Raw genomic sequence first — 115,343 nt, 5'->3', positions numbered from 1 at the left:
TGGCCAATGAAATTGGAATCAGCGACGCGGTTCGCCGCGAGGTGCAGCGGGTGGCGCGGACGCTGGGGTATAAGTCCAAGCATAGCATGGCGGCGGTGCTGGGGGATAAGCGGGCGGTGGCGCTGGTGCCGCTGGGCAGTGCGACGAGTGGGCTTTCCGGCTTTTATTTTGGCATCGTAGAAGGCATGCGGGAGCAGGCGGCGGCGTCGGGCATGGCGCTGGATGTGCGGCTGATCAATGAGTCCGCGGTGACGCTGGAACTGGTCAAGAAGCAGGTGGCGCAGGCTGATGCGGGTGGGCTGCTGCTGGCCGGAATCGATGCCTGGGATGAGCTGACGGACTGGTCGGCGGAGGCCGATGTGCCGCTGGTGCTGGTCAATGGCAGCGATCCGGAGATGCGGGTGAGTTCGGTGGCGCCGGCCAATTATTATGGTGCTTACTCGGCCACGCAGCGCCTTCTAAGTGCCGGGCATCGCAGGATTTTGCATTATACCCATCGCTACCGGCCGACCATCCGGCAGCGGCAGCGAGGCTTTGAACAGGCCATCGCCAAGACGCCTGGCGCGGCCGGGATCGTGGTCAATTCCGACGAGCGGCGGACCGGCGAATTGCTGGCCGATATCCTGGCCGGCAAGCATGAGGTGACGGCCGCTTTCATCTGGAACGACATTGCCGCGGTGGAGATGCTGGAGGCGCTCTATGGCCCCGAAAGTCCTCTGCCGCCGGGCTTTTCCATCATTGGTTTCGACGATCTGCCGCTGGCCGACATGGCCACGCCGCGGCTCAGCACCATGCGGGTCGATCGCGAGGCGATCGGGCGCGGCGCGGTGCGTCTGCTGGCCGAACATATGGATGGCGAGCGGGCGGTGCAACAGCTCGAAATCGGCGTTTCCATGGTCGAGGGCGAGACGGTTTTTACCGTCTGAAACGGGATTCTGAACGAAAAATAACGGATTCTGAACGGCGATTGCGTTAGCAGACTGTTAGCATTGACGATGTTGTTCGGTGTTTTCCGAGAGCTAGACGATTGGTCTTTCGACGCAAAATGACCAAATTTGCGTAACTTGCGTGATTTGCGCAAAATACTTGATCTTGCGTAAAACTCCTCCTACCTTGGATGGGCGTCTTAAGGCGCCGGGTCGTGAACGGGCGGCCACCCAGGAGGATGGCAATGGATTTGCGACGGTGGAACGTCAAGCATATGCGACTGGCGCTGCAAAGCGCTCCCGCCTTTGCGCCGTTCCCGAGCGACGCCGCCGCCATCCGTCAGCGTATCGGCACCGAGGCGGTCGAGCAGCTTCGGTCAGCCGCCACCCAAGATGCTGTCGTTGCGATCCCGGCCTTGCCCGCAGAACTCTATCTCGAATTCCAGCGCAGCGGTATGCGCGAGGGCTATGAAGATGCCCAGCGTCAGCGCCGCAACATGCTGTATCGCCTGACGCTGGCCGAATGGCTGGAGGGGCAGGGCGGTTTTGCCGCCGCGGCCGAAAACCTGCTGTGGGCGCGGCTGGAAGAAACCAATTGGGCCTGGCCGGCGCATGCCCGCACGCTGGATTTTCCCGATCGTCCGACGCTGGACCTCGCCGCTGCGATGACGGCGCTGGATCTGGCCGAAGCCGATTACCTGCTGGGTGACAGGCTGTCGCCGAGCCTGCGGGCCCGTATCCGCAGCGAGGTCAATCGCAGGGCGGTGGCACCATTTCTTGAGCGCAATGATCACTGGTGGCTGCATACGACGCCGGAAAAGCAGGTCAACAACTGGACGGCGGTCTGCGTGGCGGGTGTGGTCGGGGCGGCTTGCTTTCTCGAGACTGATCTCGACCGGCTGGCCGAGATCATCACGCGCGGGCTGCATAGCCTTGCCGATTATCTTGAAACCTTCGATGGCCAGGGCGGTTCGACCGAGGGGCCGGATTACTGGTCCTATGGCTTTGGCAATTATGTCGTGCTGGCGCAACTGCTGCATGCCCGCACCGGCGGCGCCATCGACCTGCTCGATGATCTCCAGGTGCGCGATATTGCGCAGTTTCCGGTGCGCACGGTTCTCACGCAGGGCGTCTGGACCAGCTTTTCGGATTCCGACAGCAATCCGACGTTCCATCCCGGCCTGTTGAGCCATCTGGCACAGCGGCTTGAGTTGCCGGCGCTGACCGAGCTCGGCATGCGTAATGACTATGCGGTGGAGGTATTCAACCAGTTCGCCTGGCCGCTGCGCCAATATGCCTGGCCGCTGCCCGACAGTGACACGGCGTTCGGTGGCAGTGCGCACGACTGGTACGCGGACATGGGCTGGATGATCAGCCGCCTCGAACCGGCCGATCCCAACTCCCTCCGCCTTGCGGCCAAGGGCGGCAATAATGACGAAATGCACAATCAGAACGACGTCGGCTCGTTCATGGTCGTGGTTGGCGGCAAAGTGGTGCTGACCGATCCGGGCAGGGGGCGTTATTCGAAAGCCTATTTCGGACCGGAGCGCTACGACAACATCATGGCCTCCTCGCGCGGCCATTCGGTGCCGCTGGTCAATGGCGTGGAGCAGGCGGCGGGCCGATCCCATGCCGCGACGGTGCTGCGACACACCCATGGCGCTGACGAGGACCGCCTCGAGCTCGATATGGCCGCCGCCTATCCGTCCGAGGCAGGGCTGAGCGCTTTGCAGCGCAGCCTGCGTTTTGACCGGCTGACGCCGGGCGGTCGCGTGCTGCTCGAAGACAGCTTTGCCTTTGCCAACGGGCCCGGAGATTTCCAGTCGGTGCTGGTGACGCCGCTCGGCGTGACCACCGGCAATGGTGCCGTGGTGATCGGCGACGAGAGCGCCGGCCTGCGGGTCGATTATGACGCCGGCGCGGTGGACGTTTCCCTCGACCGGCATGATGGCGTCGAAAAGCAATACCAGCCCGCCGTCGATCTTATTCGCGTGGTGTTCACCCCCCGGCAGCAAGACCGGGACGGGCGCCTCGCGCTGACCATCTCGCCGCTCTGAAGGGCGGGAGTGCTGCTCGCTGCAAGGCGAGCCAGGAGACTGAAGCGGCTCTCCGGGTGGAGGAACAACCGGACGCCGAACGCAACGCCGGGTCAATGCCCGGAACAGGGAGGATGAGGATGAGGATGAGGAAAGACAATGTCTTCGGTTTGACCGGGGCGGTGGCTCTCGCGGCAATGATGCTCGCGGCGGCGCCAGCTCTGGCGCAGCAACAGTCGCCAGCACTGGATGAGCTGGTATCGGCCGGCACGCTGCCGCCGGTCGCCGAACGCCTGCCGGTCAATCCGCTGGTGGTGGATGGCCCGAGCGTCGGAACCTATGGCGGCACCTGGCGCATGGGCATGAATGGCGGCGGCGACAATGGCATGATCGTCAAGACCGTCGCCTATGAAGGCCTGCTGCGCTACGACCATGAGTGGAAAGGCGTGCTGCCCAACCTGGCTGAAAGATGGGAATCCAATGCCGACGCCACCGAATATACCTTCAAGCTGCGCGACGGCGTGAAGTGGAGCGACGGAACGCCCTTCACCACTGAAGACATCGCCTTCACGGTGGAAATCTACAATGACCCCGATTATCCGGCCAATAGCTGGATCGACAACAAGAACAATCCGGCGACGCTGACCGTCATCGACGACACCAGCTTCAAGTTCACCTTCGCCAAGCCCAACGGCATGTTCCTTGAAACCCTGGCCTCGACCGATGGGTTGCACATCACCTCGCTGCAGAAGAAATACTGCAGCCAGTTCCACCCCACCTATAACGAGAATGCCGAAGCCGAAGCCAAGGCCGCCGGCTTCGATAGCTGGGCGCTGTATCTGCAGGATCGCTGCGCCTGGGGCTGGGAAACCATTCGCTTCTCCAATCCCGACCTGCCCGTGCTGTATCCATGGGTGATCGACCAGCCGCTGTCGGCCAATGCCGCCCGCGTCACCTGGAAGCGCAATCCCTATTATTTCAAGACCGACAGCGCCGGTAACCAGCTGCCCTATATCGACAATCTCGACATGCGGGTGAGCCAGGGCGGCGTCGAGGAACTGACACTGGCCGCGCTCAACGGCGAGATCGATTTCCAGGAACGCCACATCGCCACCAACGTCAACAAGCCGCTGTTCTTCGACGGCCAGGAAGCCGGTGGCTATCATCTGGGCGAAGTCATCCCCTCGGCGTCCAATACGCTGGTGCTGCAGCTCAATCTCAACCATCTCGATCCGGTCAAGAACGCGCTCTACAATAGCAAGGACTTCCGCGTCGGCCTGTCGCACGCTATCGACCGCCAGGAAATCATCGACGTGGTCTTTACCGGCCAGGGCGAACCCTTCCAGGTCGCGCCGCGCCCGGAAAGCCAGTTCTATGATGAGGAACTGGCCAAGCAATATACCCAGTTCGATCCCGATCTCGCCGCCCAGCATTTCGAGGCCGCCGGCCTTGTCGAACGCAATGGCGACGGCATCTATCTGATGAGCGACGGCAATCCTGCCAAGATCACCGTCGACGTGATTTCGGCCCTGCGGCCGGAATGGATCGACATGCTCGAAATCATGCAGCTCCAGCTTGGCGCTGCCGGCATCGAGCTCGAGCTCAACAATATCGACCGCACGCTGTTCTATGAAAAGCGCCCGGCCGGTGAGTTCGACGCCCAGATCTGGGCCGGTGACGGCGGCATCGAGGCGCTTCAGGAGCCACGCTACTACTTCCCCTTCAGCGATGAATCGGTCTGGGCCTATCGCTGGGCACAGTGGTTCAATGGCACGCGGCCCGAAATCGCCGTCGAGCCGGCTGATTGGGCCAAGGAGCAGATGGACCTCTACAACCAGGTCCGCGCCGAAGCCGATCCGGAAAAGCGCGCCGATCTGTTCCGCCAAGTCCTCGCCATCACCAAGGAACAGTTCCCGGTGGTCGGCGTGAGCCTGATGCCGAACTCCTACTCGATCGTGCGCAACAACCTCAAGAACGTGCCCGACTCCATGTTCAACGCCTGGCTGTTCCCGACGCCAGCGCCGATGGACCCGGTCACCTGGTATTTCGAATAGCGGGCAGACCTCCCCCCGCTTCCACCCCTCGCGGCGCTCCCATGCCGCGGGGGGACATAGAAACCACTGGAAGGGCCTGTCATGCTCGGTTTTATCATCCGGCGACTGATCGCCATGCTGCTCACGCTTGTTGCCGTCTCGATCGTGGCCTTCGCCATCATCCAGCTTCCGCCAGGCGACTATCTGACCAGCTATATCGCGCAGCTGTCGTCGACCGGTGACCAGGTCGATCCGCGGGTGATCGAGAACCTGCGCGTCCAGTACGGGCTCGGCGAGCCCTTCTATATCCAGTATTGGAAATGGATCACCGGCATCGTGCAGGGCAATTTCGGCCAGAGCTTTGAATGGAAGCGGCCGGTCTGGGAATTGATCTGGGGGCGCCTCGGCAACTCGATCATGGTCGAGGGCCTTGCCGTCATTGTCATGTGGGTCATCGCCGTGCCGATCGGCATCTACGTGGCGGTGCGTAAATATTCGTTGGGCGATTATCTGGCGACCGTCGCCGGTTTTATTGGCCTCGCCGTACCCAATTTCTTCTTCGCGCTGATCCTGATGTACCTCGCCTATATCTGGTTCGGCACCACCATGGGCGGCCTGTTCTCGCCGCAGTTCGAGACGGCGCGCTGGAGCCTGCCGCGCATCTGGGACTTCCTGGCCCATGCCTGGGCGCCGGTGCTGGTGCTGGCGACAGCCGGCACGGCCGAGCTGATCCGCATCCTGCGCGCCAACCTGCTCGACGAGCTGCAGAAACCCTATGTGACAACGGCCCGCGCCAAGGGCCTGCCCGAGTGGAAGGTCATCCTCAAATACCCGGTGCGGCTGGCGCTCAATCCGCTGATTTCCACCATTGGCTGGCTGCTGCCGGCGCTGGTTTCGGGCTCGGTCATCGTCTCGGTGGTGATGAACCTGCCAACGGCCGGCCCCATGCTGCTGCGCTCGCTGACCACGCAGGACATGTATCTGGCCGGCGCGATCATCCTGCTGCTCTCGGTTCTGACGGTCATCGGCACGGTGATCTCGGACATATTGCTCGCCCTGATCGATCCCCGCATCCGTTACGGGAGCAAATAGATGGCCACCGAAACCATGCATCTCGACGTAACCCACCCTGTGGCCATCAAGCGTCCCGCGCGCGAAAGCCAGTTCGGGCTGATGTGGCGCCGCTTCAAGCGCCACAAGCTGGCGGTGGTGAGCCTGTGGATCGCGGCGCTCTTTTATGCCGTGGCGCTGTTTGCGGAATTCCTCGCCCCTGTCGACCCCTCGGCCTATAGCGCCCGCTATACCTATGCGCCGCCGCAGGGCCTGCATTTCGTGGCGGTGAACGAGGATGGCGGCTGGGAATTCGGGCCTTACGTCTATGGCTACAAAACCGAGATCGACCCGGTGGCGCTGCGCCGCACCTTTGTGATCGACGAGGAGGTCCGCCTGCCGGTGCGCTTCTTTGCCGAGAGCAAGCCGTACAATCTATTCGGCTTCATCCCGCTGACCACAAAATTCATCGGCGTCGAAAACCCGCGCGACCCCTTCTATATCCTGGGCGCTGATCGTCTCGGCCGCGACATGCTGAGCCGGCTGATCCATGGCACGCGCATCTCGCTGTCCATCGGCCTGGCGGGCGTGACGCTGAGCCTGTTCTTCGGCATCGTGATCGGCGGCTTTGCCGGCTATTACGGTGGCTGGTTCGACAGCGCCACCATGCGCGTCGTCGAGTTCATCCGTTCCATGCCCACCATTCCGCTCTGGCTCGGCCTTGCCGCAGCCATGCCCAAGGACTGGAGCGCGCTACAGACCTATTTTGCCATCACGCTGATCCTGAGCCTGATCGGCTGGACCGAGCTGGCGCGCGTGGTGCGGGGAAGGTTCCTCTCGCTACGGACAGAAGATTTCGTCACCGCGGCGCAGCTCGACGGTGCCAGCGACTGGCGCATCATCACAAGGCACATGGTGCCCAGCTTCATGAGCCACATCATCGCCGCGGCGACGCTGGCCATTCCCGGTATGATCCTCGCCGAAACGGCGCTGAGCTTCCTGGGCCTCGGCCTTCAGGCGCCCATCGTCAGCTGGGGCACGCTGCTGCAGGACGCACAGAATATCCGCACGCTGGCCAGTGCGCCCTGGCTTCTGGCTCCGGGCGTCTGCGTCGTCGTCATCATCCTTGCCATGAACTTTTTCGGAGACGGCCTTCGCGATGCCGCTGATCCCCATGGACGCTAAACCCATTCTGACCATCAAGGACATGTCGATCGTCTTCTCCTCGCCCGACGAGGCGGACATCGAGGCCGTGCGCCAGGTTGACCTGACGCTCTCGCCCGGTAAGACGCTGGCGCTGGTCGGCGAAAGCGGCTGCGGCAAGTCGGTGACGGCGCGGTCGGTGCTGCGGCTGCTCGACAGGAATGCCCGCATCCAGCGCGGCTCGATGCTGTTTGCGCCGGGCGACGAACCGCCGACCGATATCGCAAAACTCAAGGCCGACAGCCTGCCGCTGCGCGCCATTCGCGGCAGGGAGATCTCGATGATCTTCCAGGAGCCGATGACCTCGCTGTCGCCGGTGCATACGATCGGCGACCAGATCGATGAAATGCTGATCCTGCACGAGCGGCTGAAACCCAAGCAGGCGCGCGAACGCACCGTGGCTTTGTTCGACCAGGTCGGCATTCCCGGCGCGCGGGAGCGGGCGGACAGCTATCCGTTCCAGCTCTCCGGCGGGTTGCGGCAGCGCGCCATGATCGCCATGGCCTTGGCCTGTGCGCCGAAGGTGCTGATCGCCGACGAGCCGACCACGGCGCTCGATGTCACCACCCAGGCACAGATCCTTGATCTATTGCGGCAGCTACAGGCCGATTTCGGCATGGCCATGCTGTTCATCACCCATGATCTGGGCGTGGTGGCCGAAATCGCCGATGAAGTGGCGGTAATGTATCTGGGCGACGTGGTGGAGCAGGGCAGCGTCTTCGACGTCTTTGCCGCCCCCAGCCACCCCTATACTCAGGCCCTGATGAGCTCCATTCCCAAGATGGCGCGCAAGGCCGACCGGGTGCGGCTGTCGCCGATCAAGGGCACGGTGCCGGCGCCACGCGACCGGCCCGAGGGCTGTGCCTTCACCAGCCGCTGCCCCCATGCCTTCGAGCCCTGCGCCACGGTCAGGCCTGAGCGGACCGCGCTGGGCAATGGCCACCACGCGCGCTGTCATCTGCTGACGCGCCAACCTGCGGAGGTCGTGGCATGAGCACGCTGCTGACCGTCGACCATCTCTCCAAGCATTTCCTGCTGAGCGGCGGCCTGTTCGGCAAGGAACGCCGGCTCGATGCGCTGACCGATATCAACCTGACGGTCGAGGCGGGCGAAACCCTGGCCATTGTCGGCGAAAGCGGCTGCGGCAAGACGACCCTCGGCCGCTGTATCATCCAGGCGCAAAGCTCCAGCGAGGGCAGGGTGGTCTATCATCCAAAGTCCGGCGGCGATGTGGAGCTGACCGCGCTCTCCAAGCGCGAGATCAAGCCGTGGCGTCAGGATATCCGCATGATCTTCCAGGACCCGATGAGCTCGCTCAACCCCTATATGCGGGTCTTCGACATCGTCGCCGAGCCCTTGCGCATCCACCGCATCTGCAAGGGCCGTGAGCTCGAAGAGCGGGTGATTTCCACCCTGGAAAAGGTCGGCATTCCGGCCGAGGCGGTTGGCCGCTATCCCCACGCCTTTTCCGGTGGCCAGCGGCAACGCATCGGCATTGCCCGGGCGCTGGTGCTCGACCCCAAACTGGTGATCGCCGACGAGGCGGTTTCGGCGCTCGACGTCTCCATCCAGGCCCAGGTGCTGAACCTGCTGGAGGATCTCAAGACCGAGTTTGGCCTGACCTATATTTTCATCAGCCATGATCTGGGCGTGGTCAACTATATCGCTGACCGCGTGGTGGTGATGTATCTCGGCCATGTGGTGGAAAATGCGCCCACCGAAATGCTCTTCGAACGGCCGCGCCACCCCTATACCGAGCTGCTGCTCGACACGCTGCCGATCGCCGATCCGCTGCGGCGCAAGGTGCGGAAGACCGAAGTGCGCGGGGAAATCCCCTATCTCGGCAATCGCCCGACGGGCTGCCCGTTCAACACCCGCTGCAAATATGCCGAGGACCGCTGCCGGACTGAAAAGCCAGTGCTGCGACCCATCGCGGGCATGGCGCAGGAAGCGGCCTGCCACTTTGCCGAACAGCTCAACTTGAAGGGCGCCTATGACGACGCGCCTGTTAAGGAAATCGCCTGATGACTTATGATCCCGTGAGCGCCAATCCGCTGCATGGCAATCCGCTCAAGAGCCGCGCCGATGTGGAAAAGGCGTTGCGTGACCTGTTCAATCCGCTGCTGCCTTTCTTTTCCGAAGGCGGGGCGCGCGTGCGGCTCGACGGCGCTGGCGCGCATTTCGACCGCGCTGCCGCTGACCTCGAAGGCTTCGCCCGCCCGCTCTGGGGCCTGACCCCGCTGGCGGCTGGCGGCGGTGAATTCGATCACTGGGCACTCTATCGCAACGGCCTCGCTAATGGCACCGATCCCGACCATCCCGAATACTGGGGCCAGGTCAATGCCACCGACCAGCGCATGGTGGAACTCGCCGCCATCGGCTTCACTCTGCGGCTGCTGCCGCATCTGGTCTGGGAGCCGCTGCCGCAGAAGGCCAAAGACAACCTCGCCGCCTATCTCAAGCACGCGCGGCAGTTCGACTATGCCGACAACAACTGGAAATTCTTCCGCATCCTCGTGGACCTGGGGCTGGAGGAATGCGGCGTCGATTTCGACCGCTCGCTGACCGAGAAATATCTCGAAGAGCTGGATGGTTTCTATCTCGGCGATGGCTGGTATCGTGACGGCAATGTGCGCCGCATCGACCACTACATTCCCTTCGCCATGCATTTCTACGGCCTGATCTACGCCAAGCTGGCCAAGGGCGACGACAAGCGCGTGGCGGCCTATAGAGAACGCGCAGCGCTGTTTGCCAAGGACATTCGCCATTGGTTCGACGACGAGGGCGGCACCTTAGCCTTCGGCCGCAGCCTCACCTATCGCTTCGCCTGCGGTGGCATCTGGGGCGCGCTGGCCTTTGCCGATCTCGAGGCCTTGCCCTGGGGCGAGATCAAGGGCCAATATATGCGCCACCTGCGCTGGTGGGCCGACAAGCCGATTGCCAATCGCGATGGGATTCTGAGTATCGGCTATGGCTATCCCAACCTCTTCATGTCGGAGAGCTATAATTCGGCCGGCTCGCCCTATTGGGCGCTGAAGGCCTTCCTGCCGCTCGCCCTGCCGGAGGATCATCCGTTCTGGACCGACGAGGAAAGCGCAGCGGTAACCGATGAGGCACCTGTCCCGCTGAAGCACCCCGGCATGGTGATGATGCACACGCCCGGCAATGTGGTGGCGCTGTCGAGCGGCCAGCAGAACTGGCAGATGCGCAATGGCACCGAGAAATATGCCAAGTTTGTCTATGCCAGCCGTTACGGTTTTTCGGTGGAAGTGGACGAGCGCGCCTACAATATGGGCGCCTTCGACGGGGCCCTGGCCTTTTCCGACGACGGCCGCCACTACCGCGTGCGCGAAACCAACGAACTTGCCCAGATCGCCGGCGATAGGCTGTTCGCCAGATGGAAACCCTGGAGCGACGTGACGGTCGAAACCTGGCTGGTCCCGGCCAATCCCTGGCACATCCGGGTGCATCGGATCACCACGCCACGCGCGCTGCATGCTACCGAAGGCGGGTTTGCTATCGGGCGGGCCGATCTCAATGCCGACACTTACATCGACGAAGCGGGCCGCGCCGTGGCCAAAAGCGTCACCGACCTCAGCGCCGTTGTCGATCTCAGTGGCCAGCGCGAAGGCCGGGCGCACCGCGCTTATCCCAACACCAATCTGATCGTCTCCAAGACGATCGTGCCGCAATTGCGCGGCGATATCCCCGCCGGAACGACGGTGCTGGTGACGGCGGCCCTAGCGCTGCCGGCGGGCGAGGGAGCCGAGGCAGTTTTGCGGCAGCCCCCCTCGGCTCCCGATCTGGCTGCGCTGGAGGCGCTATTTGCCCGCGAGGGTGTCGATGTCAGCGCCATTCTGGTGCCGGAGCGGTTCTGATGAGACCCAAACTCGCCTTCGCCATGGCGGCGGACAAGACCAGGCATGTGTTCGACAGCGAGGCGCTGGCGCGACTGGCGCGGACTTGCGACGTGGTGCGCGCTGCGCCGCTGGAAGAGTTTTCCAGTGCCGAAGCGCGCCAAGTGCTGGGCGAAATCGACATCCTCGTCACCGGCTGGGGCTGTCCCATGGTGACGGGGGAGGTGGTGCGCGCTGCCCCCAATCTCAAGCTGATCGCCCACGCGGCGGGCACAGTGAAGTTCACCCTCGATCCGTCCGTCTATGCCGCCGGCATCAAAGTGACCCATGCCGCCGATGCCAATGCGGTGCCGGTGGCCGAATTCACCCTGGCGGCGATCCTTTTTGCCAACAAGCGGGTGTTCGAACTGCGCGACCGGTACCGGGCCGATCCGGGCCGGCGCAGCAGCTACGCCCTGATGGACGAGCCGATCGGCAATTACCATCGCACCATTGGCCTGGTCGGCGCCTCGCGCATCGGCCGGAGGGTGGCGAAGATGCTGGCGGGGTTCGACTTCACCGTATTGATCAGCGACCCCTTCGTCAGCAAGGGCGATCCGGTGCTGGCGGGGGCTGAGCTGGTCGATCTCGACACGCTGATGGCGCGCTCGGACGTGGTCTCGGTGCATGCGCCGTCGCTGCCGGCGACGCGGGCGATGATCGGCTCCCGCCAGTTCAAGCTGATGCAGGACGGCGCAGCCTTCATCAACACCGCGCGCGGCGCGCTGGTCGACGAGGCGGCGCTGATTGCCGAATTGCAGAGCGGGCGCATTCACGCGGTGATCGACGTCACCGATCCGGAAATTCCCGAAAGCAATTCCCCGCTCTATAGTCTGCCTAATGTTTTCCTCACGCCGCATGTTGCGGGGGCTGTGGGAACCGAGCGGCTGCGGCTGGGCGAACTGGCGGTCGAGGAAGTGGAGCGCTTTGTGGCGGGTCAGAGGCTGGAATTCGAGGTTGAACCGGCATTGCTAGAGCGGTTGGCATGAGCAGCGTTCGCATGACCGATGACCACGGCATCGACGCCGACCACGAGGCAAGGCTGCAGTTCCTGACCTGGGATCGCACGCCCGCCGATATCGAGAGTCCGGAGCATCGGGCGCGGCAGGCGCATTGGGCACGCGTGGCGGGGGCGAGTTTTCATCCCTCTGCTTATGTGGCGGCGGAGGCGGCGATCTTTACCGAGCATCTGGTGCTGGGCGAGAAGAGCTGGATCGCCGGCCATGCGTTGGTGCGGGGCGACGTGGAATTTGGCGCCCATACCACGATCAATCCCTATGCGATGATTTCGGGCAAGGTGCGCTGCGGCGACGGCGTGCGCATCGCCAGCCATGTCTCCATCGTCGGCTTCAACCATGGCTTCGATGATCCGACAGTTCCCATCCACACCCAGAAGCACGAGAGCCTGGGCATTGTGATCGAGGACGATGTGTGGATTGGCGCCAATGCCGTGGTGCTCGATGGGGTGACCATAGGGCGGGGCGCGGTGATTGCGGCGGGCGCCGTGGTCAGCAAGGACGTGCCGGGCATGGCCATTGTCGGCGGTGTGCCGGCGAAGGTGGTCCGTTATCGCGGGCAGTCGGCGAAGGGTGACGCGGTCGCGACGCTGGGCCGGCTGGGGACCTTGGCAAAGGCACAGCTGCCGGAGGTCCTGGCAGCCTATCGCGAGGGCGGTGATTATGTGTCGCGCGAGGCGGATGGGCAGGTGCGGCGCTCGGCCCGGCATCGCAATGATGCCATAGAACTAGCGGCCGGTTTTGATAGTTTGCCCGAAGGGCTGGATGTTGCGGCGACGCTGGCCGAGCTGCAGGCGCTGCAGGATCCGGTAAGCGGGCTGTTTCCCGATCCGCACCGACCGGTAGCACCGGGGCAGGCCACGCGGGATGACGGGCTGGCGCTCTATAATGTGCTGTCGGTTGGTTATGCCATCGAGGTTTTGGGCGGCAAGCCGCTGCACCGGATCGCGGCGGTGGAACTGGACGCGAATGAACTCTGCGATTGGCTGGACAGCCTCACCTGGCGCGAGCGGGCCTGGGGCGCCGGGGCGGCGGTGGATGCCATCGGCACGGCGCTCTATTACAACGCGCGCTATTTTTCGACCGGCCGCGCGCGAGAGGTGCTGTTCGGCTGGCTGGCGATGCGGCAGGATCGCGCCACCGGGCTCTGGGGTTCGCCCACACCCGACGAGGGCCTGCTGCAGCCGGTCAATGGCTTCTACCGGCTCACTCGCGGCACCTATGCCCAGTTCGGCCTGCCGGTGCCCAATGCCGAGCGGGCCACGGATTCCGTGCTGCTCAACTATCGCAATTATGGCGGCTTTTCCGGCCCGACCTATACGGCCTGTAACCTGCTCGACACCATTCATCCGCTGTTGCTGTGCCTCAAACAGGGCGACTATCGCCGTGCCGAGGCGGAGTCCATTGCCAGGGCGGTGATCGCGCGGGCCGAAGAGCGCTGGGTGGACGGGCAGGGCTTCGCCTTTGCCGATGGTCAGGCGCCGAGCCTGCAGGGCGCTGAAATGTGGCTCTCGGTCATCCACCTGGCAGCAGATCTGCTGGGCATAGCGGACAGTTTTGCCTTTGTGCCCAAGGGCGTGCATCGCACAAGGGCGGTGGGGATTGGGCTATGAAAAAGGCACTGGTGGTCTGGGGCGGCATGGAGCTGCATACGCCCGAGCGGGGCGCGCAGGTTGTGCGCGAGCTGCTGGAAGCCGAGGGTTTCACCGTCACGGTGACGGGGGATTATGATGCGTTGGGTGCCGAGGACGTCGGCAGCAACGACCTCGTCGTGCCGGTGATCACCGATGGTACGCTGGCGCCGGAGAAGATGGCCAACCTCGTAGACGCTGTGCAGGCGGGGACCGGGCTGGCGGGCTACCACATGGGGCTAGCAACGAGTTTTCGCAGCTCCGTGCCGTTTCGCTACATGGCCAGCGTCTACTGGGTGCAGCATCCGGGCAATATCATCACCTATCGGGTGGACGTCGGCGACAATGCGCTGCTGGCTGGGATCAAGAGCTTCGAACACACGTCCGAGCAGTATTATCTCAACTACGACCCGGCGGTGGAGGTGCTGGCGACGACGACCTTCTCGGGCGAATTTCATCCCTGGCGGAAGGGCGTGGTGATGCCCGTGGTGTTCACCACCATGCATGACCGGGGCCGGGTGTTTTATTCCTCGTTAGGGCATACGGTCGATGAACTGGCCGATGGTCCGGTAAGGGAAATCCTGCGCCGCGGGCTGCTCTGGGCGGTGCGCTGACTATTGCTGCTGGGCCGCCTCGGACTGCCGCCGCAGCACTTCGGATTCCGGCAGGGCATTGGCATAGGCCAGTTCGCGATTGGCGCGGTTCCAGAAGGCCGGATGCACGCGGTCGAGCAGGGTGGGGGCGGTCGGCGTGAGGTTCAGCGCGATGGCGGTGGTGGCGTCGAGATAGAGTATGGCGTTCTGGCGGTACCAGGCGGGGATAGCCTCGTCGGTCCAGATCGCCGGGCGGATCACGTCATAGGCGCGATAGTTGTGCACGGCGAAGAGGCCGGCCCACCAGCTTTGCCATTGCTCATTCAGATGACCGACGCCGCCCTGGCCGGGAATGGCGGCGCTGAACAGCACAGCGGACGCCAGGGCCACGAGGTCTACGACGAAGCTTTCGGCGCGTTCGGGCGAGAGGTGTTCGGCCACTTCCAGCGACAGGGCGAGATCGACACGCGGGCCGGTGAAGCGCTGTTCGAGATCCTGCGGGGCAAAGACGATGCGCGCATCGTCGAGCATGGCCGGCGTCACCCAGTCTCCCTCAATGCCGAAGGCGCTTTGGGAGCCTTGCGCCAGCGCGGCCGTCAGCCAGGTGCCGGTGCCGCAGCCGATATCGGCGACGCTCGACCGCCTGAGACCCTGGGGCAGGGCCGCCAGCACGCCGTGGGCGGCATGGGCGGTGTGGGCGCGGCGATTGTCGTAAAAGCCGGCGGGGTAAAGCGAAGCACTCATGCGAAACGATCCTCGAGTGGACCCAGCCTAAGCCGCCTTGCAAGTTCGAGCTAGTCCGGAACCTGCCGGCGCTTTGAACTGGCGCGAACCACCACGCGGGGCATGACCACGAATTGTTCGCTCTCGGAGCGGCCTTCGATGCGCTCGATCAACAGGCGCGTGGCCTGCAGGCCGAGCAATTCACCGGACTGGTCGACGCTGGTGAGACGGTTCTGCGCGAAGTCACAGAACATGGTGTTGTCATAGCCGACAATGGCGACATCGTCGGGGATGCTGAGGCCCATTTCGGTGGCCACGCTGATCGCCTCGAAAGCCATCAGGTCGGTCCAGCAGAAGATCGCCTCGGGCCGATCGGGGCTTTCCAGCAGGCGACGCACGGAAATCTGCACATCGCGCGTGACCTGCGAGGCGCGGACGATGTTGATGGCTTCACCACAGCCCTGTTCGACCATTTCCATGCGATAGCCAATTTCGCGCTGCTGGATTACCGTCGACGGCTGGTTGTTGAGGCTGAGCATGGCGACATTGCGGAAGCCATTGCCGATCAAGTGGCGGACCACGAGACGCGCGCCGAGCTGGTCGTCATTGTTGACGATGTCGAAAGGCGTGCTGCCGGGATCGTCGTGATGGCCGATGGCGACGATGGGGATGCGGCTGGCGATATCGAGCAGGGTGGCGCGCGGTTCATTGGGGCCGACGAGAATGATGCCATCCATCTGCCGGTCGATCATGGCTTCGGTCAGCGCCTCCACCGAGACGCTGATGCCCTGCATCGCCTGGTATTGCGTGCGCTCCAGAGCCGAGTTCACTCCGGCAAACACGTCGCCGAAAAAGGGATTGCGCAGGTCAGGAAAGATCAGACCGATCGTATAGGTGCGGCCACGCATGCCGCGGGCTGAGGCCAGCGGGCGGTAATTCAGCTTGTCCATCGAGCTGCGCACCTTGGCGCGCAGCGTGTCGCTGACGCCATAGGCGTCGCGCAGCACTTTTGAGACCGCCGCGACGGAGACGCCAGCGTCCAGCGCCACCTCGCGAATGGTGGCCCGTGTCGCCGGCTTCGGTGTCTTGCTCGTAGTCATGCGTTCCCGCCCTCCCCAGGCGACTGCACCTTCTCGCATGAATTCCACAAACTGCCTATTGCCAAGCGTGCGAAAATGTAGAACGCTACACGTAGAACAGTTTACACCGGACAAACCGGTTCATAGGGAGGATGTCCGCGTGTCTGATGCCGCAGTTTTCGACGCCACTACCAAATCCGCGCGCACCGGCTGGACCGCCAAGATGGTTCGCCCGCTGAGCGATCAGGGTGTCGGCACTCCGGCTTCTTTCCTGCGCAAGAGCTTCTCGCTGAATGCAGTTTCCGGCCACGAACAGCTGCGTATCAGCGCGCTGGGGCTCTATATCTGCTTCATCAACGGCCAGCGCGTCGGCAAGGACATTCTGACGCCCGGCTGGACCAGCTACGATACCCGCCTGAGCTACCAAACCTATGATGTCACCGACCTGCTGGTGGCGGGCGAGAACTCTATAGACATCTGGCTGGCCGATGGCTGGCTACGCTCGAAGATGATGTGGGGCAAGGCACCGATCTTCAACACCTGGGGCGATGAGATCGCCGCCATCGCCGAACTGCACAGCGGCGCCGACGTGCTGCTGGCCACCGATGCCGGCTGGGAAAGTGGCGAGCTGCCGATCCAGAAATCCGGCATCTATTTCGGCGAACGCTACGATGCGCGCATCGCGCCGAAGGTCTCTGCCGGCAGCGCAGTCATCAGCTTCGACCAGACACGCCTGGTGGCGCATGAAACCACGCCGGTACGCGAACTCGACGTGCTGCCCGTGGTCAAGCAGTGGAATGATGCCGAAGGACGCCCGGTATTCGACTTCGGCCAGAATGTCGGCGGCTATGTTGCCTTCACCGTGCGTGGCGAGGCTGGCGCCAAGGTCCTGGTGGAACATGCCGAAGTGCTCGACAAGGACGGCAATTTCTACAACGTCAATTACCGCACCGCTGAGGCGATCGTCGACTATACGCTGGCCGGGACGGGTGACGAGGCATTCCGCCCGCACTTCACCTTCCACGGCTTCCGCTATGCCCGCGTCACCATCACCGGCAAGGCCGAGCTGATCAGCGTGGTCTCGGTGCCAATCAGTTCGGTCAATGAAATCAAGTCGAGCTTCACCTCGGCCAATCCGCTAGTCGATCGGCTGTTCCTCAATACCGTCTGGTCGCAGCGCGGCAATTTCATCGAAGTGCCGACCGATTGCCCGCAGCGCGACGAGCGCCTGGGCTGGACCGGCGACGCACAGGTGTTTGCCAGCACAGCCATGTATCTGGCCGAGACGCGCGGCTTCTTCCGCAAGTGGATCCGCGACGTGATGGCTGACCAGCGCGACGATGGCGCGGTGCCCCATGTCGTGCCCGATCCCACCAAAATGAAGCCTGCTGACTATCCGGGTTTTTATGGCTCAACCGGCTGGGGCGATGCCATCGCCGTGGTGCCGTGGCAGCTGTACCTGCACTATGGTGACACCGAAATCCTGGCCGAAACCCTGCCGGCCATGGTCAAGTGGGTGGATTTCGTCTGGTCGATCAGCGAGGGCCCGATCGTCAAGCCGCCGCGCGCCTGGGGCGCCCGTGGCTTCTCCTTCGGCGACTGGCTGCAGCCAAGCGGGCCGAGCGCCAAGCCGCTGCCCACCATCAGCGACGATGCGGCGGCAACGCTTTACCTGCACATCACCTCGGCACTGGTCAGCAAAATTGCCACCATTGTCGGCGACACGGCAACTGCCGAGCGAATGAGCGCGATGGCCGCCAAGGTCAAGGACGCCTTCGCCCGCGAATTTATCACCCCGGCCGGTCGCGTCGCGGGCGACGACCAGACGTCCTATGCGCTGGCGTTCCTGCATGACCTGATCCCGGCCGACAAGCATGAGGCGGCCAAGGCCTATTTCAAAAATGCCATCCATCGCACCGACGGCCGTATCGGCACTGGCTTCATCGGCACGCCGGCGCTGCTGCCGGCGCTGGTAAAACTGGACGAGCAGGGCATGGCCGGCGAAGTCTTTCTGCAGGAAGAAGTCCCGGGCTGGCTCTATCAGGTCAAGATGGGCGCAACGACCATCTGGGAACGCTGGGACGCTATCCAGGCTGACGGCTCAATCTACAATCCGCAGATGAATTCCTACAATCACTATGCCTATGGCGCTGTCTGCCAGTGGCTGCTCGAAGGTGTCGCCGGCTTCCGGCCGGACGAGAAGGCGCCTGCCTTCCAGCACGTCATTTTTGAGCCGGTGATCCTCGATGGCCTGTCGCCGGTGGCGGCAAGCCACGAGAGCCCCGCCGGCCTGATCAAGGCAGGCTGGACGCTGGATGGCGACAAGGTGCGCTACGACATCGAGGTGCCACAAGGCGCCCGCGGCACGCTGCGCCTGTCCAAAGCCTATCGCGATGCAAAGCTCGACGGTGCGGCTCTTGCCGAAGGCGCCGATCAGGCGCTCACTGCCGGCCGTCATGTCGTCACGTTCAACTATACCGTGCCCGCCCCGACATTCGAGCGTGGCCCGGAGATCAACGCGCGCACGCCATAAGGCCTGCGATCGGACTTCAACCAAGGCCCGGGGAGATGGGCCGCCAAGGGAGGTAGACTATGACCAAGACGAAACTTTTTGCCCTGATGGGCGCCAGCACACTGGGTCTGATGATGGCATCGCATGCCGTCCAGGCCCAGCAGTCGGGCTATCTGTCGTTCCTGATCGACAACGGCCCGCAGTCGGTTGCCGTGGCCGAAGCCTGGGTCGCCGCTTACACCGAAGCCAATCCGGACGTGACCATCGATATCGAAGTGCGCCCCGGCGGCGGTGAAGGCGACAATATCGTCAAGACCCGCCTCGCCACCGGCGCGATGGCCGACGTGTTCTTCTACAATTCGGGCTCGCTGTTCCAGGCGCTCAACCCGACACAGAACCTGCTGCCCCTGACCGATGCGCCCTTCCAGGCCAATGTCCAGGACAGCTTCAAGAGCGTCGTCTCTGCCGGCGGCGAAGTCTATGGCGCGCCGTTCGCGCCAGCCATGGGCGGCGGCATTTTCTACAATATCCCGCTCTATGCAGAGCTTGGCCTCGAAGTTCCCAAGACCTGGGACGAGTTCATGGCCAACAATGAAAAGATCAAGGCGGCCGGCAAGGTTGCCGTGATCCAGACCTATGGCGAGAGCTGGACCAGCCAGTTGTTCGTGCTGGCCGATTTCTTCAACGTCCTTGCCGAAGTGCCGGATTTTGCTGAGAAGTTCACCGCCAATGAAGCCAAGTTCGCCACCACCCCGGCAGCAGTCCGCGGCTTTGAAAAGCTGCAGGCCGTGTTCGAGGCCGGCTATCTGAATGAAGACTTTGGCGCTGCGACCTATCCCGACGGCCTCCGCATGGTCGCCACGGGCGAGGGTGCACACTACCCGATGCTGACCTTCGGCGTCGGCGCCATTGCCGAGACTATTCCGGATCATCTGCAGGACGTCGGTTTCTTCGCCCAGCCCGGCGACGATGCCGCCAAGAACGGCCTGACCACCTGGATGCCGGACTCGATCTATGCCGCCAAGACCACCAGCAGCCCGGATCTGGCCAAGGACTTCATCGGCTTTATCGCCAGCCCCGAAGGCTGCGATATTCGCAACGAAGCCGTCGGCGCCACCGGTCCCTATATGATTGCCGGTTGCGAACTGCCGGCTGACGTGCCGCCGGCCGTTTCCGACATGCTGCCCTACTTTGCCGAAGGCGGCCAGAACGCTCCCGCTCTCGAGTTCCTGTCGCCGGTCAAGGGCCCGGCACTCGAGCAGATCACCGTTGAAGTCGGTTCGGGCATCCGTCCGGCTGCCGAAGGTGCTGCGCTCTATGACGAAGACGTCCGCAAGCAGGCCCAGCAGCTCGGTCTCGAAGGCTGGTAAGCGCATCTGATATCGCCGAGGCTCCGGAGGTCATCCTCCGGAGCCGTCCTGTGTTGCGAGGTTTCCCATGACGGCTGCTGCTGCTCCCGCGCTCAAAGCCCAGCGCCGGTCTCTCTATCCTAGCTGGTTCTATGCCCCGGCTGCGGTGATCTACGCCGTGCTGTTTCTGGCGCCGACCTTTGCGTCGCTCTATTTCAGCTTGACGCGCTGGAGCCTTTCCAGCGCCGTGTTCATCGGCTTCGAGAACTTCGCGCAATTCTTCCGCGAGCCCTTTCTCATCCAGGGCCTGGTCAACACCGTGGTCTATGCCGCGATCAGCTCGGGCCTCAAGGTGGTGCTCGGCATGTTGCTGGCACTGATGCTGACCAGCCAGATCATGGGCCGCGGCTATCTGCGCTCGGTGATCTTCTTTCCGGTGCTGGTCTCGACGGTCGGCGTCGGCATGACCTTTACAGTGTTGATGCATCCCACCAATGGCATGATCAACGAGGCGCTGTCGCTGATCGGCATCAAGGGGCCAGGCTGGCTGGTTGATCCCAAGCTTGCGCTGTTCTCGGTCGCCCTGGTCGATGTGTGGAAGGGCGTAGGCCTCGCTACGGTGATCTACATCGCCGGCCTCGTCGCCATTCCCAAGGATTACTACGAAGCCGCCCGCATCGATGGCGCGACGCCTTTGCAGAACTTCTTTTATGTGACGCTGCCGCTCAGCCGTCCGGCCACCGCCACCGTCATCACCCTCAGCTTCATCGGCGGCTTGCGCACCTTCGATCTGATATGGGCCATGACCAAGGGCGGACCGGGCTTTGCCTCCGATACCGTCGCTTCGGTGATCTACAAGCAGTATCAGGCCGGCTTTTATGGCCTGTCCACCGCCGGCAATGTGGTGCTCTTCATCCTCATCGCGGTGCTGGTCGTGCCGCTGACCATGTTCCTCAATCGCAAGCAGGGCTTCGAATGAAGCAGCGCACCTCCATCATTGGTGGTTTTGCCGCCATCGCCGCCACCTTTGTGGTCTTCGTCATCCCGTTCCTGTTCATCATCCTGATGGCCTTCAAGGATCGGCAGCAGTCGGCGCTGCGCGATTTCTCCTGGCCCAATGGCTTTCACCTCTTCGACAATATCTTCGAGGTGGTGAAGACCCGAAACTGGATGATGATCACCGCCTTCATCAATTCCACCCTGATCACCGTGGTCAGCGTGACGCTGCTGATCGTCTTTGCCGCCATGGTCGGCTTCGTGCTGGCCCGCCGCAAGACGCGCTTCAACGGCTTGATCGAGTTCCTGATCCTTGCCGGGTTGATGATCCCGCCCGCCGTGGTTCCGACCATCTGGCTGCTGCAGGGCTTGAAGCTCTTCGGCACGCTGCATGGCATGATCCTGATCGAAGTAGCCTATAATCTGCCATTCTCGATCATCCTCTATCGCGCCTTCATCGCCACCATTCCGCGCGAGCTGGACGAGGCGGCGGTGATCGATGGCGCTCGGCCGCTGGACGTGTTCTTCCGCATCGTGCTGCCGCTGCTCTGGCCGGTGACCGTCACCAATATCGTGGTGCAGTCGGTCGGCATCTTCAACGACTTCACTAACCCGCTGTATTACCTGCCGGGCAATGGCAATGCGACGGTGCAGCTGACGCTCTACAATTTCCAGAGCCAGTTCAGCACCGCCTACAACCTGCTCTTCACCAACATCCTGCTGATCACCATTCCGCCGCTCATCGTCTTCCTGTTCTTCAACAGGCAGATCGTGGCTGGAATGACCGCAGGCGCCGTCAAAGGATAGAACCATGGCCGGATTGGAACTCAAATCGCTGCACAAAAGCTATGGCGATGTGCCGGTGATCAAGGGCGTCGACCTGACGGTGGAACATGGCGAGTTTGTCGTCTTCGTCGGCCCCTCGGGCTGCGGCAAGTCGACCCTGCTGCGCATGATCGCAGGCCTTGAAGACATCACCGGCGGCGAGCTGTGGATTGGCGATAAGCTGTGCAATGCCGTCGAGCCGCGCGATCGCGGCATCGCCATGGTGTTCCAGAATTATGCGCTTTATCCGCATATGACGGTCTACGACAATATCGGCTTTGGCCTGAAGCTGGCCAGAACGCCCAAGGATATTCGCGACAGCAAAATTCGCGAAGCCGCTCGCATCCTGCAGATGGAGCACCTGCTCGAGCGCAAGCCGGGTCAACTTTCGGGCGGCCAGCGGCAACGCGTCGCCATCGGCCGCGCTATCGTGCGCAAGCCGGAGGTTTTTCTGTTCGACGAGCCGCTGTCCAACCTCGATGCGGCGCTGCGCGTCGACACGCGCATGGAGATTTCCAAGCTGCATCAGGATCTTGGTGCGACCATGATCTATGTGACACATGACCAGATCGAGGCGATGACGCTGGCCGACAAGATCGTCGTGCTCAACGGCGGCGTGGTGCAGCAGGTCGGCGCGCCGATCGAGCTCTACCAGCGCCCGGCAAACCTGTTTGTCGCCGGCTTCATCGGCTCGCCGAAGATGAACTTCATGGCAGTGACCGTCGACAATGTTGCCGCCAATGCGGTGACCGTCTCGGGCAAGGACCTGTCGCCGGTCTCCATTCCCGCCGATGTCACGGGCCTCACGCTCGGCGACACCGTGACGCTCGGCATTCGCCCGCATGCGCTAACCATCCCCACCACCGGCAGCGTCGTCGGTCGCATCAATCTGGTGGAAAGGCTGGGCAATGAGACGATCGTCAACCTCGGCCTGACCTCGGGCATTTCCTGGCTCGCCGTGCTCGATGGCGATCATAACCTGGCCACCGGACAGACCCTGCAGCTGGCCTTCGATCCCACCAGCGCCGTGATCTTCGACGGCGAGGGCAGGGCGCGTCACCCCGCCTGAACCGGTCAGCATCCGGGAAACGAAAAAGGGCGCCCGAGGGGCGCCCTTTCTTTGGTCGGCAGTGTGGATCAGAACGAGCTGAACAGGGCCTTCTGGGCGATCTTGAGCGCGCCGATGGCGTCATGCTTGCTCTGGGCTTCCTTGAGCGCGTCGATATCGAGCACGTCGAGGCCACGGCCGGCGGCCTTGAGGAAGTCGATGGCATGGGTGGCAGTCGCAACGCTGTCTTCGCGGAACGGGAACTGGTCGAGCTGCCAGACGCCTTCCCACTTGTTTTTGCGCAGCACGTAGAAGAATTCGAACAGCTCGATCGGGTGCAGGCTGCCGGCGACCAGATCATCGTCCCAGGATCGGTAGTTGTCGTTGACGTCCATGCCGAACAGCCGGCCGTAGTCGATGGCCATCTGTGCAGAGTCGGCTGCAGACTCGCCGCCGAACAGGGCGTGGCCGAAATCGAGCAGGATGCCGACATTGGGCAAGCCGATCTTTTCGATGCCGAGCAGGGTGCGCGAGAGGGAGTCAAAGCTCATGTGCACGCGCGGCTCGCGCGGCTTGTACTCGATGACGAACTTGACGTCGGGGTTTTCGCTGGCCAGCTGGCCGACGCCATCAAGCGAATGCTTCCACAGCGTGCCGTGATCGACCTGGAAGGGATAGTCCCAGCCGTCCTGGCCGGGCCAGAGCTTGACATAGTCGGCGCCGAAATAGCGCACCTGATCGGCCGCTTCGGTGATCAGCTCATGGGCGCGGCGGCGCACGCCGGCGTCGGGATTGGTGAAGGCGCCCTTGGCGAATTCGCGGGTATAGATTTCGGGCGTGATGCCGATGACCGACAGATTGTTGCGGTCGAGCGCGACCTTGATCTGTTCCTTGGAGAACTCACCGCCGAAATAGGGGTAGTTGATGTCGACGACCGAGAGGTCCTTGACCTGGCCGGCAATGTCGATGGCTTCGATAACGCTGCGCGGCGGGCCATAGCCGTCGGTGGCATAGCGGTCGACATAGGTGGCAAAGTGCCAGATGCCGGCGCCGTAACGCTGGTTGCTCATGATTTTCCTCCGTTATTGTGTGTCGTCAGGGTCTGGGCAATGGCGCCATGCCAGCGCGCAAGATGCGCGGCGCGGTCACTGTCGCTCATGGCCGGATCATGCTGGCCGGCCGCCGGGATCGGTGTCATCGCTATGCCGAGGCCGGCAAAGGCCAAAGCCGCAGCGCCAAGCGCGCTGACTTCGGGCGCAGCGGCGGTGGCAACGCTGCGGTCCAGGATATCGGCCTGGAACTGCATCAGGAAGTCGTTGCGCGAAGCGCCGCCATCGGCACGCAATTCGGCCATGGGCGCACCCATGTCCTGCTCCATGGCGGAAAACACGTCGGCAACCTGAAAAGCGATGGCTTCAAGTGCTGCCCGGGCCAGATGGGCGGGCGTGGTGCCCAGCGACAGGCCGGTAATGGTGCCGCGGGCATCGGAGCGCCAATGCGGGGCGCCGAGGCCGACAAGCGCCGGGACGAAGGCCGCACCATTGCTATCGCCCACGCTTTCGGCGAGGGCGGAGAGGGCGGCGGCGTCAGTCAGGCCCAGCATCTGCGCCATGAAGGCGGCAGCTTGGCCGGAGACGGAAATATTGCCTTCGAGCGCATGGGCGACCTTGCCGTCCTGGCTCCAGGCAATGGTGCTGGAGAGGCCATGGCTGGACAGCACGCGCTCCGGCGTCAACGCCATCAGCGAAGTGCCGGTGCCATAGGTAGCCTTGACCGTGCCCGGCGTGCGCACGCCATGGCCGAACAGGGCGGCATGGGAGTCGCCGATCATTGCGTGGATCGGAATGCCAGCGAGCGCGCCGTCGGCCACATGGCCAAACGCGCTGTCCGACGAGCGGACGTCGGCCAGCATGGACAGCGGTACATCGAACAGCGCCGCCAGTTCTTCATCCCAGGCGAGCGTCTCGGTGTTGAACAGCTGGGTGCGCGAGGCATTGGAATGATCGGTGGCATGCACCGTGCCGCCGGTCAGGTTCCACAGCAGCCAGCTATCGACCGTACCGACCCGGAGTTCGCCCCGTTCTGCGCGGTCACGGGCATCGGGTGTATTGTCGAGCAGCCAGGCGATCTTGCCGGCCGGGAACAGCGGGTCGAGGGCCAGACCAGTCTTGCCTTCGATGAGCGCGGCATGGCCGGCATCCCGCAGGCTTTCGCATTTCGGCGCCGAGCGGCGGCACTGCCAGATAACGCAGGGGCCGATCGGCTCGCCCGTTGCGGCATCCCACACCACGATGGATTCGCGCTGGTTGGAAATGGCGACGGCGAGAATGTCCGCGCCATTGGCCTTAGCCACCACTTCGGCAATCACCTGGCGCACGCCTTCGACCAGTGCCGTGGCCGATTGCTCGGCCCAGCTGGGCTGCGGATAGGTCACGACATTGGGCGCCGAGGCCTGATGCTGGACCCGACCATCGGCCGAGACTAGCAAGGCCTTGGTATTGGTGGTGCCCTGGTCGATGGCGAGGACGAGGCCGGCAGAACTCATTTCTTGCGCGCGATGGTCTGACGCACGGCGTCGGCGATGCCGGCTTCGGTCAGGCCGAAATGCTCCATCAGGAAATCGGCCGAACCGGTCGGCACAAAGCCGGGAAAGCCCATGATGCGCATCGGCACGGGGATATTGGCGGTGACCACTTCGGCCACCGCGCCGCCAAGGCCGCCGCGGATATTGCCTTCCTCGACGGTGACAATGGCACCGGTTTCGCTGGCGGCCAGGATCGCCGCTTCATCGAACGGGCTGATCGTCGCCATGTTGACGACGCGCACCGCAATGCCTTCGACGGCGAGGGTTTTTGCGGCTGCCACAGCGCGATGCACCATGGTGCCATTGGCGATGATGGTCGCCTGATCGCCTTCGACCAGCGTCTCGGCCTTGCCGATCTCGAACGTGCCATTGCCGCGCTCGAGCGCCGGCACCGGCATGCGGCTGACGCGGACATAGACCGGCCCGGTCATGGCAGCGGCAGCGCGGATCGCCTGCTCGGTCTGCCAGGGATCGGCCGGTACGATGATGGTGAGATTGGTGAGGAGGCGCAGCCAGGCCATGTCTTCGATGGAATGATGGGTCGGCCCGAGTTCGCCATAGGCGACGCCGGACGACTGGCCGATCAGCTTCACATTGACATTGGAATAGGCAATGTCGGCCTTGATCTGCTCCAGCGAGCGGGCCGTGAGGAAGCACGAGGCAGCGGAGACAAAGGGAATCTTGCCGCCATTGGCGAGACCGGCGCCAACGGCAACCACGGTCTGTTCGGCAATGCCGACATTGACCATGCGCTCGGGCCACTTCTTCTTGAAGCCGCCGAGCTTGGAGGAGCCGACGCTGTCGCTCACCACGGTGACGATGCGGGGATCATTGGCGGCCAGATCTTCGATCGTGGCGGCAAAGCTGTCGCGGCAGTCGAACATGCCGGCTTTATTGGGGGCTGCAGCGCTCATCAGACCAGTTCCGCCATGGCTTGTTCGTATTGTTCCTTGGTGGGCACGCCGTGGTGCCAGGCGACGTTATCATGCATGAAGCTGACGCCCTTGCCCTTGAATGTATTGGCAATAACGCAGAGCGGCTTGCCGCGACCCTTGGGCGATGCCGAAAGCACATCGAGCAATTGCTGGTGGTCATGGCCGTCGATCATTTCGACATGCCAGCCAAAGGCGCGCCACTTGTCGTCGAGCGGGTCGAGCGAGGCGGTTTCCTCGGTGCGCGCGCCCTGCTGCAGCCGGTTGCGGTCGATGATCAGCGTCAGGTTTTCCAGCTTGCGATGGCCGGCGGTCAGCGCCGCTTCCCAATTGCTGCCTTCCTGAAGCTCACCGTCGCCGGTCAGCACGAAAGTGCGGAAGTCGGAATTGTCGATCTGACCAGCAATGGCAATGCCCAGCGCCACCGGCAGGCCGTGGCCCAGCGGGCCGGTATTGGTCTCTACACCCGGCAGATAGTTGCGGTTGGGATGGCCGTTGAGCTTGCTTAGCGGCTTCATATAGTCGCTGAGTTCGGCCTCGGGGAAATAGCCGGCTGCGGCCAGCACCGAATAGAAGGCGCCGGTGCAATGGCCCTTGCTCATCACGAAGCGATCGCGTGCCGGGTCATTGGGCCGCTTGGGGTCATAGCGCATGACGCCGAAATACAGCGCGGCCAGCACATCGGTGGCGCTGAAGTCGCCGCCGGGGTGGCCTTGCTGGGCTTCATAGACCATCTGGAAGCTGCGGCGGCGAATCCACAGCGCCTTTTCGGCAATCGTGGCAACGAGATCGTTGCGGTGGCTTTGTGCAGTTAGGGACACTTGGCTTTTCCTGTCGCGCCGGGCGCGTGGCCCGATCTGGCGTGTTACCGGCAAACTAACCTCGGCTCGCCGTCATCGCAACGAGAATATTTTCGATTTCTGCGGATTCGCTGGGACACCCGAATTCGCAGGGTTTTTCGGCATGTTGTGGTGTTGATAGGTCGCAAATCCACATTGACAGCGCGATTTTCCAGCCGCACAAATGCAAAATCGCAAATAATCGCAACGAACCGAATGGTCGGCGATGCGAGACGAGGAGTTCTGACGATGTTTAACCGGCGCCTGGCCTGCCTGGCACTGGCTTTTGCCGCCGTGCTGCCGCTGAGTGGTTGCAAAATTTTGCCGATTGCGGATGAGGCGGAGACGGCGGCGGCTGGTTTCAATGCCCAGGCCTATGCGGCGGAGCTGTGGACCGGGCGTGCTTTGCCGCATTTTGTTGAGGCGGCGAAGCCGGTGGCGGAGGTTCTGCCGGCGATTGGGGCGGATCTGGCGGCGGCGGGCGCGGAGTTTGGGTATCGGGCCGGCGAGGGGTCGCCCTGGAGCTTTGTCGTCAGCGGGACCGGTGTGGTCAGCGCCAAGAATGTCGAGTCGCGGGCCGGGACGCTTGAGGTGGCGGTGGACGGTCTTGCCGATCCGGTGGTGCTGCAGATTGGGCCGGTGATCCGTGGCAATGCGGTGCGCGACGGTCTGCCCTTTGTGACCTTCCAGGATTTCACCAATCAGATCGAATATGCCGATGTCGGCAAGGCGCTGACGGCGCTGGCGCTGGAAGGCTTCAGCGGCAATGCTGAAGCCATTGCCGTGGGCGATACGGTCAACTTTACTGGCGCGATGAGCCTCGCCGGGGCCAGCGACAAACTGCTGGTGACGCCGGTGACGCTGGAAAAGGCTGCGCCATGAGCGACGTCGTTCTCAGCGCGCGGGCTATCACCAAGGCTTTCCCGGGTACGATCGCATTGCAGGATGTGGATTTCGACGTGCATGCCGGGGCGGTCAATGTTCTCATCGGTGAGAATGGCGCCGGCAAGTCGACCTTGATGAAAATCCTGGCGGGTGTGGAGCGGCAGACGCTGGGCACCATCACCATGCATGGCGAAACGGTCAGCTTTTCCTCGATCCGCGATGCGGCGAGCCAGGGCATCGGCATCGTCTTCCAGGAGCTCAATCTCTGCCCGAACATGAGCGTCACCGAGAATATCTTTCTCGGCCGCGACATCACCAAGGCCGGCTTTCACATTGATCGCGCAGCACAAAAGGCGCGCGCGACACAGCTGATCGGCCGGCTCGAGCATGCCATCGACCCCGATGCGCTGGTCGGCGATCTGATGATTGGCGAACAGCAGATCGTCGAGATCGCCAAGGCGCTGGCCGAGGATGCACGCATCCTGATCATGGACGAGCCGACCTCGGCGCTGTCGGCCTCGGAAGTCGAAGTGCTGTTCAAGGTGATCGGCGAGCTCAAGCGCAATGGCGTGGCCATCATCTATATTTCGCATCGGCTCGAAGAGCTGATCCGTATCGGCGATCATTTCACTGTGCTGCGCGACGGGCGGCTGGCTGCCACGGCGCCGCGCGCCGAGGTGACCATCCCCTGGATCATCGAGAAGATGCTCGGTGCCGGCGAGATGGTGGCCAAGCGTCCGCCCGCAGCGCCGGCGGGGGCGGCCATTCTTGAGGTAGAGCATCTCAGCCTGCCGCGCCGTGGCGCTGGACTGGCCGTGGATGATGTCTCGGTGGCGTTCCGCACCGGCGAGATCACCGCCATCTATGGCCTGCTCGGGGCCGGGCGCACCGAATTGTTCGAGAGCCTTTATGGCTTGCGCAGCGGCGCCAAGGGTTCAGTAAAGCTCGAGGGCAAGGAGCTGGCCGGGCATTCGGTCAATCGCCGCATGAAGGCCGGCCTGCTGCTGGTGCCGGAAGATCGTCAGCGCGATGGCCTGGTGCAAAATCTCAGCGTTGGCGGCAATCTGGGGCTGGCCAGCCTGCGCCGCTTCACCAAATTCTTCTCGATCTCCAAGGCTGATGAAAAGCCGCTGCTCGATGAGGTCATCGGCCAGCTGCATATCAAGACCGCCAGTGCCGATGCGCCGATCACCTCGCTGTCGGGCGGCAATCAGCAGAAGGTGGTGATCGGCAAGAGCCTGCTCACCCAGCCGCGCGTACTGCTGCTCGACGAGCCCAGCCGCGGCATCGATATCGGCGCCAAGGCCGAGGTTTTCTCGACCATGCGCGACCTCGCCGATAGTGGCCTCGCAATTGTCTACACGACCTCGGATCTCAAAGAGACCCATGCCGTGGCCGATCGCATCCTGGTCATGGCCTATGGAAAAATCACCGCCGACCTGCGCGCCGAAGACGCAACAGACGAGGCGCTGGTCCGCGCTTCCACACATAAAATCGACAAACCTGCTTTCGCCTAAGGAGCCATGATGTCCACTGCTACTGCCGCCAATACCGGCTCGTCGGGCAATGCCTCCGGCCTGCTGCTTGTCCTCAAGCTGCGCACTTTTATCGCGCTGATCGTGGTGACGCTGTTCTTCGCGCTGATGGCGCCGAACTTCGTTTCCGTCGCCAATGCGGTGATCATTTCCAAGCATGTGGCGATCAATGCCATCCTCGCCATCGGCATGACCTATGTCATCCTGACCGGCGGCATCGACTTGTCGGTCGGCTCCATTGTCGGCCTCACCGGCATGGTGGCGGGTGGCCTTCTGGTGCATGGGCTGCAATTGCCCATGCTCGGCGTGGTGATCTACCCCAGTGTCATCGAGGTGATCCTGATCGCCCTGGCGGTGGGCACGGCGATCGGAGCCGTGAACGGGTTTCTCATAACCAAGCTCGGAGTGGCGCCGTTTATCGCCACGCTGGGCACGCTTTACGTGGCACGCGGCGCGGCCCTGCTGCTGTCGGGCGGCTCGACTTTCTCCAACCTTGTCGGCAAGCCGGAACTGGGCAACCAGGGCTATCCGATCATCGGTTCGGGCAATGTGCTGGGCATTCCGGTGTCGATCATCATCCTGATCGTCCTGGCCCTGATCGCCGCCTATGTGGCCCAGCGCACCCCGTTCGGCCGCCGTGTCTATGCCGTGGGCGGCAATGAGCGCGCCGCGGCGCTGAGCGGCGTGCGAGTCGATCGCATCAAGATCGCCGTCTACATGATTTCGGGCTTCTGCGCCGCCGTGGTGGGGCTGATCGTCTCCTCGCAGTTGGTGGCCTCGCATCCGGCCAGCGGCGAAACCTTCGAGCTCAATGCCATTGCCGCGGCAGTGCTCGGCGGCACGTCCTTGAGCGGGGGCAGGGGGTTGATCGGCGGCACCATCATCGGCGCCTTCGTTATCGGTGTGCTCAGCGATGGCCTCGTGATGATGGGCGTGTCCGAATTCTGGCAAATGGTCATCAAAGGACTTGTGATTATCGCCGCCGTCGTGCTCGATCAGTTGCAAAGGAAGCTGGCGGCCAATACACGCCAGTCATAAGCCGCAAACGGCACGCAAGGAGCGACGACTTGGCCGACAGCAAAAGCAGCGATACGCCCGCCAAACGGGGCCGCAAGCCCAATGCGGACGCATCGCGACTGAATCTGCTGGCCGAGCCGCGACGGATGAAAATTCTCGAATGGCTGCAGGAAGAAGGCAGCGCCCGCGTACGCGACCTTTCGGTGGCATTTGCGGTCTCGGAAGCGACGATCCGCCAGGATCTCGAGCGGCTGGACAATGACGGCTATGTGGTGCGCGAGCATGGCGGAGCCTATTTGAAGTCCATGCCGCAGCAGGTGCAGTCGATGTCGCTGCACCACCTGACCAATATGGATGCCAAGAAAAAGATCGGCCGCGCCGCGGCGGCGCTTGTCGGCAATGGCGAAACCATTATCCTCGATTCCGGCTCGACCACGACCGAGATTGCCAACAATCTGCTGGGACATGACAGCCTCAATGTCATCACCAATTCGATCAATATTGCCTTGGCGCTGGGGGCTTTGCCCTCGATGACGGTGCATATGTCGGGTGGGCTGTTCAAGGCGCCGACGCTGTCGCTGACCGGTGAAAAGTCCGGCGATTTCTTTGAGGGCATCTTTGCCGAAAAGCTGTTCCTCGCGACGGCGGCGGTGAGTTTCGAAGCCGGGCTGACCTTTCCGGCCATGGCGGATCTCTATGTGAAGCGCGCCATGATCAAGGCGGCGTCGAAGGTTTATCTGGTTGCCGACAGTACAAAAATCGGCCGCACCTCGTTTTCCTCGCTGGGCCCGATCGACGTGATTGCCGGGCTGATTACCGATGACGGGATTACCGACGTCGACCGTGCGGAGTTCGAGCGGCGGGGTATTGAGGTGATTGTGGCGAAGTAGGGCGGGCGCTTGCCCTCGATCGTCACCTTCCGGCTACACCCTGCCTAAACCCACCCCCACCCGACCCCTTCGGGGCCACCCTCCCCACAAGGGGGAGGGATAGGGGACATCGAGTTCGCTGAGCCATCCTATCCCTCTCCTGAATGGGGAGGGTGGCCCCGAAGGGGTGGGTGGGGTAATGGCTAGCCAGGACAGTCAGGGCTGAAGCAAATCCGCAGGCATCGCCGGTTTGCAGCAAGCTTTCGTCCTGTTTGCTTGCGGTTTGCAGCCCGCATGCTGCCCCCTGGCGGTTTCGCCAAGTGTGAACCAACTCCCCACCATCCAGCAACAAACCGTTACAGTAGAATTGACTCTTCTGCGCTTCATTTGTAATCATCAGAAAACGCAAAAAATACGAAACAGCCGAAAAGGCTGCAATTGCGAAACGACCCCGAGAGGGTCATCTGGAGGACGACAATGAATATCGTAAAAACTCTCGCTGCCCTGGCTATGGGTGCGATGGCTGGCGTTGCCATGGCCATGCCGGCATCGGCCGAAGGCCTCGTGGTCATCATCACCCCGAGCCATGACAATCCCTTCTTTGCCGCCGAGGCTGAAGGCGCCAAGGCCAAGGCCGAAGAGCTGGGCTATACCACCCAGGTCTATTCGCATGACGACGACGCCAACAAGCAGAACGAGCTGATCGACTCGGCCATTGCCGCCGGCGCCAAGGCCATCATCCTCGACAATGCCGGCGCCGATGCTTCGGTCGCTGCCGTGCAGAAGGCCAAGGATGCAGGCATCCCGAGCTTCCTGATCGACCGTGAAATCAACGCCACGGGCGTTGCCGCCGCGCAGATCGTCTCCAACAACTACCAGGGCGCGACCCTCGGTGCCGAAGCCTTCGTCGAAGCCATGGGCGAGGCCGGCAATTACGTCGAACTGGTCGGCAAGGAATCCGACACCAATGCCGGCATCCGCTCCTCGGGCTATCACGACGTGATCGACCAGTATCCGGACCTCAAGATGGTGGCCCAGCAGTCGGCCAACTGGAGCCAGACCGAAGCCTTCACCAAGATGGAATCGATCCTCCAGGCCAATCCCGACATCAAGGGCGTCATCGCTGGCAATGACACCATGGCCATGGGCGCCGTGGCGGCGCTGGAAGCCGCTGGCCGCAATGACGTGATCGTCGTCGGCTTCGACGGCTCCAACGACGTGCGCGATGCCATCACCGCCGGCAAGATCACCGCAACCGTGCTGCAGCCGGCTTACCGCCAGGCACAGTATGCTGTGGAACTGGCCGACACCTTCCTCAAGGACGGCTCGACCGGCGTCGACGAGAAGATTTCGATGGATTGCGTGCTGATCGACGGCACCAATGCCGCCAAGCTCGAAACTTTTGCGATGGCTGAGTAAGTTTAGACGATGAGATTGAAGGCCGGGCCGAGAGGCCCGGCCATTTTGTTTTTAGTGGTAGCCGATGCTTACCTCTACCCTGAGGGGAGAGGTCGCCCCGTAGGGGCGGGTGAGGGGTTCAGTGTTTTGTTGGGCTACGTTGCATTCGCCAGCCGCTGAACCCCTCACCCCGCCCTCTCCCCTCAGGGGAGAGGGAGCACAAGGTCCGCGCCCTGACAGGAAAAGATATGACCACCTCCGTCGCCCAATGGGGCCTGTTCGAAGCCAGTTTCACCGGACCAAGCGAGGGCAACCCCTTCATGGAGGTAACGCTTGAGGCCACGTTCCAGCAGGGCGAGCGGCAGGTTCGGGTGCCGGGCTTTTATGACGGCGAGGGCGTCTACAAGATCCGCTTCATGCCGGACCAGCCGGGCATTTGGCGCTTCGTCACCAGATCCAATGCGTCAGAGCCGGACGGGCAGGGCGGTGAGGTTTCGGTCACCGCGCCGCTACCCGGCCGGCATGGTCCGGTGCGGGTGGCCAATACGTTCCACTTCGCCCATGCCGATGGCACGCCTTATCTGCCGTTCGGCACCACCTGCTATGCCTGGACGCATCAGCCGCTGGCGATGCAGGCGCAGACGCTGGAGACGCTGGCCAAGACGCGCTTCAACAAGGTCCGGATGGGGGTGTTTCCCAAGGACTATCCCTACAATGTCAACGAGCCGCTGCATGACGTCTATCAGCGTGGCGCGGACGGCGAGCTCGATTTCGACCGGCCCAACCCGGCGGCATTCCGGCAGTTCGAAACCCAGGTGATGGCGCTGGGCGCGCTGGGCATCGAGGCCGATGTCATCCTGTTCCACCCCTATGACCGCTGGAATTATTCCGGCATGTCGGCGGAACAGGACTATCGCTATGTGCAATATCTCGTGGCGCGGCTTGGCGCCCATGCCAATGTGTGGTGGGCGCTGGCGAATGAATATGACTTCATGCTCGACACCAAGCCGATGGCGCAATGGGACCGCTTCTTCCAGATCATCGCGGAAAACGATCCGTATCGGCATCTTACCTCGATCCACAATGGCGCGCCCACGGCCAATTACGATCACCGCCAGCCCTGGGTCAGCCATGTCTGCATGCAGCATTGGGACGTCAAGCGAACGCCGGAATGGCGCGCTGCCTATGGCAAGCCAGTGGTCAATGACGAGCCCGAATATGAGGGCAATCTGACCGAGGCCTGGGGCAATATCACCGCCGAGGAACTGGTGCATCGCTTCTGGACCATGGCCTTGCGCGGCGCCTATGCCGGGCATGGCGAGACCTACCGCCATCCGGAGGACCTGATCTGGTGGGCCAAGGGCGGCGAGTTGCATGGCGAAGCCTGGCAGCGGATCGGCTTTTTGCGCGATATCCTCGAAGAGAGCGTCACAAACGGCTTCGAGCCGGTCGATGCCAGCGTGCGCTTCTCGTCGCGGATTTCCGCAGCGACGGATGGCGACACCACCATCATCTATCTGGGCGAGCACCAGCCGGAAATCTGGCCCTATGGCCTGCCCAAGGTGGATGGCGACTATGAAGTTGACCTGATCGACAGCTGGGCCATGACGGTGACGCCGGCCGAAATCGTGCCGGCGCCGGAAAACCATCCGGTGCGGCATGGCGCGGTCAGCATTGCCAAGGCGCCATCGGCAGCCTTCGCGGTGAAGCTGCCGCGCCGGCCGGGGCTGGCGATCCGGGTGCGGTCACGAGTGAGGGGTTAGAGGCCGCCGATGCAGGCATATTTGAGCTCGGTGAATTCGAGGATGCCGTGGCTCGAGCCTTCGCGGGAATTGCCGCTTTCCTTGACGCCGCCAAACGGCGCGAGCTCGGTGGAGATCAGGCCGGTATTGATGCCCACCATGCCATATTCGAGCCGCTCCATGACTCGAAACAGCCGCGCCGCGTTCTGCGAATAGAAATAGGCGGCGAGGCCAGTCTCGGTTGCATTGGCGGCGGCCACGACCTCGTCTTCGGTCGTGAAGCGGAACACCGGCGCCAGCGGGCCAAAGGTTTCTTCCTGCGCCAGCTGGGCCGAAGCAGTGACGCCGGTCAGCACGGTTGGTTCGAAGAATGTGCCACCCAGGCTATGCCGCTTGCCGCCCAGCGCCACTGAGGCGCCTTTGGATACTGCGTCGGCGATGTGCGCCTCGACCTTGGTGATGGCCTCTTCGGTGATCAGCGGGCCCTGCACAACACCCTCGGCAAAGCCGTCGCCGACCTTGAGCGCACGGACGCGTTCGACCAGTTTGGCAACGAAGGCGTCGTGAATTTTGTCCTGCACATAGATGCGGTTGGTGCAGACGCAGGTCTGGCCCATGTTGCGGAATTTCGAGAGCATGGCACCCTCGACAGCGGCGTCGATATCGGCGTCGTCAAACACGATGAAGGGGGCATTGCCGCCCAGCTCCAGCGCCACTTTCTTGACCGTGCCGGCCGCCTGGCGCATCAGGATCTTGCCGACTTCGGTCGAGCCGGTGAAGCCGACCAGCCGCACCTTGGGATGGCTGGTCAGCACGCCGCCGATGGCAATCGCGTCGCCGGTGACGACATTGAGCGTACCAGCCGGGAAACCGGCACGCTGCGCCAGTTCGGCTAGGGCCAGCGCGGTCAGCGGCGTTTCGGGCGCCGGCTTCAGCACCACGGTACAACCCGCGGCCAGCGCCGGCCCGACCTTGCGGGTAATCATCGCGGCGGGGAAGTTCCACGGCGTAATGGCGGCCACCACGCCGATCGGCTGGCGCAGCACCATGATGCGGGCATCGGCGCGGTGGGAGGGCAGCAGTTCGCCGGCCACCCGCTTGGCCTCTTCGGCGTAAAATTCGACGTAAGAAGCGGCATAGTCGATTTCGCCCAGCGCCTCGGCGAAGGGCTTGCCCTGTTCGCTGGTCAGGATAGTGGCGAGGTCATTGCGGTTGGCGATGATCAGCTCGAACCATTTGCGCAGCAGCACGCTGCGCTCCTTGGCGGGTTTTGCAGCCCAGGGGTGGAAGGCGGCAGCGGCGGCCTCGACGGCCGCCGTGGCTTCCGCGGCGCCCAGATTGGGCACAAGGCCGACCATCTCGCCGGTGGCGGGATTGGTGACCGGCAGGCTCGGCTCGCCGGTAAACTGGCCGTTGATATAGCTTTGCGACTGCAACAGGGTTTGATCGGCAAGGGCACGCATAGGGAACTCCGGACCTCGATGGGGCGTCGGCGGGGAATAAGAACGCCAACGGTATTGCCACGAATGCCTGCAGGACAAAAGCACAAGACCATTATCTGGCATTGCGGCCATGGCCCTGACGCTGTTGACGCTGGGCGTCATCCGGGCGGACAGTTCCACCAGCGGCACGCTTGCGCCGAAACGCGACCCGGGGCCGTATGGTCCGCAGTCGAAGGAGACCGTATCTTGGCTAAGGACATTCTGGTTGGGTTTGGCGTCGACGTGGACGCGGTGGCAGGTTGGCTCGGCTCCTATGGCGGCGAGGACAGCCCTGACGATATCTCGCGCGGCCTGTTTTCCGGCGAAGTGGGTTCGCCCCGCCTGTTGAAGCTGTTCGAGCGCATGGGGATCAAGACCACCTGGTTCATTCCCGGCCACTCGGTGGAAACCTTTCCCGAGCAGATGAAGGCGGTTGCCGATGCCGGCCATGAGATCGGCATGCATGGCTATAGCCATGAAAACCCGATCGCCATGACGCGCGAGCAGGAGGAGGCGGTGCTCGACAAGTCGATCGCGCTGATCACCGAACTCTGTGGCAAGCGGCCCACTGGCTATGTCGCGCCGTGGTGGGAATTCTCCAGCGTTACCAATGAGCTGCTGCTCGAACGCGGCATCAAGTACGACCATTCGCTGATGCACAATGACTTCACGCCCTATTATGTGCGCGTCGGCGATAGCTGGACCAAGATCGACTATTCCGGCCGCCCGGAAGACTGGATGAAGCCTTTGGTGCGCGGCACCGAGACCGACCTGATCGAAATCCCGGCCAACTGGTATCTCGACGACCTGCCGCCGATGATGTTCATCAAGACGGCGCCCAACAGCCATGGCTTCGTCAACCCGCGCGATATCGAGCAGATGTGGCGCGACCAGTTCGACTGGGTCTATCGCGAGATGGATTATGCGGTGTTCCCGATGACCATCCATCCCGACGTGGCCGGCCGCCCGCAGGTGCTGCTGATGCTCGAACGGCTGTTCGAGTACATCAAGGGCCATGAGGGCGTGCGCTTCGTCACCATGAATGAAATGGCCGACGATTTCGCCCGGCGCTCGCCGCGCAAATAGTCCGGCCATGTGCTCGCTGTGCGGTATTCTGGGATGTGACGACCATTGGTCGAGCGCAGTGGCGCGCGACGGCGTCTATTCGCGCAATGGGGACCGCCTGTCGCGGCGGCGCGAGGCGGCGCATCGGCAGGCGGTGGTCAATGCCGTGCTCGCGACGCGCCGCATGCAATTGGCCGACTGGCATGGCCGCGCCTATCTGCTGAAGACTGCGACGGGTAAATCCAAAGTCTTCGACAGCCTGTCGCATCTCTGGCCCGAAGCCGAAGCGCTGTCCGGCGCGACATTTGATCCGCTCGACCCCGTGCTTTTGGCGCGGCTGAAGGCCGGGGCATGACGGCACTAACCACCATCAACCTGCTGACGGGCTTTCTCGGCTCGGGCAAGACCACGCTGTTGCAGCGGCTGCTCGACTATCCTGACCTCTCGGGCGCAGCCGTGCTGATCAACGAGTTCGGCGAGGTGGGCCTCGACCACCAACTGCTCGACCGCATCGACGCCAATGTGGTGCTGATGAAATCGGGGTGCCTGTGCTGCACGGTGCGCGGCGAGATTGCCGATGCGCTGCTCAACCTGCACTCGCTGCGGGCGCGAGGCGAAGTGCCGTGGTTCGACCGGGTGGTGATCGAAACCACCGGGCTGGCCGATCCCTATCCGGTGCTCTCGACCATCCGCGCCCATCCGGTGCTGCGCAGCCACTTTTCGGCCGGCACGGTGATCGCCACGGTCGATGCGGTCAACGGCCATGGCCTGCTGGCGACGCGGCAAGAGGCCCTGCAGCAAGTGGCGGCAGCCGATGTGGTGATCCTGACCAAGGGGGATCTCGTTGCGCCGGAGACGGTCGCCGATCTCACGGCCATGCTCACCGCGATCAACCCGACGGCCTCGGTGCGCGATGCTGCCGGGATCGACGCCGACATGGTGCTCGATGCCCATGCCGGTCGCTTGCGCGATCTGCCCGTGCTGCCACTGGCTGGGCACAGTCATCACGCGGGCGAGAGTGGCACGGTCCAGTCGTTTTCCATCGTCACCGACCAGCAGCTGGACTGGACGGTGTTCGGCATCTGGCTGACCATGCTGCTGCACCGGCATGGCGATAAAGTCTTGCGGGTCAAGGGCATTCTCAATATTGCGGGCGACGATCGTCCGGTCGCCGTGCATGGCGTGCAGCGGCTGGTGCATCCGCCGGTGCATATGTCAGGCTGGCCCGATGCCGACCGGCGCTCGCGACTGGTGTTCATCATGCAGGACCTCGATCCGGCGCTGGTGCGGCACTCATTCGAGGTGTTCCACCGCTTGGCCGGGACGCAGGAAGATGCCGCGGTGGCGAGCTGAGACGGGGTTGGGAGTTGAGTGACATGAAGCGCGTTACTGTGGTGTCGACCGGAGGGACGATTGCCTCGGGCAAGGCCAGCGATCATTCGGTGGTCGCCGACCGCAAGGGGGCCGCGCTGATCGCCACGCTGCATGATCCGCTCGACGGCATGGCGGTGGAGGTGGATGATTTCGCCTCGGTCGGCAGCTATGCGCTCGATCTGGCGACCGTGTACCAGCTGGTGCGCTGCATCGCCGGTCACCTTGAGCGCGACGACTGCGACGGTGTCGTCGTCACCCATGGCACCGATACCATGGAAGAAACCGCCTTCATCGCCGACCTGCTGATCGGCAGCGACAAGCCGGTGGTCTTCACCGGGGCACAGCGCCATGCCGACATGCCCGACACCGATGGGCCGCGCAATGTTGCCGACGCCATCCGGGTGGCCGCCGCGCCGATTGCCCGCGGGCTGGGCAGCCTGCTGGTGTTCGAAGGCGACATCCATGCCGCCGCCACGGTCAGCAAGACCCATACTGCGCGCGTCGATACTTTCCGCTCGGCCGGCTATGGCAAGCTGGGCGAAATCGACAATGGCGTGGTCTACATCCAACGCCGGCCCGAGCGGCGGGTGATTGCCGACCATGGGCTCGTCGAGGGCATTGAACTGGTCAAGCCGGGCCTCGGCTCAAGCACGGCCTATCTCGATTTCTGTGCCAGTGCCGGCGTGCCGGGCGTGATCATCGAGGCTTTCGGCCGCGGCAATGCTCCGCGCGGCTATGCTGACGCCGTGGCGCGGCTGGTCAAGGCTGGTGCCATTGTGGTCATCGCCTCGCGCTGCCCCGAGGGCCGGACGCTGCCGGTCTATGGCGCCGATAGCGGCGCCACCACCTTGCAGGCTGCCGGCGCCATTTTTGCCGGCGAACTCTCGGCCATCAAGTCGCGGCTGCTGCTCTCGGCGCTGCTGGCCGCCAAGGCGGACCGCAATGCCATCGCCGAGGCCTTCGCGCGCTACTAGTTCGTCGGGCGGCCGAGACCAGACTAGCGCTGGTCTTCCGGCGTGCTGACCAGGAGGGCCGCAGCTTCATTGGCAGCATTCAACGCAGCCTCAATGTCGAGACCGCGCCACAGGGCGGCGGTGAGAGCGCCGATGAATTCGTCGCCGGCGCCATGCGTGCTGGCGACGACGATCTTCTTGGCCGGAATGCTGACGCGCTGGCCGGAGCGATCGGCATAGGCGCAGCCCTCGCCACCGGCGGTCACCACCACGGCGCGGCTGCGCTCCAGCAGTTTAATCGCCGCAGCCATGGCGCCAGCGAGCGTTTCGACCACAGGCGTCGCAGCCAGCATTTCCGCTTCGATGGCGTTGACGACGAGAATGTCGACGAGGTCGAGCACCTCCTGCGCCACGGGACGGGCAGGGGCGGCATTGAGCACGACCTTGCCGCCGGCAGCCTGCATCAGCCGGGCACCGGCCAGGTTGACCGGCTCCGGCACTTCGCTCTGCAACACCAGCCAGCTGCCGGCGTCCCAGCCCTGGTTGGACAGGGCCGTGGGATCGATCTTGAGATTGGAGCCCGAGACGATGACGGCGCCGTAATCGCCTTCGCCGTCGAAAATCGCGACGCTCATGCCCGAGGTTTCGCCGGGCAGCACAGCCAGCGCCGAAACGTCGACTTTGTTGCTGGTCAAATTGCCGAGCAAGGCCGTGCCGAAGTCATCGTCGCCCACGGCGCCGATCATCCGCACAGGCGCACCGGCCCGCGCTGCTGACACGGCCTGGTTGCCGCCCTTGCCGCCGCATTTGGGCGCCCAGGCCGTACCTGTCACCGTCTCGCCCTTGCGGGGACGACCGGGGCCATGGACGATGATGTCATAATGCAGGCTGCCCAGGACGATAACGGGCGAAGAAATTGGCATCAGGAACGGTCTTTGCGTTTGGAGGTGACGGCGGCCATGGTGCGCTCGAGATTGACCTCGGCAGCGGTGTAGTCTCGTTGTGCCACGGCGACGAAAAGGGCATCGAGGATATTGAGCTGGGCAATGCGCGCGGCGGCGTTCTCGCCCATCAGCGGCGAACCTTGCGCGGTGGAGCAGAGCACGATGTCGGCAATTTCGGCCAGCGGCGAGGAATTGTAATTGGTGACGACAATGGTGCGGGCGCCGCTCTTGCGGGCCAGCTGGATGGCATCGATCACCGCCGTGGTGCGGCCGGAATGGGAAAAGCCGATGGCGACATCGTCGGGCCCGAGCAGCGCCGCCGACATCAGCATCATATGGGAATCGTCCTGCACCGAGCTGCGAATGCCGATGCGCAGGAATTTATGCGCCACGTCGCGGGCGATCTGGGCCGAGCCGCCCACACCATAGAAGTCGCGGTTGCGCGCATTCTTGACCAGGTCGGCAGCGCGATCGAAAGCCGCGACATCGATGATGGCGAGGGTTTCTTCCAGGGCCTGGATCGAGGTGCGGAATACCTTTTGCAGGATCGCTTCGGAACTGTCGTCGGCCGACAGTTCCTCATGCATTTCGGCAGTGGGCGAGCGCTTGTATTCGGCCACGGCGGTGCGGAAATCGCGGAAGCCGGAAAAGCCCAGCTTTTTGGCGATTTTGACCACCAGCGCCTCGGAGACGCCGGCATCGGTGGCGATCTGGTTGAGCGCCGTGCGCTCGGTGAACGAGCGCAGGCCGAACACCGTTTCCACCACGCGCAGTTCGAGCGGTGTCAACAGGGGCAGGCGCATGCGGATCCTGGGGCCAATGGCCCGCAGGTCCAGCTCGTCTATGCTCATTCGCGTCCTCGTGTGGCCCGATCGATCAACATGGCGGCGAGGATGATGAGGCCCGTCGCCAGCAGCTGATAGAAGGACTGCACGTTCATCAAGGTCAAGCCGTTGCGCATGGCCCCGAGGATGATTGCCCCCAGGATCGTGCCGACGACGCTGCCCTTGCCGCCCATCAGCGAGGCGCCGCCGATGGCTGCGGCTGCGATGGCGTCAAGCTCCCAGAGATTGCCGAGGATCGGCTCGGCAGCGCCGAGGCGGCCGATCAGGATCATGGCGGCGAGAGCGGCCAGCGTGCCCGAGATGACATAGGCGGCGATCTTGGTACGGGCGATCGGCACGCCGGCGATGTGGGCAGCTTCTTCATTGCCACCGACGGCCAGCAGATATTCGCCAAACGGGGTCTTCTTGAGCACGCCCCAGGCGATCAGCGCGACCACGGCGACGATAACCACCGGGGTCGGAATGCCGAACAGCGAGCCATTGAAGATGGCGCGGAAGCTGTCGGGAATGCCCAGCACCGGATTGCCGCCGGTATAGATCAGGGCGAGCGCGCGGAAGGTGCTGAGCGTGCCCAGCGTAACGATGAAGGGCTGCAGGCCAACAATGGCGACCATGAAGCCGTTGAACAGGCCGCAGGCGGCGCCGAGCGCCAGGCCGGCGGCGATGGCCACGGGTGCGGGCACGCCCAGCACCAGCAGCGTTGCGGTCAGCACGGCGGAGAGCGCAGCGGTCGGGCCGACCGACAGGTCGATGCCGCCCGAAATGATCACCAGCGTCATGCCAAGCGCCAGGCAGGCATTGATGCTGGACTGCTGCAGGATGTTGAGCAGGTTGCGCTCGGAGAGGAAGCCCGGGACCAGGATGGCGAAGACCGCCATGATGACCACGAGGCCGATCAGCGTGCCGGCGTCGCGCACCGAAAAGCGCGAGAACACGGTCTCGAAAAAGCCGGCGTCCGGCTTGGCATTTGCTTGGCTCATGATGACAGTCTCAATTGGCCAGCGGCGCGGCAGGTGTGCCGGCGGCCGTAGCGGGGGATTGGGGAATGGCGTGGGAGGCAATGGCCTCCTCGGTGATGGCGTCGCCGCTCAATTCGGCGGCCAGCTGACCCTCGCGCATGACCAGCACGCGGTCGGAGAGGCGAATGACTTCGGGCAGTTCGGAGGAGACGACGATGACCGACTTGCCTTCCTGGGCGAGCTTTTCGATCAGCGCGTATATCTCGGCCTTGGCGCCGACGTCGATGCCACGGGTCGGTTCGTCAAAGAGGAAGATGCGGGTCTCGGCGGCGAGCCAGCGGCTGATGATGGCCTTCTGCTGGTTGCCACCGCTGAAGCGGCGGATTTCGCGTTCGGGGGCAAACGGGCGCAGGCCGGTTTCCTTGAGCGTCGTTGCCGAGACGGCCTTGAGCGCGCGGCTATTGACCACGCCGTGTGGCGCAAACCGGCTCATCGAGGCCAGGGCAATATTGTTGCGCACCGAGCGCAGCGGAATAATGCCCTCGCGCTTGCGCTCTTCGGGGACAAGGCCAATGCCGCTGGCAATGGCTTCGCGCGGCGATTTCAGCGCCACGGGTTTGCCATCGATGCTCACATCGCCAGCCGAACGCTGGTCGGCGCCGGCGATCAGGCGCAGCAATTCGGTGCGGCCGGAACCGACGAGGCCGGCAATGCCGAGAACTTCGCCCTTGTGCAGGGTCAGCGACACATCGCGCACTTTCGCGGCGGAGGAGAGGTTGGTCGCTTCAAGCACCACCTGGTCGGTGGCAAAACTGGTGTGGGTCTGCTGCGACAGCTCGCGGCCAACCATCATGGAAACCACCGACTTCTGGTCGGTTTCCTTCATGTCGACGCTGCCGACCAGCTGGCCGTCGCGCATGATCGACGAGCGCGAGCAGATGCGGAAGATCTCGTCCATCTTGTGCGAGACATAGACCACCGAGACGCCCCGCGCCGAGAGATCGAAGATGATCTCGGCCAGGCGGTCGAATTCGGCGGGCGTCAGGCTTGAGGTCGGCTCGTCCATGGCGACCAGCTTGGCGTCTTCGAGCAGGGCGCGGGCGATCTCGACGATCTGGCGCTGCGCCACCTTGAGCTTGCCGATCGGTGCGGATGGATCAATGGACGGGTCGATGGCGCGCAAAGCCTGCGCAGCCAGCCGCTCCTGTTCGCGGTGATCGACGATCATGCCGAGATGGGTGAGGGGACGACCAAGGAACATGTTCTGCGCCACGGTAAGGCGCGGCACCTGCTGCAGTTCCTGGTGGATCATGGCGATGCCGGCGCGACGCGCGGCCACCGGGCCATGCGCATCGACGGGCTTGCCATCGATCAGCACGCGGCCATCGGTCGGGCGAAACACGCCGGAGAGAATCTTGAGCAAGGTGGACTTGCCGGCCCCGTTTTCGCCGAGCAGGCCATGCACCTCGCCGGGCGCCACATCGAAAGACACGCCCTTGAGCACCTGCACGGGGCCAAAGGATTTGGTGACGGCTTCGAAGGCCAGACGCGGCACGGTCATGTTGGGCTCCTGAACGGAAGGTGGCGCCGGCAGCTTTTGGCCGCCGACGCCGGGGAGGGAGTTTTAGTGGGCGGCAGCGTCTTCGATCAGCACGGCGCGCAGATCGACGCCCTCACCCGAATAACGGTCGACATTGTCAGCGGTGATCAGCGCCTGGGGCGTTGCCACCACGCGGGGCAGATCCTGGCCGCCGACGAGGCGCAGCGCAACTTCCATGGCGACCTCACCGGTCATCACGGCAAAGCTGTCCACGGTGCCGGTCAGATCGCCAGCGCGGATCGAGGCATAGGCATCGGAAATGCCGTCGGTGCCGAACACCGCAACCTGGTCCTTGAGATTGGCCGCCTTGACGGCTTCCACCACGCCCAGCGCCATGCCGTCGTTATTGGAATAGAAGCCGATCAGGTCGGGATGCTGGTTGAGGATATTGGTGGCCGCGTCATAGGACAGCTGGCGATCCCAATTGCCCGGAACGCTGGCGACGACTTCGAACTTGCCGCTTTCGAGGATCGTGGCAGTGAAGCCATCGGTGCGCTGCACGGCGGCAAACACGCCCGGCTGACCTTCGATCACCGCGACCTTGCCGCCTTCGGGATGGTTCTCGATGAACCAGTTGGCGACGCGCACGCCATTGTCGCGCTGCACATTGCCAACATAGTGGGCAACGCCCGGGATCACGGCGTCATTGACGTTGACCACCGGGATATTGGCGGCAGCGGCCTGTTCCAGCACCGGCTGCAGGTTGGCGTCGGTCTGCGGCGATAGCAGCAGCACGTTGAAGCCGGTGGTGACCATGCCTTCGGCAATGGTCAGCTGGCCGAGCTGGTCGCCTTCGCTCTGCGCGGCCTGGTAGGCCAGCGTCACGCCATTGGCGTCGGCAAAGTTCTGGTAGCCTTCGCCGAGCGAGCGCCAATATTCATTGGTCAGCGTCTTGGAAACGCCTCCGGCGCGGGTGCCCTCGGGCAGGGCGGGCAGCGGGCCAAAGGTCGATTCAAGCGCCGACCAGTCGATACGGTCAGTCTCGGTATCGGAGTTCAGCGGCGCCAGATCCTGCGCGAAAGCGCTGCTCAGGCTGGTTGCTAACAGGGCAACAGCAAGGGTCGTCTTGAGAACAGAGTTCATTGTGGGTCCTCCCCAATGGTGGTGATTGTCGTCTTATGCGTCGCGGCGGAGCATCAGATTCTGGATGATGCCCTGCGCCTCCACGGCATCCTGCTTGTCGATCGCGGCGGCGAGGCCATTGTCGCGTTCGATCGCATCCACCACGCTCAGCATGCGCTTGACCGTGGCGATGTTGACTTCGCATTCCCGCACCGGATCGAGACCGGTCATGTCCGGGAACGTGTCGAAATAGATGGCGCCGTCATAGCCGTCCTTGCGGACCTGACGGAGCAGTTCGATGGTCTGCAGCGTATGCACCGCGCCGACCATCAGGCCGTCGTCGCGCTTGGCATAGCCATCGTTGAGATGAAGGCCCAGCACCTTGGAATGGCGGGCGATCAGTGCCGCGGCAAAGGCCGGCTGTTCGTCGGCATAGAGCACATGGGCAAAATCCAGCGTCACGCCGAGGTTGGGCAGGCCGACTTCCTTGATTGCCAGCAAGGTGGTGGCCGCATCGGGCATCAGCGAATAGGAGCGCGGCTCGTTGGGCTTGTATTCGAGGCTGATCTGGCAATCCGGATCATGTTCGGCAACTTCACGGATACCGTCGATTTCGTGTTGCCACAGCGTGCCATAGTCGGCCTGGAAGGCATAATCGAAGCCATCCTGGCCCAGCCACAGCGTCATCAGCGAAGCGCCGGTCTCGCGCGCCGCGTCAATGCCCTTCTTGGTCAGGTCGATCGCTTCACGACGGACGGCAGCGTCCGGATTGGTGAAGGCGCCCATCTTGAAGGCCGGATTGCTGTAGTAACGCATGGCAAAGCCATTGATAGCGAGGCCTAGATCGCCCAGTTCGCGGGCGATCTGCTTGGGATCAATGCCGACATGGTCGGGATAGTTGAGGTCGAGATCGGTCAAGCCATCGACCGAGGCCGCGCGCTGCGCCATCTGCATCATGGACGGCTTGCCCTTCTGGTCCGGCCAGGCGAGATGCGCGGCGGAGGCAAAGGAGTTCAGGCGGGTGGCAAAACGCAGATCGGACAAAACAGAGCCTCTTCATAACTTCACGAACTGTATTGCATTCGTGAAGTATGATTGCAAGCCTGATCTGCGCCTGATGCATGCAATCCCTGTTCGGGTATCTGCAGTGCTGGAATTTGGCTCAGGCGGACCAGCATGAGGTTGGCTGCAGGCAGGAGCGAAGTTCGCGCCTCGATGCCGGTTATCTCGCCTCGGAGAGTCGCAAGGTCGTGGGTCGGCTTCTTCCTGTTCGATAAACAGTGGCCCGAGAACATGTGGTCGCTAACAGTGCCGAAATTTGGTCGAAAAGATGCGATTTTGGAATGAATATTCCGCATTGACAATTTTACGGAACCTGTGTTTCATTTGGGTCAAGAAATGACCGGGCTCAAAAAACCTGCCTGGCGTGATGGGGAGTTAGGGACTTGTCGTTCGCCTTTGCGATCAACCACATGACCGCACCGCAGCTCACGCTGGCCGCGTTCTTTGCACTGGCCGCCCGGATCGGCGTGCCACAGGTGGAAATCCGCAACGACATCGCTGGAAATGCCATCCTTGATGGGCTGCCGGCATCCAGCGTCCGCCAGCTCGCACTGGACACTGATGTGTCCATCATTTCCATCAACGCCTTACAGCAGTTCAATATCTGGTCCGAGGTTCGCGCCGCTGAGGCAGAAGAGCTGGCCGCTTATTGTGCCGGGAGCGGCGCCAGGGCGCTGGTGCTCGTGGCTGACAATTCCGGGCAGGCATTCGACAGTGCGACGCGGATCGCCAAGGCGACCGAAGCGCTGATCGGCCTGGCGCCCATCCTGCGTAAGCATGGTATCACCGGCCTCGTCGAATGCCTGGGCTTTGAGAGCTGCACGTTGCGGTCCAAGCGCGAAGCCGTTGCGGCTATCGACGCCGCCGGTGGCCGCGAGGTGTTCCGGCTGACGCATGACACATTCCATCACCATCTGGCCGGCGAGCCTGAGCTGTTTCCCGAACTGACGGGGCTGGTGCACATTTCCGGTGTCGAGGATCCAGATATTGCCGTCCGTGACATGCGCGACAGCCATCGCCTGTTGGTTGGCCCCAGGGATCGCCTCGACACTATCGGCCAGATCGCGGCGCTGCGCCGCGGTGGTTATTCTGGTCCGCTATCATTTGAACCCTTTGCCGAGGACCTGCGTCACTTGGCCGATCCGGCCGGGGCGGTGGAGGAATCCATGGCCTACATAAAAGACGGTCTGAAGGCCCGCGCGGCCTAAGGCCCAACTATTCCCGCAAAAGGGAAATCCGGAAAAAACGGGGTGCGAACCGGACACCCGCTCTGTGGAGGAGAACACTATGAAGAAGATTGCGCTGGCCGCTCTGGCCACGACAATGCTGTCCACCGGCTTTGCCGGCGCTGCTTATGCCGAGACTGTCGGCGTCACCATGGCCGCCTTCGACGACAATTTCCTCACCGTGCTGCGCAATGGCATGCAGGATTACGGCGCTACCCTCGATGGCGTCGAACTGCAGGTCGAAGACGCGCAGAACGACGTGTCCAAGCAGATGAGCCAGATCCAGAATTTCATCGCTTCGGGAGTCGATGCCATCATTGTCAATCCGGTCGATACCGACGCCACCGCGCCGATGTCCCAGCTGGCCGCCGATGCCGGCATTCCGCTGGTCTACGTCAATCGCCAGCCGATCAACCTGGACGCCCTGCCGGAAAACCAGGCCTTCGTGGCCTCCAATGAAGTGGACTCCGGTACGCTCGAGACCAAGGAAGTCTGTCGCCTGTTGACCGAGGCCGGCAAGACGGAAGCCAATATCGTCGTCCTGATGGGCGAACTCTCCAACCAGGCCGCCCGCCAACGCACCCAAGACGTGCATGACGTGATCGCCACGCCCGAATGCTCCTTCATGAAGATCGCCGACGAGCAGACTGGCAATTGGTCGCGCCAGCAGGGCGCCGATCTTGTCACCAACTGGCTCTCGGCCGGCATCCAGTTCGATGCCGTCATTGCCAATAACGACGAAATGGCCATCGGCGCCATCCAGGCCCTCAAGGCTGGCGGGATCGCCATGGATGCCGTGATCGTTGGCGGTGTGGATGCCACGGCCGACGCTCTGGCTGCCATGGAAGCCGGCGATCTCGACGTCACCGTGTTCCAGAACGCTGCCGCCCAGGGCTCCGGCTCGCTCGATGCTGCTTTGGCCCTGGCCCGTGGAGAAAAGGTCGAACGCGAAGTCTGGGTGCCCTTCGAGCTGGTGACCCCGGAAAACCTGGCCAACTACCAGGCCAAGAACTAGTCCGTTTCGTCTTCGCTACAGATGACTAGATGCGCCGTCTCGACGGCGCATCCTCCTCCAACCACGCCGCAAAAGCGCAGGGAGACATAGCGATGGTTAGTCCGCAGACGATGCGTGCGGTCCGCGAAAGCGGCGCTGTGCCCAACGCGCCCTATCTCCTCGAGATCAAGAATGCGCGCAAGGAATTCCCCGGCGTGGTGGCGCTCGACGATGTGTCGCTGCAGCTGCGCCGTGGCACCGTGCATGCCCTGATGGGCGAGAATGGCGCCGGCAAGTCGACGCTGATGAAGATCATCGCCGGCATCTATACGCCTGACAGTGGCAGCGTCACCCTGCGCGGCGCTGACATCCGCCTCAAGTCGCCGCTCGATGCGCTGGAAAACGGCATTGCCATGATCCATCAGGAACTCAACCTGATGCCATGGATGACGGTAGCGGAAAACATCTGGATCCGGCGGGAGCCGCTCAACCGCTTCGGCTTCGTCAACCACGGCCAGCTCAACCGCCAGACCGAAGAGCTTTTCGCCCGCCTCAATATCGATATCGATCCCGAAGTGCAGGTTTCGACGCTCTCCGTCGCCAGCCGCCAGATGATCGAGATCGCCAAGGCCGTCTCCTACGAGAGCGACGTGCTGATCATGGACGAGCCCACCTCGGCCCTGACCGAGACTGAGGTCGCCCACCTGTTCCGCATCATCCGCGACCTGCGCGACCAGGGCAAAGGCATCATCTACATCACCCACAAGATGAGCGAACTGTTCGATATCGCCGACGAGTTCTCGGTGTTCCGCGATGGCCGCTACATCGGCACCCATGCTTCGACGGACGTGACCCGCGACGAGATCATCCGCATGATGGTCGGGCGCGAAATCATCCAGATGTTCCCCAAGGAAGACGTGCCGATCGGCGAGGTGGTGCTCTCGATAAAGGACCTCAGCCTCGACGGCGTCTTTTCCGACATTTCCTTCGACGTTCGCGCCGGTGAAATCCTCGGCATTGCCGGCCTCGTCGGTTCAGGCCGCTCGAATGTCGCCGAGACCATTTTCGGCGTCACGCCCGCTTCGAGCGGCACGATTTCCATCAATGGCCAGTTGGTGGACATTTCCTCGCCCACGGTCGCCATCCAGAACGGCATGGCCTTCATCACCGAGGACCGCAAGGAAACCGGGTGCCTGTTGATGCTCGACATCCAGGAAAACATGCAACTGGCCGTGTTGCAGGACAAATACACCCGCTTTGGTTTCGTCACGCAGGGCAAGCTCAGCGCGGTCTGTGAGGACATGAGCCAAAAGCTTCGGGTCAAGACGCCGAGTCTCGACGAGCGGGTCGAAAACCTTTCCGGCGGCAACCAGCAGAAGGTGCTTATCGGCCGCTGGCTGCTGACCAACCCCAAAATTCTCATTCTCGACGAGCCGACGCGCGGCATTGACGTCGGGGCCAAGGCCGAGATCCACAAGCTGGTGACCCAACTGGTGCGCCAGGGTGTCGCCGTGATCATGATCTCGTCCGAACTGCCCGAAGTGCTCGGCATGAGCGACCGCATCATGGTCATGCACCACGGTCGTGCCACCGGTTTCCTGGATCGCAGCGAAGCTGACCAGGTCAAGATCATGGAACTGGCGGCGCAATGACCCATCCATTCAATTCTGCCGCGGGGAGGAACCAGCCATGACCACCACTTCCGAAAGCCTTGCACCCGCGCGGGTCCGCCGCCGCAAGCTGCCGACCGAGCTGTCCATCCTGCTGGTCCTGGCTGGCATCGCACTGACCTTTGAACTGCTCGGCTGGATCTTCGTTGGCCAGTCTTTCCTGCTCAACCAGCAGCGCCTAACCATCATGATCCTGCAGGTTTCGGTCGTCGGCATCATTGCGGTCGGCGTGACTCAAGTGATCATTACCGGTGGCATCGACCTGAGTTCTGGCTCGGTGGTGGGCATGACGGCGATGATCGCCGCCAGCTTTGCCCAGAGCGCCGACTGGGCCCGTCCGGTCTATCCCGGTCTCGTCGGCCTGCCGGTGTTCATTCCGCTGCTGATCGGCCTCGCCATCGGCACGCTGGCCGGCATCATCAATGGCTCGCTGATTTCCTACACCAAGATTCCGCCCTTTATCGCCACTCTGGGCATGATGGTGTCGGCGCGCGGCGTGGCCAAATGGTACACCAAGGGCCAGCCGGTATCGGGCCTGACGCCCGACTTCACCTCCATTGGCTACAGCATCTGGCCGGTGGTGATCTTCCTCGGCGTGGCGCTGATCTTCCACATCGCCCTGCGCTATACCCGCTATGGCAAGTTCACCTATGCCATCGGCGCCAACCCACAGGCCGCCCGCGTCTCGGGTATCAATATCGAAAAGCACCTGATCAAGGTCTATGCCATCGCCGGCATGCTGGCGGGCCTCGCCGGTCTCGTCACCGCAGCCCGCGCCCAGACGGCCCAGGCCGGCATGGGCGTTATGTATGAACTCGATGCGATCGCGGCAGCCGTCATCGGCGGCACTTCGCTCTCGGGCGGCAAGGGGCGCATCACCGGCACGGTGATCGGTACGATCATCCTCGGCACCATGACCTCGGGCTTCACCTTCCTGCGCGTCGATGCCTATTATCAGGAGATCATCAAGGGCATGATCATCGTTGCCGCCGTGGTGGCCGACCAGTACCGCCAGCAAAAGCGCAAAAAGGTCTGATCCTTTCATTCCGCGCCACCTCCCGGCGCATTCTACCGGAGACTATCATGACTGTTCGTTTCGGCCTGCTCGGCGCCGGCCGCATCGGCAAGGTTCACGCCAAGGCCATCACCTCCAGCTCCAAGGCCCAGCTCGTCGCCGTGGCCGACGCCTTCGAAAAGGCCGCCAGCGAACTGGCCGGCCAGTATGGCGCCGAAGTGCGCAGCGTCGAGGCCATCCTCAACGCGGCCGATATCGATGCCGTGGTGATCTGCACCCCCACTGATACCCATGCCGACCTGATCGAAAAATTCTCCCGCGCCGGCAAGGCGATCTTTTGCGAAAAGCCGATCGATCTCGATGTCGAGCGGGTGAAGGCCTGCCTCAAGGTCGTCGATGCGGAAGGCGCCACCCTGATGGTCGGCTTCAACCGGCGCTTTGATCCGCATTTCCAGGCGGTGCGCGATGTCATCGCCAAGGGCGAGATCGGCGCCGTGGAAATGGTCACCATTGTCTCGCGCGATCCCGGCGCCCCGCCGGTCGACTATATCAAGCGCTCGGGCGGCATTTTCCGCGACATGACCATTCACGACTTCGACATGGCCCGCTGGCTGCTCGGCGAGGAGATCGAGACCGTCACCGCCCAGGCCTCGGTGCTGGTCGATCCGGCCATCGGCACGGCCGGGGATTATGACTCGGTTTCGGTCATGCTCGCCACTGCCTCGGGCAAGCATGCCACTATTTCCAACTCCCGCCGCGCTACCTATGGCTATGACCAGCGCATCGAAGTGCATGGCTCCAAGGGCGCCGTCTCGGCGGAAAACCAGCGCCCGGTCGCCATCGAAGTCGCCAATGCATCCGGCTACACCCGCCCGCCGCTGCACGACTTCTTCATGACCCGCTACACCGAAGCCTATGCTCGCGAAATCAGTACCTTCATCGATGCCGTTGAATCCAAGTCGCCAGCCTCGCCGAGCGGCCTCGATGGCCTGATCGCGCTGGCCCTGGCCGATGCGGCCGTCAAGTCAGTCCGGGAAGGTCGGGCCGTCAAGGTCAGCGAAGTCACCGGCGCTTTGGCCGACAAAAGTGTGTTCCAGGGCCGCTGATCTCCCGCAGCCGTCCCGATGCGAAAGGGCGCCCCGCGGCGCCCTTTTTGCTGTTCGATATTTGAAACCCTACTTCAACAGCCACTCATGCTCGGCCGCGTTGTGGAATTTCCATACGCGCTTCGGCCCGGCCATGACGTTCAAATAGTAGAGATCATAGCCCGCCGTCGTGGCCACCGGATGATAGCCGCGCGGCACCAGTGTCACGTCGCCATCCTCCACCGCCATGGCCTCGTCCAGCGAGCGATCATCGGTATAGACCCGCTGGAAGGCAAAGCCCTGCGGCGGGTTGAGGCGGTGATAATAGGTTTCTTCGAGAAAACTCTCGTTGGGCAGGTCGTCCTGGTCATGCTTGTGCGGCGGATAGGACGAGGTGTTGCCTTGTGGGGTGATCACCTCCACCACCAGCAGCGCGTTAGCCGCACCGTCATCCTCGGGCATGATATTATAGACATGGCGCACATTGGCGCCCTTGCCGCGGCTCAACCGCGGATGCGTGCCGGGCGCGATGACATGGGCTTTGTATTCGCCGCCGCCCGGCGCCGAACACACCGCCAGCTCGAGGGTGGTGGTGGCGTCGGCCACCCATTCGCTACCCTTTGGCACATAGACCGCCCAGGGCGCGCCTTCGAAGGGCGTCATGCGTTCGCCGATCTCGCCGAAATCCTGTCCATCGACGGAAATCCGCGCCTTGCCGCTGACCAGCACCAGGCACAATTCCCGGTCACCTGCCGCGCCGCCCGCGACCTCGCCGGTACCGAGCTTGTGCAGCGCGAAGCCGACATGGCCCCAGCCAGCCGAAGCCGGCGTCACATCATGGACGAGGCCCGTCTTGCTCGTTGGTTTCAGCAGGAGGTGGGATTTGCTCATCGGCCGGCTCCTCTTTGGGGAAGGCGTAGAAGAAATTATACAGCGAATAGGCCAGCGCCGCGCCGACCAGCACGCCCCAGAAGGGCTCCTGGTTCCACAACCATTCCCAGGCGCACCACACGGCAAGGAAGGCGGTGACGGCGACGCGCCGCCACATCGGCTTGAACCAGTTCACGTCATTGGGCTTGAGGGCCATGCGCCAGTCTCCGAAACATCTTTGAATGGCGTTCTACGGGAAAGCTCACCCCTTGGGGAAGCCCTCTGTCTCGACGGTGTACCCGGCGGCACTCATGACGCGGATGAGTTCCTTATGCCCGACCTGTGCCATTTTCAGTGGCGGATTGGCGACGGGATCCTGTTCGGCCTCGACCACGAACCAGCCTTCATAGCCATGGTCAGCCAATCGCTGCACGATAGCGCCGAAGTCGAGCGAACCATCGCCCGGCACAGTAAAGGCACCCAGCGCCACCGCATCGAGGAAGCTCTGCTTCGAACGATCCAGCCCATCCACCACCGAACGGCGGATATCCTTCACATGCACATGGTTGATGCGGGCGTGATGATTATCGATCGCGCGCAGCACGTCGCCACCGGCAAAGGCCAGGTGCCCGGCATCGAGCAGCAGTGGAATGCCTTCGCCCGAATGGCGCATGAAGGCATCGAGCTCCGGCTCGGTCTCGACCACGGCGGCCATGTGATGGTGGTAGGAGAGGGGCATGCCCTGTTCGGCGCACCATTCGCCAAATTCGGTGACCTTGCGTGCATAGGCTTTCATCTCGTCTTCCGAGAGCCTTGCCTTCTGCGCCAACGGCACCTCGCGCTTGCCCTGGATCGACCGACCGACTTCGCCATAGACGATGCAGGGTGCGTTGACCGCCTTGAACAGGTCGATCATCGGCGCAATGCGGTCCTTGTTGGCGCTGAGGTCTTCCTCGACCAGCGTACCGGAGAACCAGCCGCCGCACAGCGTAACGTCGGCAGCGCGCAAGATCGGCAGCATCACTGCCGGATCGTCGGGGAAGCGCCGCCCTTTCTCCATGCCGGTGAACCCGGCTGAGCGCGACTGGCGCAGGCATTCTTCGAGAGAAACGTCATCGCTGAGTTCGACGAGATCGTCGTTCCACCAGGCGATTGGCGACATGCCAAGTTTGGCTTTCACTTCAATATTCCCCTTAACCGATACGCTGCGCTTTGAGCGCCGTCACATAGGCCTCGCGCGCCGCTTTGACCTGCGGCCGCTCGCTGACCTCAGGCACTGCCACATCCCACCAGTGTCCACCTTCATCCGTCGTGACCAGAGGATCGGTTTCGATGACGATGACCGTGGTGCGATCATTGCCCTCGCTTTCTTGGAGCGCGGTTTCCAGTTCGCCGATGGAGCCGACCTTGCGCGAAATGGCGCCCATGGAGGCGGCATGCGCGGCAAAGTCGATGTCGGGCAGGGTGACGTGATGTGTGTCCTTCAAGAGATTGTTGAAATTGGCGCCACCTGTGGCCATCTGCAGCCGGTTGATGCAGCCATAGCCGGCATTGTCGAGCAGCACGATGGTCAGCTTGGCGCCAAGCATGATCGAGCTGGCGATCTCGGAATTGAGCATCATGTAGCTGCCGTCGCCGACCATCACCACGACATCGGCCTCTGGCCGCGCCAGCTTGACGCCGAGGCCCCCGGCGATCTCATAGCCCATGGTCGAAAAGCCATATTCCATGTGGTAGCTGCCGGGGCCATTGGCCTTCCACAGCTTGTGGAGTTCCCCCGGCAAGCCGCCGGCCGCACAGACCAGCACGGCATTTTCCCGCGCCCGCTGCACGGCACCAATCACCTGCGCATCTGACGGCAGCGCCGCATTTGTCGAGGCGGTGGCGCGATCTGCTGCAGCCAGCCAGGTCTCCTTGCCGTCCCTAGCCTTGTCGGTCCAGTCGCTGTCGACCTGCCAACCGGTCAGCGCCTGGTTCAGCGCGTCGAGCGTTGCCTTGGCATCGCCGACCAGGGGCAGGGCGCGGTGCTTGTGCGCATCGAAGGGCTGCACATTGAGGCCGATAATTTGCAGGTCTTCATTCTTGAACAGCGCCCAAGACCCGGTGGTGAAATCCTGCAGCCGCGTGCCGACGGCCAGCACCAGATCAGCCTCTTCGGCCAATTGGTTCGAGGCCGAAGTGCCGGTAACGCCCACCGACCCCATGTTAAGGTCATGGTCATGCGGCAGGCTGGATTTACCGGCCTGGGTTTCCAGCACCGGCACGCCATAGCGTTCGGCAAAAGTGCGCAGTGTCTTGGTGGCTTCCGAATAGAGCACGCCGCCGCCGGCAATGATCACCGGCTTCTTCGACTGCAGCAGGGCCGTGGCGGCCGTGGCGAATTCGTCGGCATCCGGCATGATGCGCCGGACGCCCCAGACTTTTTCCTCGAAAAAGCTCTCGGGATAGTCATAGGCCTCGGCCTGCACATCCTGGCAGAGGCTGAGCGTCACCGGGCCGCACTCCGCTGGGTCGGTGAGCACCTGCATGGCGCGGCGCAGGGCAGGGATGATCTGCTCGGGCCGGGTGATGCGATCGAAATAGCGGCTGACCGGCTTGAAAGCGTCATTGACCGTAATGGTCCCGTCGCCAAAGTCTTCGGCCTGCTGCAGCACCGGATCGGGCAGGCGATTGGCGAAGACGTCGCCCGGCAGCAGTAGAACCGGAATGCGGTTCACATGCGCCAGCGCAGCCGAGGTGATCATGTTAAGGGCGCCAGGGCCGATGGACGTGGTACAGGCCATGAAGCGGCGGCGGAAACTGGCCTTGGCGAAAGCCACGGCGGCATTGGCCATGCCCTGTTCATTCTGCGCCCGATAGGTCGGCAGCGTGTCCTTGATGCCATACAGCGCCTCGCCGACGCCGGCCACATTGCCATGGCCAAAAATTGCGAAGACGCCGCCGAAGATCGGTACGGTTTCGCCGTTAATCACGGTCTTCTGCATGGTCAGGAATTTCGCCACGGCCTGGGCCATTGTCAGGCGGATCGTCTTCTGGCTCATGCTGCTTTTCCTCGCGATCGGCGCGTTACGCGCTCTCTAATCATCTTGGCACTGTGTCATCCCGGCGAAGGCCGGGGTGACAGGGTTGGTGTGGAAGCAGTGGAGGGTCAAGCCGCCCGGCTTTCGCCGAGCCGTTCCCAGACCTCGACCAGCGCACCGAATTTACCCGCCATGTCGTCCACGGCCGCTGCGTCCGATATCGTACCGGCCAGCCAACTTTTGGCGGCCTCTGCAAAGATGGTGCGGCCGACGGCGAAGCCCTTGACGGTACGGGACGAGCGGGCGGTGGCAAAACCGGCTTCGAGGACGTCATAGGGCGCCTCGAGACCCAGCAGCACCACGCCGCGGCAATAGGGGTCGCGGGTCTCGATCACCTGGTCGATCGCTGCCCATGCGCCCGCGCTGGCCTGCGGCTCTAGCTTCCACCAGTCCGGCCTGATGCCTGCGTCGTAGATTTCTGTCATCGCCCGGCTGATCGTATCATCGGCCAGGGTCCCATGCTTGCTGGCAATGATCTCGACAAGGATATCCCGGCCCACCTTGCGTGCAGCGTCATAGGCCGAAGCCAGCTTGTCGATCTGCTGCTGCTTGAGCGCGTCTGCGTCGTCTGGGTGATAGAAGCACAGCACCTTGATGGCATGTTCCACCGGCCAGTCGATGATGCGGCTGCCCACGTCCTGGGTGAACTCGAAGCGCAGCGGGCGCGAGCCCGGCTGCTCGATGGGACGGCCAACCCAGAAGCCTTCCGCCTCGGCGGCAAACAGCGCCTTGCGACCATGCTTATCGTCGAGCAGCATGCCAAAGCCCGGACGGCCATTGGCGACGCGGGCCGCTGCCTCGACGGCAAGCACCTTGAAATCGGCGATCTTGCTCTCGGTGGCGCCCGGCATTTCCTCGATCTGGCTGCGATGGTCGATGGCCAGCGCCATCAACTGAGGCCACTCGCGGCGGCGATTGGTGGCCCAGTGAATGTGATTGAGGTTGTCGTCATTGCGCAGGGCGAGCTTGGTGCTGCCCTTGCTGATAAAATGGCTGAGTTCTTCCCAGCTTGGATATTCCGGCGCGCAGAGCAGGCGGCTGACGGCGAAGGCGCCGCAGGCATTGGCCCAGGTTGCGCTGACCTCATGCGGCTCATTCTTGAGCCAGCCGCGCAGCCAGCCGCTCATGAAAGCGTCGCCGGCGCCGAGCACATTATAGACCTCAATCGGGAAGCCCTTGCCGACAATGCCGTCTTCGAGATCGTCTGGGATCGGGCCGTCATAGACCACGCAGCCCATGGGGCCGCGCTTCAAGACAATGGTTGCGGAGGACAGGCCACGGATCGTCTTGAGCGCGGAGAGCAGGTCGGCCTCGCCGGAGGCAATGAGAACCTCTTCCTCGGTACCGACGATGAGATCGCAGTCGGGCAGTACCGACTTGTATTTTTGTGACACGACATCGGAGGCAACATAGCGGGAAAAGCCCGCCTCGTGCCCGGCCAAGCCCCAGAGGTTAGGCCGATAGTCGATGTCGAAGGCAATGCGTGCGCCACTGGCCTTGGCCAGGCGGATGGCCTTCTTCTGTGCGGCCTCGGCCGCCGGGCGCGAGAAATGCGTGCCGGTGACGACAATGGCGCCAGCCGAAGCGATCAGGGTCTCGTCGATGTCGCTCTCGTCCAGCGCCATGTCGGCACAGTCCGTGCGATAAAAGATCATCGGCGAGACGCCTTCGGCCTCGACCGACAGCAATACCAGCGCAGTCAGTCGCTCCGGGTCCGTGGCGATGCCGGAAACCTCGACGCCTTCGCGCGCCAACTGCTCGCGGATGAAGCGCCCCATCTGCTCATTGCCGACCCGGGTGATCAGCGCCGACTTGAGGCCGAGGCGCGCGGTGCCGACGGCGATATTGGTAGGGCATCCGCCGACCGATTTGGCGAAACTGCCGACGTCCTCCAGCCGCGTGCCGATCTGCTGTCCGTAGAGGTCAACGGAGGCGCGGCCGATGCTGATGACGTCGAGTGTTCTCGTCCCGTGATCAGGGTGCGCATTCATCACGGCGATCCTCCCATGCGGCCGTTGGCCGATATATCTTCATCCAGCGAACTGGTTAAGATTATGAAACATGGGTTCCGACTATTCGTCAATATAGAATGTTCATTCCAGTGGCGGAATTGTCTGTCGGACTGCAAGGTCACGACAAACCGATCTAGCCGCGGCGGCGCTTCTCGGCGATCGAGACGGTAAGCGCCATGGCAAAGGCCATGCTGGCCGAAAGCGAGCGAAAGCCGGCGTGATCGGCTTCCACCACTTCGAACCATTCCGCCGAGCATTCCGCCAGTGGCGAAAAGGCCGAATCGGTCAGGGACACAACGGGGATGCCGCGCGAGGCCATCATGCGTGCCTGCGCCGCGCTTTCCGAGGCATAGGGCGAAAAGCTGATCGCAAAGGCGGCATCGCGATTGGTCGCCATGGCCAGCATGTCATCGTCGATTCCCGCTGAAGTCCCAACCAGTTGGCAGCGCACCTTGAGCTTGCCGAAAGCGTAAGCCATGTAGCTGCTGATCGGATAGGACCGCCGCTTGGCGATCAGGTAGATGGTCTCGGCCTTGGCCAGGAGCGTGACGGCACGCTCGAAAGCGTCAGGTTCGACCGCGGCGGAAATGGAATCGATGGAGCGATGGGCGGCCGCCACGAAGCCGTTGAAAATCGTCGTACTTTCGGCCAACGCGGCGCCATCCTGTTCCAGCGTGCGCAACCGGTCTTCATAGGACGAGGTGCGCTCGCGCAGCCGCGCGCGGAACAGCAGTTGCAGCCCGGAAAAGCCGTCAAAACCGAAATGTTGGGCAAAACGAACCAGCGTCGATGGCTGCACATTGGCAGACAGCGCAATGCTCGCCGCGGTGCCGAATGCGATCTCGTCAGGGTGGTCCAGTGCATAGGCTGCCACCTGGGTCAGCCGCTTTGGCAACTCGCCCTTGCGTTCCAGGATGGCCGTGCGCAACGCATCGAAATCCTGCGGCGGCGCTTCTTTGACAGGGCTGTCGGACATGGGAAAATCTCTTTCGTCCCGCCCATAATCCCCAATATTGCGTGGCGATCAAGTCTTGTTAGAAAGTCTATTCCGAAATTAAATCGAATGGACTATTCATTTCGCTAACACTGGAGGGCGGAATGAAAACATCGATCGGCGTTGGTCTCATCGGTACGGGCTACATGGGCAAATGTCACGCCCTTGCCTGGAACGGCATCAAGGCGGTGTTCGGCGATGGACCCAAGCCGGTGCTGGTGCACCTGGCGGAGGTCAATGCCGAGATCGCGCGCAAAAAGGCCGATGAGTTCGGCTTTGACAAGTCGACCGGCGACTGGCGCGAGCTGATCGGCGACCCGGCCGTCGAAGTGGTTTCTGTTACGACGCCGAATGCCTTCCACGCCGAAATGGCCATTGCAGCGCTGGAGGCTGGCAAGCACGTCTGGTGCGAAAAACCCATGGCGGTCGCTCTGGCCGATGCGGAACGCATGGCTGCCGCCGCCAAGGCGGCCAGCCGGGTTGCCGTGCTGGGTTACAACTATATCCAGAACCCGCTCATTCGCCAGATTGGCCAGATCCTCGCCGATGACACGATCGGTACGGTCAATCATGTTCGTCTCGAAATGGACGAGGATTTCATGGCCGATCCGGAAGCCCTGTTCTACTGGAAGAGCGAAGCCAGCTCGGGCTATGGCGCACTCGATGATTTCGGCGTGCATCCGCTGAGCCTGTTGCAGGTGCTGTTCGGGCGCCCGACCAAGGTCTTCGCGCATCTCTCCAAGCCCTATGCCGATCGCCCGACCAGGGAGGGCACGCGCCGAGCCGTCGAGACCTTCGACATTGCCAGTGTGCTGTTTGAACTGGGCGAGGGCGTCAGCGGCGTCATGGCGCTCGACCGTTCAGCCTGGGGCCGAAAGGGCCGGATCGTCCTGCAGATCTTTGGCTCGAAGGGAACGATCGTCTTCGACCAGGAGCGTTTCAACGAACTCCAGCTCTATGTCACAAGCGACAGGCCGACCGAGCTGGGCTTCCGCACCATTCTCGCCGCGCCACAGCACGCTCCCTATGATCGCTTCATTCCGGCGCCCGGCCACGGCTTGGGCTTCAACGATCTCAAGATCATCGAATGCCACGAATTGCTCAAGCGGATCGCCGGCCAGGACGCCCGCGTTATCGACTTTGACATCGGGCTTGGCATAGAACGCACGGTGCATGCCATGGCGCAAAGCCACCATGAGCAGCGCTGGATCAATATCGCCTGAGACCGCAAGCCATGCAGAAATTACTGGTGCTTCAATCGCTCTGGGCGATGCAGGACCTGCGCGATGCGCCAGACCGCTCGTTGCAGGAAAACATCGCCCTGATCCGGGGCGCTGGTTTCGATGGCATCAGCACCCTCTGGGAAGACGACGCGACGGCCGAAGCCTGTGCCGCCGCGACCAGGGCCGAGGGGCTGGTGATGGAGGGCACCTGCCTGCCGGCCACGCTTGAACAGGTGCTGCCCGCTCTGGAGCGAGGCGCGCGTCTGGGACTGCATCATCTAAACCTGCAGCTCAACATGCGCCCCCGTAGTCTTGGAGAGGCGGTGGAAATTCTCGAACAGCTCGAGGTCATGACGGCGAAGGTCGATTTCCCGGTCTATGTCGAGACCCATCGCGGCCGCCTGACCAATGACCTGCTGTTCACCCTCGACCTGCTTGACGCACTGCCAAACCTGAAACTGCTTGGCGATCTGTCGCATTATGTCGTCGCCCGTGAAATCGAACTCCCCGTATCCTCAGAGATCGACGCACAAATCGGCCAAGTGCTCGACCGCGTCTGGGCCTTCCACGGCCGCATTGCCGGTAGTGGACAGGTGCAGCTTCCGTTCAGTTTTCCGCAGCACCAGGGCTATGTGGACCTCTTCGCGGGCTGGTGGGCGCGGGGCTTTGCCAGCTGGCGGCGGCGGGCCGAGGCGGACGCCGAACTTGCCTTCGTCTGCGAGCTTGGTCCGCAGCCCTACTATGCCATTTCGGGCGCCGATGGCCGAGACCTCTCTGACCGCTGGGCGGAGTCACTGCAAATGCAGGCACTTGTCCGCAGCATATGGGCGGCCGCCTAAAAGATCGCCTGATCTTTTTCCACGATTTCGGCCAGAAATTCGGCAACCGCAGAGACGCGGCGGACCGAGCGCAGATCCTCATGGACTACGGTCCAGTAACTCCTGCTCAACCGGTGTTCGGGCAGCACCGGCACGAGGCCGGCATCCCGCCGGGCCATGAAGGCATGCAAAATGCCGATCCCGGCGCCGGCCCGTACCGCCTCGGTTTGTCCCATGGCTGACGAAACGGCGACGCTGGAACGCCAGCCCTTGAGAAATTCGGCCGTGTAGTCGAGGGAGGCCGTATAAAGTAGGTCTTCCACATATCCCACGAGACGGTGCTCCGCGAGGTCGGCGAGCGACTGCGGCATGCCATGCGCGTCCAGATAGGACTGCGCGGCATAAAGGCCGAGCCGATACTCGGTCAGCTTGCGGGCGACCAGCCGCCCTTCGCGTGGCCGTTCCAGTGTCACCGCGATATCGGCCTCACGGCGCGACAGGGAGAAAGAGCGCGGCACAGGCACCAGCTCGATCCGCAGGCCGCGGTGCCGTTCCGCCAGAAGGCCAAGGCGCGGCGCCAGAAATGCGACGCCGAAACCGTCAGGAGCGCCGACCCGGACAGTGCCTTCGATCAGGCTGTCCGTACCCGCCAATTCGCTGGCCGCCAGCATGGCGCTTTCCATCTGTTCCGCATGGACGAGAAAGCGTTCGCCCGCGCCAGAAAGCTCGGTGCCATTGGTTTTGCGCGTGAACAGTTTGCTGCCCAATGCCTGCTCGAGCGCCGTCAACCGCCGGGCAACGGTCGCATGATTGAGTCCCAGGCTTTTTGACGCCCCAAGGATCTGGCCGGACCGGGCGACGGCAAGAAAGACGCGAGTATCATCCCAGTTCATGGTCTATAATTTCCGCACAACGGATGCGATATTTATGGCGTTGCGATGCCTGAATTGTAGCGCCAAGACTGTCGGCCAACAAGGGAGAGTCTCATGCGGACCATTGGCCACTTCATCGACGGCAGGCAAACCACCGGCAACAGCGCCGAATTCCAGGAGGTTTTCAACCCCGCCACCGGCGAGGTCCAGGCGCGCGTCGCGCTGGCCACCGCCTCCGATCTCGATGCAGCCATCGCCTCGGCCAGCGCTGCACAGCCGGGCTGGGCCGCCACCAATCCGCAGCGCCGGGCCCGGGTTTTCTTCAATTTCGTCGCCCTCATCAACCGCGACATGCAGGCGCTGGCGGAACTGCTGAGCCTGGAGCACGGCAAGACTATCGACGACGCCAAGGGCGATATCCTGCGCGGCCTTGAAGTCGCCGAGTTTGTCGCCGGCGCGCCGCATCTGCTGAAGGGTGAGTTTACCGATGGCGCCGGCCCTGGCATCGACATGTATTCCATGCGCCAGCCCGTGGGCATTGGGGCAGGTATCACGCCGTTCAATTTCCCGGCCATGATCCCGCTGTGGATGCTTTCGCCCGCTATCGCCGCAGGCAATGCCTTCATCCTCAAGCCCTCGGAACGCGATCCGTCGGTCCCCGTCCGGCTGGCTGAACTGGCCATCGAAGCCGGCCTGCCCAAGGGCATTCTCAATGTCGTTCATGGGGGCAAGGCCGTCGTCGACGGTCTCCTGCACCACGACAAGGTCGGCGCCGTAAGCTTCGTCGGCTCCACCCCGATCGCCCGCTATGTCTATGCGACCGCCGCGGCCGAGGGTAAGCGGGTGCAGGCTTTTGGCGGCGCCAAGAACCATATGATCATCATGCCGGACGCCGACATGGAAAAGGCCGCAGATGCCCTGATGGGCGCCGGTTTCGGCTCTGCCGGCGAACGCTGCATGGCCGTCTCGGTCGCCGTGCCGGTCGGTGACGAAACCGCCGACCGGATCATTGCGGCCCTCCGCCCGCGCATCGAAAGGCTCAAGGTCGGTCCGGCTTCGGACAAGGCCAGCGAAATGGGGCCGGTCATCACCAAGGCGAGCCAGCAGCGCATCATGGATCTTATCGATACCGGCGTCGAGCAGGGGGCCACACTGGCAGTCGACGGTCGCGGGCTGTCCTTGCAGGGCTACGAAAATGGCTATTTCGTCGGGCCGACGCTGTTCGACAATGTCACGGCCGAGATGGACATCTACAAGGAAGAAATCTTCGGGCCTGTGCTGAGCGTGGTGCGGTCGAAAACCTATGAGGATGCGCTCAAGCTGACCATGGACAATCCCTATGGCAATGGCACGGCGATCTTCACCCGCGATGGTGATGCGGCGCGCGATTTCGCGGCGCGGGTCAATGTCGGCATGGTCGGTATCAACGTACCGGTGCCGGTGCCGCTGGCCTATCACAGTTTCGGCGGCTGGAAGGCCTCTGCCTTCGGCGACCTCAATCAGCATGGCACGGATTCGATCCGCTTCTGGACCAAGACAAAAACCGTGACCGCACGCTGGCCCAGCGGCATCAAGGACGGCGCAGAGTTCCAGATGCCCACCTATGGCGTGCCCGATAGCGATCGCGGGTAAAGTCTGGCGTCGAGCCTGTTGCGGCTGGGAAACACCGCATTATGGTGACCGGACGCGGTCAGTGGCGTGGGCACGATCACCTCAGCGAGGGGTCGTGCCTATGGCTGCGTAGCGCTCCGCTTCCTTGCTCCACCTCAATCACGGGGGAACATGCATTCTTGACTCTTGCTCGTAATGTTCCTATTTTGTTCTCATGTGTAATGGTGAAATGTCAAAGCAGGAGAGAATGATATGCACTTGCAGCAACTGACCTCTAGCGGGGCGTCCGGCCACGGGATGACCATGGCTTGCAACGGGGTTTTCCTAATGCCCGCCTACGACATAGAGCGCGACTGTGCGGCGGACGATCTTTGGTACGTGGTCCATCACAGCACCGCCGAAACCTTGGCCGTGCTCACAACCTCGCCAGATCGTGCGCTTGAGATCGCAATTGAAATTGCCAACCTGCGAGACTGGTGTGAGATCACTGAGCCAGCGTGGCAGGGTGACGACGACTTCGCAAACCTACTGCAAAAGTTCTGTGGGGAAATTGAGCCGCCCGAGCCGACCTTGGCCGACTGGGATGCAGACGTTCCATACGGCCTGGCGGCTTGAGCGGGAAGGGATCGATGCGTAAGGCGTAGGATACGCAAGCCGACCAGGACGCAGCGAATGCGCACTTGGTGGAAACGCTGGCGGAAGTCGCTGACGGGCTTTTCGAAAGTCACGTCCCTTTCTCCCTAGCGGTGGCGACCATTCGTGATGGCGGCACGCGCCCGGCGGTTCTGCACGTCTCGCGCGGTGGGCAATCCTTTCGATCTATCGTGCAACGAACCTGCTTTTCAGTATCGAGAAGACGCGCCTGCAGGCCCGCGCCAGCGAGTTGCGTCACGGCGAGGCACACGAGGCCTCGCATTTCAATCGGCCAACCGGCATCTTCGGGAATAAACCCACGCCACTCCCCTCGGCGTGGGTTTTTCTTTGCAGATTTTTTGTCAGTAAGCGCTGACTCATGTCGCATCCGGCTATCTCAATCGAGCGGGGCGACAGGTGTGAAAAAGATGAGTCAGCACTTACTTATTGCCGGATTAAGTCATTGATATATTTAGATAAAAGCGTTTGACAGGGCGATTTTGTTCATGCCATTCGGGCGCATCAACAGCTTCCTAGAGCACTATGAACACCACCGAAACCTATCTGCCAAACACCACCTACAACGACCTTGCCGAAGCTCTCCGCATGCTCCGGCCCGATCCGACGACCGGCCAGATCGAACGCCACCAGATTGCAGTCATCCTTGGCGAGATCGCAAACGTCTGGCCCGCTTCGGTGCTGGACGAGCCTGCGCGTAGCGTAGCGATGGTGAACCTGAGTTAGCGCTTGTCTCTGAGGCCCGGGTTTGCCCGGGTCAAAGTTTCGGGGCACCTCAGTGGGCTTTCAGGCGTCCGATCTAGCGAACTTATCCATCACATCCTTATAGGAAATCGGGTGGATTTCGACCATGTAATACCAGTCGACAAATGCTTTCATGAGCCCAGCAAACGTCATTTTGGGCATCGGACCATTAACGGGTGCGCCACCGTTCTGCGCAGCATCCAACGCGCGAAGAATTTCGGTCATGTCCGGCTGTTCATCGAACGATCCCATTCGAGCTGCTACAAATCTAGTGAAAGCTGGCTCTAGCGGATCGTTAGGCTTCAAGTCGCCTCGGTGTCCCATAAGCATGCGCATTGCGGTAGCAAAGTGAATCAGCGCATCCCCAGCTCTAGGCATATGGACACTGCTGGAGGCCAGCGCCTCTAGACCTGCAGCATAATAGTCAAAGAACATAGCAGGTCTGGGGCCAAACGCTGGCATTGGAAGCGCGGTTAACACTGCCATGAGCCTCGCTATATCGTCTTCATTGAGCGCTTTCCTATCCTTGCCCCAATCCAACGGCTCCTCGCCTTTTTCGAGAACTATCTGCATTGCAGGGTTCTCCAGATCATCAATCCTTTCATACCATTTGGTCGTATCTTCTGCGAACCGCCACCACCAAGTTCCAAGGGTGGCGAGATTGAGAGCCACAGTGAAGTGGCGCGCTAGCGCCCAGCCGAAATCATAGACGGCAGCTACCGGCACGTTATCGTGGAGTGTCAGATCGACTATCAGCTCGGGCTTTTTTGCCACCGGTGAAAGCTGGATCGCCTGCATCGCAGAGTTCCACGTTTTCAAAGGCCCAGGTCGTATTGAATGCGTCACAGAACGGAGTCGGAACCGAATTCTCCATTTCGGTTTCTCACCTTTCTCCGGCAACACTCTGGCTAGCTCTAGCGCGATGGCTTCACGCTCTGATCGATTGCGTTCATCGAGCTCTGATTTCAGCCATGCGGTCCAGATTGGAACGTCATCGAGCTCTACGAGCTTGGCCAATGATGACTTAGAGAAAATGAACGCTCTCGTCTCAGCCCTACCGCTTGCCCTCAAGAACCAAGTGAGTAGCTCCGCTTCGGCATCTTCAATATGCTCCCGCAAAGTCTGAGAACGGGCAAGCGCCTGCCGGGCTCTCGCCAAGTCCAAAAGCCCTTGAGCGTCGTCGGCAGACACATTGTCGCTAGGGACGCTAACGGCTTCGGTGGTCACGTCCACGTAAAGACCTGCCATGCGTTTGCTGTGTAGCGTCTCCGCCAGCTTTTCAGCGTCCCTGATTGCAGCCGGATCAACCGATTGAGCCGTCAGCATCGCGCCAAAGAAGCACCAAAAAAGCTTCTTCTGGTGGTCTGTATGCTGTTTGTCGCTGAACGGCTCGATTGATCCGTCCGACATGTCGGCCATTCGGTTGAGCGTCAGAAAATGGTGCTTGCCGATCTCTTCCAATGCCAACACGACAAGATGAAAGGCGATGTTGGGTTGACCGGAATTCAATACGGCAATTGCCGCTGCGATTAGGCTGTCCGCATTGTCGAGACACGCTGCCGAAGCTGCGAAATAGAGATCAGACTCAACCATGCTGCCCACTAGCTCCCGGAATGATCGGGGGGGAGCGTAAACGGCGGTGACACACCATCGCAATATGTGCCGAAACTGCTAGCGAAACATGCTAACGAACGTTGCTAATCAGTTTAGCTAAGTCATTGATTTTTTTGAGTTTTAAGTGATGGCTGGGGAACCTGGATTCGAACCAAGATTGACGGAGTCAGAGTCCGCTGTTCTACCGTTGAACTATTCCCCAGCAAGGGAAGCGGCGGGGCCGCTCGGTGGGCCGAACTGGTCGGCGCGGGGTCTGCATAGACAATGCCGATTGAGATTGCAAGCGCCTCTGACATGGCCTGTGTGCAACCGCGTGCCATTGCGCTCGCTCCCCCCTTGCACTACCGTCATTCCCGACACGCAATCAACAGTGCGTTCGGGCGCCGCCGGCATGGACCGGTACGGGCGACCGCGCACGACAGGAGACTTTAGTGACCGATTCCGATCGGTCCGCCGCCGCAGCCTCGCTGGCCGAGGATGAGGCGATCCGTGCCCCGGACGGTCCAGGACCGGCGGGGAGGGCGGGGGACACTGCGCCCCAGGCCCGCTCGGACAAGCGGACAGCTGCCGCCCCGAATCCGCGCCGCCACCGTGGGCCGATCTACGCCGCGCTGGACCTGGGGACGAACAACTGCCGGCTGCTGATTGCCCGCCCGCATGACCATGGTTTTCGCGTGCTGGACGGTTTTACCCGAATCGTCCGGCTGGGCGAGGGCGTCTCGGTCACCGGACGGCTGGGCGACGCGGCCATGGAACGCACCATGGAAGCTTTGCGCCAGTGCCGCAACAAGCTGCGCGAGCACCAGCCGACCCGCATGCGGCTGATCGCCACCGAAGCCTGCCGCGCCGCCGAGAATGGTCCGGCCTTCCTGGCGCGGGTCAAGGCCGAGATCGGGCTCGATCTTGAAATCGTCGATCGCCGTACCGAGGCCGAGCTCGCCGTCACCGGCTGTGCCGACCTGATCGATGCCAATGCCGCAGGCGCCCTGATGTTCGACATTGGCGGTGGCTCGTCGGAACTGGCGTGGCTGGATTTTCGCGGTGGCCGGCCGAAATCGCAGGGCCGCATGTCGGCCTCGATTCGCTCCTGGCAGTCGCTGCCGGTCGGCGTGGTTTCCATTGCCGAAAAATTCGGCGGCGTGGATGTCACCCCGGCGGTGTTCGAGGCCATGGTCGCCCATGTCTCCGAGCATCTCAAACAGTTCCGCGGCCGCGAAAAGCTGCGCCAGATGATCGGCAATCACCCGGTGCATCTGATTGGCACCTCGGGCACGGTGACGACGCTGGCAGGCCTACACCTGGGGCTGGAGCGCTATGAGCGGCAAAAGGTCGACGGGTTGTGGATGAAGCGCGGCGAGGTCGATGAGACCATGAAAGTGCTGCTGGCCATGCCGTTTGACCGGCGAGTTGCCCATCCCTGCATCGGCCGCGATCGCGCCGATCTGGTTTTGCCCGGTTGTGCTATCTTCGAGGCGATCCGCCGCGAATGGCCGACCGAACGTGTCCGCGTGGCCGATCGTGGCCTGCGTGAGGGCATTCTGATTTCGCTGATGGATGCCGACAAGGTCCACAGCCGCGCATCGCGCTATCCGCGGAGAAGCAGCAATGGTTGATAAAGCGCTCGGTACCGGCGGTCGCAAGTCCGACAAGGACCTGAAAATCCGCGTGAAGTCGGCCAAGGGCCGCAAGGTCTCGTCGACGAAATGGCTCGAACGCCAGCTCAACGACCCCTATGTGGCGCGGGCGCGTTCGGAAGGCTATCGCTCGCGCGCCGCCTTCAAGATTCGCGAGATGGACGAGAAGTACAAGCTGTTCCGCAAGGGCATGCGCGTCGTCGATCTGGGCGCCGCGCCGGGTGGCTGGGCGCAGGTGGCGGCCAAGGCGACCGGTTCCACCGATGCCAATCCGCTGATCGTCGGCATCGACTATCTCGAAATGGACCCGATCCCCGGCGTGATCCTGCTGCAAAAGGATTTCACCGAGGACGATGCCCCGGCCATGCTGATTGCCGCCATGGGCGGCAAGAAGGCCGATATCGTGATGAGCGACATGGCCTGGCCGACCACCGGCCACCGCCCGACCGACCATTTGCGCATCGTGCAGCTGATCGAGGTCGCGGCGGCATTTGCGCTCGACGTGCTGTCGCCGGGCGGGGTCTTTGTGGCGAAAGTGTTCCAGGGCGGCACCGAGCACGAGCTGCTGCATATGCTCAAGCGCCACTTCAAGACGACGTTCCATGCCAAGCCGCCGTCGAGCCGGCAGGATTCGGCCGAGGCTTACCTGATCGCCAAGGGCTTCAAGGGCAGCAATGACACGGTGCAGGGCGAAGGCGAATACGACCGCTGAGCTAATGGGCCGGGGGGCCGCTCGTGAGCTGATGGCCGGCGTTGTGCGGTAGCCGCCAGAACATCACCGTGGAGAGCAGGCACAGCACGGCCAGGGCGATGAAGGCGACATGGAAATCGCCCAAGGCGATCTCTCCGCCCCGCATTGCAGTGCTCGCCTCGAGAATGCCGCCACCCAGCGCCACGCCAAAGGCAATCGACAGCTGTACCGAGACCTGGGCGATCACATTTGCCTGGCCGGCATCCTTGTCCTCGATATCGGCAAAGACGAAGGCATTGCTGCCGGTCCAGAACATCGACTGCCAGAAGCCGACAAATACCAGGATACCGATGATCAGGGCGATTGCTGTTTCCGGCGTATAAAGCCCCATGGCCAGAAGGCCGAGCGCGGATATGCCGGTTGATAGCACCAGCGCCATGCGGAAGCCGATCCGTACGAAAATGCCATTGGCTACGAATTTTGCGATGATCGCGCCGACCGCGCTGGCAAAGGTGATCATCCCAGACTCAAACGGCGTATAGCCAAAACTGAGCTGCAGCATCAGCGGGAAGAGGAAGGGCGTCGCGCCCTGGCCGAGCCGGAAGAACGTCCCGGCGACCACGGCACTGCGAAAGAAGGGAAAGCGCAGCAGGCGCAAATCGAACAGCGGATTGTCGGTGCTGAGGGCGTGCCGCGTATAGAGATAGACCAGCGCCAGACCTACCAGCGTCGCTACCACGCCCACCATGGGCGGCAGCGCCGGCAGGCTGATCACCGAAGTGCCGAAGGCAACCAGCGCAAAGGCCGGCCCCGCCAGTGCAAAACCCTTGAAGTCGATGCGGCGCGGGGCATTGCGGATCGTATCGGGCAGGAAGCGCCCGACCAGCACGATCCCCAGAACGCCGATCGGCACATTGATCAGAAAAATCCAGTGCCAGGAAAAGAAGGTGGTGAGGAAGCCGCCGAAGGGTGGTCCGACAATGGGGCCGATTAGCCCCGGAATGGTCAGCCAGGCCATGGCATTGACCAGGTCATGCCGCGGTGTCGATCGTACCAGCACCAGGCGCGCCACCGGCGTCATCAATGCCCCGCCCATGCCCTGCAGGAACCGCGCGCCGACAAAGGCCAGCAGCGAATTGGAAAAGGCGCAGGCCATCGAGCCGATCACGAAGACGGCCATGGCCACGCGGAACACGTTGCGCGCGCCAAAGCGGTCGGCCATCCAGCTCGAGATCGGAATGAAGATGGCGAGAGCCACGAGATAGGCGGTCAGTGCCAGTTTCAGCGAGATCGGGTCGGTGCCGATATCGGCCGCGATGGCCGCCAGCGAGGTGGCGATGACGGTGGAGTCCATGTTTTCCATGAACAGGGCCGTGGCCAGGATCAGCGGTACGACACGCGACATCTCCTATTCCTTTTCGACCGTGATGCGCTTGTGGCCCGATACATTGCTGCCGGCATCCGGCGGCAGGCGCCAATAGATGAAGCTGGCCAGCATGCTGAGCCCGCCAACCACGAAGAAGGCGATCTGGAAGTCGAACAGGCCGAGCTCGGCGCCCCGCATGCGGGTGGTGAATTCAAGCAGCCCACCGGCCACGGCGACGCCAAAGGCAATGCTCAACTGCTGGCAGACGGCGACGATGGCGGTGGCCTGGCTGGCTTCCTCGTCATCAACATCGGCATAGCCCAGGGCATTGGAGCCGGTGAACATCACCGAGCGCAGCACGCCACCGCTCAGCAGCACCGCCATCATCAGCACGGCCGGGGTGCTGGCGGTGAAAAAACCCTGCACGGCGATCAGCAAGCCGCCGAAGAAGGCGGCAAAGCCCAAAGCGCGGGGGAAGCCGAACCAGACATAGACCCGCTCGGCGATGAACTTGCTGGCAATGGCTCCCAGCGCAGAGACAAAGGTGATGGCGCCGGACTGGAACGGGGTCAGCCCGAAACCCAGCTGCAGCATCAGCGGCAGCAGAAACGGCACGGCGCCGACGCCGACGCGAAAGAACGAGCCGCCGGTGATCGAGGCACGAAACAGCTTGTGCCGGAACAGGTTGGGGTCGAGCAGGGGATATTTGGTGCGGCGGGCGTGTAGCAGATAGAGCACGCCCGAGGTCACGCCGATGGCCAGTGTCAGATAGCCATAGATCAGCGGCAGCGCCGGTAGACTGACGACGGAGAGGCCGAACACCGTGCCGGAAAAGGCCACCCCGGCGAGCACGAAACCCACCATGTCGATCGGCCGCGGATTGCGGGCGTCGGGGACGTGGAGGAAAATACCGGCGAGGATGATGCCGGCAATGCCGATCGGGATATTGATCCAGAAGATCCAGTGCCAGCTGAGATAGGTGGTGAGGAAGCCGCCGATCAGCGGGCCGGTCAGCGGCCCGATCAGCGCCGGCATGGTCAGCCAGGCCAAAGCCGAAACCAGCTCGTTGCGCGGCGTCGAACGCACCAGCAGCAGGCGCCCGACCGGCGTCATCATCGACGAGCCGATGCCCTGGAAGAAGCGCGAGATCACGAAGGTCTCGAGCGAAAAGGAGAAGGAACAGGCCAGCGACCCCAGCATGAAGACGAAGATCGCGAGGCGAAAGATGTTCTTGGCGCCGAAGCGGTCGGCCATCCAGCCGCTGATCGGGATGAAGATAGCCAAAGCCACGAAATAGGCGGTCAGCGCCAGTTTCAGCGCGATCGGCTCGGTGCCGATATCGGCCGCAATGGCGGGCAGCGAGGTGGCAATGACGGTCGAATCCATCTGTTCCATGAACAGGGCGACCGCCAGGATGAGGGGTGTAACGCGGATCAATTGCGAACCGGGGGAACGAGTCGGAAAGCCGCGAATGCGACGCGCCAACTATGGACCCAGTTTCCGCGCCTGCAAAGGCGGATGACCCGCTTTTCGTTCGCATCGGGTGGCAGAAGCGCCCGCGACCGGCCAAACCTGGGTTTGTTACCACCGCCTTTGCCACTTGGGTAGGGGCCACAGCGCAAGCCTGCCGGGCAGGGCGCTATAAGGCCCACCCCTTTGCAAAGCCCGGTCCCGGTGCTATTGACCCTCGCCAACCTGAACCCGCCGACACGCTCTGGCCGGTTCGCACTCCAACAGTTCTGATTGTATCAGAAGGCAGGAAAGGTCTGGCCTTGGCTAAGATTATCACCACCGCAACCGGCGACTATGCGCTGACCTTTGACGACGTGCTGCTGCAGCCGGCGCGCTCCGATGTCCTGCCCGGCGAAACCGACATTTCCACCTATGTCACCAAAGACATAGCGCTCAATCTTCCGATCCTGTCGTCGGCCATGGATACCGTCACCGAAAGCGGCATGGCCATTGCCATGGCCCAGGCCGGCGGCCTTGGCGTGATCCACAAGAACCTCACCGCCGCCGAACAGGCCGAGCAGGTGCGCATGGTCAAGTCGTTCGAAAGCGGCATGGTCATCAACCCGATCACCATCGGCCCTGATGCGACGCTGGCCGATGCGCTGGCGCTGATGCAGGCCAATCGCATTTCCGGCATTCCAGTGGTGGAAAATGGCGGCAAGGGCGGCCGCGCCACGGGCAAGCTGGTCGGCATCCTGACCAACCGCGACGTGCGTTTCGCCTCCCATCCGGCCCAACCGATTTCCGAGCTGATGACCCGCGACAATCTCGTCACCGTGCGCGACGGCGTCTCCAAGGACGAAGCCAAGGTGCTGCTGCACAAGCACCGCATCGAAAAGCTGCTGGTCGTCGACGCCGACTATCGCTGCACCGGCCTGATCACCGTCAAGGACATCGAAAAGGCCCAGCTCAATCCCAATGCCGTCAAGGACGAGCAGGGACGCCTGCGCGTTGCCGCCGCTTCTACCGTCGGCGATGCCGGCTTCGAGCGTTCTCTGGCGCTGATCGATGCCGGCGTGGACCTGCTGGTCATCGACACTGCCCATGGCCATTCGGTGCGCGTCGCCGAGGCGGTGGAGCGCGTAAAGCGCGAGAGCAATTCCACCCGCATCGTCGCCGGCAATGTCGCCACCGCCGAAGCCACCAAGGCGCTGATCGATGCCGGCGCGGATTCCGTCAAGGTCGGTATCGGCCCCGGCTCGATCTGCACCACCCGCATTGTCGCCGGTGTCGGCGTTCCCCAGCTCGCCGCCGTCATGGCCTGCGCGGAGGAGGGCGCCCGCCAGGGCGTGCCGGTAATCGCCGATGGCGGCATCAAATTCTCCGGCGACATGGCCAAGGCGCTGGCCGGTGGCGCCTCCTGCGTCATGGTTGGCTCGCTGCTGGCCGGCACCGACGAAGCTCCCGGCGAGGTCTATCTCTACCAGGGCCGCTCCTACAAATCCTATCGCGGCATGGGCTCTGTAGGCGCCATGGGCAATGGCTCGGCCGACCGCTACTTCCAGCAAGACGTCCGCGACCAGATGAAACTGGTCCCCGAAGGCATCGAAGGCCAGGTGCCCTATAAGGGTGCTGCTGGCGCCGTGCTGCACCAGCTCGCCGGTGGCCTCCGCGCCTCCATGGGCTATACCGGCGCCCACAATCTCAAGGATTTTCGCGACAATTCGGTGTTCGTGAAGATCTCCGGCGCCGCGCTGAGCGAAAGCCACGTGCATGACGTGACGATCACCCGCGAAGCGCCGAACTACCGCAGCGGGCGGTAGTTGATCAGCGACCCTCTCCCGTCGTGGGGGAGGGGCTTGGTTGGGCGACGACGGAAGGTTTTACAGAAGTCGCCACCTAAGTAGCTAACCTGATGCAATTTATACACCAAGTTCTGCAAATGTGGCCGCGTTGCCATCCAGAAGGGTGGCGACGGTCGGCGGGCGTAGTGGAGGAGCGGCGCGCGTTGGATCATGTTCCTTTGATTGTGCCCCAGGAGGGGCAATCCACATGCGCCTCTCCCTTGGTATCAAGACAAAACTCTTTTCCATTCTCGTTCTGACCTGCGTGGTCTCGCTGGCCGGCCTTGGCTTTTTGGCCGGCCGCTATCAGGAGACCGGGCAGCGCTATTCGCAGTTTGTCGACACCGATTCCTCGGCCGCCATCCTCAGCGTGCGCTTTGCTGCCGGCATGTGGACTGCCAATGCCTGGGCCACGCGCATGATGATGCTCGATCCCGCCAGCCCCGAATATCTGGCTTTCAAGGAAGGCATCGCCAACAATTACACCGGTGCCGGTGAACGTCTGGCGCAAGCTGCGGCGCTGGTGCCGGAGCGCAAGGAAGCGCTCGATGCTTTGGCGGCACAAATGGCCGCCGTGCATGCAGGCTATGATCGCGCCATCGCCGCCTATGAGACTGGCAATATGGCGGGTATGCAGACTGCCATGGCCGAGGTCGATGCCTTGTTGCCGACCATCTCGGCTGCCGCCGGCGCCAATAACGCCGCCTTTGCCGAACGGATTACCAATGGCAATGCCACGCTGACCGGCGATACCAACCAGACCATCGTCTCAACGCTGGCGGTGCTGTGCAGCGTCGTGCTGCTGCTCACCGCCCTGGCCGCCTATATCGTGCACGCCTCGGTGACGCGCCGCATTGCCCGCATCACTTCGGTGATGGACGAACTGACGGCCGGCAATTACGAGACCGTTGTGCCCTATCAGGCCGCGCATGACGAGATCGGCGGCATGGCCCGTTCGGTGGAAGTATTCCGCGAGAACGGCTTGCGCATCAGCCAGATGACCGAAGCTGATGCGGCCCGCATCCTGGCCGACGAAGACCAGCGCCGCGCGATGATGATCACGCTGCAGGCGGCATTCGGCGAAGTGGTCGATGCGGCCGTCGAGGGCGATTTCTCCAAGCGGGTCACGGCAAAATTCCCCGATGAGGAGCTCAACAGCCTCGCCAGCAGCGTCAATGCACTTGTGCAGACCGTCGATGGCGGGCTGGCCGATACCGGTACCGTGCTGGAGGCTCTCGCACGCACTGATCTGACCGTGCGCATGCAGGGCAATTATCGAGGGGCCTTTGCCAAGCTCAAGAACGACGCCAATGGCGTTGCAGACACACTGAGCAATGTGGTGACCCAGCTCAAGCAGACCTCTCGCTCGATCAAGACCGCGACCAGCGAAATCCTCTCGGGTGCCAATGACCTGTCCGAGCGGACGACCAAGCAGGCCGCAACCATCGAGCAGACCTCTGCGGCAATGGAACAACTGGCATCGACGGTGCTGCAGAATGCAGACCGGGCACGCGATGCCAATGTGAATGCCCAGTCTGTCAGCCGGACAGCCGAAGAGGGCGGAGCCGTGATGGCCAAGGCCACTGTCGCCATGGAGCAGATCTCCTCCTCGTCGTCCAAGATTTCCAACATCATCGGCCTGATCGACGACATCTCGTTCCAGACCAATCTGCTGGCGCTGAATGCCTCGGTGGAGGCGGCCCGGGCCGGCGATGCCGGCAAGGGCTTCGCTGTGGTCGCGGTGGAAGTGCGCCGGTTGGCCCAATCAGCCGCACAGGCCTCCTCCGACATCAAGGCGCTGATCGACACCTCGGCTGGCGAAGTGGCGGTGGGCACCAAATTGGTTGCCGAGGCTTCCGCCAAGCTTGACGCGGTGATGACCTCCATCAAGGCCAATTCGAGCCTGATGGACGGCATTGCCCGCGACAGCCGCGAACAGTCATCGGCTATCGATGAAGTCACCATTGCGGTGCGTCAGATGGACGAAATGACCCAGCATAATGCGGCGCTGGTCGAAGAAACCAATGCCGCTATCGAACAGACCGAGGCGCAGGCCAGCGACCTGGACCGGGTCATCGACGTCTTCGTTCTCGACGGCCACAGTGTGCCGGCCCGGCCAGTGACCGCCGCACCTGTTCGGCCTGTGTCGCCGACGCGGAGCGCACCGGCACGCGCCTATCTCAGCCAGGGAAATGCCGCGGTCTCGTCGGATTGGGACGAGTTCTAAGTCCTGCATTCCAGCTCAGAACTAAAAAACCCGCGGTGCGAACCGCGGGTTTTGTTTTAGCCCAGCCTGCGCTTGGACTTGTCGTCATAGGGATTGACCGTTCCGCCGCGGACCCAGAGGCGGATTGGCGTGCCTTTGATGTCGAAGGCTTCGCGCAAGCCGTTGATCAGGTAGCGCTGATACGACACCGGCAAGACGTCTGGTCGCGAGGCGAAGAGGATGAAGCTCGGTGGCCTGGTCTTGGCCTGCGTCATGTAGCGCAGCTTGAGACGGCGGCCGGACACGGCCGGAGGCGGATGGCTCTCGACCATGCCGGTCAGCCAGCGGTTGAGGCGGGCGGTGGAGACATGCGAATTCCAGCTGCGCTCGATCTTGAACACCGCTTCCATCAGCTTGTCGATATTCTTGCCGGTCAGGCCCGAGAGGGTGACCAGCGGTACGCCGCGCAGCTGCGGCAGCAGGCGGTCGCATTCCTCGCGCAGCATCTTGAGATGCTCGTTCTTGTCCTCGATCAGGTCCCACTTGTTGACTGCGATGACCAGCGCCCGGCCTTCGCGCTCGACCAGATCGGCCAGCAGCAGATCCTGCTTTTCGAAGGGGATGGTCGCATCGAGCATCAGCACGACGACTTCGGCATACTGGATCGAGCGCAGGCTGTCGCCCACGGCCATCTTTTCCAATTTCTCGGTCACACGGGATCGACGCCGGATACCGGCGGTATCGACAAGGTTGATCACCCGGCCTTCCCATTCCCAGGGGACCAGGATCGAGTCGCGGGTAATGCCGGCCTCGGGGCCGACCAGTACGCGCTCTTCGCCCACCATGCGGTTGATCAGCGTCGACTTGCCGGCATTGGGGCGGCCGACGATGGCGACGTTGAGATAGCGCTTGGGGTTCCAGCGCAGGGTCGCCTCGTCGCCTTCACCCTCAAGCATGTCCTCGGTGATGTCGACATCGACCTCTGGCATTTCCTCGAGGTCGCCGACTTCCAGGGCTTCGCTCTCGGCATTCTTGCGGTCGATCGTTGCGGAGACGATGGAGTAGAGTTCGGCGAGGCCCAAGCCATGTTCGGCCGAAAGCGCAATGGCTTCGCCAAAGCCGAGCTTGAAAGCTTCCACAAGTCCCGCTTCCGCCGCGCCGCTTTCGGCCTTGTTGCCGACCAGATGCACCACCTTACCAGCCTTGCGCAGCACCTGCGCAAAGCGCTGGTCGAGCGGCACGACGCCAGCACGGGCGTCGATCATGAAGAGGATAACGTCGGCTTCCTTGATCGCCAGCTCGGTCTGCTGGCGCATGCGGTCTTCGAGGCTGCCGTCAGTGACGTCCTCATAGCCGGCTGTGTCCATGATGCGGAACGTCAGGTCGGCAATGCGGCCCTCGGCCTCGCGGCGGTCGCGGGTCACGCCGGGCGTGTCATCGACGAGGGCGATCTTGCGGCCGACCAGGCGGTTGAACAGGGTGGATTTGCCGACGTTCGGGCGACCGACAATGGCAACGGTGACGGTCATGCGTTCTGTATCCGATCCGGCTAAAGGCATTTTCCGCAAAAGGGGTGCCCCTTTTGCGGTTCGAAGGCGCGTCAATAAAAGTCCGAGGCGAGACGGCCGCTATTGAGCGGCCGGCACAGCCTCTGGCGTGGCAGCGGGAGCATCCGCGGCCGGTGTTTCTGGAGCAGGGGCCGCGGCAGCCGGGGTCTCGTCACTGACAATGGCGTCGATGGCGCTGGCGGCGGCCTCTGCCTCGTCGGCAGCGGGTTCGGCGGCTATGGCGCCTTCCGACAGCAGCTGGGCCAGGTAATAGCCCATGCGATTGCGCACGGTGCTCTGGGTCAGCGGGTCGTTGATCACGGCCTCAAAGCTCGTCTTGGCAGCGGCAAAGTCGCCGGCCTTGTACTGGGCAAGGCCCAGGGATTCGCGGGCGGCATTGCGCAGCGGGCTGCCTTCGGCGGCAATCGAGCCGACGCGCGATTCCACATCGGCCAGCGTGCCGGTATCGACCATCAGCGTACCGCCAAGCACCAGCGCCAGCTCACGCAGGCGGGTGTCGGACAAGCTATTGCCGAGTGCGTCATAGGCAGCGACAGCCTCGGCGGTCTTGCCTTCCTTGGCCAAAACGCCAGCCTTGCGGAACTGCGCCAGGATCGGATAGCTGCCCGAACCATCGGCAATCAGCGCATCGAGCTGGGTCTGCGCCGCAGCGAGATCCCCACCGTCGATCTGCTCGAAGGCGGCATAAAGCTCGTCGGACGACGATGCGGCATTGTTGGAATGGTACCAGGTCCAGCCTTCGTTGATGGCGACGATCGCCACCACGGCCACGGCAGCGCCGATCACGAACGGCGCAAAGCGGCGCCATAGCGCGCGCATGCGATCGCTGCGCAGCTCCTCGTCGACTTCGCGGAAAATATTGTCTTCGGACATGGCCTGCCTAAGGTCACCAACTTCAATTCGGGCGCACGTTTAGCATGGCTCCCCGGGAAAGCAAATGCACCGGGGAAACCCATCTAATGCAAGGTTTGCCGGGAAACGGGCTAGCGCATGCCGGAACGCTGGCACGCCGCGTCGATCACCGACAGCTTGGTGGCCTGCGCGTCGATCATTTCTCGCACAAACTCGGCCGAGACCCAGATATAGGACGCGCCGCGCTCGCCGCTCCAGCCCATGCTGCCCAGGGTTTCCGCCTCGCGCAGCTTGCGGCCGAGATGGGTGCGCGACAGCTTGACCCAGCCAGCCAGCTCGCCCAGCGAGCGGATCGAGGTGGTGTAGCGCGTGCCGTCGGCATAGCGCTCCTGCAGGTTGCTGATCAGCCAATCCATGATCACCCCGCCATTGTTGAGCCAGGTAAACAGCGAAAACGTGCGCTGCGGCCGCCGCAGTTGCGCATTGGTGAGCACGCCCTGGCCGAGTTCGAGCTCCAGCCGTTCGAAGGCATGGTCCTTGCTCATATAGTGGCGCAGCCGGTGTCCATGATCGAGCCGGTCGAGCGTCGCCAGCTGCACCTTGGCCCAGGCGTCGAGCACGCGCAGCGTTTCGGGCGTGACGGACAACCGCTTGGCACGCCGGTCATTCGGATCGCGGGTCGCGACCACATAGCCGTAATGCAGCATCTCCTTGATGAAGGAGTCGGCGGTATTGCGGCTGGCGATCTCATGGATCGCCACTTCGCGCAGAAATCGCGCACTGGTCATCCATGGCGTCTCGGGGCCGCCCTGCCGGAACATCAGCGCTAGAGCGGCATGGGCAAGCAGAAAGCGCTGCTGGGTGGCAAAGATCGAACTCAAACGCGGATGGGTGTGGAACGCCTGTAGCGATACAGATGATTGTCGCTGCATCAAAGGCAGCGCCAATGGGCTGGAGATTATGGAATCCCTGGTCAAAAGTAAGTTCTGATTAATCATCGCCGCTCGGATACTTGAAGTTGTGAAGTCGAAAATCCGAACACAGAGGGAGATACATGCAGTATGACAAGTGACTTTTATTGGGTGAAGTTTGACGGCCTTTTACGTAAAAGGCGGTTATTTGCTCTGGTCTTGTGAATTGTTCGAAGAGGATTTTTGGGTGCGGGCAACAACTAAGTACTAGCCCCATTGGGATACGTAGCGTTGGCGCGCTGTTTTACGAGTAAAACTGCCCCCATTTTTAGTCAGGGTCGGGGGCTGTCTTTGTCGCCCCGGCGCTTCCTATGCTCGCCGATGTGAGGGTGAAATGGTCGATTTGTGCTTGGGAGCGCGATGCTTTCGACCAGCCGAAGTCACCCTTCGGGAGCGAAAATGAGTCTGAGTAACGAGTACGGCACGGTGGACGGCCGTCCAGGCGATATACGCGATCAGAGCAGCGCGGCAAGGAGCGGCACGCGGCAGCACCAGCTGTTCGGCCGCCAGGGCGAAGCGCCGGCGCATGTGATGGCACAACGCAACGCCGTGTTCGGCCGGCGCGCCGAAACGCCGGTAGCCTATGTTTCGCTGCAACGTGAGCGATTGCGGGGCCTCTTTGCCGAACTCTGGGTGCTGTTTTCCGACCCGGCCTTCCCCGACAAGGGTCCGGCGATGAGCTTTGACGACAGCGAGCAGCCGGCGATCCGGCTCGGCGACAGCGGGTTGATCCGCGCAGACGGACCGCGCGGCGCCTTCGTCTTCCAGCGCGTTGATGACCTGCATCTCGCCTATACGATCACCATTTCCGACGTCGACCAACTGGTCGATTTCGTCGTGGCGCATCTGGCACGGCTCGATTTCACCCCACAGAGCGGGCTGGCCCAGGTCGAGGCCGTGGTCGGCCATTCGCTGCATGACGTGGAACGCGGGCTGATCCTCTCGACCCTCCGCCACTGCCGCGGCAATCGCACGCGGGCCGCACAGATGCTCGGCATTTCGCTGCGCCTGCTGCGCAACAAGCTGCATTCCTACTGGGCGCATCTGCTGGCAGCCGAGCAGGCGGCGGCCACGCGTCACGGCGTGAATTCTCCTGAGAATTCACTGGCGCCCCACGATGCTTCGGACCGCGAACTGCGCTGACAGCATGGCCTGGATCTATGTGAAGCTGCCTTGTGGCACGCTCAAGGTGAAGCCACGCTCGCATATGCGCCGTGCCGAGCGCTTCGGCGAACTGCCGATGCTCGATCTCGGCGTGGTGATCATTTCATGGTGGAGCCGCAAGCGGCTGCTGCGGCATGCCAAGTTGCACAGACGACTGCGGACGGACAGGGACCACTGCTAGGGACAAACAAAAAGGGCAAGGCCTTGGCCTTGCCCTGTCATCTCATTCCCACTCGATCGTGCCGGGCGGCTTGCTGGTCACGTCATAGACGACGCGATTGATGCCGCGCACCTCATTGATGATGCGCGTGGCGGTCTTGCCGAGGAAGTTCATGTCGAACTGGTAGAAGTCGGCCGTCATGCCGTCGACCGAGGTCACGGCGCGCAGGGCGCAGACGAATTCATAGGTGCGGCCGTCGCCCATCACGCCGACGGTCTGCACCGGTAGCAGCACGGCAAAAGCCTGCCAGATCTTGTCATACTGCCCCGACTTGCGGATCTCATCGAGATAGATCGCATCGGCCTGGCGCAGTATATCCAGCTTTTCCGGCGTAATGCCGCCCGGGCAGCGGATGGCCAGGCCCGGGCCGGGGAAGGGGTGGCGGCCGATAAAGCTCTCGGGCAGGCCGAGCTCGCGGCCCAGCGCCCGCACTTCATCCTTGAACAGCTCACGCAGCGGCTCCACCAGCTGCATATTCATGCGCTCAGGAAGGCCGCCCACATTGTGGTGGCTCTTGATGACCACCGAGGGGCCGCCCGAGAAGCTGACGCTTTCGATGACGTCGGGATACAGCGTGCCTTGCGCCAGGAACTTGGCGCCACCCAGCTTTTTGGCTTCTTCCTCGAAAGTCTCGATGAACAGCCGGCCGATGATCTTGCGCTTGGTTTCCGGATCGCTCTGGCCATCCAGCTCGCGCAGGAACACCTTGGACGCATCCACATGCACCAGCGGGATATTATACTGGTCGCGGAACATGGTGACGACCTGCTCGCTCTCGTTGAGCCGCATCAAGCCATGGTCGACATAGATGCAGGTGAGCTGGTCGCCGATGGCTTCGTGAATCAGCACGGCGGCAACCGAGGAATCGACGCCACCGGACAGGCCGCAGATCACCTTCTCGCTGCCGACCTGGGCGCGGATCTTGTCGATCATCTTCTGGCGATAGGCCGACATGTTCCAGTCGGGGGCGAGCCCAACGATCTTGTGCACGAAATTGGCCAGCAGCTTTCCGCCATCGGGCGTATGCACCACTTCGGGGTGGAACATGGTGGTGTAGCGCTTCTTGCTCTCGTCGCCGGCAATGGCGAAGGGCGCATTCGGCGAGGTCGCCATCACCGTAAAGCCTTCGGGCAATTCGGTGACGCGGTCGCCATGGCTCATCCACACCGGATATTGGCCGCCGACGTTCCAGATGCCGTCATAGAGCGCGCTGGGTTGCAGCACTTCCACATCGGCCCGGCCGAATTCGCGGTGATGCCCACCCTCGACCTTGCCGCCGAGCTGCAGGCAGAACGTCTGCTGGCCATAGCAGATTGCGAGGATCGGCAGGCCGGAATCGATGATCGACTGTGGCGCGCGCGGGCTGCCTTCATCGGTGACCGACGCCGGTCCGCCCGAGAAGATCACGCCCTTGGGCCTGAGCGCCGCGAAGGCCTCTTCCGCCTTGTTGAAGGGGTGGATTTCGCAATACACACCCGTCTCGCGAATACGGCGCGCGATCAGCTGGGTGACCTGCGAACCGAAGTCCACGATGAGGATGGCGTCGGGGGCGGCAGTCTCTGGGGTTTGCATGGCGTCGCCATATCGCTGTGGCGCGGATTCCGCAAGTCGCGCGCGTGCAGACATGGCTTGCATGTCCGAGAGACCTTGACCGCAACCACTGGCTGCGGCACGCGTTGGCCCGCAAACCTTGCGGGATAGAGAATTGACTCAACAGCGACTGCTCGGCGCAGATTTCCTGCGCGCCGCCGCCTGCCTCATGGTGCTGCTGCACCACCTGGCGTTCCGAATGGATGCCGGCAATGTCCCCGATTGGGCCAGCCCCGTGGTCAGTTTTTTCGTCATGGGAAGCTTTGGTGTCTCGGTCTTCTTCGTGCTGAGCGGCTTCCTGCTCGCACGGCCCTTCTGGCTGGCGCTCGACAAGGGCGATCCCATGCCCTCGCTGGCCATTTTCACCCTGCGCCGGGCTGCCCGCATTCTGCCCGGCTTCTGGCTGGCGCTGATCATCAGCTTCATTCTGAGCGTCACCGTCAGCGGCTCACCGCTCGATGGTGAGCATGTCATCCGCTTCGTCGCCGGGTTTTTCCTGGTCAGCGACTGGCACTGGCTGACGCTGTTCCCGGTCGATAACAATGGCCCGCTCTGGTCGATCGGCTTCGAGGTCACCTCCTACCTGCTGCTGCCCTTCTTCCTCGCCGTGCTGTTTGCCCTGCGCCTGCGCGGCTGGACCGCGCGCCTCGCCTGGGTCGGCGTCATCGCTTTGGTCCTCGTGCTGCATTGGATGGTGACGCAATGGGCGCCGATCGATGACGTCGAACGCGGCTGGAATTTCGGTCTCACCGGTGGCGCCAAGGCCTGGATGCCGCGCTTCAACCCGATTGGATTCTTTGCCATTTTCGCCCTCGGCGCGCTGGCGGCGGGCGTGCAGGTCAAGTTGAATCACATTCGTCACTGGCTCTGTGACGTCATTGGACTTGCTGCGGTTTTTGCCGCGGGCTGGATTATGGTCGACCATATCGGCGGGCTCAACGAGGGCTTTGGCCTGCTCGATATTCCCTATGGTTTCCCCAGCATGCCGCTAGCCATCTGCGTGGCGCTGGTCGCGCTGCCATCTTCGCGGCTGGCTGGCCGCCTGCTCGACAACCGGTTGTCGCGCTTCATCGCCGAAATCTCCTTCGGCATCTATATCTGGCATTTCCTGGTCATCGGACTGATGGCGCGTCTAGTGCCGCCGAGCTTCCAGACCGGCGGCGAAGACGGCTGGAGCATCTGGCTGTGGTCCAGCGCCATTGCGATCGCCATCAGCATTGCGGTTGCCACGGTTAGCTTCTACCTGCTCGAACGCCCTATGGTGCGTTGGGCCCGCGGGCTGGAAAACCGCTCGCAGGCCGTGGTCGCGCCGGCCTAGTTCAGCAGCGCAATCGAGAGGTTCAACAGCGTCGCGAAGCCAACCCAGGCGGCATAGGGCACGAAGAGCCAGGCCGCCGCAGCGTCGAGCTTCCGCGCGGTTAGAATGAAGGCGACGATCAGGGCCAGGATGGCAATGATCACGGCGAAGGCGGGCCACAGCATCTGCCCGATGAACCAGATTGGCGACCAGGCCCAGTTGAGCGCCATCTGGGCGAACCAGACCTTCATGGCAGTGCTGTTTGGATCGATCATCCAGATGCGCCAGCCGGCGACGGCGATCATTGCGTAAAGCGTAAACCACACCGGCCCGAAGATCCAGTTCGGCGGATTGAAGGGCGGCTTGGTGAGGCCCTCATACCAGGCGCCGGGTAGCGACTGCGTGCCGATCAGCGCGCCGACGCCGATCACCACAACGAGAAATATGCCCAGTGTCAGCCAAGGGCGGGGCGTCTTATAGTCGGCAAGCGAGGGAATGGTCATGGGAGCAGCTCGTGCAGCAAGGGATCTGCCCCTTGAACGCAGCACGAGCCGCCATGGTTCACTTGAGGCTAGGGCGCGAGCCGCAGGGCGTTGAAATAAAAGCCATCGGTGCCGGTCAGCCGCGGCGTCAGCGCAATGCCGCCCTTGGCCGTCTCGACGCCCAGCGGCAGGTCGGCGCCGAACGCGGCCTGCCACAGCTCGGCGGCCGGGGTCGGTGAAAAGCCCGGGTGGGCCGCGATGAAAGCCGCCACCTGGTTGTCATTCTCCTCGGGAAGAATCGAGCAGGTGATATAGACCAGCGTGCCGCCGGGCTTGAGATAGCGCTGACCCTCGGCAAGGATCGCCGCCTGTTCGCCGACGCGCTGCGCCAAGAGCTCCGGCGTCAGCTTCCACTTGGTATCGGGACGCCGCCGCCAGGTGCCGGTGCCGGTGCAGGGCGCATCGATCACCACGCGATCCATCTTGCCGGCGAGGTCATCCAGCGCGCCATCGAGCGGCGCCCGCACCTGCACATTGCGCGCGCCATTGCGCTTCAGCCGGTCATAGATCGGCGCCAGGCGATTGCGGTCGCTGTCATAGGCAAAGATCTGCCCCTTGTTCATCATGGCCGAGGCCAGTGCCAAGGTCTTGCCACCAGCGCCGGCACAGAGGTCGAGCACCTGCTCGCCCGGCTTGGCGCCAGCCAAAGCTGCCACGATCTGGCTGCCCTGGTCCTGCACCTCGAACCAACCCTTGAGATAACCCTCATCGGTGGTGACATTGGGCGTCCGCGCATCTCCCGGACCGGCCGGCATGGTGACGCCGACCGGCGAAATCCCCGTCTCGGCCGGGTTGAAGCGAGCCAGTGACTTCATCACCCGGGCGCGGTCGGATTTGAGCGTATTGGTGCGCAGGTCGAGCGACGGTCGCCCGGCCATGTCCTGGCCCTCGGCAATCCAGTTGTCGCCAAAGCCGCGCTCCAGCGAGCCAGCCAGCCATTCCGGCACATCCGCCAGCACCCAGTCGGCGGTGTCATCGGGCAATTCGCCGACCACCCGCGCCAGCTCGTCCTCGCTCAAGGCCTCGGGCGCATGGCTATCGGCGGCAAAGCTCTCGCTCAGCGCGGCCGCATCCTGCCCCCAGTCACGCACCGCCACGGCCAGCACCAGCGCCCGCGGACTATCATCGCCCATGATTGCGGCATGCGAAGCACGGCGGCGCAGCGCGTCATAGACCAGGTTGCCAATGGCGGCCCGATCGCCAGCCCCGGCAAAGCGGTTGTTGAGCCCCCACGCCTTCAGCGCTTCGGAAACCGGGCGCTTGCGCGTTTCCACATCCGTGAGAACATCGATGGCGGCGGAGAGACGACCAGGCAGGCGCATCAGATACTCGGAGCTAGAAGAATTCGAAGCACGAGCCATAGCCACAGAAGGCCCAGCACCACAAGGCCCGCGAAATACACGCTGAAGCGGCGGAACACGTGATTGGTGGTGACATGCACCCCGGCATGCACATAGCGCAGCCCCACGAACAGCCCGGCCAGCACCACTTCCACCCAGCCTGTGCTGCCCATCCACAACGACAGCAGCGCCGCCATGTAGAACAGTACCGGCAGCTGGAACTGGTTGTCGAAATTATTCGACAGCAGCCGCGCCCGCAGCGGATAGGCATCGCGTGTCACCGCAATATCAGCGACCGCAATCTCGCCCCGCGCCACGCGAGGCACCCGCTCCATGCCCATCCAGACCAGGATCATCAGCGTCAGCAGCACCTGGGCGGCAACAATCAGGATCAGCAGCTTCTCGACCAGGGACATCTTCGACCTTCCGTTGAACTGCGGCTCATGACGCCAAGTGTCTGCGCTGACTCAAATAACATTTCAGCGGGCAGGCTTGCGACATATTCTCATGACCCATGGCGCAACCAATTGGTTTGCCCTTATATTGTACCGGCTTAAGCGACCCGATGCTGATTGCGGGGCCGCATTCCCATGAAAAAACCTTGTACGTAGAAATTTTGATCGTCGTCGTCCTGACCATCGTCAACGGCCTGTTGGCAATGTCGGAACTGGCAGTCGTCTCCGCGCGTCCGGCGCGTCTCCGCACCATGGCGGACCAGGGCAATAAAGGGGCAGCAACGGCCATCAAGCTTGCCGAAGACCCGGGCAAATTCCTCTCCTCAGTCCAGATTGGTATTACCCTCGTCGGCATTCTGTCTGGCGCCTTCTCGGGCGCGACGCTCGGCCTGCGCCTTACCGACTGGCTCGAATCGGTCGGCGTGCCCGACAATATTGCCGACGTGGTCGGCGTCGGCGTGGTCGTCGTCCTGATCACCTATATCTCGCTGATCCTCGGCGAACTGGTGCCCAAGCAGATCGCCCTGCGCGATGCCGAAGGCGTTGCTGCCCGCGTCGCCCCGGCGATGAAGGTCATCGCCACGGTCGGTTCGCCCGTCGTCTGGCTGCTCGACGTCTCGGGCAAGCTGGTGCTGCGCCTGCTCGGCCAGCATGGCGAATCCGAGGAAACCGTCACCGAAGAAGAGGTGAAGACCATCATCGCCGAGGCCACCACGGCCGGCGTCATCGAAAGCGACGAGCATTCGATGATCTCGGGCGTCATGCGCCTGGCCGACCGTTCGGCACGTGGCCTGATGACGCCGCGTCTCGACGTCGACGTCGTTGATCTGAGTGACGATGGCGACGAGATTCGCCGCACCATCCTCAGCACCCACCGCTCGCGCCTGCTGGTGCAGGACGGCGACGCCGATTCGATCATCGGCGTGGTGGCGATCAAGGACATCATCTCGGTCTTCGCCAATGGCCAGCCGCTTGACGTCCGTAAATTCGTCCAGCCGGTGCCGGTTGTCATGGAGCATGCCGACGCGCTCGACGTGGTTCGCGCCATCCGCAACTCGACAGTGCATATGGCCCTCGTCGTCGACGAATACGGCCACTTCGAAGGCATCGTCACCTCGGGCGACATCCTCGAAGTCATCACCGGCGTGTTTCAGGAAGAAACCGGCGACGACCCGGCCCTGGTCAAGCGCGAGGACGGTTCGTATCTGGTTGCCGGCTGGATGCCCGTCGACGAATTCGGCGACAAGCTCAAGATCGCCATCCCGCGCGACGCCAAGTTCGAGACCGTCGCCGGCTATGTCCTGTCCATCCTCAACCACCTGCCCAAGGTCGGCGAGACCTTCGAGCATGACGGCTGGAAGATCGAAGTCATGGACCTCGATGGGCGCCGCATCGACAAGGTGTTGATGACGAAACTGGGGTAAGGGATCTCACCTCTTCCGTTGGGGAGAGGTGCTACTTCGGATTTGGCACCCTTATTCCACACCCACGGTGTCACCCCAGCCTTGAACCGGGCCCATCCTGAGATGACAGCACAGCCGCAAGGTCGATCGCTCGAACCACCTTGCGGCAGCCCAACGATATCGAGATGGATCCCGGCTCAAGGCCGGGATGACATCGAGTGTGTGAAGAGCGCGGAACTCCATCAGGATTGTCAGCGCGGCCGCTAAAGCCCCATCCCCATCCAGACCGTCCGGCCAATCGTCGCCAAGGGCACAAACCCGCTCTTGCTCCAGAACGCCACACCGCCGCTATTATTGGCATTGGCGCCCAGATGAATGCCGCTGACTCCTGCTGCCTTCGCCTGTTCCACCCACAGCGTCAGCAGCCCCGACCCGACCCGCTGCCCGCGCAGCCGCGGCAGCAGGTTCATGTGGATATGAGCCGGATAGGCCGCGACGATATCGTCCGGATTTGAATCAGGCTGGTTGATGGTCGCCACCCGCATGCGGTCTGCCGCCGTCAGGCTCTCTGGCGCCACGCTGGCATAATGCTGACGCAGCGCCGGCCACCAGTCCCGCTCCAGCTGCGCTTCGAACGCCCTGGTATCATGCGTGCCGACCACATAGCCGGCCACGCCAAGCTCATCGTCGGCCACGAACACATGCTCGGGCTCCAGCGCCCCATAGGGCGCAGCGTAAATCGAACCCACCGTCTTGCGGTCATTGTGCAGGCCTGACGCATCCTGCCCGGAATCGCCTGTGAGAAGGCAGATTTCATACAGCGCCTCGAGATCGCTCTCCCGATAGGGGCGCAGCACCAACATCAGAGGTCTTCGAACTGACCGGTCGCCATGTCGAACAGCCGGCCGCTCTCCTTGAGCGTGGGGCTCAGCATGTCGATCAGCTTTGGCGCGATATCGGCCGGCTTTGGCAGCGTGTCCGGGTTTTCGCCCGGCATGGCCTTGGCGCGCATCGCGGTGCGCACGGCGCCGGGATAGAACACATTGACCTTGACCTTGGTCTGGCCGATTTCGCTGGCATAGGCCTTGGCCATGGCGTCGACGGCGGCCTTGCTGGCGGCGTAGAGGCCCCAGAATGGCTTGGCCGAGCGGGCTGAGGCGGAGGACACAAACACCGCGCGGCCGGCCGTCGACTGGCGCAGCAGCAGGTCGGTGGCCCGCAGCAAACGATAATTGGCCGTGACGTTGATGGTCATGACCTTTTCGAAATCTTCCGGCTTCACATGCGGCAAGGGGCTCAGCACGCCCAACTGACCGGCATTGGCGACGAGCCCATCGAGCGCGCCCCAGCGCTCAAAGATCGCCGCGCCGAGCCGGTCGATGGCATCGCCATCGCGCAGGTCGAGCGGCACCAGCGTTGCCGACGAACCAAGGTCCTGAATCTCGTCATCGAGCTCTTCGAGCCCGCCTACGGTGCGGGCCACAGCCACCACATGCGCGCCACGGCGCGCAGCTTCCAGCGATGCCGCATAGCCGATACCGCGCGATGCGCCAGTGACGAGGACGACCTTGCCGGCAAGGTCTTGATTCTCAGCCATTAACCGGCCTCTTTAAGCAGGGAAATTTTCTTCGGCTCGTTCTTGGTACGGCCGTCGAGATCGGTCAACTGTGTCGGATAGTCGCCGGTGAAATAGTGGTCGGTAAACTGCGGCGCATCCGGATTGCGCTTCTCGCCGCCGACCGCCTCATAGAGCCCGTCGATCGACAAAAATTCCAGCGAATCCGCGCCGATATAGTCGCACATCGACTGCAGCGTCTCATGTTGGTTGGCCAAAAGCTTTTCCGGGTCCGGCGTGTCGATGCCGTAATAATCCGAATAATAGATCATCGGGCTGGCGACGCGAATATGCACTTCGGTAGCGCCGGCCTCACGCATCATCTGCACGATCTTGAGCGAGGTGGTGCCGCGTACGATGGAATCATCGATCAGCACCACGCGCTTGCCGGCGATCTCGGCACGATTGGCCGAATGTTTCAGCTTGACGCCAAAGGCCCGGATCGACTGGGTCGGCTCGATAAAGGTGCGGCCCACATAGTGGTTGCGGATGATCCCGAGTTCGAAGGGAATGCCGCTGGCCTGCGCATAGCCAATGGCCGCCGGCGTGCCGCCATCGGGCACTGGCACCACGACGTCGGCCTCGACCGGCGCTTCCTTGGCCAGCATGATCCCGGCGCGCTTGCGGGCAGAATAGACGCTGCGGCCGGCGACGATCGAATCGGGGCGGGCGAAATAGACATATTCGAACAGGCAGGGCCGTTCCGGCTGCGGCCGCGCGGCCTTGCGGGCCTCGATGGAAATCGTGCCATCGGGCTGCAATTCGCAGATGATGACTTCGCCATTTTCCACGTCGCGGATATATTTCGCGCCGATAATGTCGAGGGCACAGGTTTCCGAGCAGAAGATCGGCTTGCCATCGAGTTCGCCCATCACAAGCGGGCGGATGCCGATCGGGTCGCGCGCCGCGATCAGCTTGGTGCGCGTCACGGCCAGCATGGCATAACCGCCTTCCATCTGGCGTATGGCGTCGATGAAGCGGTCGGTGCTGGACGAATGTCGCGAGCGGGCGATCAGATGCAGCACCACTTCGGTATCGCTGGTTGACTGGCAGATGGCGCCGGTGGCGATGATCTGGCGGCGTAGCGTCAGCCCATTGGTGAAATTGCCATTGTGCGCGATGGCAATGCCGCCGGCTTCCAGCTCGGCAAACAGCGGCTGCACATTGCGTAGCGCCACTTCGCCGGTGGTCGAATAGCGGGTGTGGCCGATGGCGATCGAGCCGGGGAGTTTGGCCAAGAGGGCTGGGTCGGTATAATGGTCGCCAACCAAGCCCATGCGCTTTTCGGTGTAGAACTGGCGCCCGTCGAAGCTGACGATACCCGCCGCTTCCTGGCCGCGATGCTGCAGCGCATGCAGGCCCAGCGCCGTCAGCGTCGAGGCATCGCTATGCCCCAAAATGCCAAACACGCCGCACTCTTCGTGCAGCGTGTCTCCATCAAGACTGAAATCGTCATCGCCGGGATGGTTCACGGGGCTCTCCATGCCAATGCTGCTCTCAACCGCAGGCCAGGGCGTTAGAAACGCGCCTGACAATCACGTGCCGCCAATGGCGACAGGGCCAGATGCGGGATCGGCCCACGCCATAGCCCATTTTGGGTGCCCCGACCAATGCCGCATAAGGCGGTCAGGGTTGTGGCGAGCGCTATGCGCTCACCGGAAAATGATCAGGCCTGCGGTGCGACGACGGCAGGCGGCGTCACGGTGGTAGTCGGCGCAGCAGGTGCCAGTGTGCCATTCTCGGTGGCATCGGTGCCTTCATCGACCGGAACGGCCGGCGCTTCCGGATCGTCGGTCAGGCCGGTGCCGCCCTTGAGCATGTCGGTCACTTGGGCTTCAAGGCCCTCCGGCAGCATGGAAATCAGCGTCGTGCCCATATTGCGCAGATAGGGAAGCGACTGCGACTGCGCAGCCCAGCTTGGCAGGTTGTTGGGGAGCAGCCAGGTGCCGAAAATGGTGATGACGATGGCAATCAGCACGCCGCGCAGCACGCCAAAGACAAAGCCCAGCGTCCGGTCGATCGGGCCGACGCGGCTGTCGACGACGAAATCGGCAATGCGCATCGTGAGCAGATGCAGAACGATCAGCGCGACAATGAAGGTCACCACCACGGTGGCGATATCGGCAACGATGGCCTCGGCAATATACTGCCGGGCGATCTCGGGATGATACTGCCACATGTAGATGGCGATGGCGGCCGAACCGGCCCAGGTCGCTAGCGAAAGCACTTCGCGGGTAAGGCCACGGGCAGTGGCCAGGATTGCTGAAATCAGCACCAGTACACCCACACCAACGTCAAACGCTGTCAGCATATGTCTTCGCTAAGCTCCAGTTGCCGCCCCGGCATGTCGGGCGTGGTTTAGCCGCTTTGTAAGGCAATGCCAAGGCTTGGCGGCGGCGCGGAAGGCGATCTCCAAAGAAACTGTTAACGGTAAGGCGCCCGATCGGGCAAGGCAGGCGCACCGCTTTGTCGGGTGAAAACTCGGATTTGCATTCACGCGCGCGGCGCCGGTGCCGCCAATACTGTGACGCTGATGGATAATCTTAATAGTCGCTCATTCGTTCGGCACTAGAACAAATGCCGAAGCGTTTCTTGGGGGCTGCTGTGCAACGTCACGATCATCTTCTTCTCGCAGTCGCTCTGGCGTCGGTTTTCGTCGTCGCTGCGCCGGTCTTGGCCCAGGCACCGGCTCCCACCAGCGCTGCGACGGAAGTCGTCTCCCTCTGGCTCGCACCGCCCAATGTCGTGACGCCCGAGGGCCTGCCGACTTTGGGCAAGTGGATGCTGACCAGTGCAGGGGTGCCGTCAGACTGGCTGGGCGAGGTCTATCGCGGCAAGAACCTGCGCGAACCGATCAATGTCATCATCGTGGATGACGCGGCAACCAGCGCCGCCGACGCCATCACTCGGCTGATCGCCGCCAGCACATCTGCCGGCTATCCCGTGCGCCAGGGGCATTCGACCGGCTATCAGGCCGCGATGGACGGTGGGTTGCACGCCCAACTGCCCACCGGCAACGACGTCGCCTTTTCCAATGGCATCTATGAGCTCGACAACAATCACGGCCGCATTTTCGGCCCGGTCGCCTTGGGCACATCTTTTGTCTTCATCGGTGCCTTCAGCCGCGAGGATGTCGATCCGCTGGCCGATCCCGGCCATCAATATGGCTCGTTCAACCAGGCGCGCGACGACTTCACGCAAAAGCTCGATGCGGCTACTGACTTCAAGGTCAGCCAGTTCGTGGACATGGAAAACGCCATTCTCGACGATCCCAAGCTGACTACGGTGGAACATGACGGCATGGCCGTGCTGGTTCGGGCCAGCAAATAGCCTCACCACTCGTCGCGATTAGCCTCGCGCGGCTTGCCCTTGGCGGCAATCTTGCCGACCATTTCGGCGAGATCGGTGAATTCGGAAATATCCAAGCCCGAATTCTTGTCGGCACTGCCCAGCCGGCCGGTGGAGACCGCCTTGAACCCCAGCTTTTGCGCCTCACGCAGCCGCAGCGAGCCATGCGATACCGGCCTGATGCCGCCGGCCAGCGAGATTTCGCCGAAATAGACCGCATTTTTTGGCAAGGGCGACGAGGTCAGCGAGGAGATCAGCGCCGCTGCCACCGCCAGATCGGCCGCAGGTTCGTTGATCTTCAGCCCGCCCGCCACATTGAGATAAATGTCATTGGCGCCGATCCGCACCCCGCAGCGGGTTTCGAGCACCGCCAAAACCATCGACAGGCGCGACGAATCCCAACCCACCACGGCACGTCGCGGCGTACCGAGTGGGGAGGGTGCCACCAGCGCCTGGATTTCGATGAGCAGCGGCCGCGTGCCCTCCATGCCGGCGAACACCGCCGAGCCGGTGGCATCATCGTCGCGCTGGTCGAGGAACAGGGCCGAGGGATTGAGCACCTGTTCGAGCCCCAGTTCGGTCATGGCGAACACGCCGATCTCATCGGTCGCGCCATAGCGATTCTTCACCCCGCGCAGGATGCGGAAGGTGTGGCTGGCATCGCCTTCGAAATACAGCACGGCATCGACCATGTGCTCCACCACGCGGGGGCCGGCAATCTGCCCGTCCTTGGTCACATGGCCCACCAGCACCACTGCCGCGCCGCTCTTCTTGGCAAAGCGCGTCAGCGCCTGCGCCGAGGTGCGGACCTGGGTCACCGTGCCCGGCGCAGAATCGACGCGATCGGTCCACAGGGTCTGGATGGAATCGATGATGACCAGATCCGGCGGCGGACCGTTTTCCAGCGTCGCGAGGATGATCTCGACATTGGTTTCGGCCGCCAGCATCACATTGGCTTCGCCCAGGCCCAGCCGCTGCGCCCTGAGCCGCACCTGCGCCACCGCTTCCTCACCCGAGACATAGATTACCCGCTTGCCGCGATTGGCCAGCGCCGCTGCCGATTGCAGCAGCAAGGTCGACTTGCCAATGCCTGGATCACCACCCACCAGCAGCGCCGAACCTTTGACGAAACCGCCGCCGGTCACCCGGTCCAGCTCCGCCATGCCGGTAATGACGCGTGCCGCGCTCTCGGTTTCGCCGGACAGTGGCACCAGATTGGTTGGCCGCCCGCCCGATTTGGCCGCCTTGGGTCCGGCGCCGACGCCGCTATCGGTCAGCTCCTCGACAATGGTGTTCCAGTCGCCACAGGCATCGCATCGCCCCTGCCACTTGGTGGTCACCGCCCCACAGGCCTGGCAGACGAAGGACGAACGGGACTTGGCCAAGGGGATACTCGCGGTTGGACGGATGCCTATCTAGCCGGGATGGCCATGGCTTCGCAAGAACAAAAAGCGAACATCAGCCCGGCGGCAGGTTCCCGTCGCCAATATAGTTGCGGTTGTATCGGCCCTTGAGCGAGGTCAGGATTTCATAGCCGATCGTGCCAGCCGCATCGCCCTGATCATCGACATCCAGCACATTGCCGAGCACTTCGGCGCCCTCGCCGGGATTGGGAATGTCATGGCCGAGTTCGGTGATATCCACCGTGACCTGGTCCATCGAGACTTTCCCGATCACCGGGCAGACCTTGCCGCGGATCACCACCTTGCCGCCCGGTCGCGTATTACTGGCCGAGAGCGAACGCAGGAAGCCGTCGGCATAGCCGTGGCCGAGCACGGCGAGGCGGCTGTCGCGCGACAGCGCGTGGCTGGCGCCATAGCCAACCGATTCTCCAGTGCGCGCTTCCTTGATCTGCAGGATTGGCACATGCAGCGTAACCACCGGCGCCATCGGGTTCTTGCGACCATTGACCGCCCGCCCGCCGTAAAGCGCAATGCCCGGCCGCACCATCTGGAAGTGATAGTCACGACCGGTCATCAGGCCCGCCGAATTGGCCAGCGAGGCCGGCACGCCGGGAAACTGCGTCATCACCGAGCCGAACAGCGCCAGCTGGGTGCGGTTCTTTTCGTGGTTGGGCTGATCGGCACAGGCCAGGTGGCTCATGATCATCTGCGGCGCATAGCCCAGCGACTGCACTCGGTCGCGGACAATGCTCGCCTCATTGAGGCGGAAGCCGAGCCGGTTCATCCCGGTATCGAAATGGAAGGCCGAGGGATAGGCCTCGTTGCGCTCGAGGCATTTGGCCAGCCATTCCTCGAGCATGGCCATCGACGACAGTACCGGCATCAGGTTCTGCCGCACATAAAGATTGGCCGCGCCGGGATAGAGCCCGTTGAGGATGAAGATATGCGCATCGGGCACCGCCGCGCGCACCGCCATGCCCTCGTCCACGGTGGCCGTGAAGAAGAAGCGCGCGCCCGCCGCATGCAGCGCCTTGCTGGCCATGGTGATGCCGGTGCCATAGGCGTCGGCCTTGACCACGGCGCCCGTCAGCGCGCCGGCGCTGACCTTGTCCAGCGCGCGCCAGTTGCGGGCCAAGGCCCCCAGATCGATCGAAAGCTGGCCCCCCAGGCCTGACGTCAGCGCCATGCCTATTCCATGCGCTCGGGGAGGTAGTCGGCGCGTGCCAGATTGCCGAAGCGCGTATATTGCGCCTCAAAGCTGAGCTGCACCGTGCCGGTCGGGCCGTGGCGCTGCTTGGCGATGATCACTTCAGCCTTGCCGTGCACCTGTTCCATTTCCCCTTGCCAGGTCATGTGTTCTGGCGTGCCCTCTTTGGGCTCTTTGTTCTTGAGGTAATACTCTTCGCGATAAACGAACAGCACCACGTCGGCGTCCTGCTCGATAGAACCCGATTCGCGCAGATCGGAAAGCTGCGGATGCTTGTCGTCGCGCGATTCCACCTGACGCGACAGCTGTGACAGCGCAATCACCGGCACCTCCAGCTCCTTGGCCAGGGCCTTGAGCGTCGTGGTGATTTCGGTCAGTTCCTGCACGCGGTTCTGGCTCGAGGCCTTGGATGAACCACTCAGCAGCTGCAAATAGTCGACGATCAGGCAGTCGAGACCCTTCTGTCGCTTCAACCGTCGGGCGCGGGCCGCCAGCTGCGCCACCGAAATACCGCCGGTATCGTCGATGTAGAGCGGCAGCTTGCTCATCATGTTGGACACGTCCACCAGCTTGGAAAACTGGCTGTCGTGAATCCGGCCGCGGCGGATGTCGGAGGAGGAGACCTCCGCCTGCTCGGCCAGAATACGCGTGGCCAGCTGTTCCGAACTCATTTCCAGGCTGAAGAAGCCGACAATGCCGCCATTGGTGGTTTTGTTGTGCCCATCGGCCTGCACTTCGCTGCGAAACGCCTTGGCGATATTGAAGGCGATATTGGTCACCAGCGAGGTCTTGCCCATGGCGGGACGGCCGGCCAGCACGATCAAGTCCGAGCGCTGCAGCCCGCCCATCTGGCGGTCCATGTCGTCGAGCCCAGTGGAAATGCCCGACAGGCCACCGTCGCGCTGATAGGCTTCGCCTGCCATCTGGATCGACGCGCTCAGCGCGCTGGAAAAGCTCTGGAAGCCGCCGTCATAGCGGCCCTTCTCGGCCAGTTGGAACAGCTCGCCCTCGACCTTTTCGATCTGCTTGTTGGGCGACATTTCGACGTCGGATTCATAGGCGACCTGCACCATTTCCTCGCCGACGAGGATCAGGTTGCGGCGAATCGCCAGGTCATAAATCGCCTGGCCATAGTCCGCCGCGTTGATGACCGTGGTGGCTTCCGCCGCCAGCCGCGCCAGATATTGCGCCATGGTGATGTCAGGCAGCAGCTGGTCGGGCAGGTGGGTCTTGATCGTGGTCGGATCGGCCGATTTGCCGGCGCGGATGATCTTGCCGGTCAGCTCATAAATGTCGCGATGCACCGGCTCGTAGAAATGCAACGGCTCGAGGAAATCCGAGACCCGATAGAAGGCGTCATTGTTGATCAGGATAGCGCCCAACAGGGCCTGCTCGGCCTCCACATTGTGGGGCGCCAAACGAAATGACTTGTCTTCGGCCGGATGAAGCCGTGCGATCTCTGCCATGGGTGCCTCTGAGCGCTTTCAGGAAAAGTGGCCGCCACTTTTCCGCTTCGAAAGCGTGCCTGAACATTCAGAGCCCGGACGCCGTTGCCTCGCAACGGTGGAAGGCTCTGAGGGTTTGTTAACCTTTCTTAACCACGCGACGCGGGCAAGAGTCTCGACCTACCAAGCGGAGGGTTAACGACTCGTCGACACGCTGTGAACACTGTGGACAACGGGGATTGTGACCATCGTGTGTTGCACCCGAGGAAGGCAGCAGCATGGCGGCGCCGAGTCGGCCCCGCGCTTATTGGCAAGAGCAGGTTAGGGGACTACGGCCCAGGGCCGCTTGCTGGCATCCGAGCCATCCCACACCACCCGGTCCACCCGCCACTGTCCGTTGGAAAGCAAAGTCAGCTCAAGCGTCAGCGCGGATGGGCTGCCACCGACATTGCCCACCGGCAACGTCAGCACCCCATCCACGGCGGCTGTCGGCGCGCCAATATCGGGCGTTCCGAGCTGAAACGGCAGCAGGTCATTCTGCTCAGCCGCATAGAGCAGATCGTCGAAGGCGGTCGGCGTGCTGAGCTGCAGGTCGAAGGACACATCGTCCATCTGCCCTTCACCCCAGACTTTCGAGCCGGGCATGCTGGCCGCCGGCGCGCCGGGAAACAGCGCGCCGAAATTGAAACTGCCCACCAGCTCGTTAAAGCCCTGCTTGGCCTCGGGCGAGAGCAGGAAGTAGGCATTGATATAGTCGGAAGCACCATAGGCATCGAGAAAGCTCTGCGCTGCCGCTTCGGGCGACGACATGTCCAGCCGTTCCAGCACGGTCCGGCCTTCGCCCTTGGATTTCGCGGCATGCGCTGCGGTGACGGGCAGGACTGCGCCGAGGAGGGCAAACAGGACGAACAGGGATCGGGACATGAGGCAACTCCGGAAGCTGTGCCAGCTTCGACCTGTCGCCTAATGGAAGGCATCGCACAGATGTTCGATGCCAAACAAAAAGGCCGGGCACTGGGCCCGGCCTTTTCGCCGTTTTATGCGAGAGCCTTAGAGCTCGTCGTCGAAACGGTCGTCCTGCTGCGCGTCCTTCTGGCCGGCAGCGAAATCGCCATTCTCGTCGTCTTCATAGACGGTGACGGTGACGTCTTCACCAGCCGACTGGCGGGTGGCTTCGTCGGTCGAACGGGCGACGTTGACGGTGATCGACACGGCAACTTCGGCATGCAGGTTGAGGGCGATGGTGTGCACGCCAACCGACTTGATCGGGTCTGCGAGGTCGACCTGCGAACGCTGGATGGTGAAACCATCGGCAGCCAGGGCTTCCACGATATCGCGCGAGGCGACCGAACCATACAGCTGACCGGTTTCGCCGGCCTGGCGGATGATCACGACTTCGCGGCCATTGAGGCCTTCGGCAATGCCGGCAGCCGCGTTCTTGCGGTCGTCGTTGCGCTTCTCGATGTGAGCGCGCTCGGATTCGAACTTCTTGCGGTTGGCTTCGGTGGCGCGGAGCGCCTTGCCCTGCGGCAGCAGGAAGTTACGGGCAAAGCCGTCCTTGACCGAAACTTCATCGCCGATCGAGCCGGTGCGGCCGATACGCTCGAGGAGAATAACCTTCATTTCAATATTCCTTTGGCTGTCCCGTCTCTTGGACGGTTAGGAATTCCGGACCATCCAGAACCCCAGCGGTGCGTCTGCAAAGACGCGGCCTACCCATGCTGGCACGGGTAGGCCAATCAGCAGTCGTCGGGCTAGATAACCAGCCCAGCGATCTTACTGGACGGCATACGGCATGATGCCGATGAAGCGGGCACGCTTGATGGCCTGGGCCAGTTCGCGCTGCTTCTTGGCCGAAACGGCAGTGATGCGGCTCGGAACGATCTTGCCGCGCTCGGAAACGTAGCGCGAGAGCAGGCGAACGTCCTTGTAGTCGATCTTTGGCGCGCCTTCACCCGAGAACGGGCAGGTCTTGCGGCGACGCTGGAACGGACGGCGGGCCTGGGCGGTCGTAAGGTCTTTGATTGCCATAGCTGTTAGGTCCTTATCTTAGAAACGGCGCGGACGGCGTTCGCCGCCGAAGCCACCACGGTCACGATCGCCGCCGGGACGACCACCGCGTTCGCCATCACGATCATCACGATCGCGCTTCTGCATCATCGCCGACGGGCCTTCTTCAAGCTCGTCCACGCGGACGGTCATGAAGCGCAGGATGTCTTCGTTAATGCGCATCTGGCGTTCCATCTCGGCAACAGCGGCTGGCGCTGCTTCGATGTTGAGCAGGGTGTAATGCGCCTTGCGGTTCTTGCGGATGCGGTAGGAGAGACCCTTGAGGCCCCAATATTCATTCTTGGTGACCTTGCCGCCGCCCGAAGACAGGATTTCGGTCAGGGCAGTGGTCAGCTCTTCCACCTGCTGCTGGGAAACGTCCTGGCGAGCCAGGTAGATATGTTCGTAGAGGGCCATTGATGCGCCTTCCTTCGTGGTTTTAAACACAGCAACCTCTGGCGCGGAGCCTCCTTGAAGCCGGAAAGGGCATCAAAGCAGTCTTGCAAAGAGCGGGAACACGGGAGGCCGGGCTATGCCCTATTTGACGTTCCGAAAAACGAAAAACCCTCCGTTCAGCCCCCGGCCAAACGAATTGCTGGGCGCCCTATAGGCCAAACCACCACGCAAGGCAAGGGTCAGGCCCGCTCCAGACCGACGGGAGCCTCGAGATCGGCATCCAGCGTGCCGATCAGCCGGCCTAGAAAAGTCGTGATGACCGCCTTGTCGCTTGCGCTGAGGTCGGCCAGCGTCAGGTCTGCCACCTCGCGGAACCGCGCGCGCAGCGCCACCACTGCCGGATCATCGGCAGCCGGTCCTGCCACGACCACGATGCCCCGCCTGTCGGTCGGGTGGCGCTCGCGTGCCAAAAGGCCTCGCCGCTCCAGCCGATCGATCAATGCCGTCGTCGAGCCGCTGGAAATCCCCACATAGTCGGCCAGCATCTTGGCCGTCACCGGTTCGGGCGAGGTCTCGACGAAGTTGAGGCACGAGAGGTCCGTGGTGTTGATCCCCATCAGCTCGGCCGTGCGCCGGTCGAACCGGCCTGCCGCCAGCATGGTGTCGCGCAATTGCGCCAGAATGATCTCGTTCGCCTGCGGCATTTCAAGGGTCTCGCTCGTTCAGTTAGCTCTATATCAGAATAGCTCTATTGACAAGATACTCTGCAGTCCATATTTCAGCGTCACCTCATTCCCAAGGTGACGAAAAGTGACCAAGTCCGCATCGCTGCGTCAGCAGCCCGATCTCGAATCGGCTCCCATTTCATCCAGCCCCACGATCAGCCTGGCCCCTGTTGCCGATCCGGAGCCAGTCTCCGAGCCCGTCAAACGGCGCAATCCGGCTGCGCTGGCGGGTCTCGTCATCCTGATTGCCCTGTCCGGCTTCGGCGCCTGGTATGTCCTGTCCGATCGTGCGGCGCCCTATGCCGGTGGCGCCTCGGTCACCGCCTTTGTCACCCAGATCGCCCCGCGTGTCTCGGGGCCGGTGACGCAAGTGCTGGTCTCGGACAATGCCGTGGTCAAGGCCGGCCAGCCCCTGTTCCACATCGATGACACCACCTTTGTAATGGATGTTGCCCAGGCCGAGGCGCAATTGGCCCAGGCCCGCCAGACCGTCACCGCCAATGCTGCGGCAATCGTCGCCGCCACGGCCCAGCGCGACAAGGCCAATGCCCAGCTCGCCCTGGTCCAGCCCGCCCGCGACCGCGCGCTCCAATTGTTCGGCCGGGGCCTGGTGTCCGATGCCAAGCGCGATCAGGCCGAGGCCGACTATAGTGCCGCGCTGGCCGCGACTTCCGCGGCAGAGGCCGATATTGCACGCCTCACCGCCCAGGCCGGGCCGTCCGGCGAAGACAATCCCCAGGTGCGGACCGCCATGGCTGCACTGGAAAAGGCTCAGTTCGCGCTCGCCAACACCACCGTGCTCGCACCGGCCGATGGTTACATCACCAACCTGTCCCTGGCTGGCGGCCAGTTCGCCACGGCCGGGCAGGCAGTGATGACCTTCATCGATCCCACCACCCAAGCCGTGCTCGCCGATTTCCGCGAGAATCAATTGGTCAATGTGCTGCCCGGCGATCCCGTGGAACTGAGCTTCGAGGCCGCACCCGGCACTATTTTCCACGGCCATGTCGATAGCATCGCCTGGGGCATCAACAGCGGCCGCACCACGGTCAATGGGCTGGCGCAATCCTCGACCGACACCCGCTGGTTCCCCGCCGCCCGCAAAATCCCCGTCCGCGTCAGCCTCGACCAGGATACGCCCATGCCCGCTAATCTGCGCCTCGGGTCGGAAGCCAGCATGGTCATCTATCCCGCAGGGCAGTCCGGCGTTGTTGCCACCATGGCCGCCGGCCTGATGCGGATCGGCTCGTTCTTCTCCGGCTTCAACTGAGGACCTGACCGATGGAGCAGCTCACCCGGGTCGATCTGGCCGAGGACCCCCATTTTGCCCTGCGCACGGCGCTGGGCCTGGGCCTCGCCGTGCTGCTGGCCGAACCGCTCGGCATTTCCGTGCCGGTTCTGGTTGTGTCCCTCACGCTGTCGCTGATGAGCAGCCAGCGTGGCCGCTTCTCGTTGAGGCGCGGCATGGTCGTGCCGCTCGCCATCCCGGTCATTTCAGCCATCTTCAGCGCCATTGCCGCCATGACGCTGGGCGAACCCCTGCTGTTCACCACCATCTTCCTGATCTTCGCCGCGATCGGCCTCTATCTCATGGTGATCAGGGGCAGCATTGCCGGGTCGCTGTTTGCCATCATCCCCGCCATGATCTCGGTCACCGCCGTTGCCAGCGATCAGGCACTGGTCGTGATGCGCGACAGCTTCACCATGACCGGCCTTTTCATGGCGGTCACGCTGCCGCTGCTCAATTTCCTGCTGCCGCCCAAGACCGATCGGGTGCATGTCCCGGCGCCCGTGGCCGCCGATTATGACCGGCCCGGCCGCGAAGTGCTGCTGCGCCTCGCCATCCTCGCGCCGGTCCTTCTGTTCTGCTGGATCACCGCCGATGCCAATCTGGTCATCCTGCCGATCATCGTCATCTTCGTGCTGGGCCAAGGAGAGCACACCATGCGCCATCGCGAGGCCTTCGACCGCATTATCGCCACGCTGCTCGGCGCCGCCACGGCCATTGCCGGCCTTGCGGTCTACCATCTCATTCCGGCGCTGCCGGTCTTCATCGGCCTCACCATGCTGGTCGGGCTCTATGCCGCCCACGGCATGAGCAAAGGCCGTCTTTCGCCGGTCACCTACCAGTTCGGCGCCTCGGTGGCGCTGATCCTGATGGTCACCAGCATCGGCACGCGCGACGCCTTCGAGATCATCTTCCAGCGCACCGCGCTGACCGTGGTGGGCGCCGTCCTGGCGATTGGCGCGCTCGCATTGCTCGAGGAAATGGTCATTGGCGCACCCGCCAGGCTGCGTCAGCGGCGGGCCGCGCGAGTCACCGCACGGCGGCTTGTGCTGGTCCATAGTGGGGAATCCATGCGCGCGCCTTGACTCCGCCACACCCTTTGGGCACACGCCGCGCAACTGGACAGCCGCCCTGCGGATTGTCTAACTGAGACAAAGAGGGCCACAGATGACCAAGCGCGCATTCACCTTTCCGGGGCAGGGTAGCCAGGCCGTCGGCATGGGCAAGGATCTGGCTGCGGCCTATCCCGAAGCCCGCGCCGTGTTCCAGGAGGTCGACGAGGCCCTCGGCCAGCGCCTGTCGGCCATCATGTTTGAAGGCCCCGACGACATTCTCCGCCTCACCGAAAATGCCCAGCCGGCCCTGATGGCCGTCAGCATGGCGGTGATCCGCGTGCTCGAGAGCAAGGGCGTCAAGCTCGCCGATCACGCCACCTATGTCGCCGGCCACTCGCTCGGCGAATATTCGGCGCTGGCCGCTGCCGGTACCTTCTCGCTGGGCGATACCGCCCGCCTGCTGAAAACCCGCGGCCAAGCCATGCAGAAGGCCGTGCCGGTCGGTCATGGCGCCATGGCGGCCCTTCTGGGCCTTGATCTCGCCACCGCCCAGGAAGTTGCTACCGAGGCTGCCCAGGGCGATGTCTGCGATGTCGCCAATGACAATGCACCCGGCCAGGTCGTCGTTTCCGGCACCACCGCCGCCGTCGAACGCGCCGTCGAAATCGCCAAGACCAAGGGCGCCAAGCGCGCGCTCCTCTTGCCGGTCTCCGCACCCTTCCATTGCTCGCTGATGCAGCCCGCCGCCGATGCCATGGCCGCGGCGCTGGCCGAAGTCGCCATGAACGCCCCGGTCGTGCCGCTGGTCGCCAATGTGCTGGCTGCCCCGATCACCGATCCCGCCGAGATCCGCCAGCGTCTGGTGGAACAGGTCACCGGCGTCGTGCGCTGGACCGAAAGCGTCACCTGGCTCACCGGCCAGGGCGGTGTCACCCATCTCACCGAACTGGGCACTGGCAAGGTGCTCACCGGCCTCGCCAAGCGCATCAATGCCGAAGCCGTGGCCAATGCCGTCGGCTCGCCGGCCGATATCGACGCCTTCGTCGCCGAGCTCAATTCCTGATTCAGGCCATTAAGAAGCTGAATCACAATCTCCACTGGGGAGGACTAAATGTTTGATCTGACTGGCAAACGCGCGCTGGTAACCGGCGCCAGCGGCGGCATCGGGCGCGAAATCGCCAAGGCGCTGGCCGCCGCCGGCGCCACCGTCGCGCTCTCCGGCACCCGCATGGGTGCGCTGGAAGATACCGCCAGGGAAATTGGCAAGGATTGTCCGATCCTCCCGGCAAACCTCTCCAAGCTCGACGAGGTCGACAAGCTCGTTCCCGCCGCCGAAGCGGCCATGGGCGGCCTCGACATTCTCGTCAACAATGCCGGCATGACGCGCGATAATCTGTTCATGCGCATGAAGGACGAGGAGTGGGACGAGGTCATCGCCGTCAACCTCACCGCCGCCTTTCACCTCAACCGCGCCGTTCTCCGGGGCATGATGAAGCAGCGTTTCGGCCGCATCATCGGCATTTCCTCGGTGGTCGGCGTCACCGGCAATCCGGGGCAGGGCAATTACGCCGCCTCCAAAGCCGGCCTCATCGGCATGAACAAGGCGCTGGCTCATGAAGTGGCCAGCCGCAACATCACCGTCAATTCGATTGCCCCCGGCTTCATCGCCTCGGCCATGACAGACGAGCTCAACGACAAGCAGCGCGAGGCGATTCTGTCCTCGATACCGGCCAATCGGCTGGGTACGGCGCAAGAAGTTGCTGCCTGCGCGGTTTTCCTCGCCAGCGACGCAGCAGCTTACGTCACCGGCCACACGCTCAACGTCAACGGCGGCATGGCGATGGTCTAAATAGCCGGAAACCCGTTGAAAACCGGGGAACTGGCTTATGATAGCGGCGTTTCCTGTGGTAATCGCCGCCGTCGCGTCTCGTTGTGGGCTGCCTTGCAGGCGCTGAAAAGCGCGCTTACATTGCCGAAGTCAGCCAACACGGCGCTTGAAGATTTGGCAGTCCGCCAATAAGAAGCGAAACGAAACCTCGATTTCGAAAAAGGAAGTCTAATATGAGCGATGTCGCTGATCGGGTCCGCAAGATCGTTGTGGAACACCTCAATGTGGATGCCGAGAAGGTTGTCGAGAAGGCCAGCTTCATCGACGATCTGGGTGCAGACTCCCTTGACCAGGTCGAACTGGTGATGGCCTTCGAAGAAGAATTCTCGGTGGAAATCCCCGATGACGCTGCCGAGTCGATCCAGACTTTCGGCGATGCCGTCTCCTTCCTCACCAAGGCTGTCGGCTAACAAGCCGCTAGAGAAACGTTGACCATGGAAATTCGCCGCGTCGTCGTAACCGGGCTGGGCCTTGTAACGCCCCTCGGTTGCGGAGTTGAAGCCACTTGGGCCAATATTTTGGCCGGCAAGAGTGGCGCCAAACGCATCGACGATTTCCAGGTCGATGACATTGCGTGTCAGATCGCTCAACGCTTGCCGCTCGGCGATTACGCCGACGGCAAGTACAATCCAGATGAGTGGATGGACACCAAGGAGCAGCGCAAGGTTGATCCGTTCATCGTTTACGCGATGGCGGCAGCCAAGCAGGCTATCGATGATGCGGGCGTCGAGCCCAAGACTCAGGAAGACCAGGAGCGCACAGGCGTTCTGATCGGTTCCGGTATCGGCGGCGTGGGCGGCATTTATGATGCTTCCATCACGCTGCACGAAAAGGGCCCGCGCCGCATCAGCCCCTTCTTCATTCCCGGCCGTCTGATCAACCTGGCCTCTGGCTATGTATCGATCCGCTTCGGCCTCAAGGGCCCCAACCACTCCGTGGTGACGGCCTGTTCGACGGGCGCCCATGCCATTGGCGACGCCGCACGCCTGATCGCCTTTGGCGATGCCGACGTGATGGTGGCCGGTGGCGCCGAAAGCTGCGTCAATCGCCTGGCGCTCGCCGGCTTTGCTGCAGCCCGCGCCCTCTCGACCAATTTCAACGACAATCCGACCGCCGCCTCGCGCCCCTATGACAAGGACCGCGACGGCTTCGTCATGGGCGAAGGCGCCGGCATTGTCGTGCTCGAAGACTACGAGCGGGCCAAGGCCCGCGGCGCCAAGATCTATGGCGAAGTGGTCGGCTATGGCCTCTCCGGCGATGCCTATCACATCACCGCCCCGTCGCCCGATGGCGATGGCGGTTTCCGCGCCATGAGCGCGGCCATCAAGCGCGCCGGCATCAAGCCGTCCGACATCGACTATATCAACGCCCACGGCACTTCGACGCCGCTCGGCGACGAGATCGAACTGGGCGCGGTGACCCGCGTTCTCGGCGACTCGGCTTCGACGGCCACGATGAGCTCCACCAAATCCGCCATCGGTCACCTCCTGGGTGCCGCTGGCTCAGTGGAAGCCATTTTCTGCCTGCTCGCCATGCGCGACAGCATCGTGCCGCCGACGCTCAACCTCGACAATCCATCGGTCGAAACGGCGATCAATCTGGTGCCCAAGGTGGCGCTCAAGAAGGACGTCAACGTGGCGCTCTCCAACAGCTTCGGCTTCGGCGGCACCAATGCGACCCTCGTGATGCGCAAAGTCGCCTAGTTTTTCCACGCTTCAATGAGAGGCACGTCGCGTCACCGCGGCGTGCCTCTTGTTTTTGGCGCGCCGCATCGCCAACAATGCACACCGGCCATCAGGCTGACTCAAATCGATGACAAGACCCGGCACAACACCGGGCCCTGAGGGTGATTTAGCATCATGAATGACCGCAAGCCGAGGCGCCGCCGCCGTTCCAGCAATGGTTTCGTCGATATTCTCAATGGCCTGCTGTCGCTTCTGGTGCTCGGCCTGCTGCTGGCCGGCGGCATTGCGCTCTATGGCGCATCGCAGTTTTATGGTGACGGCCCGCTGAGCGAGGAAACCACCTTCCGCGTCGAAGCTGGCTCGGGTCTCTCCTCGATCGCTCCGCGCCTCGAAGAGCAGGGGCTGATTTCCAACCAGTATATCTTCCAGGTCGGCAGCCGCGTTTCCGAACTGGCCGGCACCATCAAGCAGGGCGACTTCAGCATCCCGGCGGGCGCCAGCATGGCCGATATCCTGACCGAGCTGACTACCGGCAATCCCATCCGCTATGCCGTGGTCATTCCCGAGGGCTGGACCTCCTGGGAGGCCATCCAGCGCCTCAATGCCGATACAAATATCACCGGCGAAATTACCACGCTCCCCGCCGAAGGCTCGATCCTGCCCGGCAGCTATGACTATGTCCCCGGCGATACCCGCCAGTCGGTTCTCGAGAAGATGCAGTCCGCCATGAACACGGAACTAGCTGCCGTCTGGGAAGGCCGCGATGCCGACCTGCCGATTGAGACGCCCGAGCAATTGCTGGTGCTGGCCTCTATCGTCGAAAAAGAAACCGGCGTCGCCAGCGAGCGGCCACAGGTCGCCGCCGTCTTCGTCAATCGCCTGCGCGAAGGCATGCGCCTGCAGTCCGATCCGACCATCATCTATGGCATCACCAAGGGCCAGTCGACGCTCGGCCGCGGTCTGCGCCGCTCGGAAATCGACCAGCGCACCGACTACAACACTTATCAGATCGACGGTCTGCCGCCAACGCCGATCGCCAATCCGGGCATTGATGCACTCAAGGCCGTCGCCAATCCCGATGCCCACGACTACCTCTACTTCGTCGCCAAGGGCGCGACCCCTAGCGAGGGCCATGTCTTCGCCGAAACCTATGCCGAGCATCAGGACAATGTGGTGCAGTATCGCCGCATCGTCGACGAAGCTGCTCGACAGGCCGAAGAGGCGCGTCAGGCGCTTGAAGCCGAGGAGGCTGGCGAGGCCGGCCAGTGAGCCAGCCCCTCGCCAGCATGACCGGCTATGCCCGCGCCTATGGCGCGGTGGCCGGGGCGTCATTCGCCTGCGAGGTCAAATCGGTCAACGGGCGTGGCCTCGATGTCCGCCTGCGTCTCGCGCCGGGCTTTGACTCGCTGGAAAGCGATATCCGCCAACTGATTGGCAAAACGCTGACCCGTGGCTCGGTGACGCTGAACCTCACCGTCGAGCGGCAGGGGGCAGGCGGCGAGCTTTACCTCAACCGCCAGGCACTCGACACCGTTCTTGCAGCGCTCGACGAGCTGAAGGGCAGGGTGGAGGCCAATCCACCCAGCCTCGACGGCATTCTCGCCCTGCGCGGCGTGCTGGAACAGCGCGACAGCGCGCTGGACGAAGATGGCGAAGCGCTGCAGGCCGCCATTCTCGACGGCGTCTCGCAAGCCCTTGTAGATCTGGCCATCGCCCGCCGCCAGGAAGGCAGCCGCATGGCCACTATCCTGCTTGATCGTCTGCTGGAAATCGAAGCTCTCGTCGCCCGCGCCGAAGCCCATCCCGCCCGCAGCCGCGAGGGCATTCTTGCCCGCCTGCGCCAGCAGATCGCCGATCTCGGCAGCGACACCGGCCTCTCCGAGGAGCGACTGGCCCAGGAAGCGCTGCTGCTCGCCACCAAGGCCGATATCCGCGAAGAACTCGACCGGCTCACCGCCCATATCGCCGCCGCCCGCCAGCTCATCGCCACTGGCGGCGCTGCCGGCCGGCGCCTCGATTTCCTGGCCCAGGAATTCAACCGTGAGGCCAATACGCTGTGCAGCAAGTCCAATGCGGTGGAGCTGACCGCCATCGGCCTTGACCTCAAGGCGGCGATCGATCAATTACGCGAGCAAGTGCAGAACATCGAATAGGATCACACCGATGGAATTCCAGCGTCGCGGCGTCATGCTGGTCATCGCCTCGCCCTCCGGCGCCGGCAAGTCATCCATCTCGCGCGCCCTGTTCGGCGCCGATCCCAATATCAAGCTCTCAGTCTCGGTGACCACCCGCGCCCGCCGCACCGACGAGGTCGACGGCAAGCACTATTATTTCATCGACGTCGAAGCCTTCAAGCGCATGCAGGCCGATGGCGAGCTGCTGGAATCGGCCGAAGTGCACGGCAATTTCTACGGCACGCCGCGCGCCAAAGTCGAAGAACAGCTGGCCGCCGGCAACGACATCCTGTTTGACATCGACTACCAGGGCACGCTGCAGCTCTACAAGAACAGCCGCAAGGACATGGTAACGGTCTTCATCCTGCCGCCCACCATCAAGGAACTCCGCGCCCGCCTCGAACGCCGCGCCCAGGACTCGGTCGGCACCATCGAAAAGCGTCTGCAGAACGCCCGCCGCGAGATGGATCACTTCAACGAATATGACTATGTCATCGTCAACGAAGACCTCGAAGCCTCGACGCAACGCGTCCGCTCCATCCTCGTATCCGCCCGCCTGGATCGACAGCGCCAGCTGAATTTGTCCAGCTTCGTCAAAGACTTGCAGAGCCAGATTGACTCGCTTTAGCGAGTGGAACGGAAGCCGCTAGCCCTGCCTTAGCCCCGGCAAAGCCCGCGCCATAGCCAAAAACGCCTCGATCGCCAAATCCTCCGCCCGCTCGTCACCCTTGAGCCCGGCAGCGGCCAGCAGGCCCTCCACCGGAACCCCGACAGCCTTGAGGCTCTGCCGCACCATTTTGCGCCGCTGGCCAAATGCCGAGCGGGTGATGTGTTCGAGGTTCTTCACTGTCACATCGTCACCCACCGGCTTGGGCTTCAGGTGAACTACGGCCGAGGTCACATTGGGCGGCGGCACGAAAGCCTGCCGGCCCACATTGAAGGCGATCTTGGCATCGCTGCGCCAGCCGGCTAGCACGCCAAGCCTGCCATAGGGATCCTCGCTCGGCTTGGCACAAATCCGCTCGGCCACTTCTCGCTGGAACATCAACGTCAGGCTTTCGAAAAAGCTCGGCCACGGGTCCATGGTCAGCCAGCCTGTGAGAAGCGGCGTGGCGATATTATAGGGCAGGTTGGCGATGATCCGCGTCGGCCCATCGGCCAGCACGCGATAGTCGATCTCCATCGCATCACCGGCGATGACCGTCAGCCGGCCCGGGTAGGCCTCGGCAATCTGTGCCAAGGCGGGCAGGGCCCGCGGATCGCGCTCGATGGCGATCACATCGCGCGCGCCCTCGGCCAGCAGCGCCCGTGTCAACCCGCCCGGACCCGGGCCCACTTCGATAACGCGCACGCCTTCCAGCGGTCCCGCCACGCGGGCAATGCGGGACGTGAGGTTGAGATCGAGCAGGAAATTCTGCCCGAGCTCCTTTTTGGCGCGCAGGCCATGCTCGGCGATGACTTCGCGCAACGGTGGCAGATTATCGATTTGGCTCATAGGGTCGCCGTCATTGCATCGGCCATTCTGATGGCCGCGAGGAAGCTGGCAGGCGAGGCGCGGCCGGTGCCGGCCAGATCGAAGGCCGTGCCATGGTCGGGCGAGGTGCGCACGATGGGCAGGCCCAGCGTCACATTGACCGCCTCTTCAAAAGCCACGGTCTTGATCGGGATCAACGCCTGGTCGTGATACATCGCCACCACGGCGTCATAGCGCGCCCAATGGGTCGGATAAAACAGCGTATCGGCGGGCAGGGGGCCTGTGATCCCGATGCCCTCGAACTGCAGCTGCGCCACGGCCGGTCCGACGATCTCAAGATCTTCCCGCCCGATCGCCCCGCCCTCGCCGGCATGCGGGTTGAGTCCGGCCACGCCGATCTGAGGCTCGGCAATGCCGAAGCGATGCTTGAGGTCATGCGCCACCACCTTGATGGTGTCGACGATCAATTGCTTGGTCAGCAGGTCCGGCACATCGCGGATCGGCACATGGATGGTCACCGGCACGGCGCGCAAGCCACCATGCGCCAGCATCATCACCGGTAGCCGCACCTTGCCGTCCACGGCACAGAGCTCGGCGAGAAATTCGGTATGGCCGGGATGCTTGAAGCCGGCATTGTAAAGCGCCGCCTTGTGGATCGGCGCCGTCACCAGCCCGCGACATGCCCCAGTCAGCGTCGCCGCGACCGCCATCTCGATCGAGCGGATCACCGCCCCCGCCGAAACCGGCGAGGTCTGGCCCGGATGGTCGGGCACCAGGCCATCTACGTCAACAACGGGCAGGGTGTCAGTGAAATCAACCGAACCCGCGGCGCCGATCGCAATATCCAGCCCCAGCCGTTCGGCACGGGCCTGCAAAAACTCGGTATGTCCGAATACGGTAAAATCGGGAAGCCCCAGCTCAACCCGTCGCGCATAGAGCGCCAGAATGAGATCAGGGCCAACGCCAGCAGGTTCGCCCATGCTGATGGCCAGCGGCTTGTCCATCTCGGCCCCCATGGCGGACGAAGGGTCCGCCAGCGGCGGACCCGGTCAGGTTAGTTGTAGATGATCTTGGCACTCTGGCGCAGCTTGGCCAGATAGGCTTCCACTTCCCCGCCCAGCTGGCTATTGCCGGCCTCGGCGCGCAGGTCGCTCTTGATGAAGGTCAGGTCTTCGGCCTGGGTTTTTTCGCAGACCGCCAGCATCGAGACGCCGGTTTCCACCACGCGTGGCTTGGTGATGCCCCCCACATTGAGCCCGGCGAGTTCCTTGGCGATCGGCTCGGGCAATTGCGTCGCATGACGGCGGCCGACATCGATCACCGCCGCATCGGTAAAGCCGAGCGACAGATCAACGGCGGTGTCACAGCCGGAAAACTTGGTGCGATAGTTATTCGCCTGGCCCGAACGGCCCGAGCCGCTGCCGACGAAGATCACTTCCTTGAGGATATAATCGAAGGTCTGGTATTCCTGCACCTTGGCGGCAGCTTCCTGGTCGAGCTGCAGCTCGGAAATCTGCACCTGCGGCATGATCGCCTGCTCGGTCACGGCATTCCAGGCAATGGCAGCGCGCAACCGGTCCTTGAGCGTATCAAGGCCAACGCCGCCACTCTGCAACAGGCCGACCAGCTTGTCCGAGCTGACATTCATATTGCGGGCGATCTGCTGCAGCGCATCATCGACCTGCGCATTGGAGACGGTGATGCCGAGGCGCTTGGCCTCACCATTCTGGATGGCTTCGTCGATCAGCTGTTCCAGCGCACCCTTGGAGCCGCCGTTATTGCCTTCGAGCGCAAACAGCTTCTGGCGCTGGGCAACCTGCAGGTCGGTGACCGGCGTGCCGTTGACGGTGACGCGAACGCCTTGCTGCGCCACGCTCGGCAGGGCGGCGCCCAGCGTCAGCATTGCACCCAGGATCATGGCGCCGGCGGCGCGTCCCCAGAAAGTCTTGGCCATCATTGTTTCCGCCTCACGTCGAACCACCCGCACTCAATGCGGCGGGAATAGCGCGCTGTCAATTGCCCCATGATTGAGGCCAAAATCCGATTTACTGGAAGCTCGGTACCGGCACGGCCCCGGCATAGCCGAGGTCGAGCCCGGCCGGTGCCTTGATCTTGAACGATGCCGTGACACTGGTGGAATTGGGCGAACTATGCGTCGGCCCGGTCCGCGTCGCATCGGCGCCGATCATCAGGTAACCGTCGTCATAGGTCACGCCGCCACCAAACTGCAGGTAGCTGTTGCCGACCAGGTCCCAATAGGCATTGCCGCGGATCGACCAATATTGCGCCACCGGTACCGACACCGACGCGCCGATCTCGTGCTGGTCCTTGATCGCCCCGACCGCCGGATTGGCCGCCAGATAGCTATAGTCGACGCTCGCCGTATAGCCGGCGCCAGCATAGCTGCCGGTCAGCGAGGCGCGGGCAATGCGCAGATTGGTGGTATCGACCTGCAGCTTGCCGCCCGCCTTGATGCCCTCTTCTAGCCCGGCATAGGCGCCCAAAACGGCATAAGAAGCACCATTGCTCAGCCCGCCGCCAACGGCTGTCTGCGCATGATCTGCCGTGGCAAAGGCATTGACGCCTGCCAGATGGAAGCTCTGGCCCGCGATCAGCTCGACATAGCCATTGTCGGAGAAATTGGCCATGTAGCGGCCGCCGACATTGAGCCTCAGGCCCGTCTCCTGGCGATCATTGCCCGAGAAACGGTTGTAGCTGAAGAGGTTGGTGTCATCGAAGACGAAGCTCTGCGCATCGTCATTGGTAATGCCGACCATGCTGGTGTCGCTGCCGCGATAGACCAGCTGCGCGATCGGCTCGATCAGATGCACGGTGGAGCCGTCATTGGCGACCATCGGATAACGCACATCCATGGCGGCGATCGGGGTCGCGCTCCACAGCGTCGTCGCGCCGGGCAGGATCGGGCTCGTGCCATCGTAATAGGCGACATCGGCGCGGCCGCCGAGATAGGGCGTCGCCACGAACCCGCCGGCGCCCACATACTGGTTCTGCCAGCCGGCCTGCAGACTCGCATGCTGCTTGTTGCCGGCATAGCCGAATACATAGGGCACGCCATTGGAGGTCGCAGTGTGATCGGTCTTGCGCTGCACGCCCAAAAGGCGCGCGCTGACGTCCACCTGTCCAAAGCCCGGCGCCAGCCGCTCGACATGGTCATAGCGCACAGCCGGCACGGCAGTGGCCTGATAGGCCTGCGCCGACCACTGCACATTCTCGCCGATCTGGTTGAACTGCTGCACGCGAACGTCGAAATAGGTGTCGCGCGTCAGGTTGGTCGTATAGACCTGATTGATGCTCGATTTTGCCAGGTCGAGGCGATAATCGTAGAGATAGGACGGATCGCTGAAGGTCGAATAGCTCCACCCCACGGTCCAGTCTTTGAGCGGCACGAATTCGCCCGACGTCTGGATCGCGCCGCGCCAGTCCTGCTGCCCGTCGCCGACAAAGGCCGCATTGTCGAACTGCCGGATGCCCGAGGCCTTGAGCTGGATTGAGCCGGTGTCAAAACGCTGCAGCACTTCCGCGCCGAGCAAAAAGCCCTGCCGCGTCATGAAGGTCGGCGTCAGGATCACATCTGTCCATTTGCTTCGATAGGCCTGATAGGGCACCACCACGCGATGGCCGGTCTTTTCGCTATAGTCGTAAGTCGGCATGCGAATGCCTTCGACCGTCTCGGTCTGCAGGTTCGGCAGCCACAGATAGGGCAGCCAGGCCACCGGCACGCCGAGCAATTCCAACGTCGGATTGTCCAGCGCCGTGGAACCATCCGCCGCATTATAGACGATCCGCGTCGCCTTCACCGACCAGCCGATGCGATTGCCATTGTCGTCGATACAGTCGCCACAGGGCGCGTAAGTCGCCTGTTCCAGCAGCGTCTGCAGCGCCGCGTCATAATCCACGCTGTCGGCAGTAATGCGCGCGCCGTCATAGGAGGTGAGGGTGATGGCGTTCAGGAAAGCCTGCCGTGGTGCGCCGGTGACCTTGAGATCGACCATTTCGGCCAGATTGCCGGATGGATCGAGAATCGTCACGCCACCAACGAAGGTGAGGTCCTTGGTATTGCGGTCATAGACCAGCTCGGCGCCGGTCAGCGTATAGCCACTCTGGCGCAGCACCACATTGCCGCTGGCGGTAATCACATTGGTGACGCTGTCGAAGGTCAGCGTATCGGCATCGACGCCGATCGGCGCCGACTCATCGACTGGAGCGCTAAAAAAGTCTTGCGGAACAAGGCCCTGGCCAAAGGCGCTGGTCGAGAGCGTAAGCGCCAGCAGCGCGCTGGCCAAAGCCAGGCGGTGTGGCGAAATACCCCTCTTGGCCATAATCTTCACGCGCGCCCGTCTTCTTTGTGCAGCAGCACCGTCACGCCAATGACGATGGCTACAAACGCCGGTCCGATCGCCGCGAATGTGGGATCGAGAACACCAGTCGACCCGGCACGGTCGGCCATCTCGGTAATCACGAACACGACAAATCCCAGCACGATTCCGTAGAGAACCGCAGGACCATAATTAGAGCCTCTTCGATAACCTGCGGTAAACGCAAAAGCAATGAACAGCGAACCGGTTAGCACAAGAGGAAGCGACAGCAGTTTGATCAGCCGCATGGTGCCTGCAGTGCGGATGGTCTGGTCGGCAACGCCGGCCTGCAACAGCCCCACCAGTTCGAAAAATGTCATGTCCTCGGTGGAGGCCAGTTTGAGCCCCAGCTCCACAGCCGTGGAGTTTGTCGGCAGGCTGTAATTGAACACGGTCTGGGCTGGCCGGTCCGGATTACGGATCGTCGCCACCGGAAAGGTCCAGCGGCCATCCTTGAGCAGCGCCTCGGCCGACTCGACGCGCATTTCTTCGCTGGCGCCGAGATGGAACACCGTCACCTGGCCCAGCGCCGTTCCACCCTGCTGCATGCCAGTGGCCATCATCACATAATGGGTGTCGCCGCTGCGCTGCTCCAGCCAGATTTCCCCGGCCGGCGTCAGCATGCTGGCTTGGCCCGGCGGGGTCGGATTGAGCTGGCGGTTGATCTGGGTGCTGACCGTCTCGATGCCCAGCGTCACTCCGAGGCTGGCAATGGCCAGGACGATCACCGGCGCCCGCACCGTGCGCCAGATCGAAATGCCGCTGGCCTGGATCACCGTCAGTTCATGGCGTGACTTGAGATCGATGAAGCCGAGAATCGCCCCCATGAGAACCGTCACCGGCAGCGTCTTGATGGTCCATTTGACCGCACTCATCGCCACCATCAGCAAGGCACCCGCCAGGCCATGCTGGTCGGCGACATAGTTGAAGCGCCAGGTGTCGAGCGATTCCACCAGGCCGATCAGCCCATAAAACACCAGCACCGTCACGACGATGCGGCTGCCGACGCGGTTGAGCACCACCCAGTCGATCCGGTTCATGCCGGCACCATCATGGGAATGCGCCGTGGTCGCGCCCGCAGGAACAGAGCTATGCCCGCCACCACGATCAGCAGCAGCGCACCTGTTGCCGTACCAAACGGGCTATAAGCACTGATGCCGCGCTCGCCAAAGGCGATCAGCAGCACCAGCGCTTCCATCGGCACGTTGAAGCGAGTGCGCCGCCCGCTCGGGAAACCCATGATCGCCAGCACCATGATTGCCATGCCGACGACGCGCAGTCCTTCGGACATGCGATTGGCGATCAGCATGAGAAGGCTATGGTTCCAGTCGCCGCTGGCCATGGCCTCGCTCACGAGGGTTATCGTATCCTTTTCCAGCATCGGATCGGTCGCCGCGACCGAAGCGGCCAACTGGTCGACGCTGACGTCATAGCGGGCAAAGGAAATCTCGGAAAACCGGCCATTGGCATTGCTATATTGCAGCGTGCCATTGCGCAGCTCGAGCACATAGTCGTCGCCATAGGAGGAGACGCGTGCCGACTCGGCGATATAGGTCTGCCTTGTTTCCGGATCGCGCCGGTCGTCGGCGAAGAATTCGCGAATCTCGCCATCGCCCTCGCGCCCGCCGATCAGCAGCACCACGCCCGGCGTCACCTGGGTAAAACGCCCCGGTCGCAGCGTGGAACTGACCAGATCCGCCGCCACGCTGGCATTGAGGATATTGAGCCGGCGATTGGCGGCCGGCTCGGCAAAATTGGACAGCAGCAGCACGGCCAGCACGCCGACGCCTGCCACCACGCCGGTGGCACTCCACAGCGAAGGCAGGCCATGGCTGGTATGGATGATATGCAGCTCGCGATTGGCCTGCAGCGCCTGCAGCGCGCGCGTCAACCCGATGCCGACGCAGATATAAAAGAACGAAATCGCCAGCGGCGGCATGGTCAGCAGTGCCTGTGCCCCCAGCACCAGGATGCTCTGCCCCTTGACCGAAATCACGTCGAACGAACGCAGGCAGTTGACCAGCCACAGCAGGAAGCACACCACGCCGAACAGGATCAGCGCGTCCGTCACGAACAGGC

At 62.9% G+C, this 115,343-nt stretch carries 101 protein-coding genes, 1 tRNA gene and 1 pseudogene (2 of these 103 cut by a window edge); 54 read left to right on the top strand and 49 right to left on the bottom strand.

Translation table 11 applies throughout. The features are described from left to right. The 11 genes from BM045_RS03565 to BM045_RS03515 form a co-directional block, all read left to right on the top strand. A protein-coding gene (locus BM045_RS03565; RefSeq protein ID WP_139198689.1) for a LacI family DNA-binding transcriptional regulator crosses the window boundary here: on the top strand, window positions 1-926 show its 3' portion. Its footprint begins 79 nt before the window's first position; the window shows 926 of its 1,005 coding nt (coding positions 80-1,005); the start codon falls outside the window, past its left edge; the stop codon is at window positions 924-926. 245 nt (window positions 927-1,171) lie between these two features. Beyond that, on the top strand, window positions 1,172-2,983 hold the full coding sequence (locus BM045_RS03560) for a heparinase II/III domain-containing protein (RefSeq protein ID WP_170848349.1): 1,812 nt from the start codon (window positions 1,172-1,174) through the stop codon (window positions 2,981-2,983). 119 nt (window positions 2,984-3,102) lie between these two features. After that, complete coding sequence (locus BM045_RS03555) at window positions 3,103-5,016, top strand: ABC transporter substrate-binding protein (RefSeq protein ID WP_170848348.1); 1,914 nt, start codon at window positions 3,103-3,105, stop codon at window positions 5,014-5,016. Window positions 5,017-5,097: 81 nt separating this feature from the next. Continuing rightward, a complete protein-coding gene (locus tag BM045_RS03550) occupies window positions 5,098-6,087 on the top strand; it encodes an ABC transporter permease (protein WP_092179700.1) in 990 nt (329 codons plus the stop codon). Further along, window positions 6,088-7,230, top strand: coding sequence for an ABC transporter permease (locus BM045_RS03545; protein ID WP_210184974.1), 1,143 nt, complete (start codon window positions 6,088-6,090; stop codon window positions 7,228-7,230). Further along, window positions 7,205-8,242 carry an ABC transporter ATP-binding protein gene (locus BM045_RS03540; RefSeq protein WP_244522865.1) on the top strand — a complete coding sequence of 346 codons (1,038 nt, stop codon included), beginning with the start codon at window positions 7,205-7,207 and terminating at the stop codon, window positions 8,240-8,242. The genes BM045_RS03545 and BM045_RS03540 overlap by 26 nt, the downstream gene beginning before the upstream one ends. Continuing rightward, complete coding sequence (locus BM045_RS03535; protein ID WP_092179698.1) at window positions 8,239-9,273, top strand: ABC transporter ATP-binding protein; 1,035 nt, start codon at window positions 8,239-8,241, stop codon at window positions 9,271-9,273. The genes BM045_RS03540 and BM045_RS03535 overlap by 4 nt, the downstream gene beginning before the upstream one ends. Further along, a complete protein-coding gene (locus tag BM045_RS03530) occupies window positions 9,273-11,126 on the top strand; it encodes a DUF2264 domain-containing protein (protein ID WP_092179696.1) in 1,854 nt (617 codons plus the stop codon). Before BM045_RS03535 ends, BM045_RS03530 begins: the two co-directional genes overlap by 1 nt. Beyond that, on the top strand, window positions 11,123-12,133 hold the full coding sequence (locus tag BM045_RS03525) for a hydroxyacid dehydrogenase (protein WP_092180889.1): 1,011 nt from the start codon (window positions 11,123-11,125) through the stop codon (window positions 12,131-12,133). Before BM045_RS03530 ends, BM045_RS03525 begins: the two co-directional genes overlap by 4 nt. Beyond that, window positions 12,130-13,773, top strand: coding sequence for an acyltransferase (locus BM045_RS03520; protein WP_244522864.1), 1,644 nt, complete (start codon window positions 12,130-12,132; stop codon window positions 13,771-13,773). The genes BM045_RS03525 and BM045_RS03520 overlap by 4 nt, the downstream gene beginning before the upstream one ends. Next, window positions 13,770-14,405, top strand: coding sequence for a ThuA domain-containing protein (locus BM045_RS03515; RefSeq protein ID WP_092179694.1), 636 nt, complete (start codon window positions 13,770-13,772; stop codon window positions 14,403-14,405). The genes BM045_RS03520 and BM045_RS03515 overlap by 4 nt, the downstream gene beginning before the upstream one ends. Here the strand turns inward: BM045_RS03515 and BM045_RS03510 are convergent, their stop codons facing one another. Together BM045_RS03510 and BM045_RS03505 are read right to left on the bottom strand one after the other, a co-directional pair. Then, complete coding sequence (locus tag BM045_RS03510) at window positions 14,406-15,128, bottom strand: class I SAM-dependent methyltransferase (RefSeq protein ID WP_092179692.1); 723 nt, start codon at window positions 15,126-15,128, stop codon at window positions 14,406-14,408. A gap of 50 nt (window positions 15,129-15,178) precedes the next feature. Continuing rightward, window positions 15,179-16,207: a LacI family DNA-binding transcriptional regulator gene (locus tag BM045_RS03505; protein WP_092179690.1), complete on the bottom strand. Its 1,029-nt coding sequence runs from the start codon at window positions 16,205-16,207 to the stop codon at window positions 15,179-15,181. 202 nt (window positions 16,208-16,409) lie between these two features. On the opposite strand from BM045_RS03505, the gene BM045_RS03500 reads away from it, so the two are divergent. The 5 genes from BM045_RS03500 (at window position 16,410) to ugpC (ending at window position 22,937) form a co-directional block, all read left to right on the top strand. Then, window positions 16,410-18,719, top strand: coding sequence for an alpha-L-rhamnosidase (locus BM045_RS03500; RefSeq protein ID WP_244522904.1), 2,310 nt, complete (start codon window positions 16,410-16,412; stop codon window positions 18,717-18,719). 110 nt (window positions 18,720-18,829) lie between these two features. Then, the gene (locus tag BM045_RS03495; RefSeq protein ID WP_244522903.1) at window positions 18,830-20,068 is read left to right on the top strand and encodes an ABC transporter substrate-binding protein; all 1,239 of its coding nucleotides are present in this window, start codon (window positions 18,830-18,832) and stop codon (window positions 20,066-20,068) included. 67 nt (window positions 20,069-20,135) lie between these two features. Continuing rightward, on the top strand, window positions 20,136-21,026 hold the full coding sequence (locus BM045_RS03490; RefSeq protein WP_092179686.1) for a carbohydrate ABC transporter permease: 891 nt from the start codon (window positions 20,136-20,138) through the stop codon (window positions 21,024-21,026). Further along, a complete protein-coding gene (locus BM045_RS03485; protein WP_092179684.1) occupies window positions 21,023-21,850 on the top strand; it encodes a carbohydrate ABC transporter permease in 828 nt (275 codons plus the stop codon). The genes BM045_RS03490 and BM045_RS03485 overlap by 4 nt, the downstream gene beginning before the upstream one ends. 4 nt (window positions 21,851-21,854) lie before the next feature. Continuing rightward, window positions 21,855-22,937 carry an ABC transporter ATP-binding protein gene (gene ugpC, locus BM045_RS03480; protein WP_092179682.1) on the top strand — a complete coding sequence of 361 codons (1,083 nt, stop codon included), beginning with the start codon at window positions 21,855-21,857 and terminating at the stop codon, window positions 22,935-22,937. A 68-nt stretch (window positions 22,938-23,005) separates the two neighbouring features. On the opposite strand, the gene BM045_RS03475 is transcribed toward ugpC, so the two are convergent. The 4 genes from BM045_RS03475 to BM045_RS03460 are packed head-to-tail and all read right to left on the bottom strand — an operon-like array spanning window position 23,006 to window position 27,166. Then, the gene (locus BM045_RS03475; protein ID WP_092179680.1) at window positions 23,006-23,986 is read right to left on the bottom strand and encodes a sugar phosphate isomerase/epimerase family protein; all 981 of its coding nucleotides are present in this window, start codon (window positions 23,984-23,986) and stop codon (window positions 23,006-23,008) included. Further along, entirely contained in the window at window positions 23,983-25,461 is a 1,479-nt protein-coding gene (locus BM045_RS03470; RefSeq protein ID WP_092179678.1) for an FGGY family carbohydrate kinase, read from the bottom strand. Before BM045_RS03470 ends, BM045_RS03475 begins: the two co-directional genes overlap by 4 nt. Beyond that, entirely contained in the window at window positions 25,458-26,414 is a 957-nt protein-coding gene (locus BM045_RS03465) for a transketolase family protein (protein ID WP_092179676.1), read from the bottom strand. Before BM045_RS03465 ends, BM045_RS03470 begins: the two co-directional genes overlap by 4 nt. Beyond that, window positions 26,414-27,166, bottom strand: coding sequence for a transketolase (locus BM045_RS03460; protein WP_092180883.1), 753 nt, complete (start codon window positions 27,164-27,166; stop codon window positions 26,414-26,416). The genes BM045_RS03465 and BM045_RS03460 overlap by 1 nt, the downstream gene beginning before the upstream one ends. A 354-nt stretch (window positions 27,167-27,520) precedes the next feature. Between BM045_RS03460 and BM045_RS03455 the strand changes: the two genes are divergently transcribed. From BM045_RS03455 to BM045_RS03425, 6 genes are all read left to right on the top strand, one after another. After that, the gene (locus BM045_RS03455) at window positions 27,521-28,153 is read left to right on the top strand and encodes a DUF2291 family protein (RefSeq protein ID WP_170848347.1); all 633 of its coding nucleotides are present in this window, start codon (window positions 27,521-27,523) and stop codon (window positions 28,151-28,153) included. Further along, entirely contained in the window at window positions 28,150-29,673 is a 1,524-nt protein-coding gene (locus tag BM045_RS03450) for a sugar ABC transporter ATP-binding protein (RefSeq protein WP_092179673.1), read from the top strand. The genes BM045_RS03455 and BM045_RS03450 overlap by 4 nt, the downstream gene beginning before the upstream one ends. A gap of 9 nt (window positions 29,674-29,682) precedes the next feature. Continuing rightward, a complete protein-coding gene (locus tag BM045_RS03445) occupies window positions 29,683-30,729 on the top strand; it encodes an ABC transporter permease (RefSeq protein ID WP_092180880.1) in 1,047 nt (348 codons plus the stop codon). Window positions 30,730-30,758: 29 nt separating this feature from the next. Then, the gene (locus BM045_RS03440; protein ID WP_244522863.1) at window positions 30,759-31,598 is read left to right on the top strand and encodes a DeoR/GlpR family DNA-binding transcription regulator; all 840 of its coding nucleotides are present in this window, start codon (window positions 30,759-30,761) and stop codon (window positions 31,596-31,598) included. A gap of 456 nt (window positions 31,599-32,054) precedes the next feature. Continuing rightward, on the top strand, window positions 32,055-32,996 hold the full coding sequence (locus tag BM045_RS03430; RefSeq protein ID WP_092179669.1) for a D-ribose ABC transporter substrate-binding protein: 942 nt from the start codon (window positions 32,055-32,057) through the stop codon (window positions 32,994-32,996). A 227-nt stretch (window positions 32,997-33,223) separates the two neighbouring features. After that, complete coding sequence (locus BM045_RS03425; protein ID WP_092179667.1) at window positions 33,224-34,738, top strand: DUF5060 domain-containing protein; 1,515 nt, start codon at window positions 33,224-33,226, stop codon at window positions 34,736-34,738. On the opposite strand, the gene BM045_RS03420 is transcribed toward BM045_RS03425, so the two are convergent. Continuing rightward, entirely contained in the window at window positions 34,735-36,180 is a 1,446-nt protein-coding gene (locus BM045_RS03420) for an NAD-dependent succinate-semialdehyde dehydrogenase (protein WP_092179665.1), read from the bottom strand. The two genes, BM045_RS03425 and BM045_RS03420, sit on opposite strands and share 4 nt — an antisense overlap. Window positions 36,181-36,405: 225 nt before the next feature. Between BM045_RS03420 and BM045_RS03415 the strand changes: the two genes are divergently transcribed. The 4 genes from BM045_RS03415 to BM045_RS03400 are packed head-to-tail and all read left to right on the top strand — an operon-like array spanning window position 36,406 to window position 39,611. Then, window positions 36,406-37,284 (top strand): polysaccharide deacetylase family protein, encoded by an 879-nt coding sequence (locus BM045_RS03415; RefSeq protein ID WP_092179663.1) that lies wholly within the window; start codon window positions 36,406-36,408, stop codon window positions 37,282-37,284. 58 nt (window positions 37,285-37,342) lie between these two features. Then, window positions 37,343-37,618 carry a hypothetical protein gene (locus BM045_RS03410; RefSeq protein ID WP_348271225.1) on the top strand — a complete coding sequence of 92 codons (276 nt, stop codon included), beginning with the start codon at window positions 37,343-37,345 and terminating at the stop codon, window positions 37,616-37,618. Further along, window positions 37,615-38,616, top strand: a complete 1,002-nt coding sequence (locus BM045_RS03405) for a CobW family GTP-binding protein (protein WP_092179659.1) — start codon at window positions 37,615-37,617, stop codon at window positions 38,614-38,616. Before BM045_RS03410 ends, BM045_RS03405 begins: the two co-directional genes overlap by 4 nt. Before the next feature lie 23 nt (window positions 38,617-38,639). Further along, window positions 38,640-39,611, top strand: a complete 972-nt coding sequence (locus tag BM045_RS03400) for an asparaginase (RefSeq protein WP_092179657.1) — start codon at window positions 38,640-38,642, stop codon at window positions 39,609-39,611. Between the two features lie 23 nt (window positions 39,612-39,634). Here the strand turns inward: BM045_RS03400 and BM045_RS03395 are convergent, their stop codons facing one another. The 6 genes from BM045_RS03395 to BM045_RS03370 form a co-directional block, all read right to left on the bottom strand. Beyond that, window positions 39,635-40,513 (bottom strand): ribokinase, encoded by an 879-nt coding sequence (locus BM045_RS03395; RefSeq protein ID WP_092179655.1) that lies wholly within the window; start codon window positions 40,511-40,513, stop codon window positions 39,635-39,637. Further along, window positions 40,513-41,385, bottom strand: a complete 873-nt coding sequence (locus BM045_RS03390) for a MurR/RpiR family transcriptional regulator (RefSeq protein ID WP_092179653.1) — start codon at window positions 41,383-41,385, stop codon at window positions 40,513-40,515. Before BM045_RS03390 ends, BM045_RS03395 begins: the two co-directional genes overlap by 1 nt. Then, window positions 41,382-42,359: an ABC transporter permease gene (locus tag BM045_RS03385; protein ID WP_092179651.1), complete on the bottom strand. Its 978-nt coding sequence runs from the start codon at window positions 42,357-42,359 to the stop codon at window positions 41,382-41,384. Before BM045_RS03385 ends, BM045_RS03390 begins: the two co-directional genes overlap by 4 nt. 10 nt (window positions 42,360-42,369) lie before the next feature. Beyond that, window positions 42,370-43,899, bottom strand: a complete 1,530-nt coding sequence (locus BM045_RS03380; RefSeq protein WP_092179650.1) for a sugar ABC transporter ATP-binding protein — start codon at window positions 43,897-43,899, stop codon at window positions 42,370-42,372. 63 nt (window positions 43,900-43,962) lie between these two features. Next, window positions 43,963-45,021, bottom strand: coding sequence for a sugar ABC transporter substrate-binding protein (locus BM045_RS03375; protein ID WP_092179648.1), 1,059 nt, complete (start codon window positions 45,019-45,021; stop codon window positions 43,963-43,965). 33 nt (window positions 45,022-45,054) lie between these two features. Next, window positions 45,055-46,035 carry a sugar phosphate isomerase/epimerase family protein gene (locus BM045_RS03370; RefSeq protein ID WP_210184985.1) on the bottom strand — a complete coding sequence of 327 codons (981 nt, stop codon included), beginning with the start codon at window positions 46,033-46,035 and terminating at the stop codon, window positions 45,055-45,057. A gap of 437 nt (window positions 46,036-46,472) precedes the next feature. On the opposite strand from BM045_RS03370, the gene BM045_RS03365 reads away from it, so the two are divergent. From BM045_RS03365 to iolG, 5 genes are all read left to right on the top strand, one after another. Continuing rightward, window positions 46,473-47,270 carry a TIM barrel protein gene (locus tag BM045_RS03365; protein WP_092180874.1) on the top strand — a complete coding sequence of 266 codons (798 nt, stop codon included), beginning with the start codon at window positions 46,473-46,475 and terminating at the stop codon, window positions 47,268-47,270. Between the two features lie 79 nt (window positions 47,271-47,349). Beyond that, complete coding sequence (locus BM045_RS03360; RefSeq protein ID WP_092179644.1) at window positions 47,350-48,303, top strand: sugar ABC transporter substrate-binding protein; 954 nt, start codon at window positions 47,350-47,352, stop codon at window positions 48,301-48,303. A 92-nt stretch (window positions 48,304-48,395) separates the two neighbouring features. Continuing rightward, window positions 48,396-49,934, top strand: coding sequence for a sugar ABC transporter ATP-binding protein (locus BM045_RS03355; RefSeq protein WP_244522862.1), 1,539 nt, complete (start codon window positions 48,396-48,398; stop codon window positions 49,932-49,934). 37 nt (window positions 49,935-49,971) lie between these two features. Then, a complete protein-coding gene (locus BM045_RS03350) occupies window positions 49,972-50,988 on the top strand; it encodes an ABC transporter permease (protein ID WP_092179642.1) in 1,017 nt (338 codons plus the stop codon). A 47-nt stretch (window positions 50,989-51,035) separates the two neighbouring features. Then, the gene (iolG, locus tag BM045_RS03345; RefSeq protein WP_092179640.1) at window positions 51,036-52,073 is read left to right on the top strand and encodes an inositol 2-dehydrogenase; all 1,038 of its coding nucleotides are present in this window, start codon (window positions 51,036-51,038) and stop codon (window positions 52,071-52,073) included. A 69-nt stretch (window positions 52,074-52,142) separates the two neighbouring features. Here iolG and iolB read toward each other — a convergent pair whose 3' ends face one another. The 6 genes from iolB to BM045_RS03315 form a co-directional block, all read right to left on the bottom strand. Next, window positions 52,143-52,943, bottom strand: a complete 801-nt coding sequence (gene iolB, locus BM045_RS03340) for a 5-deoxy-glucuronate isomerase (protein ID WP_092179638.1) — start codon at window positions 52,941-52,943, stop codon at window positions 52,143-52,145. Next, window positions 52,888-53,139, bottom strand: coding sequence for a hypothetical protein (locus BM045_RS03335; protein WP_092179636.1), 252 nt, complete (start codon window positions 53,137-53,139; stop codon window positions 52,888-52,890). The genes iolB and BM045_RS03335 overlap by 56 nt, the downstream gene beginning before the upstream one ends. 45 nt (window positions 53,140-53,184) lie before the next feature. Then, complete coding sequence (gene iolE, locus BM045_RS03330; RefSeq protein ID WP_092179634.1) at window positions 53,185-54,102, bottom strand: myo-inosose-2 dehydratase; 918 nt, start codon at window positions 54,100-54,102, stop codon at window positions 53,185-53,187. A gap of 13 nt (window positions 54,103-54,115) precedes the next feature. Beyond that, window positions 54,116-55,963 (bottom strand): 3D-(3,5/4)-trihydroxycyclohexane-1,2-dione acylhydrolase (decyclizing), encoded by a 1,848-nt coding sequence (gene iolD, locus BM045_RS03325; protein WP_092179632.1) that lies wholly within the window; start codon window positions 55,961-55,963, stop codon window positions 54,116-54,118. 107 nt (window positions 55,964-56,070) lie between these two features. After that, window positions 56,071-57,993: a bifunctional 5-dehydro-2-deoxygluconokinase/5-dehydro-2-deoxyphosphogluconate aldolase gene (iolC, locus tag BM045_RS03320; protein ID WP_092179630.1), complete on the bottom strand. Its 1,923-nt coding sequence runs from the start codon at window positions 57,991-57,993 to the stop codon at window positions 56,071-56,073. A 154-nt stretch (window positions 57,994-58,147) separates the two neighbouring features. After that, on the bottom strand, window positions 58,148-58,990 hold the full coding sequence (locus BM045_RS03315; RefSeq protein WP_092179628.1) for a MurR/RpiR family transcriptional regulator: 843 nt from the start codon (window positions 58,988-58,990) through the stop codon (window positions 58,148-58,150). A 122-nt stretch (window positions 58,991-59,112) separates the two neighbouring features. Between BM045_RS03315 and BM045_RS03310 the strand changes: the two genes are divergently transcribed. Continuing rightward, window positions 59,113-60,231, top strand: a complete 1,119-nt coding sequence (locus BM045_RS03310) for a Gfo/Idh/MocA family protein (protein ID WP_092179626.1) — start codon at window positions 59,113-59,115, stop codon at window positions 60,229-60,231. Between the two features lie 26 nt (window positions 60,232-60,257). Continuing rightward, on the top strand, window positions 60,258-61,070 hold the full coding sequence (locus BM045_RS03305) for a sugar phosphate isomerase/epimerase (RefSeq protein ID WP_244522861.1): 813 nt from the start codon (window positions 60,258-60,260) through the stop codon (window positions 61,068-61,070). On the opposite strand, the gene BM045_RS03300 is transcribed toward BM045_RS03305, so the two are convergent. Further along, window positions 61,067-61,942 (bottom strand): LysR family transcriptional regulator, encoded by an 876-nt coding sequence (locus BM045_RS03300; protein WP_092179622.1) that lies wholly within the window; start codon window positions 61,940-61,942, stop codon window positions 61,067-61,069. The two genes, BM045_RS03305 and BM045_RS03300, sit on opposite strands and share 4 nt — an antisense overlap. A gap of 93 nt (window positions 61,943-62,035) precedes the next feature. Between BM045_RS03300 and BM045_RS03295 the strand changes: the two genes are divergently transcribed. The 3 genes from BM045_RS03295 to BM045_RS03285 all read left to right on the top strand — a co-directional run bounded on the left by BM045_RS03295 (window position 62,036) and on the right by BM045_RS03285 (window position 64,909). Then, the gene (locus BM045_RS03295) at window positions 62,036-63,553 is read left to right on the top strand and encodes a CoA-acylating methylmalonate-semialdehyde dehydrogenase (RefSeq protein ID WP_092179620.1); all 1,518 of its coding nucleotides are present in this window, start codon (window positions 62,036-62,038) and stop codon (window positions 63,551-63,553) included. Window positions 63,554-63,859: 306 nt separating this feature from the next. After that, window positions 63,860-64,147: a hypothetical protein gene (locus BM045_RS03290; RefSeq protein ID WP_139198686.1), complete on the top strand. Its 288-nt coding sequence runs from the start codon at window positions 63,860-63,862 to the stop codon at window positions 64,145-64,147. Between the two features lie 561 nt (window positions 64,148-64,708). Next, window positions 64,709-64,909: a hypothetical protein gene (locus BM045_RS03285; RefSeq protein ID WP_092179616.1), complete on the top strand. Its 201-nt coding sequence runs from the start codon at window positions 64,709-64,711 to the stop codon at window positions 64,907-64,909. A gap of 60 nt (window positions 64,910-64,969) precedes the next feature. Here the strand turns inward: BM045_RS03285 and BM045_RS03280 are convergent, their stop codons facing one another. Beyond that, window positions 64,970-66,520 carry an AbiV family abortive infection protein gene (locus BM045_RS03280; protein ID WP_092179614.1) on the bottom strand — a complete coding sequence of 517 codons (1,551 nt, stop codon included), beginning with the start codon at window positions 66,518-66,520 and terminating at the stop codon, window positions 64,970-64,972. A gap of 149 nt (window positions 66,521-66,669) precedes the next feature. Further along, window positions 66,670-66,743, bottom strand: a tRNA-Gln gene (locus tag BM045_RS03275). A gap of 229 nt (window positions 66,744-66,972) precedes the next feature. Here BM045_RS03275 and BM045_RS03270 point away from each other — a divergent pair. Together BM045_RS03270 and BM045_RS03265 are read left to right on the top strand one after the other, a co-directional pair. After that, a complete protein-coding gene (locus BM045_RS03270) occupies window positions 66,973-68,154 on the top strand; it encodes a Ppx/GppA phosphatase family protein (protein ID WP_092179613.1) in 1,182 nt (393 codons plus the stop codon). After that, window positions 68,147-68,887: an RlmE family RNA methyltransferase gene (locus BM045_RS03265; RefSeq protein WP_092179611.1), complete on the top strand. Its 741-nt coding sequence runs from the start codon at window positions 68,147-68,149 to the stop codon at window positions 68,885-68,887. The genes BM045_RS03270 and BM045_RS03265 overlap by 8 nt, the downstream gene beginning before the upstream one ends. Window position 68,888: 1 nt before the next feature. On the opposite strand, the gene BM045_RS03260 is transcribed toward BM045_RS03265, so the two are convergent. Continuing rightward, the gene (locus tag BM045_RS03260) at window positions 68,889-70,271 is read right to left on the bottom strand and encodes an MFS transporter (protein WP_092179609.1); all 1,383 of its coding nucleotides are present in this window, start codon (window positions 70,269-70,271) and stop codon (window positions 68,889-68,891) included. 3 nt (window positions 70,272-70,274) lie between these two features. Continuing rightward, window positions 70,275-71,669: an MFS transporter gene (locus BM045_RS03255; RefSeq protein WP_092179607.1), complete on the bottom strand. Its 1,395-nt coding sequence runs from the start codon at window positions 71,667-71,669 to the stop codon at window positions 70,275-70,277. Between the two features lie 335 nt (window positions 71,670-72,004). Here BM045_RS03255 and guaB point away from each other — a divergent pair, with 335 nt between their 5' ends. Then, the gene (guaB, locus tag BM045_RS03250) at window positions 72,005-73,507 is read left to right on the top strand and encodes an IMP dehydrogenase (protein ID WP_170848346.1); all 1,503 of its coding nucleotides are present in this window, start codon (window positions 72,005-72,007) and stop codon (window positions 73,505-73,507) included. 229 nt (window positions 73,508-73,736) lie between these two features. Continuing rightward, window positions 73,737-75,755 (top strand): methyl-accepting chemotaxis protein, encoded by a 2,019-nt coding sequence (locus BM045_RS03245; RefSeq protein ID WP_092179605.1) that lies wholly within the window; start codon window positions 73,737-73,739, stop codon window positions 75,753-75,755. Between the two features lie 56 nt (window positions 75,756-75,811). Here BM045_RS03245 and der read toward each other — a convergent pair whose 3' ends face one another. From der to BM045_RS03230, 3 genes are all read right to left on the bottom strand, one after another. After that, window positions 75,812-77,263 (bottom strand): ribosome biogenesis GTPase Der, encoded by a 1,452-nt coding sequence (gene der / locus BM045_RS03240; protein WP_092179603.1) that lies wholly within the window; start codon window positions 77,261-77,263, stop codon window positions 75,812-75,814. Window positions 77,264-77,362: 99 nt separating this feature from the next. Beyond that, a complete protein-coding gene (locus BM045_RS03235; RefSeq protein WP_092179601.1) occupies window positions 77,363-78,175 on the bottom strand; it encodes a tetratricopeptide repeat protein in 813 nt (270 codons plus the stop codon). 110 nt (window positions 78,176-78,285) lie between these two features. After that, window positions 78,286-79,086 (bottom strand): helix-turn-helix domain-containing protein, encoded by an 801-nt coding sequence (locus BM045_RS03230; RefSeq protein WP_244522860.1) that lies wholly within the window; start codon window positions 79,084-79,086, stop codon window positions 78,286-78,288. Between the two features lie 933 nt (window positions 79,087-80,019). On the opposite strand from BM045_RS03230, the pseudogene BM045_RS19135 reads away from it, so the two are divergent. Together BM045_RS19135 and BM045_RS03220 are read left to right on the top strand one after the other, a co-directional pair. Continuing rightward, window positions 80,020-80,268, top strand: a pseudogene (locus tag BM045_RS19135) (helix-turn-helix domain-containing protein); the annotation flags it as partial. After that, window positions 80,243-80,470: a hypothetical protein gene (locus BM045_RS03220; RefSeq protein WP_139198685.1), complete on the top strand. Its 228-nt coding sequence runs from the start codon at window positions 80,243-80,245 to the stop codon at window positions 80,468-80,470. The pseudogene BM045_RS19135 and the gene BM045_RS03220, both read left to right, overlap by 26 nt. A gap of 42 nt (window positions 80,471-80,512) precedes the next feature. On the opposite strand, the gene guaA is transcribed toward BM045_RS03220, so the two are convergent. Then, window positions 80,513-82,081 carry a glutamine-hydrolyzing GMP synthase gene (guaA, locus tag BM045_RS03215; protein WP_092179595.1) on the bottom strand — a complete coding sequence of 523 codons (1,569 nt, stop codon included), beginning with the start codon at window positions 82,079-82,081 and terminating at the stop codon, window positions 80,513-80,515. 133 nt (window positions 82,082-82,214) lie between these two features. Here guaA and BM045_RS03210 point away from each other — a divergent pair, with 133 nt between their 5' ends. Further along, window positions 82,215-83,417: an acyltransferase family protein gene (locus BM045_RS03210; protein ID WP_280139423.1), complete on the top strand. Its 1,203-nt coding sequence runs from the start codon at window positions 82,215-82,217 to the stop codon at window positions 83,415-83,417. Here the strand turns inward: BM045_RS03210 and BM045_RS03205 are convergent. The 3 genes from BM045_RS03205 to BM045_RS03195 all read right to left on the bottom strand — a co-directional run bounded on the left by BM045_RS03205 (window position 83,414) and on the right by BM045_RS03195 (window position 85,694). Next, on the bottom strand, window positions 83,414-83,899 hold the full coding sequence (locus tag BM045_RS03205; RefSeq protein WP_092179591.1) for a TspO/MBR family protein: 486 nt from the start codon (window positions 83,897-83,899) through the stop codon (window positions 83,414-83,416). The genes BM045_RS03210 and BM045_RS03205 overlap by 4 nt on opposite strands. A gap of 68 nt (window positions 83,900-83,967) precedes the next feature. Beyond that, window positions 83,968-85,260 (bottom strand): RsmB/NOP family class I SAM-dependent RNA methyltransferase, encoded by a 1,293-nt coding sequence (locus BM045_RS03200; protein WP_092179589.1) that lies wholly within the window; start codon window positions 85,258-85,260, stop codon window positions 83,968-83,970. After that, window positions 85,260-85,694: an MAPEG family protein gene (locus BM045_RS03195; protein WP_092179587.1), complete on the bottom strand. Its 435-nt coding sequence runs from the start codon at window positions 85,692-85,694 to the stop codon at window positions 85,260-85,262. Before BM045_RS03195 ends, BM045_RS03200 begins: the two co-directional genes overlap by 1 nt. A 200-nt stretch (window positions 85,695-85,894) precedes the next feature. Here BM045_RS03195 and BM045_RS03190 point away from each other — a divergent pair, with 200 nt between their 5' ends. Then, entirely contained in the window at window positions 85,895-87,157 is a 1,263-nt protein-coding gene (locus BM045_RS03190; protein ID WP_170848405.1) for a hemolysin family protein, read from the top strand. A 242-nt stretch (window positions 87,158-87,399) separates the two neighbouring features. Here BM045_RS03190 and BM045_RS03185 read toward each other — a convergent pair whose 3' ends face one another. The 4 genes from BM045_RS03185 to BM045_RS03170 form a co-directional block, all read right to left on the bottom strand. After that, the gene (locus BM045_RS03185; RefSeq protein WP_092179585.1) at window positions 87,400-87,999 is read right to left on the bottom strand and encodes a GNAT family N-acetyltransferase; all 600 of its coding nucleotides are present in this window, start codon (window positions 87,997-87,999) and stop codon (window positions 87,400-87,402) included. Further along, entirely contained in the window at window positions 87,999-88,733 is a 735-nt protein-coding gene (locus tag BM045_RS03180) for an SDR family NAD(P)-dependent oxidoreductase (RefSeq protein ID WP_092179583.1), read from the bottom strand. Before BM045_RS03180 ends, BM045_RS03185 begins: the two co-directional genes overlap by 1 nt. Further along, window positions 88,733-90,223, bottom strand: coding sequence for an amidophosphoribosyltransferase (purF, locus tag BM045_RS03175; protein ID WP_244522859.1), 1,491 nt, complete (start codon window positions 90,221-90,223; stop codon window positions 88,733-88,735). The genes BM045_RS03180 and purF overlap by 1 nt, the downstream gene beginning before the upstream one ends. Window positions 90,224-90,417: 194 nt before the next feature. Next, window positions 90,418-91,062: a CvpA family protein gene (locus BM045_RS03170; RefSeq protein ID WP_092179579.1), complete on the bottom strand. Its 645-nt coding sequence runs from the start codon at window positions 91,060-91,062 to the stop codon at window positions 90,418-90,420. A gap of 293 nt (window positions 91,063-91,355) precedes the next feature. Here BM045_RS03170 and BM045_RS03165 point away from each other — a divergent pair, with 293 nt between their 5' ends. Continuing rightward, complete coding sequence (locus BM045_RS03165; RefSeq protein ID WP_139198684.1) at window positions 91,356-92,081, top strand: hypothetical protein; 726 nt, start codon at window positions 91,356-91,358, stop codon at window positions 92,079-92,081. 2 nt (window positions 92,082-92,083) lie between these two features. Here BM045_RS03165 and radA read toward each other — a convergent pair whose 3' ends face one another. The 8 genes from radA to BM045_RS03125 all read right to left on the bottom strand — a co-directional run bounded on the left by radA (window position 92,084) and on the right by BM045_RS03125 (window position 99,303). Further along, entirely contained in the window at window positions 92,084-93,484 is a 1,401-nt protein-coding gene (radA, locus tag BM045_RS03160) for a DNA repair protein RadA (protein WP_092179575.1), read from the bottom strand. A gap of 73 nt (window positions 93,485-93,557) precedes the next feature. Continuing rightward, window positions 93,558-94,688 carry an alanine racemase gene (gene alr, locus BM045_RS03155; RefSeq protein ID WP_092179574.1) on the bottom strand — a complete coding sequence of 377 codons (1,131 nt, stop codon included), beginning with the start codon at window positions 94,686-94,688 and terminating at the stop codon, window positions 93,558-93,560. Window positions 94,689-94,690: 2 nt separating this feature from the next. Beyond that, window positions 94,691-96,175, bottom strand: coding sequence for a replicative DNA helicase (locus BM045_RS03150; RefSeq protein WP_092179573.1), 1,485 nt, complete (start codon window positions 96,173-96,175; stop codon window positions 94,691-94,693). Window positions 96,176-96,475: 300 nt separating this feature from the next. After that, the gene (locus tag BM045_RS03145) at window positions 96,476-97,078 is read right to left on the bottom strand and encodes a hypothetical protein (protein WP_092179572.1); all 603 of its coding nucleotides are present in this window, start codon (window positions 97,076-97,078) and stop codon (window positions 96,476-96,478) included. Between the two features lie 126 nt (window positions 97,079-97,204). After that, window positions 97,205-97,777: a 50S ribosomal protein L9 gene (gene rplI / locus BM045_RS03140; RefSeq protein WP_092179571.1), complete on the bottom strand. Its 573-nt coding sequence runs from the start codon at window positions 97,775-97,777 to the stop codon at window positions 97,205-97,207. A gap of 153 nt (window positions 97,778-97,930) precedes the next feature. After that, the gene (gene rpsR / locus BM045_RS03135; protein WP_092180862.1) at window positions 97,931-98,179 is read right to left on the bottom strand and encodes a 30S ribosomal protein S18; all 249 of its coding nucleotides are present in this window, start codon (window positions 98,177-98,179) and stop codon (window positions 97,931-97,933) included. Window positions 98,180-98,203: 24 nt separating this feature from the next. Further along, window positions 98,204-98,620, bottom strand: coding sequence for a 30S ribosomal protein S6 (gene rpsF, locus BM045_RS03130; protein WP_092179569.1), 417 nt, complete (start codon window positions 98,618-98,620; stop codon window positions 98,204-98,206). A 218-nt stretch (window positions 98,621-98,838) separates the two neighbouring features. Beyond that, entirely contained in the window at window positions 98,839-99,303 is a 465-nt protein-coding gene (locus BM045_RS03125; protein WP_092179567.1) for a MarR family winged helix-turn-helix transcriptional regulator, read from the bottom strand. Window positions 99,304-99,409: 106 nt separating this feature from the next. Between BM045_RS03125 and BM045_RS03120 the strand changes: the two genes are divergently transcribed. From BM045_RS03120 to gmk, 9 genes are all read left to right on the top strand, one after another. After that, window positions 99,410-100,594 carry an HlyD family secretion protein gene (locus BM045_RS03120; RefSeq protein WP_092179565.1) on the top strand — a complete coding sequence of 395 codons (1,185 nt, stop codon included), beginning with the start codon at window positions 99,410-99,412 and terminating at the stop codon, window positions 100,592-100,594. Window positions 100,595-100,605: 11 nt separating this feature from the next. Further along, window positions 100,606-101,697, top strand: coding sequence for an FUSC family protein (locus BM045_RS03115; RefSeq protein ID WP_092179563.1), 1,092 nt, complete (start codon window positions 100,606-100,608; stop codon window positions 101,695-101,697). 82 nt (window positions 101,698-101,779) lie between these two features. After that, window positions 101,780-102,730, top strand: coding sequence for an ACP S-malonyltransferase (gene fabD / locus BM045_RS03110; RefSeq protein ID WP_092179561.1), 951 nt, complete (start codon window positions 101,780-101,782; stop codon window positions 102,728-102,730). 48 nt (window positions 102,731-102,778) lie between these two features. Further along, the gene (gene fabG, locus BM045_RS03105) at window positions 102,779-103,516 is read left to right on the top strand and encodes a 3-oxoacyl-[acyl-carrier-protein] reductase (protein WP_092179559.1); all 738 of its coding nucleotides are present in this window, start codon (window positions 102,779-102,781) and stop codon (window positions 103,514-103,516) included. A 212-nt stretch (window positions 103,517-103,728) separates the two neighbouring features. Then, the gene (locus BM045_RS03100) at window positions 103,729-103,965 is read left to right on the top strand and encodes an acyl carrier protein (RefSeq protein WP_035100440.1); all 237 of its coding nucleotides are present in this window, start codon (window positions 103,729-103,731) and stop codon (window positions 103,963-103,965) included. Window positions 103,966-103,995: 30 nt separating this feature from the next. Then, a complete protein-coding gene (gene fabF, locus BM045_RS03095; protein ID WP_092180859.1) occupies window positions 103,996-105,258 on the top strand; it encodes a beta-ketoacyl-ACP synthase II in 1,263 nt (420 codons plus the stop codon). Between the two features lie 156 nt (window positions 105,259-105,414). Beyond that, window positions 105,415-106,509 (top strand): endolytic transglycosylase MltG, encoded by a 1,095-nt coding sequence (gene mltG / locus BM045_RS03090; RefSeq protein ID WP_092179557.1) that lies wholly within the window; start codon window positions 105,415-105,417, stop codon window positions 106,507-106,509. Continuing rightward, window positions 106,506-107,393, top strand: coding sequence for a YicC/YloC family endoribonuclease (locus BM045_RS03085; RefSeq protein ID WP_244522858.1), 888 nt, complete (start codon window positions 106,506-106,508; stop codon window positions 107,391-107,393). The genes mltG and BM045_RS03085 overlap by 4 nt, the downstream gene beginning before the upstream one ends. Before the next feature lie 10 nt (window positions 107,394-107,403). After that, window positions 107,404-108,042: a guanylate kinase gene (gmk, locus tag BM045_RS03080; protein ID WP_244522857.1), complete on the top strand. Its 639-nt coding sequence runs from the start codon at window positions 107,404-107,406 to the stop codon at window positions 108,040-108,042. 18 nt (window positions 108,043-108,060) lie between these two features. On the opposite strand, the gene rsmA is transcribed toward gmk, so the two are convergent. The 6 genes from rsmA to BM045_RS03050 all read right to left on the bottom strand — a co-directional run. Beyond that, complete coding sequence (gene rsmA / locus BM045_RS03075; protein WP_092179555.1) at window positions 108,061-108,909, bottom strand: 16S rRNA (adenine(1518)-N(6)/adenine(1519)-N(6))-dimethyltransferase RsmA; 849 nt, start codon at window positions 108,907-108,909, stop codon at window positions 108,061-108,063. Further along, window positions 108,906-109,892: a 4-hydroxythreonine-4-phosphate dehydrogenase PdxA gene (gene pdxA, locus BM045_RS03070; protein ID WP_244522856.1), complete on the bottom strand. Its 987-nt coding sequence runs from the start codon at window positions 109,890-109,892 to the stop codon at window positions 108,906-108,908. Before pdxA ends, rsmA begins: the two co-directional genes overlap by 4 nt. Window positions 109,893-109,942: 50 nt before the next feature. After that, the gene (locus tag BM045_RS03065) at window positions 109,943-110,845 is read right to left on the bottom strand and encodes a peptidylprolyl isomerase (protein ID WP_092179551.1); all 903 of its coding nucleotides are present in this window, start codon (window positions 110,843-110,845) and stop codon (window positions 109,943-109,945) included. Window positions 110,846-110,933: 88 nt separating this feature from the next. Then, complete coding sequence (gene lptD, locus BM045_RS03060; RefSeq protein WP_092179549.1) at window positions 110,934-113,228, bottom strand: LPS-assembly protein LptD; 2,295 nt, start codon at window positions 113,226-113,228, stop codon at window positions 110,934-110,936. A gap of 5 nt (window positions 113,229-113,233) precedes the next feature. Then, a complete protein-coding gene (locus tag BM045_RS03055) occupies window positions 113,234-114,304 on the bottom strand; it encodes an LptF/LptG family permease (protein ID WP_092179547.1) in 1,071 nt (356 codons plus the stop codon). Continuing rightward, window positions 114,301-115,343, bottom strand: the 3' portion of a protein-coding gene (locus BM045_RS03050; RefSeq protein ID WP_170848344.1) for an LptF/LptG family permease. It continues 28 nt past the right edge of the window; the window shows 1,043 of its 1,071 coding nt (coding positions 29-1,071); the start codon falls outside the window, past its right edge; it ends in the stop codon at window positions 114,301-114,303. The genes BM045_RS03055 and BM045_RS03050 overlap by 4 nt, the downstream gene beginning before the upstream one ends.

It is taken from the genome of Devosia sp. YR412 (assembly GCF_900110945.1).
Taxonomy (GTDB): Bacteria; Pseudomonadota; Alphaproteobacteria; order Rhizobiales; family Devosiaceae; genus Devosia.
Note: the sequence above shows the minus strand (reverse complement) of the source record. Positions and strands in the feature narration are given on the sequence as shown.

What these genes read in the sequence shown, in the direction of transcription:
- BM045_RS03560 (WP_170848349.1), top strand. Translation starts at nt 1,172, where the DNA reads ATGGATTTGCGACGGTGGAACGTCAAGCATATGCGACTGGCGCTGCAA.
- BM045_RS03555 (WP_170848348.1), top strand. Translation starts at nt 3,103, where the DNA reads ATGAGGATGAGGAAAGACAATGTCTTCGGTTTGACCGGGGCGGTGGCT.
- BM045_RS03550 (WP_092179700.1), top strand. Translation starts at nt 5,098, where the DNA reads ATGCTCGGTTTTATCATCCGGCGACTGATCGCCATGCTGCTCACGCTT.
- BM045_RS03545 (WP_210184974.1), top strand. Translation starts at nt 6,088, where the DNA reads ATGGCCACCGAAACCATGCATCTCGACGTAACCCACCCTGTGGCCATC.
- BM045_RS03540 (WP_244522865.1), top strand. Translation starts at nt 7,205, where the DNA reads ATGCCGCTGATCCCCATGGACGCTAAACCCATTCTGACCATCAAGGAC.
- BM045_RS03535 (WP_092179698.1), top strand. Translation starts at nt 8,239, where the DNA reads ATGAGCACGCTGCTGACCGTCGACCATCTCTCCAAGCATTTCCTGCTG.
- BM045_RS03530 (WP_092179696.1), top strand. Translation starts at nt 9,273, where the DNA reads ATGACTTATGATCCCGTGAGCGCCAATCCGCTGCATGGCAATCCGCTC.
- BM045_RS03520 (WP_244522864.1), top strand. Translation starts at nt 12,130, where the DNA reads ATGAGCAGCGTTCGCATGACCGATGACCACGGCATCGACGCCGACCAC.
- BM045_RS03515 (WP_092179694.1), top strand. Translation starts at nt 13,770, where the DNA reads ATGAAAAAGGCACTGGTGGTCTGGGGCGGCATGGAGCTGCATACGCCC.
- BM045_RS03510 (WP_092179692.1), bottom strand. Translation starts at nt 15,128, where the DNA reads ATGAGTGCTTCGCTTTACCCCGCCGGCTTTTACGACAATCGCCGCGCC.
- BM045_RS03505 (WP_092179690.1), bottom strand. Translation starts at nt 16,207, where the DNA reads ATGACTACGAGCAAGACACCGAAGCCGGCGACACGGGCCACCATTCGC.
- BM045_RS03500 (WP_244522904.1), top strand. Translation starts at nt 16,410, where the DNA reads ATGGTTCGCCCGCTGAGCGATCAGGGTGTCGGCACTCCGGCTTCTTTC.
- BM045_RS03495 (WP_244522903.1), top strand. Translation starts at nt 18,830, where the DNA reads ATGATGGCATCGCATGCCGTCCAGGCCCAGCAGTCGGGCTATCTGTCG.
- BM045_RS03490 (WP_092179686.1), top strand. Translation starts at nt 20,136, where the DNA reads ATGACGGCTGCTGCTGCTCCCGCGCTCAAAGCCCAGCGCCGGTCTCTC.
- BM045_RS03485 (WP_092179684.1), top strand. Translation starts at nt 21,023, where the DNA reads ATGAAGCAGCGCACCTCCATCATTGGTGGTTTTGCCGCCATCGCCGCC.
- ugpC (WP_092179682.1), top strand. Translation starts at nt 21,855, where the DNA reads ATGGCCGGATTGGAACTCAAATCGCTGCACAAAAGCTATGGCGATGTG.
- BM045_RS03475 (WP_092179680.1), bottom strand. Translation starts at nt 23,986, where the DNA reads ATGAGCAACCAGCGTTACGGCGCCGGCATCTGGCACTTTGCCACCTAT.
- BM045_RS03470 (WP_092179678.1), bottom strand. Translation starts at nt 25,461, where the DNA reads ATGAGTTCTGCCGGCCTCGTCCTCGCCATCGACCAGGGCACCACCAAT.
- BM045_RS03465 (WP_092179676.1), bottom strand. Translation starts at nt 26,414, where the DNA reads ATGAGCGCTGCAGCCCCCAATAAAGCCGGCATGTTCGACTGCCGCGAC.
- BM045_RS03460 (WP_092180883.1), bottom strand. Translation starts at nt 27,166, where the DNA reads ATGGTCTATGAAGCCCAGCAAGGCCACCCCGGCGGCGACTTCAGCGCC.
- BM045_RS03455 (WP_170848347.1), top strand. Translation starts at nt 27,521, where the DNA reads ATGTTTAACCGGCGCCTGGCCTGCCTGGCACTGGCTTTTGCCGCCGTG.
- BM045_RS03450 (WP_092179673.1), top strand. Translation starts at nt 28,150, where the DNA reads ATGAGCGACGTCGTTCTCAGCGCGCGGGCTATCACCAAGGCTTTCCCG.
- BM045_RS03445 (WP_092180880.1), top strand. Translation starts at nt 29,683, where the DNA reads ATGTCCACTGCTACTGCCGCCAATACCGGCTCGTCGGGCAATGCCTCC.
- BM045_RS03430 (WP_092179669.1), top strand. Translation starts at nt 32,055, where the DNA reads ATGAATATCGTAAAAACTCTCGCTGCCCTGGCTATGGGTGCGATGGCT.
- BM045_RS03425 (WP_092179667.1), top strand. Translation starts at nt 33,224, where the DNA reads ATGACCACCTCCGTCGCCCAATGGGGCCTGTTCGAAGCCAGTTTCACC.
- BM045_RS03420 (WP_092179665.1), bottom strand. Translation starts at nt 36,180, where the DNA reads ATGCGTGCCCTTGCCGATCAAACCCTGTTGCAGTCGCAAAGCTATATC.
- BM045_RS03405 (WP_092179659.1), top strand. Translation starts at nt 37,615, where the DNA reads ATGACGGCACTAACCACCATCAACCTGCTGACGGGCTTTCTCGGCTCG.
- BM045_RS03400 (WP_092179657.1), top strand. Translation starts at nt 38,640, where the DNA reads ATGAAGCGCGTTACTGTGGTGTCGACCGGAGGGACGATTGCCTCGGGC.
- BM045_RS03395 (WP_092179655.1), bottom strand. Translation starts at nt 40,513, where the DNA reads ATGCCAATTTCTTCGCCCGTTATCGTCCTGGGCAGCCTGCATTATGAC.
- BM045_RS03390 (WP_092179653.1), bottom strand. Translation starts at nt 41,385, where the DNA reads ATGAGCATAGACGAGCTGGACCTGCGGGCCATTGGCCCCAGGATCCGC.
- BM045_RS03385 (WP_092179651.1), bottom strand. Translation starts at nt 42,359, where the DNA reads ATGAGCCAAGCAAATGCCAAGCCGGACGCCGGCTTTTTCGAGACCGTG.
- BM045_RS03380 (WP_092179650.1), bottom strand. Translation starts at nt 43,899, where the DNA reads ATGACCGTGCCGCGTCTGGCCTTCGAAGCCGTCACCAAATCCTTTGGC.
- BM045_RS03375 (WP_092179648.1), bottom strand. Translation starts at nt 45,021, where the DNA reads ATGAACTCTGTTCTCAAGACGACCCTTGCTGTTGCCCTGTTAGCAACC.
- BM045_RS03365 (WP_092180874.1), top strand. Translation starts at nt 46,473, where the DNA reads ATGACCGCACCGCAGCTCACGCTGGCCGCGTTCTTTGCACTGGCCGCC.
- BM045_RS03360 (WP_092179644.1), top strand. Translation starts at nt 47,350, where the DNA reads ATGAAGAAGATTGCGCTGGCCGCTCTGGCCACGACAATGCTGTCCACC.
- BM045_RS03355 (WP_244522862.1), top strand. Translation starts at nt 48,396, where the DNA reads ATGGTTAGTCCGCAGACGATGCGTGCGGTCCGCGAAAGCGGCGCTGTG.
- BM045_RS03350 (WP_092179642.1), top strand. Translation starts at nt 49,972, where the DNA reads ATGACCACCACTTCCGAAAGCCTTGCACCCGCGCGGGTCCGCCGCCGC.
- iolG (WP_092179640.1), top strand. Translation starts at nt 51,036, where the DNA reads ATGACTGTTCGTTTCGGCCTGCTCGGCGCCGGCCGCATCGGCAAGGTT.
- iolB (WP_092179638.1), bottom strand. Translation starts at nt 52,943, where the DNA reads ATGAGCAAATCCCACCTCCTGCTGAAACCAACGAGCAAGACGGGCCTC.
- BM045_RS03335 (WP_092179636.1), bottom strand. Translation starts at nt 53,139, where the DNA reads ATGGCCCTCAAGCCCAATGACGTGAACTGGTTCAAGCCGATGTGGCGG.
- iolD (WP_092179632.1), bottom strand. Translation starts at nt 55,963, where the DNA reads ATGAGCCAGAAGACGATCCGCCTGACAATGGCCCAGGCCGTGGCGAAA.
- iolC (WP_092179630.1), bottom strand. Translation starts at nt 57,993, where the DNA reads ATGAATGCGCACCCTGATCACGGGACGAGAACACTCGACGTCATCAGC.
- BM045_RS03315 (WP_092179628.1), bottom strand. Translation starts at nt 58,990, where the DNA reads ATGTCCGACAGCCCTGTCAAAGAAGCGCCGCCGCAGGATTTCGATGCG.
- BM045_RS03310 (WP_092179626.1), top strand. Translation starts at nt 59,113, where the DNA reads ATGAAAACATCGATCGGCGTTGGTCTCATCGGTACGGGCTACATGGGC.
- BM045_RS03300 (WP_092179622.1), bottom strand. Translation starts at nt 61,942, where the DNA reads ATGAACTGGGATGATACTCGCGTCTTTCTTGCCGTCGCCCGGTCCGGC.
- BM045_RS03295 (WP_092179620.1), top strand. Translation starts at nt 62,036, where the DNA reads ATGCGGACCATTGGCCACTTCATCGACGGCAGGCAAACCACCGGCAAC.
- BM045_RS03290 (WP_139198686.1), top strand. Translation starts at nt 63,860, where the DNA reads ATGCCCGCCTACGACATAGAGCGCGACTGTGCGGCGGACGATCTTTGG.
- BM045_RS03285 (WP_092179616.1), top strand. Translation starts at nt 64,709, where the DNA reads ATGAACACCACCGAAACCTATCTGCCAAACACCACCTACAACGACCTT.
- BM045_RS03280 (WP_092179614.1), bottom strand. Translation starts at nt 66,520, where the DNA reads ATGGTTGAGTCTGATCTCTATTTCGCAGCTTCGGCAGCGTGTCTCGAC.
- BM045_RS03265 (WP_092179611.1), top strand. Translation starts at nt 68,147, where the DNA reads ATGGTTGATAAAGCGCTCGGTACCGGCGGTCGCAAGTCCGACAAGGAC.
- BM045_RS03260 (WP_092179609.1), bottom strand. Translation starts at nt 70,271, where the DNA reads ATGTCGCGTGTCGTACCGCTGATCCTGGCCACGGCCCTGTTCATGGAA.
- BM045_RS03245 (WP_092179605.1), top strand. Translation starts at nt 73,737, where the DNA reads ATGCGCCTCTCCCTTGGTATCAAGACAAAACTCTTTTCCATTCTCGTT.
- der (WP_092179603.1), bottom strand. Translation starts at nt 77,263, where the DNA reads ATGACCGTCACCGTTGCCATTGTCGGTCGCCCGAACGTCGGCAAATCC.
- BM045_RS03235 (WP_092179601.1), bottom strand. Translation starts at nt 78,175, where the DNA reads ATGTCCGAAGACAATATTTTCCGCGAAGTCGACGAGGAGCTGCGCAGC.
- BM045_RS03230 (WP_244522860.1), bottom strand. Translation starts at nt 79,086, where the DNA reads ATGCAGCGACAATCATCTGTATCGCTACAGGCGTTCCACACCCATCCG.
- BM045_RS03220 (WP_139198685.1), top strand. Translation starts at nt 80,243, where the DNA reads ATGCTTCGGACCGCGAACTGCGCTGACAGCATGGCCTGGATCTATGTG.
- guaA (WP_092179595.1), bottom strand. Translation starts at nt 82,081, where the DNA reads ATGCAAACCCCAGAGACTGCCGCCCCCGACGCCATCCTCATCGTGGAC.
- BM045_RS03205 (WP_092179591.1), bottom strand. Translation starts at nt 83,899, where the DNA reads ATGACCATTCCCTCGCTTGCCGACTATAAGACGCCCCGCCCTTGGCTG.
- BM045_RS03200 (WP_092179589.1), bottom strand. Translation starts at nt 85,260, where the DNA reads ATGCGCCTGCCTGGTCGTCTCTCCGCCGCCATCGATGTTCTCACGGAT.
- BM045_RS03195 (WP_092179587.1), bottom strand. Translation starts at nt 85,694, where the DNA reads ATGTCCCTGGTCGAGAAGCTGCTGATCCTGATTGTTGCCGCCCAGGTG.
- BM045_RS03185 (WP_092179585.1), bottom strand. Translation starts at nt 87,999, where the DNA reads ATGTTGGTGCTGCGCCCCTATCGGGAGAGCGATCTCGAGGCGCTGTAT.
- BM045_RS03180 (WP_092179583.1), bottom strand. Translation starts at nt 88,733, where the DNA reads ATGGCTGAGAATCAAGACCTTGCCGGCAAGGTCGTCCTCGTCACTGGC.
- BM045_RS03170 (WP_092179579.1), bottom strand. Translation starts at nt 91,062, where the DNA reads ATGCTGACAGCGTTTGACGTTGGTGTGGGTGTACTGGTGCTGATTTCA.
- alr (WP_092179574.1), bottom strand. Translation starts at nt 94,688, where the DNA reads ATGGCGCTGACGTCAGGCCTGGGGGGCCAGCTTTCGATCGATCTGGGG.
- BM045_RS03150 (WP_092179573.1), bottom strand. Translation starts at nt 96,175, where the DNA reads ATGGCAGAGATCGCACGGCTTCATCCGGCCGAAGACAAGTCATTTCGT.
- BM045_RS03145 (WP_092179572.1), bottom strand. Translation starts at nt 97,078, where the DNA reads ATGTCCCGATCCCTGTTCGTCCTGTTTGCCCTCCTCGGCGCAGTCCTG.
- rplI (WP_092179571.1), bottom strand. Translation starts at nt 97,777, where the DNA reads ATGAAGGTTATTCTCCTCGAGCGTATCGGCCGCACCGGCTCGATCGGC.
- rpsF (WP_092179569.1), bottom strand. Translation starts at nt 98,620, where the DNA reads ATGGCCCTCTACGAACATATCTACCTGGCTCGCCAGGACGTTTCCCAG.
- BM045_RS03125 (WP_092179567.1), bottom strand. Translation starts at nt 99,303, where the DNA reads ATGCCGCAGGCGAACGAGATCATTCTGGCGCAATTGCGCGACACCATG.
- BM045_RS03115 (WP_092179563.1), top strand. Translation starts at nt 100,606, where the DNA reads ATGGAGCAGCTCACCCGGGTCGATCTGGCCGAGGACCCCCATTTTGCC.
- fabD (WP_092179561.1), top strand. Translation starts at nt 101,780, where the DNA reads ATGACCAAGCGCGCATTCACCTTTCCGGGGCAGGGTAGCCAGGCCGTC.
- fabG (WP_092179559.1), top strand. Translation starts at nt 102,779, where the DNA reads ATGTTTGATCTGACTGGCAAACGCGCGCTGGTAACCGGCGCCAGCGGC.
- BM045_RS03100 (WP_035100440.1), top strand. Translation starts at nt 103,729, where the DNA reads ATGAGCGATGTCGCTGATCGGGTCCGCAAGATCGTTGTGGAACACCTC.
- mltG (WP_092179557.1), top strand. Translation starts at nt 105,415, where the DNA reads ATGAATGACCGCAAGCCGAGGCGCCGCCGCCGTTCCAGCAATGGTTTC.
- gmk (WP_244522857.1), top strand. Translation starts at nt 107,404, where the DNA reads ATGGAATTCCAGCGTCGCGGCGTCATGCTGGTCATCGCCTCGCCCTCC.
- rsmA (WP_092179555.1), bottom strand. Translation starts at nt 108,909, where the DNA reads ATGAGCCAAATCGATAATCTGCCACCGTTGCGCGAAGTCATCGCCGAG.
- pdxA (WP_244522856.1), bottom strand. Translation starts at nt 109,892, where the DNA reads ATGGACAAGCCGCTGGCCATCAGCATGGGCGAACCTGCTGGCGTTGGC.
- BM045_RS03065 (WP_092179551.1), bottom strand. Translation starts at nt 110,845, where the DNA reads ATGATGGCCAAGACTTTCTGGGGACGCGCCGCCGGCGCCATGATCCTG.
- lptD (WP_092179549.1), bottom strand. Translation starts at nt 113,228, where the DNA reads ATGGCCAAGAGGGGTATTTCGCCACACCGCCTGGCTTTGGCCAGCGCG.
- BM045_RS03055 (WP_092179547.1), bottom strand. Translation starts at nt 114,304, where the DNA reads ATGAACCGGATCGACTGGGTGGTGCTCAACCGCGTCGGCAGCCGCATC.